This window comes from Rhizobium sp. NLR10b, assembly GCF_019685435.1.
Lineage (GTDB): Bacteria > Pseudomonadota > Alphaproteobacteria > Rhizobiales > Rhizobiaceae > Rhizobium.
Genome location: NZ_JABDWV010000019.1, coordinates 1 through 88,503, shown reverse-complemented (window position 1 = coordinate 88,503; position 88,503 = coordinate 1). Strand labels below are relative to the sequence as shown.

Below are 88,503 nucleotides of genomic sequence, written 5' to 3'. Positions count from 1 at the left end.
GTGAGACGCCGAAAATCTGCGCCACGCCGGGGTATGACTACGATCGGGCTACGCCCTCCCTCCGTCACACCCCGGCGCGAGTCTCATCCTGATTGACGCTGAATCTCATCGAGATTGCCGCTACGCAGCAGTGCGCGTGCCGGCCCGCCTTTGCACGAGCCCGATCGGCCGAAATATCGCGGTTCGCCAAACGGCGCTGAGACGAGCGGAACAGCGACGTCTCTCAATGCGATCCATGGAACCACAGACACACCGAGACCATGAATAACACAAGAGACCACCGACGCGAATCTTCCCCGGCGAGGCTCATACCGAGCCAGGGAGCAGTGAGGTGCATGCCCATTGCGGGAGGTCAAGGCACTGTTAATTTTGGGGGCGTGGCAGCGTACACGAGCGCACAATCAGATCGTTGGCTTTTTACGCCCTTCAGTTACGTGCTTACGTTTACGGAGGAGCCGGTTGGCAGGGTTTCCAATTACGAGCTGATGCAAAATTTCGACAATGTTTCAGCGCCACTCTGAGGCCTCCTGGCCCGCCGCCCCATCGTCGATGGACGTGCTTGGCAATGGGCGAGATACCCCTTTTGGACAGATGTTCGCCGTGCGACAACGCGGGTACTGTCTTCACGCATGGGGAGATAGGCATGCATCCGGGTTATCGCAATCCGCAGAAGAAATCGGTGCTGTTCACGGCGCCGGGTTTGGTCATCGGCACCGTCGCGTTTGGTGCGGCCGGCGGCTGGACCGCGAGCGACATGCTGGCCTCATGGAGCGCTTCTGGCGGCTCCGGACTTTCCTGCAGGATCAAGGGCAACATCTCTATTGACACCGGCGAACGCATCTTCCACGTGCCGGGGCAGAAATACTACGAGCAGACGAAAATCACCGCTAAGTATGGAGAACGTTGGTTCTGCTCCGAATTTGAAGCTTGGGCCGCCGGCTGGCGGAAATCGAAATCGTAAGTCGGAGATGGCCTTACAGCTGCTCGGTAAGTCTAAATGATAAAGTCCTACTTATTGTCCCTAAAGAGAATTTCGAGCAACATTGTTGTGCAGCGCCTAAGTGCGCAATGCCCACAAAATAACCCCATGGTGCTCACCCCGCGAGAATGCGGGGATTTTTTGCCTGGCATCTACTCGAACCGCACTACAAACAATGGCGCCCGACAGCCCCGACTTTAGTCCGTCTTTTTCTCGGCAATATTCAAGCTAGATTTTCTTCATCCTTGTCGAGAGGACGCCAGGGAGGTTTTAGCAATGTTGCTGTGTATCCAGTCAGAACCTCCCTGGCGAAGCAAATAACACCTTCGTTGCCAAGCTGAGGTCAACTATCTCCAACGCCGTAGGGGAGCCTAGCCAGTCCCTCTTCGTTGAAGTAACAGGAAAGCACGGCTGTTCCCCCTGTGCGATGCGTGTTGTCAAGACTTGCCCTGTTTCGGCGGGGCTTTTTTGTGTCCGGCATCGTACCGGAACCACATTGGGACAATGAGGTTGACTCACCGGATCGCGGGAGAAAGCCAGTTAGTTCCAGTTCGCGTAATGCCTTCCTCTTACGGTCCACTGTTGGGTCGTGCGGAGTCAATTTACCGGTCAGCTCCCAAGCGACGCTCCGCACGGCCCGACGCCCCAAGACATCCTGCCAGATTGAACCATCGCGCTCCCGCCCTGCCTTTAGCATAGGAGAGTGAGGCGTTATGATCCTGTCCCAAGTATTCCAAACCCAGAGCGCATTGAATGATGCCGAAGTGGCCCTCTGCCAGCGGGTCTTCGATCACGTCGTATCGGTGAAGAAGATCACCTCGGACCCGCAGCGCCAGGACCTAGCCTCTCAGATCATTCAGTCCTATCAGCACGGCGTGAAGGATGAGGACAGTTTGTTGAGCCTACTTATCGATGTTCGATCGTAGAACCGGACCACCGACCCCACCCACCCTTCAATCTTGCCGGTCTTTGATCGTCTGACGACGGATACCCAAGAAGCCGTTCGTACTCGGCTTCCGGAGCGCCGTAACATCCATCGGCAACATCGAGCAGAATCTGGCGGTCCAAAATCTTGACGTTCCCTCGCGTCGACTTGATGGCGCGCATGCCCTCCAGGATATGCAGATGGTCGGTAACCCCGGATCGCCTCACGCCAAGCATCAACGCCAAAAACTCGTGGGTAACAGGCATATCGTCCACGAGAAGACGGTCATGGCACATAAGCAGCCATCTCGCGAGACGCTGGTGCATGTTGTATCGGCCCGCCGCCAAAGCCGAGTAAGCCAGTTGCAGCTCCCGCGTGTGGACATAGCGGAGAAACATTAGACGAGTTGCTTCGTCGCGCAAGAGCGGCAGGAAGCGGCTGGTGGGCAGTTCTAGCCCGACCCCTGAAATCTGCATGAAAGCGCGGTTCGGCATCCGATCGACGCCGAGCACCACCGGATATCCGCTCATCCCCTCGTATCCAATCTGACCCACCTCGATGCCGATTTCGTTCGAAGCCACGGCCACCATTGAAGCCAGACCGCTCTCGATAAAATAAAGGTGCTCAATTGGTCGATTAGGTTCAACAAGCGAGCGGCGGACTGGAAGATCAACACGCTTCAAGTCCGATGCGATATGATCAAAAGCCTCCTCTGGAAGCCTTCGCAGCAACTTGTTCCGGGTATCTTTTTGCGCAATTTTTGTCACAGCGTCGCCTCCGTGTGACTGCGTTGGCATACGTCATTTGCCGATCCAGACCCATTCGCCCTCTTAAACGCACCAGCGAGGCAATCGATGCCGTCTTAATCCCAATTGCTAATATGCTCCACCCAGCGGAACCTGCATGTGAAAACTTGGTTTGGCGACAAAATGCAGGGAATGCCACCTGTGTAAGCCTGACCTGGAAAATGCCTCGTTCTCAGTCGCCAACGTGCAGGTAATTGCCAGACGTGGGAGCGACTGGAGATGGGGAGTGCAGGCCGTTGCCGACGTACTATTTTTATATCAAACACGCTGATTACGTCGTGCCAGATCCAGAAGGTGAGACATTCCCCGACTTGAACACAGCAAGAGAAGAAGCCGGCGAAGCCCTGAGAGAACTGGTTGGCAGGGCCATCTTAACCGATCAGGCGGAAATCCCGCAGGCAATCGAGCCAGCTGGCGAGCTCCCACAGCAACGACCTCCTCCGGATTAAAGAAGACGACCGGGGCATTGCCCGCGTATTCGAATGACACCTACCTCTCTTCGCCATCATGCAGCGGTCTGCACCCCGAGAGCAGCCCTGGTCGCACGGCGCGTGCGTGCACCATGGGTACGTACACCTGGCAGAGTACGGTAGATATCGAGATAATCGCGCGCCATGCGCTTTGCAGAAAAGCGCTTTTCGAACGTTGCGCGAACTCTGCGGCGGTCCAGGCGCAGCGCGCGGTCGATGTTTTCCACGGCTTCGGTGACTGTATCAACGATTAAACCGGAAATACCGACGTCAATCACTTCCGGGACGGAACCGCAGCCGAAGGCAATGACTGGCGTGCCGCATGCCATTGACTCGATCATCACCACTCCGAAGGGTTCTGGCCAGTCGATCGGGAACAGCAATGCACCGGCATTGCCGAGAAACTCCGCCTTTTGATGTTCGTTGATCTCTCCGACGAACTCCACGTTTTGATGGCTCTTCACCATAGGTTCGATCACGGTTTCCCAGTAATGCTTGTCGACATTGTCGATCTTCGCCGCGATCTTCAGGGGGATCCCTGCTTTAGCAGCGATCTGGATGGCTCGATCGGGTCGCTTCTCCGGCGAGATGCGCCCGAGGAAAGCAAGATAGTTTCCTTTCGGCTTTGCGGTAAAGGGTAGAATCTCGTCCGAGAGTCCATGGTAAACGGTGCCGGCCCAGTTGACCGGCGGCATGGGCTGTCGCTGATTGTTTGAGATCGACACCAGCGGTATGTCCGGGAAGGCTTGGTAGAATGTTCGAAGGTCCGGTAGATCCAACCGTCCGTGCAGCGTCGTCACGGTTCGGTCTGCGAAGTCCATAATCAATGGGAAATGCAGCAGATCAATGTGGAAGTGTAGGACATCGAATTCGTGTGCCCGGCGGCGAACCTCCTCCAGCATGACAATATGGTGCGGCACGTGGTCACTGACTGCAGGATTGAGACGCAGGGCGATGCGCGAGCACGCTACCAGTTTGGCGTCAGTAACAGAGTCGCCGCTGGCGAAAAGCGCGACCTGGTGGCCCTGACGGACCAGCTCGTCTGTCAGATAAGAGACGATGCGCTCCGTTCCGCCGTAAAGCTTCGGTGGGACGCTTTCAGCAAGGGGTGCGATCTGGGCGATCTTCATCGGAAAGCCTCCTCCAATGAGCAAAGATTTGACGTTTAGTACCAGCTCGTATCCTCGGAGGGATGCCGCGCGATCATCAGATGTAGAACTTGAACTGATGCGCCGCGTTCCGTAATCCTTTTCCATTAGCCGAATCGGCCTGAAAGCTTGAATCGGGGCGCCGTGACGGTTCCTTGGCTGATGAGGATTAACGAGATGGGTTTGAAGCATCGAATTTCATGAGGCGGCGGCATTGGCTGCCTCCGGCGGCGGATACGGCCGCCGGTGTAGTATTGAACGCGTGGGGCACAGTCAGATCTAGTGCGCGTCCGAGGTCCATCCATCAGGCGTTCGCCTTGAGTTCCTTTAAGGCGGTGTGTTACACCGGCGCCAATCCTCAAAGTAGTATTGCCGATGTTCACGACACTTGCGACGGCAAAGAAATACATTGGGTGTCATGCTTGACTTCTCGCGACCAGGCAAACCCACCGACAACAGCTACATCGAAAGTTTCAACGGCAAGTTCCGGGCTGAGTGCCTGAACGCTCATTGGTTCATGAGCCTTGACGACGCGCGAGCGAAGATGGAGGATTGGCGCAGCGAAATCGGCAACAAGGTGCCGATTTCGCTCATGAACGGCTCATCGGCACCCCGCTGAGCTGAGCCTTAACTCCGGAAAATTCCAGCTCTCGCTGGCCCAAAATCGGGTAGCACTTCAATAAGTAGAAAATTCCAAGTCTGAATGGCCTAATTTATTGGGGGCACGTCACGCCCCGCGATAGTCTTTGGTCGACGCTTTGGAAAGCTCAGTCGGCAAACACAAATGGCGGTGAGGGATCATTTAATGCATCAAGCGGACCCTCCAGCGCGGTACGCGGAGGAACCAACTCCGGCTCGATCATGATCGTCAGAGGCTTGGGCTCGTCTAGAAGGTCAAAACCCCGCTCCAGCATTTTCGAAATATTCGGCCTGATCATGTAAACAGGAAAGGGCAGGAATGAAGCGAACGGATCGTAGTCGAAGCATCCGACGACGATATCTCCGAACGCTTCTCCGTCGTGGCGGCCCATGAACCGCAATAGCCCCTCGAAGTTGATGGATGAATTGATGAAGAAGCACTTGGGCAGCCTCCCGTGCTTGTCGAAAAAACGGTCGAACGCGAGCGCCGTCGCGCCCGGCGAGTAGCCTGTGATCTCGATGTCTCCTTTCGTGGCCGCTCCAAATACGGATTGCTTAACGGCATGGAAACCGGCGATACGTTCACGGCTAGCGTGGTCGTTGCGGCCGCCGAATAAGTAGACATCGCCGGCATGAAGTGGTCCCAATGTTTCGGCATGACGAATGATGGCGGACGTCAACGCCTCAGCGCCCTGACGGTTATCCGCGATCACGGATGATGCAAACTTGCCTGGCAGATCGATGTTGACGTGAGGCAGGCCCGCCCGCATGCAGATCTCGTGGACTCCATCCGGATCTGTAGCTCCGGCGATGAACAGCGAGTCGATCGCATAGGCGATGAGAGACTCCACTGTGCGGCGCTCTTCCTCTGGGTCGCGGCGGCCTGACACAACCATTGGCACCAGACCCCGCTTTCGCGCTTCGCTCTCGAAGGTCTGCGCCATGGACGAGAAAAACCTGTTGTCGTAGACGGGCAAAAGCAACCCTACCAGGCCCGAACGGGAGCTGCGCAGGGCGCGAGCCTGCAGGTTTGCCTTGTAGTCATGCTCTCTGGCCAGTGACAGTATCTTTGCCGCAGTCTCCTCAGAGATGCGCCGCTTGCGCCATGTGCCGTTTAGCACCGAGGCCACTGTCGACGGGGATGCTCCTGACACGACGGACAAATCATAAATGGTTGCTTTTTTTCGTTCTTTTTCAGACATCCGCAAACCTTCCAGTGGCTCTTTCTCTCTAGATCAGCAGTCCTCTTGACGAAAGTCTTTTCCGTGATAGGGTAATTGCACCATCGATGGTGCATAAATGCAAGACCGATTGTGCATGGAGATGGGGCTTTGAGGAAAGCGACAGGGAGGAGTTCCGCAATGCGGGGCTAACGTTGAGCGCGAGAGCATGGGGCTTTCGCGAACGGTGCTTCCTTGCCGGCTCAGTGGAGGAGGGAATACCCAATGAAAAAGCTATTGGCAGTCACGCTCGGCCTGTCCTTGCTTGCGTCAACCGCATTCGCCGGCCCGAAGATTGGTGTCGTGGTGAAGATCGGCGGCATCCCGTGGTTCAATGCCATGGAGGCGGGAATCAAGGAACAGAGCGCCAAGCTCGGGGTGGAAGGCTTCATGGTCGGTCCGACCAGCGCCGATCCGGCGCTGCAGGTTCGCGCCATCGAAGACCTGATTGCCCAGAAGGTCGACTACATCGGCGTCGTCCCGAATGATGCTAAGGTTCTCGAACCTGTTCTCAAGAAGGCCCAGGAGGCCGGCATCAAGGTCATTACCCATGAATCGCCCAACCAGGTCGGCGCCAATTGGGATTTCGAGCTGGCCTCCGCCAAGGGCTTTGGTGAGGCGCATGGCAAGCTGCTCGCTGAGAAGATGGGCGGCAAGGGGGCATACGCCGTCTTTGTCGGCTCGCTGACCGTTCCCCTGCACAATGCATGGGCCGATGCAGCAATCGCCTATATCAAGGCGAACTACCCGGACATGAAGCTCATCGGTGACCGCTATGGCGTGGCCGAAGACGTGGACAAGAGCCGTTCGACCGCGCTCGACCTGATGGCGGCCAATGCCGACTTGACGGGTTTCCTGGCCTTCGGTTCGCAGGGTCCAATCGGTGCAGGTCGCGCTGTTGAAGAGCGTCGCAAGGACGGCAAGGTGTTCGTGATCGGTCCGTTCTCTCCGGGGCAGGGCGCCAAGCTCATCAAGTCCGGCGCGCTGACCGGTGGCTTCATGTGGAACCCCAAGCAAGCGGGTGAAGTCTTCGTGATGCTTGCCGATCGCATCTCCAAGGGTGAGGTGCCGAAGGCCGGCGACGATATCGAAGGCCTTGGTAAGATCAACCCCGAGGGCAACACCATCATCGTCGACCAGTTGCTGGCGATCAACAAGGACAGCATCGACAAGCTTGTCGGCATGGGTCTCTAATCCTCCCTGGACGCAAGCCGGGGTCGCGGACAATTCCCGCGACCCCCACTTTACGAATATCGGAAAACCTGAACCAGCCGCCATCCAACGGCTGAACAGGAGGATACTCCATGAGCGACGAACCGCTGCTTTCACTCAAGAACATCAAGGTGACCTTCGGCGGCGTGCGCGCGCTGAAGGGCGTGTCGTTTGAAGTCAACCCGGGGGAGGTGCATTGCCTGGCGGGGGAGAACGGCTGCGGCAAGAGCACGCTCATCAAGGTCATTACGGGGGTTTACAAGCCACAGGAAGGCGCCGAGTTCTTCTTCGACGGCAAGGCGATCTCGGCCATGACACCCACTTTGGCGCAATCGCTCGGCATCCAGGTGATCTGGCAGGACCTGGCGCTGTTCGGGGAAATGACCGTCGCCGAGAACATCGGGTTTCAGTATGCCGTCAACGGCAAATATGGTCTCGTCGACAAACGCGCCATCGAGGAAGCAGCCGAGAAGGCACTCAGCCGTCTCGGCGTCAGCATCGATATCCATCTTCCATTGAAGGAACTGCCGATCGCCCAACGCCAGATCGTTGCGATCGCACGCGCTCTTGTCGGCGAGGCGCGTCTTGTCTTCATGGACGAGCCGACCGCTTCGCTGACGCAATCCGAGACCGATTATCTGATCGATGTCGTGCGCAACCTGTCGGCGTCCGGAGTGGCCGTGGTCTTCGTCTCGCACCGTCTCGCGGAGGTGCTCGAAATCTCGGACCGCATGACCGTGCTTCGCGACGGAGCGCTCGTTGGTGTCTTCCCTGTCGAGGGCATGACTCAATCACGGGTGACCGAGCTGATGACCGGCAGAAACTTCGACAGTTCGGTCGTCGCCGCCGATCACGACGACGCGCAGGTCGTGCTTTCCGTCCGCGGGCTGACGCGCGCAACGGAGTTCGAAGATATATCATTCGACCTTCGCCGAGGCGAGACGCTCGGTATTACCGGCCTCCTCGGCGCTGGCCGGACCGAACTGGCGCTTACGCTCTTCGGGATGCACCGTCCGCAGGCAGGGGAAATCGCCATCGAGGGCAAGACCGTCAAGTTCGGCTCCAATCGCGACGCAATTCGCGCCGGCGTCGGCTACCTCTCGGAAGATCGTTTGTCTCTCGGCCTCAACCAGCCGCAGTCGATAGCCGACAACCTGGTCATGGCGTCGCTCGATAAGCTCCTGTCCGGGGGAATGATCTCGCCCGCGAGGAAGGCGAGTGTGGTCAGCCACTGGATTTCGGCGCTCGGTGTCAAGATCGGTACGCCCGAGGACCCCATCCGGACGTTGTCAGGCGGCAACCAGCAACGTGTCGCAATTGCCAAATGGCTCGCGATCGGTCCGAAGATCCTCATTCTCGATGCCCCGACCGTGGGCGTAGACGTCGGTGCGCGCGCAGGCATCTTCGAGATCGTGCGCAAGCTTGCTGCTCAGGGCCTCGCGATCATCCTGATCTCCGACGAGCCACCGGAAGTCTACTTCAATGCGGACCGCATCCTTCACATGATCGAGGGCAGGATCCGCGCAACATACGACCCGCGACATTTATCGCTCACCGAACTGGAGTCTGCCGTCTATGCGTAGGCTGATCCTTGGACACACAACCGAATTCACGCTTCTGGCGGTCATGGTGGTGCTTTGTGTCGGGCTGTCTCTTGCCACCGATCGGTTTTTTACGATCTCGAACGCGTTCGATGTGCTGAACGTCTCGGCCGTCAACATCATCTTTGCCGTTGGCCTTCTCGTCGTCCTGATCTCCGGCGGGATCGATATTTCCTTTGCTGTCGCCGCTTCGGTGGTCCAATACGTCACTGCGCTGGCCCTTGGCGCATTGGGCGGCGGCAACTGGGCGGAGGGCTTCGTTATCGCCGGCGCCATCGGCATTGGCCTTGGTCTGATCAACGCGGCCCTGGTTTACCGGCTGCATATTATCTCGATCGTTGCAACCATCTCGACCTTCAACATCTTCTTCGGGCTGCTGATGTTCTTCACCAAGGGGGTGTCGATCTACGACCTGCCAGAATGGCTGACGACGCGCGTGGTATTTTTCGAACGCGAGATGACTGACGGCTCCTGGATCGAACTTACACTGCCTGTCGTCGTCATGATCTTCTGCTGCCTCGCGACCTGGTTCATGATTTCCCGCACCACCATCGGCCGGCAGCTCTACGCATTCGGCGACAACCCGGATGGTGCACGCCGCTTCGGGATCAACATCGCAGCGATGCACTACATTTCCTTCGGCTGGATGGGGCTGATGGCCGGCATCGCCGGACTGATGCAGGCCCACTATGCCGAGGAAGTCGTGCCGAATGCGCTCTATGGCCGGGAACTGGACGTCCTGGCAGCCACGGTTCTCGGCGGCGCGAGGCTCGGTGGCGGCAAGGGCTCGGTGATAGGCTGCGTCCTCGGTGTCTTGATGGTCTCGATCACCCAAAACGGCCTTAATCTCATGGGTGTGTCGCCCTTTGCATTCAAGATGATCGTCGGCGCAATCATCCTCATCGCCATCACGCTCTCGTCCGCACGGATCGACAAGCTTTTGCCGTTTCTCGCCACGGGCAGCACCAAGAGGAAGGGCACGCACCAATGAAGGCCATGGCTCAAAAGTTCAACGCCACCTTCGGCGCCGATATGACCGGCCCAGCCATCGCATTCGTGGCGGTGATCGTCATCTTCGGTCTGGCCGCAAACAATTTCATATCTGCCGCAACATTCGGTTCGGTTGCCTTCCAGCTTCCCGAACTCGGGCTTCTCACGCTCGCCATGCTGCTTCCGCTCCTGACCGGCGGGATCAACCTCTCCATCACCTTCACGGCAAATCTTTCCGGATTGGCAGCAGCCTCGGTGATGCAAATGTACGGCGGGGCCGATGCGTCTCCAGGCGCGTTCCTGCTCGGTGTCCTTGCTGCACTCGCCACCGGTGGCGCCGCCGGCCTGATGACGGGTGCTGCGATCGCCTACACACGGGCTCATCCAATTCTCGTCACACTATCCATGATGATCTTCCTGCGTGGCCTCGGCGAGTTTCTGACCCGCGGCGGCGATGTGTCCGGATTCCCTTCTTTCATCGCTCCGATCGGGCATGGTTCGATCCTGGGATTGCCGATCCCACTTTTGATCTTCATCGCCTGCGTTGGCTTGTGGCAGCTTCTGCTGACGCGCTTTAAGCTCGGCTACGGACTGCTGATGGTCGGCTCAAATATCGAGGCGGCCCGCTACTCCGGCCTGAACACGCGCCGCATCCTGGTTCTGGTTTACACGCTTTCAGGGCTCATGTGCGCGGTGGCGGGCGTTATCATGCTTGCCCGTTTCAACTCGGTCCGCGTCGGTCACGGTGAGTCCTATCTGCTGATCACGGTGCTTGCCGCGTTTCTCGGCGGCATCGATCCATTCGGCGGCTTCGGCCGCGTGTTGCCGGTGTTCGTCGCCCTCATCGTGCTCCAGCTTCTGTCTTCCGGTCTCAATCTCATGGGCGCAAACCAGCATCTCGCGACAGCGCTGTGGGGCGTGCTGATGATCGTCGTTATGGCGGCAAGAACCATCGTCTCAACTTACATCGCATCGCGCAATAAGAAGGGTTGACCGTGCAAGGTTTCGGTATTCACGCAAGCATGTGGACAATGAACTGGGACCGCGCAGGCGCAGAGCGCGCCATTGCCGGTGCTGCCAGGTACAACATGGAATTCATTGAAATTCCGCTCGCAGACGCCGCCTCGGTAGATGCCGGGCATACGCGTGACCTCCTGGAAAAGCATGGCCTGCGTGCGGCATGCTCGCTCGTATTGCCGGAGGCCGCCTGGGCATCCGTCCGGCCCGAGGCCGCTATCGAGCACCTGAAGGTTGCGATCGACAAAGCGGCCCTGATTGGAGCCGAGGCGCTTACGGGCGTCACCTACGGCGGCACCAACGAACGCACTGGCGTTCCGCCGACCCAGCAAGAATACGACAATGTTGCTCATGCGCTCGGAGCTGCAGCCAAGCAGGCCAAGGCGCAAGGTATCCAGTTCGGTGTGGAAGCGGTGAACCGATACGAGAGCCATCTGATCAACTCGGCCGAACAGGCCGTGGCGCTGGTCGAACGCATTGGCATGGACAACGTCTTTGTCCATCTCGACACCTTCCACATGAACATCGAGGAGAAGGGGGCTGCCAACGGCATTCTCGCCGCGCGTGATCATCTCAGGTACATGCACTTGTCTGAGAGCGACCGGGGAACCCCCGGAGCAGGAAACGTCCCTTGGGATTCGATTTTCGCTGCCCTGTCTGCGATCGGCTTCAAGGGGGCGCTGACATTGGAGAGCTTCGTCAGCATGCCGCCGGAGATGGCCGGCGACATATCGACGTGGCGCCCAGTCGCGCGTGACGAGGACGAAGTCATGGGCAACGGCCTCTCGTTCCTGCGCAACAAAGCCGCACAATATCAACTGGCATGACTTCGAGATGGTGGGCGTTCCCACATGGCGTTAGGCGCCGCACATGCAAAGAGGCAATGGGAGGAACTCGTTGAGCAAAATTGATGAAAACGCACAGAAGATCGCAGAGATCGCGGTTCAACGCTTTGCGGAAAACGGCGGCCGGAGAGTTCTGATTGCAATTGCCGGTGCACCGGGTTCAGGCAAGTCGACGCTGGCAGAGCGCTCCGTCGAAGCAATCAACAGCGACCATCATCTGGAAGCGGCTCTGTTCCCGTTGGACGGATTTCATTACGACGATGCCGTCTTGGAGCAGATGGGACGCCGTCCCTACAAGGGAGCAATCGACACATTCGATGTGCATGGTTTGCGCCACATGCTCAAGCGCCTGAAGGCCAATGAGGACGACGTTGTCGCCGTTCCGGTATTCGACCGCTCGATCGAGATTGCTCGCGCCGGCGGCAATCTCATTCCTCGGTCTACAAAGATCATAGTCTGCGAGGGCAATTACCTGCTTGCGCGACAGGCTCCCTGGGACAAGCTGAAGGAGATTTTCGACTTCACGGCGTTCGTTGACGTGGACGAGGATCACCTGCGGCAGAGACTTCAAAACCGTTGGCGGAGCTACGGCCTGGACCCCGCCGAAATTCGGCGCAAGGTCGAAGAAAACGATCTGCCGAACGGCCTTGCGATCGTGGCCGGAAGCGCCGAGCCCGATCTCCACATCGAGAACAACTGATCCGTCCAGGCCGCCGCGGTGGTCCACCGTCAACCCCGCCAAGGAAGATCAGCGGGACCTATAATTGAAATTTGGAGGCTCCTATGAAACACGGGATTTACTATTCTTACTGGGAACATGAGTGGAGCGCCAAGTTTGGCCCCTATGTCGAAAAGGTCGCGAAACTCGGCTTCGACGTCATCGAGGTCGCTGCGCATCACATCAATGAATATAGCGATACCGAACTCGCGGAAATCAGACGGACTGCCAAGGATAACAACATCATCCTGACGGCCGGAATTGGCCCTTCGAAGACCAAGAACCTGTCGTCACCGGACATCGCGGTGCGCCAGGCGGGAAAGGCATTCTTTGAGCAGACACTCACAAATGTCGCAAAGCTCGATATCAAGACAATTGGCGGTGCGCTCCATTCCTATTGGCCGGTAGACTATTCCAAGCCAGTCGACAAGGAGGGCGATCGGGCGCGCGGTGTCGAAGGCATTCATGACATTGCAGACTTCGCCGGGAACCTCGGTATCAATCTCTGCATCGAAGTGCTCAACCGCTTTGAGAACCACGTTCTCAACACTGCCGCCGAGGGTGTGGCCTTCGTCAAGGATGTCGGGAAGCCGAATGTCAAAGTGATGCTCGATACTTTCCATATGAACATCGAAGAGGACAGCTTCGGAGAAGCGATCCGTACCGCCGGCCCGCTGCTCGGACATTTCCACACGGGCGAAAGCAATCGCCGCGTCCCCGGTAAAGGCAGAATGCCTTGGCACGAGATCGGTCTTGCGCTTCGCGATATTAATTACGCGGGCGTCGTTGTCATGGAGCCGTTCGTAAAGACCGGCGGAACGATCGGGTCAGATATCAGGGTGTGGCGCGATCTGAGTGATGGCGCGGACGAAGCAAAAATGGACGAGGATGCACGGAACGCCCTTGCATTTTCTCGATTTGTGCTCGGCGGTTGACCCTGCCGAAGCTCTCAACCCACGTGCATCACGATCTCTAGACTTCAACGAGATGCAAAGAGCCGGGCCGCGTCGATCTTGTCTTCACAATCCTTTGGCCGCGCTCGGAGGTCCACACGTTTCTGCCGGCGCTGTCGCAACTGTTTCGTCTCGTGCGGGTGCCTCTCTTCCGAGAGGAACTTCGGCTGGCGCGATCCCCCGACGAGGTAATTGCGATCCTGCAGGGCGAGGCGTGGGCAAACAACCAGATACCGCCGACCGCCGCCGCTCCACGGGTCGCGGTAAACTGAATCAGGACAAGCACGATCACGGACAGAAGATCTTTTGCGGCTTGACGGCAAATCAAAGTTACTTAATCTAAGCATCTGCAGGGCCCCGCTGGGAGGAGGGGCCTGCATTCGCGATCCCTATCGCATCATTTCATCTCCCAAAGCCATGATTCCCGATCGCGCGCCGCCGATTTTTCAACAGGATAAGCCATGCCGCTCACCATTGCCCAACGCCTCGACAGTCTGAAGGTCCGTATCGCCGAGCTCGCGCATTGGCGGGACCGATATAGCAGCCCGATCGATGGCTGGACCTTCGAGGGCGAGCCGATCGCCCATCAGCAGGACTGGCCGCATCGTGAGGGCGTGGTGCATTTTGCCGCGAGCGCCGAAGCGCCGGCGAACTGGCCGCTCGAAGATATTCGCCTGCAGCTCGATCTCGGCGGCGAGAGCCTGATCACGCTCAGCTATCCCGATGGCCAGAGCGAAACATTCGGCCTCGATCCCTATCACCAGGAATTCCCGCTGAAGGGCCGCCGCTTCTCGATTGCGACGGAAAGTGTTGCCCGCTTTCCTTTCGGCGAGCCCAACCGCGCGCCGAGGCTCAACAAGGCCCGGCTGATCTGGCTCGACGGTCCCGTTCACAGCCTGCATCTTCTCCTGAAGCAGATCGCCGAGGCGATTGGCGCGCTCGGCGAGCATGAGGTCGTGCCGCATCTGGTCGATGCCGCGGAGCAGGCCTTGCGCAGCCTCGACTGGCCATCGGATACGGCGGCCTACATCTCCCGCACGTCGGGCGCCGTCATGCAGCAGAAGATCTGGGAGCTGCCGGAGCTTGTATCCGATCCGGCAGGTCTCTCCGACGAGCAGAGCGCTTCGGCGGCCTCCGCCTTCGAGGTCCTCACGGCGCGGCTGAAGGAACTGCAGAAGCGCTTTCCCCCAAACGGCGAGCTGGTGCTGACCGGCCATGCTCATATCGATCTCGCCTGGCTCTGGCCCTATCGCGAGACGCGGCGGAAGATGCGGCGCACCTTCAACACGGCGCTGTCGCTGATGGAGCGCTCCGCCGATTTCCGCTTCAACCAGTCGACCGCCCATTATTACGCGCAGATGGAGGAGGAAGATCCGGAGCTTCTCGAACGCATCAAGGAGAAGGTCGCGGAAGGAAAGTGGGAAACCGTCGGCGGCATGTGGGTGGAGCCTGATACCAATATGCCGACCGGCGAAAGCCTCGCCCGCCAGGTGCTCTACGGCCAGCGTTATTTCGAAAAGACCTTTGGCGCGCGCCACACGGTCTGCTGGCTGCCGGATTGCTTCGGCTTTTCCGGCGCGCTGCCGCAGATCCTGAGACAGGGCGGCATCGACAGTTTCTTCACCATCAAGGTCAATTGGAGCGAGACCAACCACATCCCCTCCGATCTCTTCTGGTGGAAGGGCCTCGACGGCAGCCAGGTGCTGACCCACACCTTCGACAATCCGATGCAGGGTTATAACGGCTTCGTGCAGCCCGATTGCTACCTGCCGACCTGGAAGAATTTCCGGGGCAAGACGCAGCATCACGCCTCGCTTCTTGCCGTCGGTTACGGCGACGGCGGCGGCGGCGTGACGCCCGAGATGGTGGAGCGCGAAGTGCAGCTGCGCGATTTTCCCGCCATTCCGCAGGCCCGCTGGGGCACCGTGAAAAGCTTCTACGAGCGGGCGCACAAAACCGCTTCGGAGAAGAAGCTTCCCGTCTGGGACGGCGAAATCTATCTCGAACTGCACCGCGCGACGCTGACGACCCAAAGCGGCGTCAAGCGCAAGCATCGCCAGGCCGAGCGGGCGCTGATCACCGCCGAGACCCTCGCTTCTCTCGCCCATATGCTCGGCGCCGAAAAGCCGAAAAGCCTGGAGGCGGATTGGCGCGTGGTGCTGAAGAACGAGTTCCACGACATCCTGCCGGGTTCGAGCATCCGCGAAGTCTATCAGGATGCGGAGCAGGAGCTCGGCGGCGTCATCGACCATGCCAAGGCCGAGCAGGCCAAGGCCTTGCAGGCGCTGTCAGTCAATCTGCCGAAGGGCGGGGTCACTGACGCGCTCATCGTCGTCAATCCCTCGCTTGCGCCACGACCGGTGAGCGCGACACTTGCCGACGGCACGACGCTTTCGGCCGCTGAGATCGTCGCTCCCTTGTCGGTCGCCGTCTTTGACAGGCAGACGCTGAAGCCGGCGGGCGGGCTGAAGGCCGGCGTCGACCGGCTGGAAAACGATCATCTCTCGATCGTCATCGGCAAGGATGGAGCCGTTACCAGCCTAATCCACAAGGCGAGCGGCCGCGAAGCGGTCGATGGCTCCGCCAACCAGCTCTGGGTCTATCCGGCCGACAAGCCGCGCAACTGGGACGCCTGGGACGTCGATGCCGACTATGCCGATAAATCCGTCCGGCTCGATGCGCCCGAAAGCATCAGCCTCGTCGAAAGCGGTCCGCACCGTGCGGCAATCCGCGTCGTTCACCGCTATCGGCATTCGAGTGTCATGCAGACCTATGTTTTGACGGCCAATTCGAAGCGGCTCGATATCGAAACGACCATCGACTGGCACGACCGCCGCACCCTGCTGCGTACCCTGAACCCGGTCGACGTCAAGGCCCGTAAGGCGACCTTCGAATGCGCCTTCGGCGTGGTTGAGCGGGCGACGCATACGAATACCTCCTGGGAGCAGGCGATGTTCGAGGCCGCCGCCCATCGCTTTGTCGATGTCAGTGAGCCGGGCTTCGGCGTGGCGCTTCTCAATAATGCCAAATACGGCCACAGCGCCCGCGGCAATGTGATCGGCATGAGCCTGGTGCGCGGTCCGATCTATCCGGATCCGCTGGCCGATGAAGGCGAGCAGAGCTTCACCTATGCACTGATGCCGCATGAGGGCGCCTGGCATGAAGGCGGTGTGCTTGACGAAGCACTCGACCTCAACCAGCCGCTGGTGACGGCCGAGGCCAAAGGCCTCTCCGCCGGCCGTTTCGCGCCGATTGATGTCGCGGGCACGCCTGTCGCCTTCTCGGGCCTGAAGCCTGCGGAGGAGGGCGAAGGTCTCATCCTGCGCCTCTACGAACCGGCCGGCCGGCGCGGCCGCCTCTCCCTCGGCCTGCCTTCCGGATGGCGGGCGTCGCAGCCGCTCAACATCCTCGAAGAGCCGATGGAGCGCAAAGGCCCCGCCGAAATCATGCCCTTCGAAATCAGGACCTGGAGGCTGCAGAAGGCCTGACGCCGCCTGCTGCAAATAACGCTCCGCCGCTTCCATTAGGCGGGGCGACCCATCTACTCGCCCGAGGGGCAATACTGGACAATTTGGCCATTGCCATGCAGGTCACAGTCATAAAGGGGAGCGATGTCCAACCGGTGAAGAGAGGCGTCTTGCTTCGAAGCGGGCTATCGGCCCCAAGAGCCAGCTAGCCTGATTGACAAGACGGGGGAGTGCGACCGCCAGACATAGTCGAAATTGCTGGTGATTGCTGATGGGGCCAGCCAGGCTGCTTCGAGGAAGGGGTGGACTCGGCCAAGACCATGGCGACGAAGGCCCAGGAGGAGGCGAATGCTGCCAACTCTCGTTCTCTCCCTCAATCTCGACATCGGCCGGCTGACCATAATCACGCTGATCGGCCGGATCGCTGCAAGCATGAGCGATCTGGCAGAGGGCAATCTCGACGCCGACATTCCCTTCACCGACCGGCCTGACGAGATCGGCCGCGTGGCTTTCACCGGCTTACGGTCGTTGGGCGCCCGTCGCGGCAACGTAGACGGAATAGAGTGAACGTGTTGCGGCGATGAACAGACGGTTGCGTCCGGGGCCGCCGAAGGTGAGGTTGGCGACGGTCTGAGGGACACGGATCTTGCCGATCAGCTTGCCTGTCGGATCGAAGCAGTGCACGCCATCACCGGCACTGGACCAAAGGTTCCCCTTCACGTCAGTGCGGATACCGTCCGGGATGCCGTTGTCGATGAGGCAGAAGACGCGGCCGTTCACAAGCCTGCTGCCGTCGACTACGTCGAAGGCGCGGATCTGACGTGGCAGGCTTTCGTCGTGGCTTGCCGCCGAATCCGCGACGTAGAGGATCGTCTCGTCAGGTGAGAAAGCCAGGCCGTTCGGCTGGATGAAATCCGTGACGACGGCCGCAAGTTTGCCGGTGGCCGGATCAAGCCGGTAGACGTTGCGCGTCGCCTGCTCGGGCTCGGCCTGATAGCCTTCATAATTCGACATGATGCCGTAGGTTGGATCGGTGAACCAGATCGTGCCGTCCGATTTCACCACCACGTCGTTCGGCGAATTGAGCCGCGCGCCTTCGAAATGGTCGGCGAGCACGGTGATCGAACCGTCGATCTCGGTGCGCGTGACGCGGCGCCCGCCATGTTCGCAGGAGATGAGTCGGCCCTGGCGGTCGCGCGTGTTGCCGTTGGTGAAGTTGGATGGTTGCCGGTAGATGGAGACGCCGCCTTCGGGCGCCCATCGCAGCATACGCTGGTTGGGAATGTCGCTCCACAGAAGCTGGTTCGCATCGTTGAACCAGACAGGACCCTCCGCCCAGCGGCAGCCGGAATAGAGTTCGTCGAGGCCGGCGCTGGTGACGATCAACTGCCGGAAGCGCGGGTCGTGGATTTCGTAGATGCTGGCCTCGGCCATGGCAGTTTTCCTGTTTATCGCATGCCGGCCCGGCGGCCGCCGGCGAGCATGATCACGCTGATGATGATGAGGCCGGTCATCATGAGGCGGATGCCCGCGCCGAACCCATAGGTGTTGAGCATGGAAACGACCAGGAACATGAAGAGCGACGCGCCCCAGATGCCCGGTACGTTGGAATCGCCGCCGGCCACCGCCGTGCCGCCGATCACGACGACGGCGATCGAGGTCAGCAGATATTCCGAGCCCATGTTGAGTGCTGCGCCGCCCGAGAAGCAGGCGAGCAGGTAGCCCGCGACGGATGCAAGTACGGCGCAGAAGAGGTAGGTGACGAAGCGCGTGCCGTCGACCGGAATGCCGGCCATGCGTGAGGCGGGCATGCTCTGGCCGATCGCCGAGATCCAGCGCCCGTAGATCGTCTTCTCGAGCAGGAACCAGGCGAGCAGCGAGATGAGGAGCGCGACGATCGCGACGTTCGGTACGCCGAGCGTGTTCGTGGTAGTGAATTCCGCAAGCATGCTCGGAGGTTTGATGCGCAAGCCGCGGTTTGTCCAGATTGCCGCCGATTGCACGATAAAGCTCATGGAAAGCGTGGCGATGATCGGCGGAATGCGGAGCGCCTTGATCAGCGCGTAGTTGCCGAGGCCGACGACGAGGCCAATGAGGAGGGCGACAAGAAAGCCGGGCAGGATCAAGCCGTTTTGCACGTTCATCAGCTTCAGCGCCACCGTGCCGGCTAGTGTCATGGTGGCGGGGACCGACAGATCGATATTGCCGGGACCGAGCGTGATGACGAACATTTGGCCGATGCCGACGATCACCGAGAAGGCGGCGAAAGTGAGGGCTGCCTGCGACAGGCCGAGCGTACTGGCGCCGAGGGTCACCATGATCGTCAGGAACCAGACGATGAAAGCGGCAAACCATGACCAGATCCAGGGTTTGCCGAAAAGGCTGAGGAGGGGAGTCATCGGCGGCGTTTCTCCCGTTTCTCCAGGCGGTTCAGCATCAGGCGAAGCGCGAGCACGATGATCAGGATCGCGCCCTGGGCTCCGATCTGCCAGTCCGGCGAGATGCGCAGGAAGGACAGGAACGAGCCGGCGAGGGTCAGCGTCAGCGCGCCGATGACGGCCCCGACGGGGGAGACACGCCCGCCAATGAACTCGCCGCCGCCGAGGATCACGCCGGCAATCGACAGCAGCGTGTAACGCAGCGCGATATTGGCGTCTGCCGACGTCGTCAGGCCGACGAGAGCGATACCTGCGAGCACCGCGAAGAAGCCCGCCAGGCCATAGGCGGCGGCGCGGGCGGCGACGATCGACCAGCCGGCGCGCTCGACCGAGCGCTGGTTGCCGCCGATGCCGCGGATCAGCACGCCGAGCGATGAGCGCATGACGAGAAGATGAGCGACGGCGGCGATGATGATGCTGGCGACGATCGCCATCGGCGCCAGCGGCGGCTTGACGGTCATCAGAGAGCGCACCCAGTCCGGCGCCTGGCCGCCGGGCGCCGGCAGCAGCAGCACGGCAAGGCCGCCCCAGACGAAGCTCATGCCGAGAGTGACGACAATGGACGGCAGATCGCGCAGGTAGATGATGACACCGAGGCCCGCATAGGCCGCGATCGCTCCCGCAAGGATCAGGACGCCGGTCACCGGGTCATCCCGCAGAAAGGTCGCGGTAACGCAAGCGACGAAGCTGACGAAGGTGCCCATCGACAGATCGAGATCGTTGACCGCCATGACAAGCATCTGAGCGATCGTCGCAAGCGCGATGGGCACCGCCAGGTTGAACAGCAGATTGAGCCCGACATAGCTCATGGCGCGCGGCTGCAGCCAGAAGACGGCGGCAAGCAGCAGCGTCAGCGACAAGGCGGGAATGGCAAGACGCAAGGCGTCGGACGACAGCCGGAACGTCATGCAGCCACCCCTTCGAAGGAGGCAGCGATGATATTCGTCTCGTTGACGGCATCGCCGGCGAGTTCGGCGATGATGCGGCCTTCGCGGAAGACGTAGACGCGGTCGCAGAGCCGCACCTCGTCCATTTCGGTCGAGTACCAGATAAAGGTGCGGCCATGCGCCGCCTCCTCGCGGATAATCGCGTAGACCTCCTGCTTGGTGCCGACGTCGACGCCGCGCATCGGATCGTCCATCAGCACGACAGGCGCGCGTGTTGCAAGGGCGCGGGCGAACAGCACCTTCTGCTGGTTGCCGCCGGAAAGCGACAGGATAGGGTTTTCCATATCGGGCGTGCGGATATCGATCCGCCGCTTCCAGTCCGTGCCTTTGCTCTCCTCTTTGTCAGCCAGAATGAGGCCGCGCCGCGACAGGTCACCGAGCGAGGCGACGGAAAAGTTGTGCAAGATGCTCCAAAGTTCGAAAACGCCGTTGAGGCGGCGGTCGCCGGCGACGAAGGTAACGAGCGGATCGCGCTCGGGCAGCCAATTGCCGGATTGGGCGGCGTGCAGAGCAAGTAGCAGCTCGGTCTGCCCGTGGCCGGCTAACCCTGCCAGTCCGACGATCTCGCCCTTGCGTGCCGCGAAGGGCAGGCCTCTCGCCTGATGCGACAGAATGACGGGCGCGGTGGATTGTTCGCGCGCCGCCCGCTGCCCGCTCTCCTCCTTCGCAACGGTGCCCATCGCTTCGACGAGGCCGTGATGGTCGAAGCCCTGCGCCGGCCGTTCGGCGACGACGCGGCCGTCCTTCATCACGACGATGCGGTCGGAGGTTTCGAGGATCTCGTGCAAGATATGCGAGATGAAGATGACGGCCCCGCCGGTGGCGGTGAAGCGGCGGACATGGTCGAGCATCTGGCGGGCAAGGCTCGCATCGAGCGACGAAGTGGGTTCGTCGAGGATGACCAGCCGCGGCGGCGTGCCGGCATCGGAAAAGGCCATTGAAATCTCGACCATCTGCCGCTCGGCGATCGAGAGATCGCCGACGGCCCGGCCGCTGTCGATGCCATGGCCCGGAAAGACCGTGTCGAGGCTCTTCTCGATGATGTTGGCGGCACGCCTGCGCCAGCCGAAACCGCCGAGATGGCGATGCATGACGCGGGTGTTCTCGACGATGGAGAGATTGGGGCAGAGCGATAGCTCCTGGAAGACGCAGCGAACGCCGCGGGCGCGCGCCGCATTGATGCCGTAACGCTCCAGCCGCTCGCCGTCGCTCGCCACACTTCCTTCATGCGGCGTCAGGCCGCCATTGATGACGCTGACGATGGTGGACTTGCCGGCGCCATTGTGCCCGACGAGCCCGACGCATTCGCCCGGCATGACGCGGAGCGTGACGCCGTCGAGCGCCTTGACCGCGCCGAAACTCACCTTGGCGCCATCGACGGCGATCACCGCCTTCAAAACCTCATCCATGCTGCCCCGCCATGCCTGCTCGCAAAGAATGCCGCGCGGCCATTTACGGCCGCGCGGCAGTCGGGAGAGTTATTTTGCCGACTCGATGACCTTGATTGCATCAGCCTGCGTGTATTCGACGTTGGCGACGCCGCCAGCCTGGGTATTGGCGAGGTTGGCCTCCAGATTGTCCTGGTCGATGCGCAAGAAAGGCACAACGAGATCCTTCTTGACCTGCTTGCCGTCGAGTATCTGCTGGGCGACCCAGAAGGCCAGCGTGGAGACGCCGGGCGCGATGGATACGGACATCGTCTCGTAGCCCTTGGCGTCCTTCTGTTCCTTCCACCACTTCAGCTCGTCTTCGCGGTTGCCCATGATGATGATCGGCATCTTCCGGTCGGTCGCGGCAATCGCCTGCGCGGCGCCATAACCGTCGCCGCCCTGCGTCACCACGCCGACGATATCGGGAAGGCTCGGTAGGATGCCGGCAACGGCCTTCTGCGCCACGTCCTGCGCCCAGTCGCCGTGAACCGAGCCGACGACCTTGAACTGCGGGTACTGCTTGACGCCTTCGTGGATCCCGGCCGAAATCTCGTCGTCAACGAAGACGCCGGCAAGGCCGCGGATCTCGAGCAGATTGCCGCCCTGGGGAAGTTTCTTCGACAGATACTCCACCTCGCTGCGGCCCATTTCCTTGAAGTTGACGGCGATGCGCCAAGCGCAGGGTTCGGTCACGATGCCGTCGAAGGAGACGACGGTAATCCCGGCGTCACAGGCTTCCTTCACTGCGCCGTTCAGCGCTGTCGGCGAGGCGGCGTTCAGCACGATCGCATCATAGCCCTGCAGGATCATGTTCTGGATCTGCGCCGCCTGCTCCGTCGCCTGGTTCTCGGCGGTGGTAAAAGGATCGGCTGCGGCGACCACGCCAGCCTTTACGGCTTCGCCCGTCACCTTGCCCCAGCTCGTCAGCATGGCCTGGCGCCAGGAGTTTCCGGCATAGTTATTAGAAAGGGCGATCTTCTTGGCCGACGTGTCGGCAAAGGCGGAAACGGGCATGGCGGCGCAAGCAATGGCGGCCGATGCCAGAAGCATCTTACGGATTGTCATGTCTTCCTCCCTCATGATCGCGCCGGTCGGCGGGATCGCTTCACTCCTGCCGGCTCAAGCGGGCCCCGAGTGAAAATTGTTCTTGCACTGAGCTTCCTCCTCTCAGTAAGGGCAGGATGCGGGAGATCAGCCGGCCTGTACAGGGGCAAGGCGGCAACTCGTTTGCGGGTTTTGCGCAACAAGCTGCGGGTTTATGCAAGACGGCGGCCCATTTGCGGGCGCTTACTGGGAAATGATTACGGCGGGTTGAGGAGCCTGTCGTGACGGGGAGGAACTGACAATGCTGCATCTCGCACCGGCAGCCCTGTTCGACCACTATCTCGGCATTTCCCGGTTGCTCGCGGGCCAACTCGACTTCCGTTCGGCGATCCGTTCGGTCGCGGCTGAAGTCGCTCACATCATTCCGCACGATCATCTCGACGTCTGCGTGCTGCTCGAGGGCGGCAACTATCACACGGCCTATGAGACGGGCATCGAGACCGCCTGGGGCGAGATCGCCGGCGCGCCAGTGGTCAACAGCCCCATCCGCTCGCTGCTGCGGGGTGAGGTCGATTTTCTGCTTTCGGACGATGCCATGAAAGACCCGCGCTTCCATTTCGAGGGCGCGTTCAAGCGGCCGATCGTCGAGCAATCGCTGAGGAGCCGGCTGCATGTTCCGATGAAGGTGCAAGGTACGATCATCGCAGCACTTTCCTGCTCTTCTCACAGGGCGGGCGTCTATACGATGGAGGACGTCGAGCGCGCCCGCATCATCGCCGACCTTCTGACACCCTATTTCTTCGCGCTGCAGGCAGCCGAGCAGGCGCAACGCTCGGCGATCGTCGAGGCGGAGGCGCGCGCTCGCGAGGAGGGGCTGCGTCAGGGCGCGCTGAAGCTGACCGAAGCGCTGGAGCAGGAACGTCAGCGGATCGGCATGGACCTTCACGACCAGACGCTCGCCGACCTGACGCGACTTGCTCGCCGGATCGATCGGCTGTCGCGCAACGGCGAGGTGACCCCGGAGGCGCTCGAGCCCGTCTCTCGGTCCTTGCAGCATTGCATGCAGGATCTGCGGCAGATCATCGAACAGGCAAAACCTTCCGTGCTCCAGCTGTTTGGCCTCGCCCAGGCGATCGAGCATCATCTCGACCGATCGACCCGCGACACCGGATCGGGCATCGAATGCGGCCTTACCGACGAGACGAACGGGGCGCTGGAAAGGCTGGAACCGACCGTCAGCGTCGCCTTGTTCCGCATAGCGCAGGAGGCGATCAATAATGCGGTGCGCCATGCCGCGCCGCTGGCGATCATGGTGCGGCTCGAAGCAGACGACGAACAGCTTTTGATCGAAATCTCCGACGACGGGACCGGGCTTGCCAAGACGCGGGGACGGATCGGCGGCGGCATCGACAATATGAAGACACGCGCGCGGCTGATCTCGGCGCGCTTCACGATCGGCCCCGGCCATAATCATCGCGGGACCGCGGTGCGCGTCGTGCTGCCGCTGGCGCCGAACGGCCCGGCGGGCGAGCCAGACTGAGGAGAAAGACACGATGAAGGTTCTGATCGTCGAGGACGACCCGCTGCACCGGTCCTACCTGCACGAGGCTGTCAACGCCGCCCTGCCGGAATGCGACACGGTGATCGAGGCGGAGAACGGAACCGTCGGCGAGAAGCTCGCCCGCGACCACAAATCGGCGCATATCGTCATGGATCTGCAGATGGCGAGCCGCAACGGCATCGAGGCGGCGCGGACGATCTGGAAGGAGCGACCGGAGACCCGTATCCTGTTCTGGTCGAATTATTCGGATGAGGCTTATGTGCGCGGCGTCTCGCGCATTGTGCCGGATGGCGCAGCCTATGGTTATGTGCTGAAATCCGCTTCCGACGAGCGGCTGAAGCTTGCGCTCCGGTCGATCTTCATCGAGAGCCAGTGCGTCATCGACCGGGAGGTGCGGGGCCTGCAGCAGAAGAGCCTCGGCCAGACCAACGGCTTCACCGATTCCGAATACGAGATCCTCGTCGACATAGCCCTCGGTCTAACCGACCGGGCCATCGCCAAACGCCGGAGCCTGTCGCTGCGCAGCGTGCAGAACCGCCTGCAGCAGCTCTACGACAAGCTCGACGTCTATCAGACGGCTGGCGACGACCACGAGGACGGCCGCTTCAATCTCCGCGCCCGCGCTGTCACGATTGCTTTATTGCGTAAACTTCTGAACTACAGCGCTCTGGAACGGGCTGAGGCGGAACTGCAGGAATGGCTCGACGGAAAGTAGTCTCCGACGCGGCGTGAATGCGGCAGTAGCGAGGCGTTGCAGTCTCCCTTTCCGGCTCGGCCCGCGCTCGTCTGTCGCCAACTGAAAAAGCCTCGGATCGGTGGTGAGCGCATAGCTAGGGTTCTTGCTTGACGCCTAATATACTCGATATCAGAATCGCGGGGTCGAGGTGAGTCGACGGCGCCCGCTTTGACATCGTTGCTCGCCTTGGAAGGACGTGGCGCAGCGGCTGATTGGCCGTTCGCCGGCCAACGCCGCTGGTCGCAAGTGTGCGAGGTGACGCCGTGGATAAAGTGTTCTCAGCAGTCCATCCTCCTCGTGGCAGCCCACCCCGGCAGTGGAAGTTCCCATTGCGGAGCCGCCGCCGCTGGCTTTTTTGGTCGGCGCTTTCAATATCCATTTTACTTCTTGCAGGCACCGCTGTTCTTTACCGTGAAATCCGCCACTCCGCAGGCCCGGTTCAGCACTTTGAGTATGCAGGCCTCGATAAGGCAGCCCGACCATCACCCGTAGCTGCCGACTCCCATGCGTCGGCTCCTTCTGCTCTTCCGCCGATGCCCATTTCGCGGCATCTGATGGAGCTTCCAAAGCTCGATTTGGCAAGTCAGTTTCTGCGGATGTGGCTGGTCTCAGGCGCGAATATTTGTGGCGCTCTTCGAGAGGCCGGCATCGAGGTGAGCGAATGGAAAGCCGCATCGATGCGCAATCGCGATTATGAATGTTATTTTCAGCGCATCTACGAACGGGACGAGGTGCGGCCGCTCAGCTCTACCTTCCTCAGGGTTCGTGGAGATGAAGCGGGTCATATTGTTGAGATCCGCGCCAAGATCGTCGGGCCGGCGATTGACGCTGGGGGGCGCCTCGCCCCTGATGTGCTGCGCATTTTCGAGATCATTGTGAAGCAGGCGTGCTGGCGCGATTTTGAAGATGCGCTTGCGTCGATCCGAAGCCTTCGCCAGGTAGAGACCGAGCGATTTGGCTCTTATCTCAGCTTCACGCTCGAAGCCGGCAGCAAAAACATCTTTAATTTTGCTCTTGGTCTCAAGGCGACTCCGGGCTCGCAGGCAAGGACCAGGGCGTATTTTTCGGCAGACCGCTGGCTGGCCACGACGGATCCGCGCGTCCCGCAAACGTTATCCGCATCGACCGGATCGGCGCGTTCAGATCGGCCAATGGCACTCACTGACGGAGCAAGTGCCGGTTCCGATCCAAGACCAAGCCGGAACTGCGGCTGAGCACCAAAGCCCCCAGTGCTGTGAATAGGGAAAGTGGACCCGCCTCGGGTATGCGCGGCAACGGATCAGCGCGACAGGCTGCCTGCCGGCCGAAAAGCGCCGGGCCGGGCGGCGCAGGTCTCGACCACGAAGTCCACGAAAGCGCGGACCTTGCGCGATAGCTGGCGGTTCGACGGCCAGACGAGCGAGAGCGAACCGAAGGGCACCATGAAGGAAGTGAGGACGGGGCTCAGGGTTCCCGCCCGCATGGCTGCCTCGGCGACATAGACGGGCAGATGCGCGAGGCCCAAACCATCCTGTGCTGCCCGCAGCCCTGCATCTGTATTGTTGAATGTCAGGCTTTTTGGCAGAAGCAGCCGCTCGTATGGTGCGCTGAACGCCCAGGGTGCCAGGCGGCCACTGGAGGGATATTTGAAGTGAATGCAGGCGTGCTTGAAGAGATCGCCCGGCGTCTCAGGCCGTCCATGGCGCTCCAAATACTCGGAACTGCCGCACACGACGAAGTGCTGCTCGCCGAGATGGCGGGCGATCAGCCGCGCATCGGCAAGTTCGCCGCTGCGCACCACCACATCCAGACCTTCCGTGACCATGTCGATGACCCTGTCTTCGAAATCCACATCCAGTTCGATCTCCGGGAAGCGCTCGGCAAAGGCCGGCAGCATCGGCATCAGCAGATGGTGCCCGACGATATGCGGGACGCTGACGCGCAGGCGCCCCCTTGGGCGTTTTCGGCTTTGCAGGACGGTTGCCTCCGCGTCCTGTATCTCGTCGATGATGCGCTTGTAGCGCTCGTAGAGGACAGCCCCTTCCTCGGTCAGGCTGATGCTGCGCGTCGTGCGGTTGAAGAGCCGCACATGGAGCCGGTTTTCCAGGCGCGCCACGGCCTTGCCGATCGCGGACGGCGAAACGCCGGCAACGCGCGCAGCTCCGACATAACTCTGCTGTTCGGCCGCATGAACGAAGGCGAAGAGGCTCGCGAGACTATCCACGGCAAGATCCGATTGGAGACATTTTGTCCTTTATCTAAGTCCACTTACGGCGATTGATCAACATTGCATAACAAATATCCTTTGTTCGGCAGCCGGAACGGATGGGGCTGCCCAGTCAAGGAGTGGATGGCATGCGGGACTACACGAAAGAATTGCCGGAGCACACTGCGAGATATATCGGAGAGAACGACCTGTTCCTGGAAATCTTTCCTGGGAACAATCGCTCGGATGAGGCCGGTCGACCGCCTCTCCTTTTTGTCCACGGCGCTTACACCGGCAGCTGGATGTGGAGCAAATATATCCCGCACTTCATAGCCGCGGGATGGACCTCCTACTGCATCAATCTGCGAGGCCACTACAAAAGCCGGTCGGTGGATTTGACGAAGGTCGAATTCGAGAACTATCTGGAAGACATTCTTGAGGCAATTTCCGCAATCACTGGGGAATGTGCCGTCGCTCCTGTCGTGATCGGTTTCAGCATGGGAGGGATCCTCAGCCAGAAACTGGCGGAAAGCGTGGAGATCGCCGGGCTGGTGCTGATCGATTCCAGCATCTCCAGGCAGGTGCATGACGAGGTGCCCTACCAGGATCTTGCGCCTGAGATACCTGGCGTCGTTATTCCCGCGCCGGTGCGTGAAGAGCAATCCAGCCCCGACGAAACGCCCGACGATATCGCCTTCCAGCGGAGGTACCTGTCCATGGAATCCGCCAGAGCCTTCGGCGCTTTTTCCTTTCATTGCGGAGCCGAGGGGATTTCCATCGACGGCGGCAAGATCACCTGCCCCAGCCTGGTCATCTCAGCTGTCAACGACGCCGCCGCCGATCGGCGAGGGCAGGCGACGGCCCGGCATATCGGCGGCGAGTATCTCGGTCTCTGGGGCACGACGCATACGGGCTTGTTGGTCGGGCAAAGATATCACGAATCCGTCAATCGCATCATGATCTGGCTCACGCGCTTCGATGAAGAGAGTGTCTAGCCATCGAGGCCGAGGCTCGCCAACAAGCGACCGACATAAGCTTCCAGGCCGCCGACCATATCGAAGCGATCGGGATCACGCAGCCAGAGCATCTGCAGGCCGTCCATCACGGCGATCAGCTCGGCGGCCATCGCTCTGCTGTCGACTCTCTTGTCGATCAAACCATCGGCGATCGCCCGCTGGAAAGTCGCGGCAATATCCTTCTGCATCTCCGTGGCGCGGGCGAGAAACCACGCCTTGGCGGGGTGGTCCTTCATCAAGCTCTCGGCATTCAGGATGGCGAAGGCTCTGATGACCTCGATCATTCCGGCATTGCGGCGGAAGATTTCGACCATGCCTTTCAGCAAGCCGCGGAGATCGGAGCGATAATGTCCGATGAAATCGGCGCTATCGCGATCGCGCTTGGCGAGGATGGCGAGCAGCAGATCGACCTTGGTCGGAAAATGGTGCAAGAGACCGGGCAGCGACAGGCCGACATCCTGGGCGATATCGCCGATCGCGGCATTCTGATAGCCGTCTTCGGCAAAGCGCCGCATCGCCGCCGCCAGGATCTCTGCGCGGCGCTCTTCTCCCTTGCGGGAACGGCGCCGTCGCTTTTCCTCCGGTCCCGCCTTCTGTTCCGCCATCGTTTTCCCCCGTCACACTCTTTTAACGGTGATGCGCCGATCCGCAATCATTCGGCCGATATCTTCTCTGCTCACTCCTTACATCACGCCCGTCGGATTGACATCTTAAAAATACCGAGTAATCGGTAGGTTTAATAGGCGCGATGCTCGCGGTCTTTTGGGGAGGTTTGCATGATCGATTCCATTCTCGACAGGATGACGCTCGAAGAGCAGGTCTCCTTGCTGTCAGGCGCCGATTTCTGGACGACCGTTCCCGTCGAGCGGCTCGGCGTGCCGAAGATCAAGGTGACGGATGGGCCGAACGGCGCCCGCGGCTCGGGTTCGCTGGTCGCCGGTGTCAAGGCGACCTGCTTTCCCGTCGCAATCGCGCTCGGCGCCAGTTGGAATCCCGATCTCGTCAAGCAGATGGGCATTGCCCTTGCGCGCCAGGCCAAGAGCAAGGGAGCAGCCGTGGTGCTCGCGCCGACGGTGAATATCCATCGCTCCGGCCTCAACGGCCGCAATTTCGAATGTTATTCCGAAGATCCGATGCTGACATCGGAACTCGCCGTCGCCTATATCGAGGGCGTGCAGGGCGAGGGGATCGCGGCGACCATAAAACACTTCGCCGGCAACGAATCCGAGATCGAGCGGCAGACTATGTCGTCCGATATCGACGAGCGGACGCTGCGCGAAATCTATCTCCCGCCCTTCGAGCAGGCGGTGCGCCGCGCCGGCGTCATGGCTGTCATGTCCTCCTATAACCGCCTTAACGGCACTTATACGAGTGAGCATCATTGGCTGCTGACCAAGGTGTTGCGCGAGGAATGGGGCTTCGACGGCATCGTCATGTCCGACTGGTTCGGCTCGCATTCGACGGCTGAGACGATCAATGCTGGCCTCGATCTCGAAATGCCGGGTCCGGCGCGCGACCGCGGCGAGAAATTGGTTGCGGCCGTACGTGAGGGCAAGGTGGAAGCGGCGACGGTGCGTGCGGCAGCACGGCGCATGTTGCTGCTGCTCGAGCGGGTCGGCGCATTTAAGAGCAAACCCGATCTTACGGAGCGGGCGATCGACCTGCCCGAGGACCGGGCGCTGATCCGGCGTCTCGGTGCCGAAGGCGCGGTCCTCCTCAAGAATGACGGCATGCTGCCGCTTGCCAAGACCTCGCTCGACCGGATCGCCGTCATTGGGCCGAATGCGGCCACCGCCCGTGTCATGGGCGGCGGCAGCGCGCAGATCGCAGCGCATTATACGGTGAGCCCGCTCGAAGGCATTCGCGCCGCCCTTTCCAACGCCAACAGCATCAGCCATGCGGTCGGCTGCCGCCACAACCGGCTGATCGACGTGTTCAAAGGGAAGATCACCGTCGAATATTTCAAGGGGCGCGGCTGCAAGGGCAATCCCCTTCATGTCGAGACCGTCGACAAGGGCGAGTTCTTCTGGTTCGAGCTGCCGTCGGGCGAACTCGATCCCGCCGATTTCTCGGCCCGGATGGTGATGCAATACGCGCCGGAGGAGAGCGGCGAACATGTCTTCGGCATGACCAATGCCGGGCTGGCGCGGCTCTTCGTCGATGGTGAGCTCACGGTCGATGGCCATGGGGGCTGGACGCGCGGCGAGAATTATTTCGGCACCGCCAATGACGAGCAGCGCGGTGGGATGAGCCTGGAAGCGGGCCGGCTGTACGAAATCACCGTCGAATATGAGCCGTCCACGGCGAGCGAGGAGGGGATCAACCTCATCGCCGTCCGTTTCGGCGTCGAAAAGCCGCTCGGCGAGGCCGATATCGAGGCCGCCGTCGAAACCGCCCGTAATGCCGACGTGGCGCTGCTCTTCGTCGGCCGCGACGGCGAGTGGGACACGGAAGGACTTGATCTGCCCGACATGCGGCTGCCTGGCCGGCAGGAGGAACTGATCGAGAAGGTCGCTGCCGCCAACGCCAATACCGTCGTCGTGCTCCAGACCGGCGGTCCCATCGAGATGCCCTGGCTCGGCAAGGTCCGCGCCGTGCTGCAGATGTGGTATCCCGGCCAGGAACTCGGCAATGCCGTCGCCGACATTCTGTTCGGCGATGCCGAGCCGGGCGGCCGCCTGCCGCAGACCTTCCCCAAGGCGCTGACCGACAATTCCGCCATCACGGGCGATCCTGCCGTCTATCCCGGCAAGGACGGGCATGTGCACTATGCCGAAGGCGTCTTCGTCGGCTACCGCCATCACGATATCAGCGCGGTCGAACCGCTCTTCCCCTTCGGCTTCGGCCTCGGCTATACGAGTTTCCGCTGGGGCGAGCCGCGGCTTTCGGTGCGTGAAATGGGACCGGACGGCATAACCGTCAGCATTGACGTCACCAATACAGGCGACCGGCCAGGTTCGGAACTGGTCCAGCTCTACGTACGCTCACCGTTAGCCAAAGTGGAACGTCCGGACAAGGAACTGCGCGCCTTCGCAAAGCTCTCGCTGCAACCCGGCGAAACAGGCACAGCCGTCATGAAAATCGTGCCACGCGATCTGGCCTATTTCGATATCGAGGCCGGCGCCTTCCGAGCCGAACCGGGTGATTATCAGCTGGTCCTGGCGGCGAATGCCGCGGACGCAAGATCCGTGATCGACCTGCCGTCGCCAGCCGGCTACGTGCTGCCGCCTTCGACCTCATGATTCCGATATCGAACGGCCAGGCGCCTATCGTTGAGTTGAATGAAAACAGTGTCAAGAGGTGCTCCGGATTGCCGGATAAAGCAGACTGAAAATTTTTAGATTCTCCTCTTGAATCGAAAATCGTGCGAAACCAGATCATCGTCGTCGGCAGCGCAAAAGCGGGCCGATGATCAGAGCGGAGACGCAGGTTTCCGACGCGTCTCCAACCCATGTTGCTTTACGGAGGATATGGCTATGAGAAACGAACTTGATTTCGCCCCCCTTTACCGGTCCAGCATCGGCTTCGACCGTGTCTTCAATCTCCTGAACAATGCGCAGCGCCTGCAGGCAATCGAGGCCTGGCCGCCCTATGACATCGTCAAGACGGGCGAAGACGACTATCGCATTCAGATGGCAGTGGCCGGCTTCGCCGAAGGCGACCTCGACATCACCCAGGAGCGGAACGTCCTTCTCGTGAAGGGGCAAAAAGCCGACGGCAAGGACGGCGAATATCTCCATCGCGGCATCGCCGGGCGCGCATTTGAACGCCGCTTCGAGCTCGCCGATCACGTCAGGGTCGAGAATGCCTCGCTGACGAATGGTATTCTCTCGATTGCGCTGAAGCGTGAAGTGCCCGAAGCCATGAAACCGCGCAAGATCGCCATCGGAGACGGCTCCTTTCAGCAGGCGCCTCTTCAGATCGAAGCCGAGCGTCAGGTGGCTTAAGGAGAGCCTCTCCATGAAGTCCCGGATAAAGCCGTTTATCGTGGAGATCAGGAAACGTCGCGGAAGCAGCGCGAAAAATGCGGCTAAGGCTCTGTTTTCGAAGTCGTTAAGCAAGCTCCGCAGCGCGGACGCGGTTTCTGAAGCGCGATCCTGAACAGGGATTCACATCAACTGGGGCCGGCGCCGTGGGGCCGGCCCTTGTGCACGAATGATCCCCTCGAATTCTCTTGCCGCAACCCCTTGCGGACCAAGCCTGCCTTTGTTCGGTCCCTCCTATGGGCGCAATCAGACCGCATCAGGCTGAGTGCGCAGATTGGTGACCACGCGCCGGTTCTGCACCTTGCAGGAGCGCTCTGTGCAGTCGCGGACTTCGCGGTCGTTGCCATAGCCCTTGGCCCACATGCGCTTGGGGTCCACACCCTTCGAGGTCAGATAGGCCATCGCCGCATCGGCACGTTTCTGCGAGAGCGTCTGCATTTTGGAGGCGGAACCGGAATCGTCGGCGAATCCCTGAAGCTTGAGCAGCCAGGTCGGGTTCTTGTTGAGCCAGGCCGCCTGATTATCCAGGGTGGCCATGGCGACGGCATCGAGCGCGGCGGAGTCCTGCTTGAAGTAGATCCGTCGGCCGACACTAAGAATGAAATCCTCCTCGCTGCCCTGCGCGACATTCTCGAAGCCGGGGGCGGGGTCGTTGGTCTGCCCGGTCATCGGCGCCGCCGCCGGTTCTTCCAGGGAGGCGACCTCGGTGGTGGAGCAGGCGGCGAGCGCCAAGAGCATGGCTGCGCCAGCGAGGCGCTTGGTGTATCCGATCATCGCAGACATAGGGGTGATATTCCTCATTCGACCGGAGTTGTTTCGCTAACCTGGGTGGCGCCCTCAGCCTGGTCGGCAATATGCGGCAGAACCTGTACAGCGGTGCCAATGGGGCAGCGCTGATAAAGATCGATGGCGTCTTCGTTGAACATGCGGATACAGCCGCTGGAGGCGTCCTTGCCGATGCTCCATGGCTCCAGCGTGCCGTGGAACCGATAGCCGGTGTCGACGCCGTCGCGATGCAGATACATGGCGCGGGGCCCAAGCGGGTTCTTCGGTGAGCCACCCGAGACGAATTCCGGCAGTTCGGGATGGCGCTTGCGCATCTCCGGCGGCGGCGTCCAGCGCGGCCAGAGCGATTTGGCGTCGATGGTGGCGCGGCCAAACCATTTGAAGCCTTCGCGGCCGACCCCGACGCCATAACGGATGGCGGTCTTGTTCTCCATGATCAGGTAGAGAAAATGGTGCCTTGTATCGACGACAACGGTGCCGATCGGCTCGCTGCTGAAATATTTGACGACCTGGCGATGCCAGCGCTTGTCGATTTTTGCGAAATTGGTGCTGCGAAATGTCACGCCGTTGTCGACGGCTGCGCCGCCGAAATAAGAAGCTGCCGCGGCGGCTGCCGGTTTGCTGGCGGCGCCGGTCCCCAGCAACGCCAATCCACCGAGCATAATACTCCTGCGGGTCCACACCATCGGCTAAACTCCCCCTGAAAGCCAACAAGCGAAGTGCAGTAAACCAGATTTTTTGTTTGCCTCAATAGGAAACTTCTCTTCCGATCAAGAACGGTAGGGAATTGGGGACTTCTGAAGCTGTATTGCTTCGGTCGTTACTCCGGCTGGGATAAGGTTATGCAGTCTGGGTACGGGTTCGGGAACGGACAGGAGGAGCGGCTGGAGCCCGCATCGGAGGTGTGCCCTCCGAGCGGTTCAGACGATCTGCGTGCAACCTGTTCGCGAATGACAGTCACAGACGGACCATCGAATTAAAAGGTGACAACAAAACTCATCTTATGTTGACAAGCTCCACTTCGCTTCATAGGTTCCGCCCGCATCCGTGACGTAGGGACCAGGTAATGGCGCGTGTTTTTTTGAACGTTTCTAATAATGTATCGCGAATTTACAGAGAGAGCCTTTTTGCGACGACTGCGGTCGTCCTGATCGGCATTGCAGCATCGCCGGCTTCCGCTCAGAGCACCTCCGCAGGGGACACCGCGACGACACTGGAGCCCATCGTCATCCAGGGTGCAGCCTCTGATAGCAAGACCGACCGAACATCCGTCACCGCCAAGAACAGCGCGGGTGCGACCAAGATCAGCACGCCGCTCGTCGAGACGCCGCGTTCGATCTCGGTCACCACCGAGAAGGAAATCGAGCAGCGCGGCGCCCAGTCGATCATCGAGGCGGTGCGTTATACGGCCGGTGTGACGACCGGACCGAATGGCTTCGATCCGCGTTTCGACCAGATCTACATTCGCGGCTTCAACGTCACGACGGTCGGAGACTTTCGTGACGGCCTGCGCCAGCCCTACATGAACTACGGGATGTTCCGAACCGATCCCTATCAGTTGCAGCGCGTCGAGGTGATCAAGGGGCCGGTTTCCGTTCTCTATGGTGCTGGATCACCGGGCGGTCTCGTCAACAAGATCTCGAAGCTTCCGACCGAGGAGCCGATCCGCGAAGTCGGTATTACCTACGGCACCAAGGACCGGGTGCAAGGGATGTTCGATTTCGGCGGGCCGATCAGCGAAGGCAACGACGATTTCCTCTATCGCATCGTCGGCCTCGCCCGGCGTGGCGATACCAATTTCGATATTGCCGACGACCGCTATTTCCTGGCGCCGTCCTTTACCTGGAAGCCCGACGAGGGCACGACCTTCACGGTTTACGGCCTTGTGCAATCCGACGAGACCGACTCCAACGTCGGCGCGATCACGACCCTGGACGGTAAGATTCATGAACTCAGGGCGAGCGACCCCGACTACGACTACCAGAAGGTCAAGCAGCAGCAGATCGGCTATCAATTTGAGCATGAATTCGACAATGGCCTGACCTTCCGGCAGAACCTGCGTTATTCGCATCTCGATCTCAGGGCTCGCTACCTCGGTGTTACCGGTTGGACAGGGACCGTTGCACATCGTGGCACGAATGCGATCCGGGACGAGATGAACGTTTTCCAGCTCGACAATCAGCTCGAGGCGAAGTTCGATACCGGCCCGCTTGCTCACACGATGCTGTTCGGGCTGGACTATACCAATCTCAAATCGAGCTTTGGCTATGGCGCTGGAGCAGCCGATCCGGCATTCGACTTCGATATCGCCAACCCGACCTATGGAGTCTCAGGCGATACGCCGGACTATAGTATCTTAGCGTCCAAGGCCGACATGCGGCAGGTCGGCATTTATGCCCTGGACCAGATCGAGGCTGGAAACTGGCGCTTCAATCTCGGCGGCCGGCAAACATGGGTGAACCAGACGCGCGATGCGACCCTGCCTTCGATCAGCTCGGAGGAGGTCGACAAGAGCGCCTTCTCCTGGCAAGCCGGTGCACTCTATCTGTTCGACAACGGCATTGCTCCCTTCGTCTCCTATGCAACCTCATTCGATCCGGTGACCAACCGGTCGACCTCAGGCAAGATACTGGCGCCGACAGAGGGTGAACAGTACGAGCTCGGTGTGAAGTACCAGCCGCCCGGCTCCGATATCCTCTTGTCGGCCGTTGCCTATCATATTGTCGAAAAGAACAAGCCGGTGCTGGTGGATCCGGTGATGTTTGCCTATGGCTCGATCGGTGAAGTAACCGGAAAAGGCATCGAACTCGAAGCCCGCGCGGCGGTAGCCGACGGCTGGGATCTCATTGCGGCCTACACTTACAACCAGTCGGAAGTGACGGGAGGCGGTGAAAACGAGGGCAATACGCCTGCCCTGACGCCCTCGCATGAGGCAAGCCTCTGGGCCAACTATACGTTCCAGGAAACCAATCCATTCCATGGTCTGTCAGTCGGCGCGGGTGTCCGTTACGTCAGCGAAAATTGGACGGATACGGCCAATACGTCGAAGAATCCTGCGAGCTTCTACATCGACGCCTCCGCCGCTTATGATTTCGGCGCGGCCGACAAGAAATACGAAGGCCTGACGGCGGCCTTTGCCATCCGCAACATCGCCGACGAGCGCGACACCGTCTGCAACGAGGGCTTCTGCTACCTCGGCCAGGGTCGCAACATGACCGGCACCCTGAAGTATCGGTGGTAGCACCATGACGTTAGAGACGAACGGGGCGGCCTCGCGCCCTTCGATCGGCGATCGCCCTGTCGGCCGCCAGGCCATCGACCTCGACGGCCTGGTGGGCGATGGCCCGTTCGCCTATTGCCGCGGCAAGCTGCTCGCCTCTCCGCCGCCGGCTGGTTTGGTGGTTTCCTGCAGGGATCTCGGCGACCGCGACGTCTTTGACGGGATCATCGCCCGCTATGGCCAGAAGTTTCCGGGCAGCGACCGCCGCGCGATTGTCTCCATGTGGACGCTCTATTATTTCAGCATGCTGACGATCGCGCCTAGCGTCCATATGTTCGTCAACCGCATCGCGCTGCCGATGGAAATCGACCGGCTCTCTCTCGTCTGCAACGAACAGACAGGCGAGCCGGAAGCGTTCGTGATGTCGGGCCGGCCAGAGCCGACGACCGATCCGGCCGGCGAGCTTCACCGACTGATGCTCGGCCATGCCGAACCGGTCATTGCGGCGATTGCCGCCATTGCCGGCGTGGCGCCGAAGCTTCTCTGGAACAATCTCGCGGCCTATCTTTCCTGGATTCTCAAAGAGATCGCTCACCGCCACGAGCCTGCCCTCGTCGAAGGCGGCCTGGCGCTGCTGAACGATGCCGAGTGGCCGGGCGGCGGTCGCAATCCAATGTTCGGCATGATCCGCATGGCGCGGCAGCAATGCGGTCTGGAATTCGCTCGCCGCAAGGTCTGCTGCCTGCGCTATAACCTGCCTGGCGTCGGCGGCTGCGGCGAGGCCTGCCCGCTGCCGGACGGGCGGCATTGAGGCCGATTAGAATTATGCGGCGGCATTTGACATGGTCTTTGCCTGCTCGGCATATCGTGACGGCGGCAACCCGACAAAGCGCGTGAATGCCGTGCTGAACGCGCTCGCGGAGCCATAGCCGACGCGCTCGGCGATCTCCTGAATTCCGATATCCTCCTGCCTCAGCAGATTTCTGGCGAGCGCCATGCGCCACGATATGAGATATTCCATTGGCGCCATGCCCACAGTGCGACGGAAGCGATTGAAAAACGCCGACCGCGACAGGGCCGCCTCGCCGGCGAGCTGTTCCACCGTCCATTCCCTGGATGGATCTTCATGCAGCCGACGGATAGCCAGGGCGAGGCGTGTATCGCTCAGGCCCCGCAGAATTCCAAGCGGCGCCTTCTCCCCGAAATTCGAACGCAGCGCCTCGACAAGCAAGACTTCCAACAGGCGCGCCAGGATCATGTTCTTTCCCGGCCGCTCGGCGCGGGCTTCGTCGGTGACGAGCTGGACGATCGCCGACAGTCTGCTGTCGCCGCGGATGTGGATGATCCGCGGCAGCAGGGAAACCAGCAACGCTGCATCCGGCGAGCCGAAGGCGAAGTGGCCGACAAGCAAGCGTGCATTCACAGCCCCTTCGGGATCGCCGTGACGGGTTTCTTCAGGAAGCATCGTGACGGTAAAGGGATCAATGCCGGGCGATAATCCGTCGTCCAGGCTCGACATCGTGAAGGCATGGGCGGCCGGGATCAGGATGAAGTCGCCTTCTAGGAGTGTGACTTGCTCGTCCTCCGCGCTCAACCTTGAAGAACCTTCCAGCACGACGCAATAGAAAGGCTGACCCGTCTCCTGGCGCTCGACGCGCCACGTCCCTGCGCCGCTGACGAGCTTTGAATGGCGCGCCGCTGGCTGCAGCAGCGTGACCATATCGGCCAGCGGGTCGCTCATTGATACTCCTGATAATGAAACAAGGACGATGCATGATAGTAAGTGCCGCGTTCGCCGTCTACATCTGTTGCTGGCAGATGGATAGGAGACAAAAATATGAAGACCGTTCTTGTTACCGGATGCTCGTCGGGGTTCGGGCTGGAAATTGCCAGGTTCTTTCTTGCGCAGGGCTGGAAGGTGATCGCCACCATGCGAACGCCTCGCCAAGACCTTCTGCCGCCTTCGGACCAACTCACGATCATTGCGCTCGATGTCACAAGCCCTGAAAGCATCCGTGCTGCGGTTGAGGCCGCCGGGCCTGTGGATGTGCTGGTAAACAATGCCGGCATCGGTTTGCTCAACGCGCTTGAGGGAACGCAGATCGAGATCGCCCGCGAAATTTTCGAGACGAACACCCTTGGAACGATCGCGATGACCCAGGCGATTCTGCCGCAGATGCGGGAGCGCCAGGAAGGCGTTATCGTCAACGTCACGTCAAGCGTGACGCTCAAGCCGCTTCCGCTCCTCTCGGTCTATACGGCGAGCAAAGCCGCAGTGAACGCGTTCACCGAATCTGTCGCGCTCGAGCTTGAGGGTTTCAATGTGCGTGTGAGGATCGTGCTTCCGGGGCGCGCGCCGGAGACTCGGTTCGGCGATACGGCGCGCGCACGGATTCAACAACAGGGCGGCTTCCCGCACGCCTATTCGTCGGTCGTCGCAGAGGTGTTCGCATCATGGGAGCAACACTCGGTGACCGCCCTGACACAGCCCGTCGACGTCGTCGAGGCTGTATGGCGCGCTGCGACCGATCCTTCCTCTCCATTGCGCATCCCTGCAGGGGCCGACGCCGAAGCATTGGCGGGATGAATGCGGCTTCTCAAGGCCGCCGGCGCAGCACGATCAGCAGCATCGGCGCCCCGACCAGGGCCGAGATCAAGCCGGCCGGCACCTGATAGGGGAAGGCGATCATTCGGCCGGCCCAGTCGGCGATGACGAGCAGGGTCGCGCCGATGAGGGCGGAGGCGAGGAGCTGGACGGAGGGGCGGCGAAAGCCGAGGCCGTGGGCGAGGTGCGGCGCCATCAGCCCGACGAAGCTCAAGGGGCCGACGACCAGCGTCGCGGCTGCCGTCATGATCGCAGAGAGCCCGAACAGGGCCGCGCGCGTGGGGACGATCCTGAGGCCGAGTTCGCTCGCCGCTTCCGGCCCGAGTTGCAGCAGCGCAAGCCACCGGCTGGCGAGAAAGGCGGCGACGAGGCAGGCCGGCGCAATCGACAGGGCGCTTGCGGCAGCCGCATTGTCGACGAAATAGGTCGAGCCCGCCATCCAGCGGATGAGCGCGAGGCCGCGGGGATCGCCGCTCGCGGCAAGGACGCCGATCCCGGCATCGAGCATTGCGCCGAAGGCGATGCCGGCGAGCAGAACGCGGTTCGGGCCGAAGCCGGAACCGGCGCTCAGGAGGAAGATCAGCAAAAGCACGGCGAGCGCTCCGCCGCCGGCAAAGGCAAGCTGGACCGTCAGCCCCGGCGCAGAAACGGCGAAGAGGGCGGCGGCGACGCCGAGGGTCGCTCCGGCCGATACGCCGAGCACCTCGGGACTTGCCATTTCGTTTCCGGTCAGCCGCTGCAGAATGAGGCCGGTCACGCCGAGCACCGTTCCGGCGCCGAATGCCGCGGCGACGCGCGGCAGGCGAAGGGGAAGGATGTCGTCCCATGAGGCGGCCGGCAGCCAGGCCCAGTCTCCGTCGGGTGCCCGGCCGAAGAAGATCGCGGCGATCGCCAATGCGACGATCGAGGCCAACAGCAGGACAAGGGGAGCCCCTTTGCTGCCGACCGCGAGCCGTGGCGAGGCGATGCCGGGCAGTGCGCGCGAGGCGGTGGCGAGGCGTGGGAGCAGAGCGATCAGGATCGGCCCGCCGAGCAGTGCCGTCACCGCGCCCGTCGGCACGAAATCACCGGGAGCCAGAAGCTTGATGGTCTCGTCCGTCATGAGGAGAAGGCCGGCGCCTGCGACCGGCGACCAGATCAATTGGCTGAGGATGCGCCTTGCACCGGCCATCCGGACGATCTGCGGGGCGGCCAACCCGACGAAGCCGATGACGCCGACGGCGCTGGTGACGAGGGCGCTCAGCGCAATCGCGATCGCCAGGACGAAGCCCCGCGCCCATTTGATCCGCAGGCCGAGGCTGGTCGCGCCGGCATCGCCGAGCTGGCTCAGCGCCAGCGGCCGGGTAGCGAGAAGGGCAAGGGCGGCGAGCAGCGCCACTTTCGGCAGCAGCGATAGCGGGATCGCCCAGCTTTGCTGCGAGAGCGAGCCGGCGCCCCAGATGAAGATCCCCGAGAGATATTGATCGTTCATCAGAATGAGGATGGCCGCCGCCGCTCCGCACCAGAGGCCGATGATCATGCCCGACAGGATGAGGGAAAAGGGCGAGAAGCCGTGCCGGGCGCTGATCGAAAAGATCGCGAGGGCAGCAGCCGCACTTCCGCCGAGCGCGACCGCGTCGCGGCCCCATCCCGCCAGTGAGGGAAAGGCGAGCATGACGGATACCAGCGCCAGATTGGCGCCGGCCGAGACGCCGAGTGTCGTCGGCGAGGCCAGCGGATTGCGCAGCACCTGCTGCAGAATCGTTCCCGAAAGTGCAAGGGCGGCTCCCGTGATCAGTGCCGTCGCCATGCGAGGCAGCGTGGAATAGAGAAGCAACAGGTGCTGGGCGTCGTAACCGCCTGTCGTCTCGAGATGCGGCAGCGCCGGCAGGAGATCGAGGGCGGCGAGGCTGAGGCCTGAAAACAGCAATAGCGTCGCAAGTGCCGGCGCGCCGAAGCGGGAATATTGAGGCTTCATCAGGCGGCAGTCTCCAGAACATCGACCATCAGGGTCGAAAAGCGCAGCGCCTCCTGGACCATTCCAAACATCAGGACGCCTGGAACGACCGAGATTCGCTGGCGCTGGACGAAGGGAAGGCCTGTCCAGAGCGGGCTTTCGGAAAGCCGGGTCAGGACATCGGGTGGAAACAGCGGCGACACGACGACGAGGTGCACGTCGTCACCGAGTTCGGCGAGCTGCTCCAGGCCGATCGTCTGAAATCCCCAGTAGCTGGCCTCTCCCTTCCAGGCGTTCTCAACGCCGATGCGTCTCATGGCGCCGCCATAGAGCCCGGGGCCGCCATAGATGCGCGCATGCCTCTGGTCGATAAAGTTGATGACCGCCACAGGAGGCGCGGACAGGCTCTTCGCCGTCTCGCGCAACCGCTCGAATGTAGCATCGGCGCGGGCGAGAAACGCCTCCGCCTGCCTCTTTCGCCCGATCATGGCGCCGAGACGTCGCGTCTCGGCGTAGGAACGGTCGAGCGCATCGCCGTTCGCGGCATAGACGGTGAAGGTCGCGACCGGTGCGATGCGGGAGAGTTTTTCATCCAGCGCTGCCAGGAAGGGCGTGCTGAGGATGAGCGATGGCCGGAGGCTGGTAAGGACTTCGAGATTGATCTCGGACGTTGTGCCGATATCGACGACGCCTTGCGGCATGGCCGGCTCGACGACCCATTCCGACCAGTTCCTGAGCGAGGCGATCGCACGCGGCACGCTGCCGAGCGCCAGCATCGTCGATGCCAGTCCGTAATCGAGCGACACGACGCCGCCGTCGCCGGCGCGCGCCGTGTGGGGCGCGCTCGTCATTGCCAGCGCGCCCAGAAGAAAGTCCCGTCGTTTCAAAGCGCGGTCTCGCTCGGCTGATTTCCGACGAGCGGCTTGACCATGAAGAGGCACGGATGGTCCTCGTGCCAGAGCTTGTCAAACACCTCCGCCCTGACGAAGCCGTTCCGGTCATAGAAGCGGCGCGTTGCCTCGAATTGCGGCTCGTTGCGGCCGCGCGGCGCGAGCGTCTTGACGGTCAGCAGCCGGGCGCCCGATTGATGGGCGAAGCGTTCGGCCGCATCGACAAGATGTCGTCCGCCGCCGCGGCCGCGATATTCCGGCCGCGTCGCGATCAGCGCGATCTCGACTGCGCCTGGCAGGTGCGGCTTCAGCGCGATCATGGCGGTGACGACATCCGCTTCGATATAGGCGAACACCGGCAACTCCTCGATCGCCCGGGCGCTCGCTTCGATGACCTCGGGCTCCGAAAACCAGTCGGGCAAGGCACTCATGATCGATCGGCAGAGCTCCGCCTTGCCCGTCAGGATCTCAACTGTTCGTCCCATTCTTTCTCGCCTTCAGCCCGTCGATTTAAACTTGACTCCTGTTATCACCTTAAAATAGACACTGCAATCAAATCGTGCACATTCGCTTTGAAAAAGGAGCGCCGCGGCCGAACCGACCAGCAAGACAGAGCCTGATTTTCCATTCGTAAAAGGGTACAGGACAATGCGAGCATCGCATCGTGATGTGAACGGGAATGCGGTTGTCAACGCAATGATCGAAAATAAGGAAAAGCTCCTAAGAACGATCGAAAGCGTTATCAAATCAAGGTCATACTCCGAGGATATATTCCAAGACGGAGTCATCAAAGCTTATGGGGTCAATGTCGACGGTATTCGTTGCCCCATCGGCTATGCCTTCCGGATGGTCTATAATCTCGCACTGGATGAGGGCCGCCGCCGGCGCCATCAAACGAACAACCACAGGTCGATAGATCAAATCCAGGAGATCACCGCTCCCGTCCCAACGGTGCTCGACCAACTCGTTGCCGCAGAGACCCTGCGTGACGTGCTTGCTTCGCTCGAGGCGCTGCCGAAGCGCACCAACGACGCCTTCATCCGCCACCGCCTGAACGGCGTGCCGCAGAAGGATATCGCGGCCGAACTCGGCGTCTCGAGGACGCTTGTCAATTTCATGATCAAGGCGGCGGAGCGGCATTGCCATTCGGCGATCACTGAACCCGCCCGCCCCGATCATGAACCTCGCCGGGATACTACCGCCGTGCGGCGTGCAGCGCCTGCTGCAAATCGCTCCACAGCAGTTCCGGTTCTTCCAGTCCAACGGCGAAGCGAACCGTCTGCTCGCTCACGCCGAACCGGATGAATGTGGTCATCCGGTCGGGGATTTGCAGCGCGACCTTGGCGGGGACCACGAGCGTTTCCGGTCCTCCCCAGCTGACGCCGAGACGGATCTCGCGAAGCGCGTTGACGAAGCGCCCGACATCGATGTCGGGCGTGAGGTCGAAGGCGAAGAGCCCGGCATAACCCGACAGCGTCGCCCGGCCGGGATGGTCCTGAAAGGCCGGGTGGCGAACGTCGGCGATGTCGGGATGCTGTTTCAGCCGGTCGGCGAGCAGAAGCCCGCTGCGCTCATGCTCCTTGAGACGGACGCGCAGCGTGCGCATGCCGCGCAGCAGGAGCCATGCCTCGAAGGGCGAGAGTTTTGCGCCGACATAGGGATAGGAGGCCGAGTTGATCCTGGCGATCGCCTCCTTCGTGCCGACGACGACGCCGGCAACCGTATCGCTGTGGCCGCCGAGATATTTCGAGGCGGCGTGAATGACGATATCGACGCCGTGCTGGATCGGCTTCTGGAAGAGCGGCGTTGCCCAGGAGTTGTCGATGATCGTGGTGACTCCAGCCTCCTTCGCCATGGCAGACAGCGCCACGATGTCCTGAAGCTCGAAGACGAAGGAGGAGGGGTTTTCGAGATAGAGCAGCTTGGCGCCCGGCAGCGCCTTGCGCACCTCGTCATGGTCGGAAGGATCGACGAAATCCACTGTGACGCCGAGCCTTCCGAGCAGCTTCACGAGAAGGCGATAGACGTCATTATAGAGGTGGCGGACGGCAACGACCCGGTCGCCCGCTTCCACGAGGCTCAGAATAGTCGCGGTGATGGCGGCCGTTCCGCTGGAAAAGGCGCGCCCATCCTCCGCGCCTTCGAGGCGGGCGACCAAGAGCTCGAATTCGCGGACGGTAGGATTGTCGCCGCGCGAATAGATGAAGTTGCGCGCCCGGCCGGCGAAGACATCCTCCATCGCCTCGTAGCTGTCATAGGTGAAGAGCGAGGTCTGGAAGATTGGCGGCGATACGGCGTTGAAGGCGGCCGGATCGACGGGGGTGAAGAGATCGTCGGCGGCCGCATGGGCGCCAAGGTCGCGCGGGCTGAAGGACTGGTTCATGATGATCCTTTCATGGACAAAAGCTGGGAGGGGGACGGATAGCGCTCAGAGGTTCGGCCGAGCGCTGCCGGAGTGCGCCGATCGACCTTGCCAGGCAGAAGCATGACAGCAGGCCCGTGAGCGCCGAGGCCAGAAACATGGCTGCGAGCAGACCCGAAAAACCGAAGAAGGGCGGCAGGAGAGCAAGCAGCGGAAAGAGAAGATATCCGTTCTGCGCCAGGCCGAGGGCAAGGGCGGCTTTCGGCCTGCCCTGCGCCTGGAAGAGGATCAGCACGGTCTGCCGGATGCCAAACAGCAGGAAGGGCAGGTGGGCCGCGACGATCGCCTGGCCTGCGATCGACACCACGGATGCATTGTCGGTGAAGAACGAGGCAAGGTGCCCGGAGAAGATGATCGCCGTCAACCCGTAGGCGCCGCCGACCGCGCTCGTGAGGGCGGTTAGCATGCGGGTTGCCGAGAGCACCCGTGACATATCCCCGCGGCCCCAGGCGAAGCTCAGGATGGACTGCGCGCCCAGCGAAATGCCGATGACGGGAAGTGCGCCGACCGCAAGCAACCGCAGGGCGATGCCAACGCCGGCAATGCCGTCCTCGCCACGATAGGTGCCGGCCACCGACAGCATCGCGGCGATTGCGCCGGCCGTCGCAAGGCTCGTCAGCGTCGTCGGCGCGCCCACGGCAAGCACCGGCCTGAGATGCCTGAGATCGCCGAACCGCCTACCGAATGTCAGTCGGATCGTGCCGAGCCGTCTCGCGTGATAGGCGCCGTAGATGGAGAGCGCCACGAGTTGGGAGAGGATGGTTGCCATTGCCACCCCCTGCAGGCCGAGGCCGAAGCCGAAGATCATGATCGGGTCGAGGATGATGTTCAGCGCGAAGCAGGCAACCAGCGTCCACATGCTGAAGCGGGCATTGCCCTCGGCGATCGCCAGGAAGTCGAGAATGATCTGCCCCATCGTCAGCGGGATCGAGACTGCGATGATGAGGAGATAATGCTGCGCAAGCGGCTCGATGGCGGGTGTGGCGCCGAACAGCAGGAAAGATGGGAATGCGACGATGGCGACCGCGCTTGCCACGCCGAAGGCGATGCCGGCGGCAAGGCTGATCGAGGCAAGCGTGCTCGCCCGCGACCGGTTTCCGGCGCCGAGCGCCCGGCCGACCTCGGTTGCCACACCGACGCCGATGCCTTCGCCGAAGGCGGCGACAAGCATCAGGATCGGCAGCACGATCATGATCGCGGCGATCTGGTCTTCGCCGATCATGCCGACGAACACCATGTTGATGGTGTGATGCGCGGCATTGATCGACAGGCCGAACATGGCTGGCAGGCCGAGGCGCAGCAGCAGCCGGAAAAGCTGCGGGCTGGCAAGATCTTCCGGGGCAAGCCGGCGTTTGCGCAGGCTGCCGCTCATCTCGCTCATGTCGTTCATGATGCAGGCACCCAGAGATGATCACCGAAGAAGCGCTCGCGGGTCAGCATGACGAGAAGCGCCCGCTTGTGCGGAAAATCGAAATGCTTGACCTTGGCAAAGCCTGAGCGGTCGAGATTGCGGATTTGCTGCTCGTGGCTGGCGCGCGGCTCGCCGACGATGCATTTCGTGCGGGGATCGTCGAGGAAGATGAAATGCATCAGCGAGGGAAGCCAGGCGCTGATCCATTTCTTGCCGCGATAATCGGGCTCGCCGATCGCCACATGCCATCCGCGATCGTAATCGTCGGCATCGTAATAGGGGCCGAGTCTGTTTTCCTTGGCCCAGTAGACCTCGAAATAGCCGAAGGGAATATCGGCGAAACTGCCGATCAGCGGCAGGATATGCGGATCGGCGATCCTCTCCTCCAGGATCTTCCGGTGCTTGTCGATCGAGCCCGCATCCTCCCAGATTGTGTTAACCTGCTCGTCGTTCATCCAGCGATGGAAGACCGCAAGATCGGTTTCGGGATCGGCCACCCTGAAGCTGATATCCCGCTCCAGCCAGGGGATGAAGCGCTGGTAGACCGTGTCCTTCGGCTTTGCCGGCCGGCGCGGATGATAGCGACCTGCCGTCATCTCCTGCACGGGCGGCAGCGGATAGGACATCTGCGGCAGCCACGGGGAGGGCCATTGCCAGAGGATCGCGGAATCGAGCCGTCCGTCAATGCCTGCGATGTGCCGGGGAAGGCTCGCCTGATGGCCTTCGAAAGCGACCGATTTGATCGAGCGGTCTTGCGCCGTCACCGCCTCGGCGGCCGCCATGAGAAGCTCCGCCGATTGCACGGGATTTCCCTCGTAGAAGGTCAGCAAGGCGATGCCGGCTTCGGCTTCGACTGTGAGTTCGTGATTGCCGTGTGCGGTGTGGAGATGGACGATATTGGGGGCAAGCCTCACATAGCTGCGCGCCTGCAGAACCCGCCTTTGCTTGGCGGCGTCGAAATCCATGATGTTCTCCTTGATCGGCAGGGCTTTTGATGCGGCGAGCATGAAGCCCGCTCCTGCGCTGATTTGATAGAATGACGATCCATCCCTGGGTGGATTTAGGGGAAAACGAAGAAAAAAATTCTCAGCAATTTTCTAAACTCCAGCAGGCGGGATCCGTCATTTGCGCATGACGTCAATCTCTGCAGGAGTTCCCAATGGACAATTTTGAGCCCCGCGACGATCTCTGGATCGTCGTCCACGACACCGAGCATCACTACTCGGTCTGGCCGCAGGACAAGCGGATTCCAGTGACCTGGCAGCCTGCGGGTTTTGCCGGTTCGCGCCAGGGGTGCCTCGCCCATATCCGTGAAATCTGGACCGACCCTCGCCCGCTCTCCCTGCGCTCGGCCATGGCAGCCGATGCGCGTCTCTGAAAACGTCTGGATGGCAAGATGAACAAGCAGATTACCAATTTCGCCGATGCCCGCCCGACCGACGCTGTGGATGCCGTCTTCGAGAGTTTTCCGCTGACGATCGCGCAGAAGCGCATCTGGTCGCTGGAGCAGATCGGCAATTACACGGTCTTTCCCGATCAGGTCATCGGGCTGCGCTTGGGCGCCACGACCGGCGTCGAGACGATCGCCGGCGCCTGCCGCGCGCTCCTGGCTGAGAACCCCTCGCTTTCCACTCGTTTCCGCCGGCTGGCGGGCGGGCGCATCGAGCAATATCGCGGCGCATCGAACGCCGTACCGATCGAAATCCTCGGCAAGGAAGGTGCTGCTCTTTCCGAGGCTGAGGCCTTGGCCGCGCGGAAAGCCTTTCGCGACAGACGCTTCGATCTGCTGTGCGGACCGGGCGCGCGCATCCAGATCATCCTGCTGGCCGACGGGCAGTCGCTGCTGACGATCGTGCTGCATCCGATCATCTCAGACGACCGCGAAAAATCCCTTCTTGCCGCTTCGCTGGCGCGCATTCTCGATGGTGAACCCGCCGGCGACGTGCAGCCGGCGGAAATATCGGCGGGAATGCGGGAGGAAGAATGGCTGGAGACGGATGAAGCGCGCGAAGCGCTTGCCTATTGGCGCGACACGATCGGTCTCGACTACGCGGCCTCGACCTTTCCCACCCGCTTCAACAGCGGCGGGCTTGCCGGCGTGGCGCGTGCTGAGTATCGGTTTGCGATCGAGCCCAACCTCTGGGCCAAGCTCGAACGGCATGCGGAGAGCAAGAGATACCAGATCGAGCGCGTGCTTCACGCCGCCTTCTGCGCGCTGCTGGCGCGCTACAGCGGCAACTATGCTTTGCTGACCGGGCTGCTGATCGCCCGCCCCCGCACCGAGCATTTCGCCAGCCGCGGCCGCGCCGAACAGGTGCTTCCTCTCGTCCTGCCGCTCGCCTCCCGGCGTTCCCTCGACGATGTCGTTGCGGCGATCTCCTCAGTGACGGAGGAGGGGCTTCGCCGGCTGTTGCCGCTGGAGCGCATCACGCAGGAATTGGTGGTCGACGAATCGGCCGCACAGGAAGCCGTGGTCAAGGCGCTGTTCGAATTCCGCGAGCCCTATCCGGTTCCGAGGCAGGCGACGAACCTGGAACCGCTGGGCGCCCGCGCCGATAGCGAGCTTTCCCTCGTGATCGAGGCTCGCGCAGACGGCGCCGCCTACGGGCTGATCGATTACGCCCAGGATCTCTATGATGGCGCCCTGATCGCCCGTGTCGCCAGGCATTTCTGCCTGGTGCTGGAGCAGATCGTCGCGAAGCCCGATCTCAGGATCAAGGATATCGAGCTCGTGGGCAGCGACGAGCTCGACTGGCTGTCGGCCCCCTACGAGGATGATGTCGTCAACGACGACCGGCCGGTGCACGAACTGATTTCGGCCCATTCGCGCCGCACGCCGGAGAAGACCGCGATCGTTTATGGCGACGAGGAGTGGAGCCATGGCTGGTTGGAGGCGAGCACGAACCGCCTCGGCCATCGGCTGCGGCAGCTCGGCGTCCGCGCCGAGGTGACGGTCGCGATCTTCATCAAGCGTTCGCCGGAGGCGATCGTTGGCATTCTCGCCACGCTGAAGGCGGGCGGTGCTTACATCCCGGTCGAGCCCGATCATCCGCCGGCGCGCAACCATCACATCCTGCGCGATGGCGGCGTTAAGATCGTTCTCACCCACAGCTGGCTGCGCCATCGCCTGCCGGAAGAGCTCGACGCCATCGTCCTCGAACTCGACAAGCTCGATCTCGACGGCGAGCCGGACACGCCGCTCTATATTCCCACGCACAAGGACCAGCTCGCTTATGTCATGTATACCTCGGGATCCACGGGATTGCCGAAGGGTGTGGCCGTCGAGCACGGCCCGCTGACGCACCATCTGCAGAATACCTCGCGCGTCTATGGCATGAGCTCGGAGTCCCGCGAGCTGCCGTTCCTGCCCTTCAGTTCGGACGGCGGCCATGAGCGCTGGATGAACCCGCTGATGGAAGGCGGCAGCATCATTCTTCCCGACCAGCCGCTCTGGACACCGGAAGAGACGCTGACGGCGATGCGCAAGCATGGCGCCAACAATGCGAGCATCCCCACGACCTACCTGCAGCAGCTGGCGGAATGGGCCGCCATTTCCGAGGGCGCCCCGCCGATGCGGCTCTATTCCTTCGGCGGCGAGGGGCTCGCGCAATCGACCTTCGATCTTCTGTCGCGGGCGCTGAAATCGGAATGGCTGATCAACGGCTACGGTCCCACGGAAACCATCATGACTCCGATGGTCTGGAAGGTGAGGGCCGGGACCAAGTTCCAGGGCGTCTATGCGCCGCTCGGCCGCGCTGTAGGTCTGAGGCGCGTCTATGTGCTCGATCCCGACCTCAACCTGTGCCCGATCGGCGTGACCGGCGAGCTCTATATCGGCGGCGAGGGCATCGCCCGCGGTTATCTCGGCAAGCCGGATACGACGGCCGACAGCTTCATTCCCGACCCCTTCTCCAAGGAAGGCGGCCGGCTCTATCGCTCCGGCGACCTGACGCGCTGGCGCGAAGACGGAACGGTCGAATTCGTCGGCCGCGTCGATCATCAGGTGAAGCTGCGCGGTTATCGCATCGAACTCGGCGAGATCGAAGCGGCACTCCTCCAGCAGCCCGGCGTCGGCGAAGCCTTGGTCGTGCTGCGCGATGACGATGCCGGCGAAAATGCGCTGGTTGCCTATGTCGTGCCGAAGAAGGACGAGAGGCTTGACGTCGGGACGGTCCGCGCCGGCCTCGAACGCAGCCTGCCGTCCTACATGGTGCCGGCGGCCGTGGTTGAACTCGAAAAGATGCCGACCAATCCGAACAGCAAGCTCGACCGCTTCGCGCTGCCCGCGCCCCAGCCCGTCAAGCGCGCCATCGTCGAGCCGGTGACTGCGCTCGAAGAAGAGGTGCTGGATGTCTGGCGCCAGGTTCTCAAACTGGAGACGATCAGTGTCGAGGACAATTTCTTTGCCATCGGCGGCAATTCGCTGGGCGCGATCCGCATCCTCACGCAGCTGCGGCAGCGCCGGCCGAAGGTTCCGCTCACCGTTGCCGATATCTTCAACAACCCGACCATCCGCGCCTTTGCCGGCGTGATGGAACAGGGGGAGGAGCGAGATCTCTCCGAGGTGATCGTGCTGCGCGCTTCAGGGGCCAAGCCGCGGCTCTATTGCTTCCCGGGGCTTCTCGTCAGCACCCGCGAATATGTGAAACTCGTCGATTATCTCGGCGCCGACCAGCCGGCGACTGGCTTCATTTGCCACTCGCTGTCCGAGAAGAAGGAAGTCGGCGCGCCCGTTGAAGAGATCATCGAGAGCTATGTCGATTACATCAGAACGCATAGTAAAGGTGCGCCCTGCTACTTTCTCGGCTGGTCCTGGGGCGGGCTTCTGGCCTATGAGGCTGCCCGCACTCTCGCCAACGAGGTCGACGTCCGGATGATGGCGATGGTCGATGTCTGCGATCTCGGATCGGAATTCGCGATCGGCGCCAAGCCGCGCTTCCGGCCGGACGAGCGCGACGCGCTTCACCGGGACGTGCAGGCATGGCTGCAAAAGACCGCGATGCGCCCGGAATGGGACCGGCTGCTTTCGACGATGGACGCCGACACCTACGAGCAGTTCCTGCGCTTCGTCGGCGACGAGAAGGACCCGCTTCCCACAGACGGGCCCGATATCAGCAGCCGCGAACATACGTTCTGGGTGCTGATCGACAATGCCCTGATCTTCCGCAAGCATCGGCTCGTTCCCCATGACGTGCCGATCTATCCCTGGGCAGCCGACGACAGCCTCAATCGCGGCCTGAACCTGATCGATTGGCGCTGCCTGTCGCCGAGGGCGCACGCGGCCGAAATCATTACCGGCACCAACCACCTGCACATGATCGGGTCTCCGGCCTTCCACTCAAGGCTTGCCCTGCGTCTCAAGGAAACAGAGAAGGACAACGCATGACCGTCGCTTTTACCCGCAGGGATGCCCTGAACGAGTCGCTCGATCTTGCCGGCATCGGCATCGGTCCCTCCAATCTGAGCCTTGCCTGCCTGCTCGAATCCGTGCCCGAGGTCCGCAGCCGCTTCTTCGAGCGGCGCGGCGCCTTCGACTGGCATCCCGGCATGATGATGCCCGGCGTCGAGCTGCAATCGTCCTTCCTTAAGGACCTCGTCACCCCGGTCCTGCCGACCAGCCGCTGGTCCTTCATCTCCTATCTGGTCGCGCATAAGCGGCTCTACGCCTTCCTGAACGCCAATTATGAGGCCGTCCCCCGGCAGGAATTCGCGCGTTATCTCGCCTGGGTCGCCAAGGGCGTGGAAGGTCTGCGGTTCTCCGCCGAGATCCGCGACGTCGAGCACCGCGACGACCGCTTCGTCCTGCGCTTCGATGACGGCCAGGAAGAAGCGCGCAACCTGGTGATCGGCACCGGGTCTTCGCCCTTCGTGCCTGACTGGGCAAAACCCTTCCTGGGTGCGGATTGCTTCCACAATAGCGAGGCCAAATCGCGCCTCATCGATCTCGGCGCTTCCCGCATTGTCGTGGTCGGCGGCGGCCAGAGCGGCGGCGAGGTGGTCGATGCGCTGCTTGGCGATCCCGGTTCGATCATGGAACTGACCTGGATCAGCCGGCGCCATAATTTCGAGCCCATCAACGATACGCCGTTTTCGAACCAGGTCTTCTCGCCGGAATATGTGCAGGCCTATCTGAAGCTCAGCAGCGAGCAGAAGCAGGCGGCCCTGAAGAACTCGATCCTGACGAGTGACGGCCTGTCGATTTCGACGATCCACTCGATCTACCGCCGCCTCTATGCGCTGCGTTACCTTGAGCAGAGCACGCTGAATGCATCTTTGTCGCCGAACCGCGACGTGATCCAGATGGAGCGGAACGGCAATGCCTATCGGCTCATCGTCCGCAACCATTTCGATGGCGGGATCGAGGTGCTGCATGCCGATGCGGTGGTGCTGGCAACCGGCTACAGGTTCCGTTTGCCGGATGCGCTCGGATCGCTAAGCGAAAGGATCAGCTTCGACAGAAACGGCTATCCCACCCTGAACGACGACTACACGATGCAGTGGACAGGCCCGAGGACCAACCGCCTGTTTGCGCAGAACGCCGGCCGATACTCGCACGGCATAGCCGACTCGCAGCTCAGCCTCATGGCGTGGCGTAGCGCCAAGATCGTCAACACCCTTCTCGGCCGGCAGCATTTCGATGCCGAGCCTGACAATGCCCAACTGGTCTGGGCGACGGAGGCAGCTTCTGCCATGTCGCATCAGCTCCGGGCCGGCCATTCGGACGGCATGCTGTCATCCTGAAACGTCAGGACATGAATGCTGGGGGCGCGAAATTGTGAGTGGACGGCCAGCGCGGCGACGTGCTGGCTGCCGCTCTCGATCAGGCGGTGATGCCATTGCCGGTCCGGTGCGCCGCTCTGAACCAGGTCGGGGATGCCGTCCTGCCAGGAAAAGGCGACGCTGCGGGGATCTTCACGCAAGCCTACCCCGAGTGCCTTGAGATGGCTCTCCTTGAGCGCCCAAAGGGCAACGGCTGCACGCGATCGTTCGCCCGGAGGCAGTTGATCGAGCCACTGCCGTTCGTCCAGGCTGCAATAGCTCGCCAACGCCGCCGCTTCGATTTCGGCGTCGGCGCGTTCGCAGTCGATCCCGACGCGCTCGCATTCTGAAGTGACGGCGACGGCCACCAGCCCGTCGGCATTGGAAAGGCTGAACTGCAGCCCGTCGCGACCCTCGGCCCTCAGCCTGCCGTACGCATCCGCCTGCAACAGCAGCTTGTCAGGCTGCGTCTCGGTATGCGCGCTCAGCACTTGCCGCAGCAGACAGCGGCCGGCGATGAACGAGGTCCGGTCGCGCTCGAAGCGATAGGTCGCGGCGCGCTCCCGCTCATTCGGTGAAAGCCACTGCATCCAGCGCTTCTCGCCGCTGTCGTTCTTCGGATATTTCCAGAGCACGACATCGATGGCGGCCGGTTGATTTTCTGATTGCTGCATCAGGCCAGTATGCGTAACGCGGCCCGATTGGCAATCTCCGCGGGATTTACTCCGCGGCTTCGATGAAGCGGTGGCGTTCGTAAAGGAATTTGAGCACGGCCTCGCGGCATTTGAGATATGTCCGGTCGGAGGCGAGCTCGATGCGGTTGCGGGGGCGTGGCATGGTGACGTCGAGCACTTCGCCGATGCGAGCCGCCGGGCCGTTGGTCATCATCACGATGCGGTCGGAGAGCAGCACCGCTTCATCGACATCATGGGTGATCATCACCATCGTGTTGCCGAGCCGGCTATGGATCTCCATCACCGCATCCTGAAGATGGGCGCGGGTCAATGCGTCGAGTGCCCCGAACGGCTCGTCGAGCAGCAGGATCTTCGGCTCCATTGAAAGCGCGCGGGCAATGCCGACGCGCTGCTTCATGCCGCCGGATATCTCCGCGGGCCGCTTGTCCCTGGCATGGGCCATCTGCACGAGGTCGAGATTGGCCATCACCCAGTCATGTCGCTCGGCCTTGGTCTTCGTTCGGCTGAAGACCTTGGAGACGGCGAGATTCACGTTCTCATAGACCGTCAGCCAGGGCAGGAGCGAATGGTTCTGAAAAACGACGGCGCGTTCCGGGCCCGGCTCGTTGACCTCTTGATTTTCCAGAAGCACGGCGCCTGCCGAAACCGGAGTCAAGCCGGCAATGAGATTGAGCAGGGTGGACTTGCCGCAACCGGAATGGCCGATGATCGAGACGAATTCGCCCTGAGAAATCGTCAGGTTGATGTCCTTCAGGACTTCGGCGCGCACGCCGCCGCGATCGAAATGCTTGTCGATATGATCGAGCTTGAGATAGGCGTTCATCGGTATGGTCCTCAGTTGGCCATGGCGCCGCGGGTGACGAGTTTGCCGAGCGCGGCCACCAGCTTGTCGAGAGCAAAACCGACGATGCCGATATAGGCGAGCGCGACGATGATGTCGGGAAGGCGCGAGGAGTTCCACGCATCCCAGATAAAGAAGCCGATGCCGACGCCGCCGGTCAGCATTTCGGCCGCGACGATGGCGAGCCAGGAAAGGCCGACGCCGATCCTGAGGCCGGTGAAGATGTAAGGGGCCGCCGACGGCAGCATGATCTTCCAGAAGAATTCGAGCTGGTTGAGCCGCAGCACCTTGGCGACGTTGCGATAATCCTGCGGAATATTGCGGACGCCGACGGCGGTGTTGATGATGACAGGCCAGATCGAGGTGATGAAGATGACGAAGATCGCCGAAGGGCTGGAATCCTGAAATGCGGCGAGCGACAGCGGCAGCCAAGCGAGCGGCGGCACCGTGCGCAGCACCTGGAAGATCGGATCGAGGCCGCGCATGGCCCAGACCGATTGACCGATGATCGCCCCGATGATGACGCCGGTGACTGCGGCAAGGCCGAAGCCATAAGCCACGCGCTGCAGCGAGACCAGCACCCGCCAGCCGAGCCCGATATCCTGGGAGCCGTAGTTGAAGAACGGATAGGCGATGAGGTCGTAGCTATCCTGCCAGACCTGGTGCGGCGAAGGCAGAGAGGCGTCCGCCGATGAACAGAGCGCCTGCCAGAGGAGGAGGACGAGAGCCAGCACGACGGCCGGCGGAACGACATTGTGAAGTGCGGTCAGCGCCGCGCGGCGAAAATCGATCCGCGATGCTTGCTTGCCGGAGAATGACAGAACCTTCGCCGCCGGCTTTGCAGAGGCGACGATCGAGGGATTTTCTTTATTTGCCAGGGCGGACATCAGCGCGCTCCTCACGGGAATGGAAGGCCGGCGCGCCGTTCGCGCGCCGGAGGCGGGATCAGGAGACGGCCTTGATCGAAAGGCTCTCCAGGTAGGCGGAGGGATTTTCAGGATCGAAGACCTTGCCGTCGAAGAAGGTTTCCTTGCCGCGGGACGACGATGCGGGAATGTCGGCAGCAGCGATGCCGAGATCCTTGGCAGCCTCGCGCCAGATATCCTCGCGGTTCACCTGGTTGACCAGCGCCTTCACATCGGTCGTCGCCGGCAGGTTCCCCCAACGGATGTTTTCCGTCATGAACCAGGCATCGTGGCTCTTGAACGGGTAGGAGGCGCCGTCCTTCCAAAACTTCATGTAGAGATCGGTCGCCTTGACCTCGCGGCCATTGCCATAATTGATATCGCCCTTCAGGCGGCCGAGCACATCCTTGGTCGGAACGTTGAACCATTGACGCTTGCCGAGAATCTCCGCCATCTCCGCCTTGTTGTCCATGCTGTCGCACCATTGCTGCGCTTCCATGACGGCCATCAGCAGGGCCTTGGCGGCATTCGGGTTCTTTTCGATCCATTCGGCGCGGAGCCCCAGCGCCTTTTCGGGATGGCCCTTCCAGAGCTCGCCGGTGGTGGCTGCCGTGAAGCCGATGCCCTGGTTGACGAGTTGCTCGTTCCAAGGCTCGCCCACACAGAAAACGTCCATGTTGCCGACCTTCATGTTGGCCACCATCTGCGGCGGCGGCACGACGATGGTCGAAACGTCCTTGTTCGGGTCGATGCCGCCGGCGGCAAGCCAGTAGCGGATCCAGAGGTCGTGGGTGCCGCCCGGGAAGGTCATGGCGGCCTTGATCTCCTTGCCTTCGGTCTTCTTCTTTTCGAAGGCTGCCTTCAGCTTCGAGGCATCGAGCTGGACGCCGGTTTCGGCATATTCCTTGGCGACGGAGATGCCCTGGCTGTCGAGATTGAGCCGGGCAAGGACTGCCATCGGCACCGGCTTGTTGTTCTGCGTCACCTTGCCGGTGTGCATGAGATAGGGGAGCGGCGAGAGGATGTGAGCGCCGTCGATACCGTTGGCTGCGCCGCCCAGCACCAGATTGTCTCTCGTCGCACCCCAGGACGCCTGTTTGGCGACATCCGTTTCCGGAAGTCCATATTTTTCGAACAGGCCTTTTTCCTTGGCGATAATCAGCGGCGCGGAATCCGTGAGCGCGATGAAGCCGAGCTTGATGCCGTTCACTTCAGGGCCTGCCCCGGCCGCAAAGGCGCCGGAGGGAAAGGCGGTCTTGACGGCGCCGATGAGGGCGGCCGCTGCAGTCGTCTTGAGCATGCTCCGGCGGGTGATGCCGGTTGCCGATATCGCAGTCGTCGAAATCTTCTTCATCTGCAGGTTCCCCTCTGCTTGGTGAATTCGGACGCAAAAAAACGCCGCCGGAATGCGTCCACGGGATGAGTGCATCCCGGATGGCAATCCTTGCGACGTCGATGTCTAACGTAAGCGCTTATGTCGCGCCCATCTGCAGCGGTCGCCGTTGACCGATGCACATTGAAGGCCTGCAATCGGTGTGCCAAGTCCAAAGCGACGGCAGTAACTTCATGAGCTGAAAGGCAAAAATAGGTCAGTTCGAGCTTGCTTATTTCCTGGGCAGTCTGAATATGTGATTAGTATTTGTGCTGTTACCAGGGCGGTGGCATTCGCAAGAGCGTTATATTTGTGCATCGCACTGGCCGTTTATCGGCTGACTGATTGGCCAACAGGGTCTTTGGCCTTCGCTCGATTAGCACTCTTTAAGATATTCAATGCGACACTCGGGCGAACGTAACAGCGAGATTGCCTTGAGCAGCAAACGATCCAGAACGAATGTCGAACTTGAAAATCTGCTTCGCCAGCTTGGCTTGGCTCTTGAGGCATCCAGGATTGGCATCTGGCAACACAATATCGCAAAAAATCAGACGCGCTGGGACGAGCAGCTCAAGCTGATCTATGGCGTTCCGAAAGCGCCGCTTGATGTTATCTGGCTGGACAGCGTCCACCCCGATGATCTGGCGGCGACCAATGAAATATTTCTGCGGGCGATCGAAACCAGATCGGATTACGCATCGGAATTTCGCATTGTTCGACCAGACGGAGCGATCCGCTATCTGCGTTCGCGCGCTCGCTATTTCGTCGATGTGGCCGGCGACCCCTGCTTTGTCGGCGCCGAATGGGATGTGACCGACGACGTCCTGCTCAACAAGGAACTGGAGAGGAGCCGCGCGGAAGCTCGGTTCGCGGCCGATCACGATCACCTCACCGGTCTCTTGAACCGGCGTAGTTTCGATTTCGCCCTGTCCGAGCTTGCCAGGCAGGAGGGCGTCAAGGTTGCGCTTCTCCATATAGACGTGGACCATTTCAAGGAGATCAATGATCGCTTCGGGCATGCGGTCGGCGACCTCGTTCTGTGTCATGTCAGCGAGATTCTTCTGGAGGCCATTTCCGCAGATGACGTCGCAGCGCGCCTCGGCGGCGATGAGTTCGCAGTCATCGTCACTGAAGACGAGCCCGACAGGACGAGGGCGGTGCTCGATCATATTCAGCGACGCCTGGAAAGCCCGCTTCCTGGTGTCGACCAGGCACTCAGCGTGCAGTGTTCCATTGGCGTTGCCAGCGCCATGAGCGGAGACTTTGCCAAGCTGCTCTCCCAGTCGGACCTGGCTTTGTACCACGCCAAGCGGAATGGCCGGAATCGCGCCGAGATTTTTACCGACGAGATGGCTTCGAGGCTGGCGAACGAAAGGCAGCTCGTCCAGGATCTGCGATCCGGATTGGCGCTCGGCCAGATCCGTCCTTTTTACCAGGTGCAGGTCGACGCCAGGTCTTTCCGGGTAAACGGCGTCGAAGCTCTGGCGAGATGGCACCATCCGACGAGAGGAATTCTCGCTCCGGCGCATTTCCTGCCTCTCGCCTCGTCGAACGGATTGGTCGCAGAGCTTGACGATGTCATCCTGAGAGCCGTCCTATTGGATATGAGATCCTCGGCCTCGCTGCTCGAGCGCGTTCGGCTGTCGATCAACCTCTCCGCCGAGCGTCTCGATGATCCCGAATTGACAACGAAACTCGGCGGCTATGACATCCCGCCCGGCCGATTGAGCTTCGAGCTGATAGAGACGATATTCCTGGACAGCCTGAGCGATCGGGTGCGCCAGAACATCCAGGCCATCAAGTCCTTCGGTATCGACATTGAGATCGACGATCTCGGATCGGGGCATGCCTCCTTGCTGGGCCTGCTCGAGCTCAGACCGGACCGCGTCAAGATCGATCGCCAGCTTGTGATGCCGATCCTGCAATCCGTTCCCAGCCGCCGGCTTGTCAGTTCGCTGGTCGACATAGCGCGCGCGCTTGACATGGAGGTGATTGCGGAAGGCGTGGAAACCTTCGAGCATGCCAAAGTGCTCGCCGATCTTGGCGTCCACACTCTCCAGGGTTATGCTTTTGGACGGCCGCAGTCGTTTGCCGAACTGGCAGGGCGATTGGCGCAGGAAGCATTGGAGTTCGGGCAAGCCAACTCTATCCGGTTAGCCTGACAGAGCCTCGAAGTGATCAGTGACTCCGTTGGAGTGATCGGCCCGACACCGCAACTGCTTCAGGGAAGCAATTCGAGGATCAGTGTCGTCTACGCGTCTGGAGACGCGGGCTGCAAGACTGGAGAGCGATTCAGGCCGACGCCTGCTCATCGCTTATTTTTGGTGCGCGTCGCCAGGACATTGCGGATCGAGAAGCTGGAGTGAATCCTGAGGACGCCTGGCAAGGCCGACAATATTTCCTTGTGGATCCGTTCGAACTCGCCGGCATTGGCGACTTCCACGCGCAGCAGATAGTCGGATCCACCCGTCATCAGGAAACATTCGCGGATTTCCGGATGGCGGCGGACGGCCGCCTCAAAACGGTCGAGATAGTCCTCCGTCTGCCGTTCGAGAGTGATGTTGATGATGACGGCAATCATCGCATCCGCATTGCTCGTATCGAGAAGCGCCGTATAGCCGCGGATCACGCCCGTCTTTTCCATGATCTTGATGCGTCTGAGGCAAGCAGACGGCGACAGGCCGACCTCGACGGCAAGCTTGGCATTGCTCATCCGGGCGTCGAGGCGCAGGAGCCTGAGGATGTTGCGATCTGTGGTGTCAAGGGCGGGCATGATCGATTATTCCAAATTTTCACCGATCATGCGCATAAGATGCAATCGATGCAATAATCAATGACAAATTGACCTGCAATATCGTTTATTCTTTCATACACTGCAGGGAAACAAGAGGGTGAACATGGACAGCGATATTTTGGTTTCGCATGCACATACTGCCGCGACCATGCAGGGGGCTACAGGCTACCTGACGGTCGATCTTGCTGCGCTCGGCCGCAATTATCGCAAGCTGGTGTCGATGCTGGCGCCGGTTCGTGCGGGCGCCGTCGTCAAGGCCGATGCCTATGGACTCGGCGCGGAACGGGTGGCGAAAACGCTCTACGGCAAAGATTGCCGGCATTTCTTCGTTGCTCAATTCGTCGAGGCGGCGAGGCTCCGGCCGGTGCTTGCGCAGGACGCCCAGATTTTCGTGCTGAACGGCCTGCAGCCGGGTAATGAAATTGCCTGCGCCGAAATGAATATTGTCCCTGTTCTGAATTCGCTTGCCCAGTGGCAGCAATGGTCGGCGGCGGCGCGCGCGCTGAAGCGCTGCCTGCCGGCCGTCCTGCAATTCGACACCGGCATGTCGCGGCTGGGCTTTCCCCCGGAGGAAAGGGCGGATCTGGCGACAGCCCTTCGCAATGGCACCAATATCGAAGTCCTGTTCATCATGAGCCATCTGGCTTCGGCCGATGAGACCGATGGCGAGCAGAATGGCGACCAGCTGGCAGAAATGTCCTGCATCGCCGACGAATTTCCAGGCTTCGACATCTCCTTCGCCAATTCCGGCGGCGTCTTCCTCGGCGAAGCCTATCATGGCGTGCTCGCCCGGCCGGGCATCGCGCTTTATGGCGGCGCTGCGAGCGCCGGCGCGCCGAACCTGATGGAGCCGGTCGTCAGCCTCGATGTCGCCGTCGTGCAGACGCGGACCGTATCACCGGGCACGAAGGTTGGTTACGGCGGCGCGCATGTCGCGCAACGGGAAATGTGTCTTGCCACCATTGCCGCCGGCTATGCCGACGGCCTGCCGCGCTGCCTCAGCGACCGCGGCGCCGTCTATTACAAGGGCACGCGCCTGCCGATCGTCGGCCGCGTTTCGATGGACAGCATCACGGTGGATATATCGGCGCTGCCCGAAGGCGCGCTGACGCTCGGCAGTCTTGTCGAGGTGCTCGGGCAGCATCAGACGCTTGAGGATATTGCGCGCGATGCCGACACCATATCTTATGAAATCCTGACCGGTCTCGGCGATCGGTATCACAGGCAATATCGCTGAGAGCCGGCTGGCTTCATTCTTGGGGACATCATGAAAGTCATCGTTCTGGGTGCCGGCATCGTCGGCGTCACATCCGCCTATCAGCTGGCCAAGGCAGGCCATGAGGTTACCGTCGTCGACCGGCAATCGGGGCCGGCGCTGGAGACGAGCTTTGCCAATGCCGGCGAAGTCTCCTTCGGCTATTGCTCGCCATGGGCGGCACCCGGCATTCCGATGAAGGCAATGAAATGGCTGTTCATGAAACATGCGCCGCTCATCCTGCGCCCGAAATTGGACATGGCCATGCTCTCATGGATGGCGAGGATGCTGTCGAACTGCAGCTCCGAGCGCTACGCGATCAACAAAAGCCGCATGCTGCGCCTTGCCGATTACAGCCGCATTGCGCTCGCCGAGCTTCGCGCAGAAACCGGCATCACCTATGACGAACGCATGCAGGGAACCCTGCAGCTGTTCCGCACGCAGCAGCAGCTCGATGCTTCGGCCAAGGACGTCAAGGCGCTGGCCGCCGACGGCATTCCCTATGAACTGCTGGACCGCGACGGCTGCATTCGCGTCGAACCGGCGCTCAGGCACGTACGCGACAAGATCGTCGGCGGGTTGCTGACGCCCAAGGACGAAACCGGCGACTGCTTCAAGTTCACCAATGCGCTCGCCGCCAAAGCCGAGGCGCTCGGTGTGCGTTTCGCCTATGGGACGACGATCAAGGCGCTGGATGTCGAGGGAGGCCGCGTGCGCGGGATTGTCACCGCTCCTGATCCCGTTCGGGACCGCGAGCGGATCAGTGCCGAGGCTGTGGTGGTCGCGCTGGGCAGTTACTCGCCGCTGCTGCTGAAGCCCTTTGGTATCCGCCTGCCGGTCTATCCGGTCAAAGGCTACTCGCTCACCATCCCGATTAACGATGCGTCACGCGCGCCGGAATCGACCGTGATGGACGAAACCTACAAGATCGCGATCACTCGGCTCGGCGACCGCATCCGCGTCGGCGGCATGGCCGAAATATCAGGCTATACCAATGATCTCGGTCTCGCTCGCCGCAGCACGCTCGAACATTCCGTCACCGACCTCTTCCCCGGCGGTGATGTTTCCAGGGCTTCCTTCTGGTCCGGCCTCCGCCCGATGACGCCGGACGGCACGCCGGTCATCGGCCCGACCAAGGTCGCCGGCCTGTTCCTCAATACCGGTCACGGCACGCTCGGCTGGACCATGAGCACCGGTTCGGCCCGGCTGATCGGCGATCTCGTCAGCAACCGTTCGCCCGAAATCGACGCCAAGGACCTGGCAATCAGCCGATACGGCTGACGCGAAATGGACGACAGGAGGAATGAACGATATGGTACAAATTGCCTGTCACTCGCGGGCATCACCGTAGGAGGTCACGAATGTCCGTTAGCCCCGATCGGCATGCACCAGGCAGCGTGGTCCAATCGTCGGCCGTATCGAATGTGTCGTTTCGGGCAACGGTGCAGAACGGAACCGACGCGGATGAGCTCGCGGAAGCACTGTCGACGCCGACATCCACAATAAGGGTCTCGACCGAAGGCACGATGCCCATCGCGTATCGCTGCAATTTCATCTCGATGGAAGATGTAAGCGTGGCCGATTGCTCTTATGAAGGCTCGATTTCCAGCAGGCGAGACGGGGTCGCTGATAGATTGGCTGTGTTCCTGCCGACGCAGGGGATGATGTTGTTCGGCGGCAAGCGGGAGCCGATATATTCGCTACCCGGTCGCGGGGTGATCCTGGAACAGGGCGCCGTCAAGGGAACAAGGATCATCGGCCCCCGCCGTCATTTCTGCCTTTTCATCGATCGCGCCAAGATCGCCGCGCAGCTCACCCATATGTGCGAGCGGACGATCAGCGGCGATATCGGCTTCCATACCGACATCGATCTGACGGCCGGTCCGGGATTCCTCCTGCAGCAACTCGTCTCGAACCTCCACAGCGGTCTCACTGGCAACGGCTTGCTGCAGCGCTCACCACTGGCCGTAAAATCGCTCTGCGATGCGGCGGTTTACCTGCTTCTGGAGACATGTCCCCATCACTATTCGGAGGAGTTGGCGCGTGCCGCTCCGCTCCCGGCCCCGCGCCATGTGAAATGGGCCATGGATTTCATGCAGGAACACATCGCCGCACCGATCTCCCTCAGCGAAATCGCCGTGGCGGCCAAGGTAAGCGTTCGGACTTTGCAGCAGGGCTTCCGTCAGTTCAGGAACACCACTCCAATCGCCTATCTGCATGAAATCAGAATGATTGCCGCCCATCGCGAGCTGCTGGAATCAGACGGAACCCAGGCCATCGCCGAAATCGCGCTGAGATGGGGGTTCACCCATCTCGGGCGATTTGCAGCCGACTACAGGAAGCGCTTCGGCCAGTTGCCGTCGCAGACCGCAAAGCGCTAGGGCGCCGACGCGCTAACCACGGCCGGGATTCATCCCGCGCGACGGCAAGCGCTTCCTCGGTCAAGCCAGGGTCGTTCGTCAGAGGGACGAATTCCCTGGTGTAGAGGACCTCTGTGCCCTCGGCGATTATCCGCATCTGCCTTTCGATCGTCTCGCTGATCTCGGAGCAGAAGCTGCGGGCATCGCCGAGAATGCGGGCGACGCCGGGAAGCGCATTGCGCGTGCCGTCGGTGATCAGTTCGGTAACCGAGACGACGCCGATATCGGCCGGGTCGAGTCGCCTGGAGACGATGGTCTGCAGGTTGGTCACCACCAGCCGGCCATTTGAACAAGCGCGTTCAGCCATCGCCTCTCGATGCCTTCGATCGCAAGATTCTCGCCGTTCTCCAGCGGGACAATATGACCCCGCAGCGCACGACCGGCGATGCGGTGAACCTGTCCGCGCCCGCCGTTCAGCGCCGGATCAAGCGGATGCGGGAGGAAGGGGTGATCCGGGCGGACGTCTCGGTCGTCGCGCCGGAGGCAGTCGGGCAGTCCATCACGATCTTCGTCGAGGTGGAGGTGATCAGGGAAACCGCGATCAGATCGAGCGGGCGAAGACGGAGTTCGCAGCCGCGCCGGAAATCCAGCAATGCTATTACGTCACCGGCGAAGCCGATTTCATTCTTGTCATCGTCGTGCTGTCGATGGCCGATTACGAGGCGCTCACCCGGCGGCTCTTCTTCGGCAACAACAACGTCAAGCGCTTCCGCACCTTTGTTGCGATGGACCGGGTCAAAGTCGGGCTTGGCGTGCCCCTGGAGTAAGCCGATGCGGTGGCCGGTTCGCCACCGCATCGGCAGGAAGCGGTGGGATTATGCCGCGCGCTTCAGTGCATCGCCGATCGTCGAGACGATCGTGTCGATCTGGTCTTTCTCGACGATCAGCGGTGGAGAAAGCGCGATGATATCGCCGGTCACACGGATCAGCAGGCCCTTCTTGAAGCAATCGACGAAGACGTCGTAGGCGCGGGTTCCCGGTGCCCCGTCACGCGGAGCGAGTTCCACTGCGCCGACCAGTCCGAGATTGCGGATGTCGACGACACTGGGCAGGCCCTTCAGCGAATGGAGAGCGTCCTGCCAATATTCGGCCAAGTCGGATGCACGCGTCAGCAGCCCTTCTTCCTCGTAGATTTCGAGGGTTGCGAGTCCCGCGGCGCAAGCGACCGGATGGCCGGAATAGGTATAGCCGTGGAAGAGTTCGATCGCATTGTCAGGTCCGATCATCAGCCCGTCATGGACTTTACGGCTGGCAAAGACCGCGCCCATCGGGATCGCGCCGTTGGTCAGGCCCTTTGCCGTGGTGACCAGGTCAGGCACGACGCCGAAGTAATCCACCGCGAAAGGCGTGCCGAGACGGCCGAAGCCGGTGATGACCTCGTCGAAGATCAGCAGGATGCCGTGCTTGTCGGCGGTCGCGCGCAGCTTCTCCAGATAACCCTTCGGCGGCAGGATAACGCCTGCCGATCCCGCCATCGGCTCGACGATGACAGCGGCGATGGTTTCGGCACCGTGCAACTGCACCAGGCGTTCGAGATCGTCGGCCAGTTCCACGCCATGGGCGGGAAGCCCCTTCGAAAACGCGTTGCGCTCGACGTCGAGCGTGTGGCGCATGTGGTCGGCCGGTATCTGCGGGAAGACCCGCCGATTATTGACGAGACCGCCAACGGAAATGCCGCCGAAGCCGACGCCGTGATAGCCCTTCTCGCGACCGATGATGCGCGTGCGTGTGCCCTGGCCGATCGCGCGCTGATAGGCGATGGCGATCTTCAGAGCCGTATCGACCGATTCCGAGCCCGAGCCGGTGAAAAAGACCCGGTCGAGATTGGCGTCAGCCCCGCCCGGCGCGGTTGCCGCGAGCTTCGCGGCGAAATCGAAGGCGATCGGATGCCCCATCTGGAAGGTCGGGGCATAGTCGAGGGTGGCAAGCTGCCGCTCGACCGCCTGGGCGATCTTCTTGCGGCCGTGGCCGGCGTTGCAGCACCAGAGCCCGGCCGTGCCGTCCAGCACCCGGTTTCCATCGACGTCGGTGTAATAAATTCCTTCCGCAGTGGCCAAAAGCCGTGGCGTGGCCTTGAACTGCCGGTTCGCCGTGAATGGCATCCAGAAATTTTCGAGTACGGGCGCGTTCGTCTTGTTCAGCTGATCCATTCTGGCCTCCTTGGGATGGACCGAGAATGATGATTTCTCCTTTACGAACAAGTCCTTTTCTGTGTCCGCGCAAGCTGTTGAAATATATTGGTTCATCTGGCATATTTTAGCTATTCTGGACAACGCAAACGGACCGCATCATGTCAGTCGACATCGGCAGCCGCCTTCGCCATCTCCGCATCGCCCACAAGCTTTCCCAGCGTGAGCTCGCCAAACGCACCGGTGTGCCGAACTCGACGATCTCGCTGATCGAATCGAACGCCTCCAATCCCTCGGTTGGAGCCCTGAAGCGAATTCTCGACGGCATCCCGATCGGGCTGGCGGAATTCTTCGCCTTCGAACCCGAACGTCCAAAAAAGGCTTTCTACGCGGCCGAGGAACTGGTGGAGATCGGCAAGGGTGCCATTTCCTACAAGCAGGTTGGCGAAACCTTGTTCGGGCGCAGCCTGCAGATGCTCAAGGAGTGCTACCAGCCGGGCGCCGACACCGGAAAAATTCCTCTTGTCCACGAGGGAGAGGAGGGCGGGATCGTGCTCTCGGGAAGGCTCGAGGTCACGGTCGACGACGAACGGCGCGTGCTGGGGCCTGGTGACGCCTACTATTTCGAAAGCCGGCGCCCACACCGGTTCCGCTGCGTCGGGCCGGTGGCCTGCGAAGTCATCAGCGCCTGCACGCCGCCTACTTTTTAGTTTCTGCCCTCGATGCGAGCGAGCACGCCGTCGAGCGCTTCGGTCAGCGCCGCGATGCCGCCCTTTTTCTCGAAGTCGGACAGAACCTGCTCGTTCAGCCCGCCCCTGGTTGCGAATTCGCGGCTCAGTGTGCTGAAGGGCTCAGCGCCCGGGCCGCTCGCCTTTTGCGCCAGGCTTGCGAAGAGCGGGGCAATGTAGGCGTGGCCTTTCGCCCTTTCGAGGCCGCTCCTTTCCAGCCAGCCGGCAACCGTTTCCATGATCCCAAAATAGGTCGACATCATCGAACTTGCGGCTGCGAGTAGATCGTATTGCTTCCTCGACTGGCATTGGACGGCGGCACCGAGCGTGTCGAACAGCGCTGCGACCGTATTATCAGGCGGGTAGATGGCGGTCACGCCTTGGCGAGCTGCGACGAAGGGCAGGGGGATCGCCTGCACGAGATGCACGTCGGCGCCGATCCAGTCGATGAGAGCCTGGCGCTCCGTCGCCGCGACGACGCTGACGACTGTCTGCCCGGCCCTGAACGACAGTTCCCGCACGACCTCCTCGGCGATCTGCGGTCGTATCGCCAGGAACACCGTGTCGCTGCGATCGACGACGTCCTGGTTGTCCTTGGCGATCCTCACGGCGGCGAATTCGCCTGCCAGCGTTTCCGCAATGTGGGCGCTTCGCGGAGAGACGTGAATCTGCGAGGCATAGGCCGGCTCAGCGAGGAGCCCGCGAACCATCGCCTCGGTGATGACGCCGGTTCCGACGAATCCGATGCTGTTGACCTGGTAATGTCCTTCGAGCCCGTTCCGCGAATTCGCTTCATTTTCGGTTCTTTGAGACACTTAAGTCCCTTTCTCTCGACCTGGTATCCATTGCGCCAGAAAAACAGCTTGCAGGCAAATTTAATTTTTTCACGTGATCTTGTCGACGCTGCCCCCGACCGGCGGATGGAACCAGCGCATCGCCCAAGAAAGGACGGCCCGATTAAAGGTGGCAGACGATGACGATCCCTACCCTGAAGGCTCTGCTCAAGAGGATATCTGGGATTGAATAGCACGACGTATAGTCGCGAGATCCGCTTTCGTTTCGGGTGTCATTTGTTTACAAGCGGAAGCTGTAAAGATTCGGCCGAACGGAGGCATCGCTCTTGCATATCCTGCGTCGCGCGCTGTTGGGGTCCCTATGGGCCATGGTTGGCTGGAAACCTTCTTTCGCTATCGACACCAGTCCGGAGACAATCGCCCAGGAGGAGGCGTCGTCGGTGACACCCCGGCATGTCCTCTGTTTTCTCGGGAGAGATCGCGACCTCAGCCGCTTGTCCGAAGCGGCGGCCAACGCGATCCGTGATTTCGCCACCGGCTTCAGCGTCGATGAGGATTATTCGCAGGCGGAGCCGGATGACCGAATGAGCCGGTCATTCGATGTCTGCTGGGATCGGGTCGAACCCGATGCCTGGAACGAGACGGACGAGAAAGCCGTCGCCGATCATCAATCCGTCCTCTATGTCCTCGGGCCGAGCATGACGCAGGCAGACACCATCAAGGTGTCGATGACGGCTCTGCGTCTCGTCGAGCAGCTGATTGACGCGGGAGCGGTTGCCGTCAAGGGCGAAAGCGCCGGTATCGCACATGGGCTCGATCGATGGAGAGTACTGATCGGCCAAGGCGCCGAAGCGCAGAAAGCCGGCGATCCGCTCGCCCAGCAGCGCGTCGGCCGCCTGGCCTTTGCCAAGAGGCCGCTCTCGGCGCGCGGTTATCTGGAAAGCGTCGGCTTCCATCTCGTGGGGCTGCCGGAGGTCTATGTGCCGGAGACGGCCGGTAGCGAAAGGCAGGTCGTTGCCATCATGGATGCAGTTGCCGGGGAGATCGGCAAGCAGGGTCTCGATGCGACGCTCAAGGCACGGGGCGCAAGCCTCTCCTTCGATTCCACCTATGACGTGGATGAGTTCAAGTTCAATCCCTACGGCATCGTCAAGCTCGCCGGGTGAGCCGGCTCGATCTCGCGGTTATCGGCCTGCGACAGGGCGAAGCGCTGGATCGCCGTTGCAGTGACGCGCTCATATGAAAGTCATTCAATCGTTCTGCTGTTCCAATGTCTTGACAAGCTCTCCATAATGGCGCGCTGATCCCGCATTCTTCTCGGCCCCAAATTTGGCGCTGACCAGCCGCGCCGCCTCGGTCGCGATACGAAAGGCGTCTATCCTATCCTGCGGATCGGGATCGGCTTGCCCGCCGATGTCGCCATGAAAACGGCCGGCCCTGTATCCATTCCCGAGATGGATGCCCCCGACCTCGGGAATCCCGTCCTTCATCTTGCCTAAGAAGGCAGGTCAAGCCGGCGAGCAATGCATCATTGTCGACGTGACGGCAAGCGACCGGGAATCTCATAATCCACCGATCACGAACATACAGTCTAGTTGTAACTGATCGTGTCGCTGACTCTCGGGCGATTGAAGAAATGGTGGTCGAAGCTGTAGCCGTTCTGCCCGGTGAAGTTCGAGAAAAATGCCGATACCGGTGTCGTCAAGGTGTATTGCACCCGCGTCAGCACCACCTGGACGCCTGTCTCCTGGATCTTCGCCGGTATGTCGATCGCGCTTGCCGTCCCGGAAGCAAGCGACGCGGTGTTGAACGCGGCGGACCAGTTGACCGTCGCTTTGCCGCCGTTGTCGACGTCATTGACCGTGACCGTGATTGTCAGCCCGGTGGTCTCATAGGGCTGCAGGATGAAGCTCGCGCCGGAAAGAAGCTTGGTGACGTCGGTCTTCGTCCAGGTGCTCTGCTGCGCGATCATGTCGCCTGTGCTGGAGGCGATCTCGTCTATTTTGCGGCTGACGGTGAGGGCATGGCCGAGATCGACGGTGCCGAACAGCAGCACGATCAGGATCGGCAGCACCAATGCGAATTCCACGCCCGAAGCGGCCGTGCGGTCGCATGCGAGGCGGCCGGTGCAGGATCGGGCGAGACCGAGAAGGATGAGGTTCCGTTTCGTGATCATGTCAGAAAGGTTCATTGCGAAACAGAGCGGAGGATCCGAGGAGATAGCGGCCGTCCGAAAGCTTGGCGCTCGACAGGCTGAAGAAGTTGACGGTGGCCTCCCAGGGCAGGAATGCCTGCACGAGGATGTAGTCGCTGCCCTTGCCGATATCATAGGTCTGGGTGACGGCGAGATTTCCGCTGTCGTCGATCGGATCGGCGCGGGTGGCGGAGGACAGGTCGGAAAGCACGCTGACCTTGACGACGAGGCCGCTCGAGCAACTGAAGGACAGAAGCATGTCGTCGCAAATCTTGCTCTTGAAAGTGGCCAGTGTGATCTTCGATGACGCCACCTCGCCGGTGCGGATCATCCGGGAGATTTTATGAACGGAAGCGTCCAGCGAGGAGTTGACGAAGAACATCAGCGACACTTCGATAATGCCGAAGATCATGATGAAGAGCGGCAGGGCCAGGATCGCAAATTCGATCGCAGCCACCCCCTTGCGATCGCCGAGCAGGCGGCGAAGCAATGCAAAGCGGTTTCTTGCGGTCATTGGGTCAGCCGGACGGAAGAGAGATATTGAGTGAAGAGCGTCGACAGGCCCGCCGTGATTTCCGTCGACGATGATGCCGATATGAACAGGCTCTTCGACGATGCGCAGTCGGCAAGCGCGTAGGGAATATAATCGCGTCTCGTAATGCTGGTCGACACGCCGCTGTCCATGGTGCCGCCCCAGGTGTTCTTCCAGTTGGCGCTCGCCATGGTCGAGCCGACGGTTGCGTTATAGCCCCAGTCCGAAGTGAGCGGCAGGTATTCGGTATAGAGCACGGCCATCGTATTGGATTGGTTCTTCAGATAGCCGCACCAGTCGGGATTAAGAGGCGCCACCTTGTTCCAGTAGGATCCGGAGATCGCCTTCCCGCTCTTCCAGACCACTCCGTTGGTCACCCATTCGCGTTTGGACTGGACACCGTCCGTCAGCAGCAGAACCAGTTTGAGCGGAGAGCTCGAGGAGGTTCCGTCCCCTCCGGCGCCGACTTTCTGTTTGAGCGTCGATAGCGAAACGTCGAAATAAGTGGCGGCCTTCGAGGTCGCGCTGGTGAGGCCGTAGCTGGCGTCCGCGAGGCGGGTCCGCGCCGTATCCGTGCTCAGCGTCGGTGCCAGAACCTCTGAAAGCGTATCCCCGAGGCTGTAAAGCCCGACCTTGATACGTTCATGATTCTCGTCGGATTCGTCGATCATGTCGAGCACTTCGCGTACGGCGTCGCCGGCGACATCGGCGCGCAGCTTTATTCCCTTTTCCTTGCTGTAGTCATAGTTGGTGGCGTATGTCTTTTTGCCGATAGTGTGCGCATCACCCGTGTGGCAGGCAAACTGGCATCCGATACCGGAATACATGGTCGACTGGCCGGACGTCGTCGCCGCCAGCAGCATCGACGGCGATGTGTCGATGACGATATAGACATTGAGATAGGACGTGGCGGGGCCCTTGACGGCGCTTGCCACGCTGACGGGAACGGTCTCGATGTTGGCGATCTTCATGAATGTCGTCGGAACGGTGCCGCTCGCCGTCGCCGTGATGTTGTGGTTCACGGTATCGATGTCGATATCAGCAAGCGTGTAGCTGTTGTCCACCTGCGCATGGAACCAGTCGGCAACCTTCTCCTTGAGAGCGTCGGTATCCTCGGTGTTGTTGATCTGCTTGACCGCGGCGATCAGGGCCGCGTCGAGATCGCTCTGCATCCTCTGCCGGACATTGTAGCTGCGAATATAGTCGAAGCTCGCGCCGACGGCGATGAGCATCGGCACGAGGCTGAGCGCGACGACGATGGCGACGTTACCGCCTCTGTCCCTTTCGAGACTGCGGAGGGCGCTCGTAATTCGAGCAAGCGCATATGAAAGAGCCGACTTCAAAACACACCGTGACGCAAGACAAAAAATAGCAAAAGCAAGATGTATCTGGAAAACTTGAGCGTTTGTTAATTTCTCCGTTCGCGATAGAAGATGCGTTGCCGGCTCGCTGTTTGCTGCGCTTATCGGATATGTTTGCGAATTGTGGATATCGCCGCGCTGTCGGCGCGCGGGGTGAGCCTTCTCGGCGCCGCTTCAGCAGGTCGCAGGCGTCTTTTGAGCTTCTGCGATGACATATTCCTGTTACAGCAGAGCCGTGCCCAAGGCGGAAATCATCGTGCTTCGGCGGCACCCTTCAGTTGGCGACTCCAGCCCCAACGAGAGGTGGCGTCGCGGGTAATCGCGCCCGTCACCTGCTGCGTCGAAGCAAACGCGTGCTGTTGTCGGAACTCACGATGTCTGACGAAGAACTGCGATGACGCGGTCGCCCATTGAGGCGCAACGGGCGCCGTCGAAGGGGAACAGGGCCGCAAATGCGCCCGAGAGCTGTTTCTCGATCGACTGGCGCATCGCCTTCCGCGCCCGATGCAGCCTGGTCTTGGCGGTTTCGGGTTTGATGCCAAGATAGGATGCGGCCTCCTCCGTGCTCATGCCCTCGACATCCCGCAGCACGAAGATGGCGCGAAATTCGTCGGGAAGGTCGTCGACGGCCTGTTCGAGAAGATGCCGCGCCTGGCTTCGCGAAAGCTCGCTTTCCGGGTCGGTCGCGGAGAGCGAGGAGGGGAACTGGAGGACTTCGCCGCCCCCCGATGTCGTCTGCATGTCGATTTCCTCAAGCCCGGCGGTGTTCTTTCGGCTGCGCACGCGGCCCAGCGCCTCGTTGAGCGCAATCCGCGTCAGCCATGTCGAAAGCTCGGACTCGCCGCGGAATGTCGCGAGATTGGTGAAGGCCTTGACATAGGCGGCCTGCACGACCTCTTCGGCTTCCCAATCGCTGCGGATAATGGCGCGCGCCGTGCGGAACAGGCGCTGATTGTACCGCTGGACGATGACGCGGATGGCGGGTTCGTCGCCCTGCCTCGCAAGGGGCACGAGTTCGACATCGGGGAGCGCTGATATATTCTGCCGGCGTCGCGCGACCGGAACCGCAATGGCTGTCATGCAAATCTCCGCATTGCTTTGGATCGGAGCCCGGCCTTACGGCCGGACGTCCAGTTCGCCCGTCATGGCGGGATGAAAGCGGCAATAGAAATCGACCGCTCCCGCCCGGTTGACCGTCATCCGCGCCTCCGATTTCGGCGGCAGGTCGACATCGAAGCTCTTGTCGCGAGCCGTCGCTGTATGCCGGAATATATCATCGTTTCGCCAGACGATCACATCGCCGACATGCAGCTCGTTAGGCGGCACCCCGAATTTCATGCCCGCGATCGTGACCTGATATTCCGCCGCTGAGGCGACCCCGCTGCTTGCCCAGAGCTGCGCCAACAACAGCGGCAGCAGTTTCATCAGCGATCCCATCGCGACCCTACTTGATCATCGAAGCGAGATGCTCGGCATGCGTCTGGTGTTGCTTGAACAGGGTCAGGCCCGTTTCCAGCAGCGATTTCAGCTCCTTGTTCTGAGCTGAGGGGATCAGCACCTTGGCAAGGGCATCGTTGACTGACTTGTGATAAGCGACTTCGTTTTCGACATAGGCCTTGTCGAAGGCTGCACCGTCGAGGGCGTCAAGCGTCTTCAGTTCCTTGCTCGCCTGGGTCGAGAGCGATTGGCTGATCTTGTTGTCCTCAGGCGTCACCTTCAGCTTTTTGACGAGGGCGAGCGCCTGGTCGTTGACGGCCTTGTGGTCCCGCTCCATGGTTTTGGCGAATTCGATAACCTCGGCATTCTTGCTCTTCTTCAACGCCTGCGCGGCGGCGGTGACATCGATCTGCCCCGCCGTATAGGCGATGTGGGCGATCTGAGGATCGGTCGGCTTGGCGTCGGCGGCGATCGAGGCGGTGCCGAGCGATGCCGCGATGAAGGTTGCGCCGAGAATTCGTTTGAACATGATCTGTCTCCTTTGTCGGATGGAAGCGAGCATTGGATGCAGATCGGTCGAAAAGGTTCCCGGAAATTTTCGAAGCGCTTCAGGCTTCGCCGATAAAACTTTGAAGCACGATCGCATGATTGTGAGCCTGGTCTTTCGCCGAATAGAGAAGCGTGGCGTCCGACCGCCCGATCAGGCGTTCGAGCTCCTCGACGGCTGATGAGTTCTTTTTGAGCTCGTCGCGGTAACGACGCTGAAATTCGCTCCATTTGGCCGGATCATGGCCGAACCATCGGCGCAGCCCCGGACTCGGCGCTATGTCCTTCAGCCAGACATCGACCGCCGCCACCTGCTTCTTCAAGCCGCGCGGCCACAGCCTGTCGACCAGAATACGCGTGCCATCCCTGTCTTCTTTCGGCTCGTAGATTCGTTTGATGTGCAGGGCCAATTTTTCATCCGCAATGAAGTAGGTAAGTCAGCGCGAGAGGGGCGCATCACCGCGCATCAAGCCCAGCGATTTCAGGTCCTCCCACAGTTCGCGAGGGATATGTCTGTTCCGCGCCCGGTCGTTGGACGCCACCTGATCGATCGACTGGCCGCCTGGGATGACGGAAACGACAGCCGGATGGAAGAGCGGAAAGTTGAGAGCCGCGTCCGAGAGAGCGACGTTGTATTTCAGGCAGACTTGTTCGATGCGCCGGACTTTATCGAGGATGTGTGACGGGGCGTCAGAGTAATTGTATTGCGCGCCGGCAATCGGGCCTGTCACCAGTATGCCGGAGTTATAGGGACCGCCGAGCACGATGCCGATATTGCGGGCGACGCACAGGGGAAGAAAGGATTCCAACGCCTCCTGCTCGAGCAGAGTATAGCGTCCGGCAAGCAGAAACAGGTCGAAGTCGCCACGCTCGGCAAGCGTCTGGCACATCTCCCACTCGTTTATTCCGCCACCGATGGCTTTCACCACTCCCTGATCGCGCAGCGAGGTCATGGCCTGATACCCACCGTTCATGAATTGCTCGAGATAATGGTCGCAGGCGGCCTGGTTGCCGTGATTGAAGACATCCAGATCGTGCACGAAGAGAATATCGAAGCAGTCGAGCCCGGTGCGCTCGAAAGAGGCTTCGAACGATCGCATGATGCCATCGTAGCTGTAGTCAAAAACCTCTCGGCGATTGGGCGTGTCGAAGAATTTACCGATGCCGGTCCGCTGTTCGGGTCGACAGACCTTGAGGAGCCTGCCGACTTTTGTCGAGACGACGAAGTCTTTACGCTGTTTCGTAGCGAGAAAGCGGCCAAGCCGCCTCTCGGCGAGGCCAAGCCCGTAGAGCGGCGCAGTGTCGAAGTAACGGATGCCGTGTTGCCAGGCCGCATCCAAGACTGCTGCCGCCTCTTCATCGGTTATCGCCCGATAAAGATTGCCGAGAGGCGCGGTGCCGAACCCGAGTTCGGTAAAGGTCAGCCCGCCGTCGCCCCTGCGGTCCCAATGTCGCGTCCTCATGTCAAGGCTCCGCATTCCATATTCGTTTGCTGCTCGTGGTCGACACTGCATTCTAACCAATAACGCTTCTGCGTGGAATCGAGACTGAAGTGAGAAACCTCGGTCTGCGGTGGTTCGGGCAATGGCGTCCCATCCGGCCGGATCCCGCAGAAGAGCGCGATATCCGGTGCATTAGCCGGTGAATGGCGCAACCGGCTGTCCGACTTAACGAAGCCCAAACCAGTGTTGTCGTATGACATGTTTATTACATGGTTTGGAAGGTGGACCCAACGCGGTGAATGGCATCTGGACGCAATTTGGTGGCAACCTTTCCTTCGTGTCTCTGGCGATGTCGCTGTGGGCGCTCTTTTCTATCCAGTTTCAGCGCCGTTCCTTCGCGCAAGAGAAGATCGCCTTCGGGATAATAGCGGGCGGCGCCTCCATCGGGTCCATACTGCTCGCGATCGAGTTTCATCCCGGCATCTATATCGACCTGCGTTTTTCGCCGCTGGCATTGGCCGGCATGTTCGGGGGGCCGATGGCGGCGGCTTTTGCCGCGTCGCTGGCGATCGCCTTCCGCTTTGCCGTCGGCGGCACGGCGATGGTCGATGGCATTATCACCATTGCATGCGCAGCCGGCATCGGCGTCGCCGGCCATGTCTGGACCAGCAAGAGATCTCCCGGTTTCACCGACGTCGTTCTGCTCGGCCTTGCCCTTGGCGGCACACTGGTTGCAGCGATGGCCTTGCTTCCCACTCTCGTGGCTGCCCATGTGCTGGCCGGCGTGGGTTTCCCCGTGACGGCCTCGAATTGTCTGGCGACTTTGCTCGGTGGCTTTGTTCTCCTGAAGACGCAACGATGGGAACTCGAACGCAGCATTCTGGTGACGGCATTTTCGCAATCGCCGGATTACCTTTATGTGAAGGACCGAAACAGCCGCTTCATCACCGTCAATGAAAACATGACGCGCCTCTTCCGTTTCAGGACGACGGCGGAGATGACCGGATTGTCGGATTTCAATCTGATGTCGCAGCCGCTCGCAGAAGAATTGTATCATCTCGAGCAGCAGGTGATGGAGACAGGGACGCCGCTGATCGACTCCACCGAGCGGATCGAAGGCCGTTTCCTGCTCGCTTCCAAAGTGCCGCTCAGGGACAAGCAGGGACGGATCATCGGCCTTGCAGGCGTGACCCGTGATGTGACCGAGCGTACAGCGCTGGAGCGGGAGCTTCGCGACAGCAAGAACCTGCTGTCACATGCGATGGCGAACATGTCCGACGGCATCGCCATGTACGACAGCAAAGGGTTTCTTCTCTTCTGCAACGATCAATACCGCAACGCCTTTCCGCTCTCCGGGGCTGCCCGCGTGGTCGGCGCGCATATCAGCGACATCCTGCGCCGCGTCGTCGAAACCGGCGAGCGGCCCGCTATCGCAGAGGGTAATGCGGAAGAGTGGATCAAGACCGCCACCGCGACACTGCACAGCAACAAGGACGAGGAGGTTCAGCTTCACAACGGTGATTGGCGCAGCATCCGCACAAGGATTTCCGGGGACGGCACGGCAATGGCCGTCGTCTCCGACATCACGGCGACGAAACAGGCGGAAATCGCGCTCAGGCTGTCGGCGGAGCAATTGAAGAATCTTGCCGAGACCGACGGGCTTACCGGCATCGTCAATCGCCGCGCTTTCGACGAGGCCTTCGCGCGTGAGACGGCGGGCAGCGCCAGGAAAAACACGCCTTTCAGCCTGTTGATGGTCGATATCGACCGCTTCAAAGCCTATAACGATACCTATGGTCATCCCGCCGGCGACCAATGCCTGCGCGTCGTCAGCAAGTGTCTGCGCCAGGCCGTCAGTCGGCCCGCGGACATCGTCGCGCGCTACGGCGGAGAGGAATTCGCCGTGTTCCTCCCCGATACCAGCGCCAAGGGGGCGATGATCGTCGCCGAGCAATTCGCGCGTCGCCTGGCCCAGGAGAATATCATTCATTCCGGCAGCGAATTCGGGCGGGTCACCGCCAGCATCGGCCTATCCTGCGCTACAGGCGCGACCCTGCGGACCAGCCCGAACCGGCTTTTGGCAGAGGCCGACGCCGCGCTCTATGAGGCCAAGACGCAAGGCCGCAACCGCATCCTGGCGCATTCCCGCGAGAACGGGCATGCCCTGAAGGAAACCGGTTAAACTCCGCGCTTCAGAATCTCTCGATAGGTTTCTTCTATCGAGTCATCGCTCGTACGCCCTTGATGTTTAGCGCCCTTCAGCAATACAGGGCGCGCATGGACACAAAATTCATCGGGAAGAAATCGGCGGCGGCTGGCGGCTGGGGCGCTCTGAAAAGCTGCGGCAAACAATTGCTGCAAAGCGGCACGCCGGTCTCGGGTGCGCGGACGATGCTGAAGGCGAACCAGCCGGACGGCTTCGATTGCCCGGGCTGCGCCTGGGGCGATCCGGAACACGGATCGTCGTTCGAATTTTGTGAGAACGGCGTGAAGGCCGTCGCATGGGAGGCCACGGAAAAGCGGGCGACCCCCGCTTTCTTTGCGGCGAATGCGGTCGCTGAGCTTCGCCGGTTGTCGGATTACGAACTGGAACTCAGTGGCCGCCTCACCCATCCGATGCGTTACGATGCTGCGAGCGACCGTTACCTGCCGGTGGCGTGGGAGGATGCTTTTGCCGAGATCGGCAGCATTCTGAAGGGCCTCGATAATCCCAATCGGGCGGAGTTCTATACGTCCGGCCGCGCCAGCAACGAGGCTGCCTTCCTCTATCAGCTGTTCGTGCGCATCTACGGCACCAACAATTTTCCCGATTGTTCCAACATGTGCCACGAGGCAAGTGGAATCGCCCTGAATCAGGCGATCGGCGTCGGCAAGGGCACCGTGCTTCTGGAGGACTTCGAGGAGGCCGATGCGATTTTCGTGATCGGCCAGAACCCCGGCACCAATCATCCCCGAATGCTCGGCGATCTGCGCCGGGCGGCGATGCGCGGCGGGCAGGTCGTCGTCTTCAATCCGATCCGCGAGCGCGGGCTGGAGCGTTTCTCCGATCCGCAGGACAAGATCGAGATGCTGCGCGGCGGCTCGACCGACATTGCCAGCCTTTATCTGCAACCGCAGCTCGGTGGCGACATGGCCGCTGTGCGTGGAATGGCAAAGGCGGTGCTGGCTGCCGAAGACGCTGCGGTTGCCGCCGGTCTGCCACCGGTCCTCGATCATGCGTTCCTGGCCGACCATTGCGTCGGATTTGCGCAATACCTGCAAGCGGTCGAGGCGACGGCCTGGGCTGATATCGAAGAGCAATCGGGACTGAGCCGACAGGACATCGAACAGGCGGCCGACGTCTATATCAAGGCCGACCGGGTCATCTGCACCTGGGCGATGGGCGTGACCCAGCACCTGCATTCGGTGGCGACGATCCGCGAGATCGCCAGTTTCATGTTCTTGCGCGGCAATATTGGCAAGCCCGGCGCTGGTCTTTGCCCGGTGCGTGGTCATTCCAACGTGCAAGGCGATCGCACCGTCGGCATCAATGAAAAACCGTCGGATGATTTCCTCGATGCGCTGGAGAAACATTTCCGCTTCACCGTCCCGCGCGAGCATGGTCACAATGTCCTTGCCGCGATCGGAGCGATGCTCGACGGTTCGGCCAAGGCTTTCATCGGGCTTGGCGGCAATTTTGCCCGTGCGACGCCCGACAGCGCACTGGTCGAAAAAGCGCTTCGGCGGCTGAAGCTGACGGTGCACATCGCCACCAAACCCAATCATTCGCATCTGCTGCCCGGTGAGGCGTCCTTCATTCTGCCCTGCCTCGGGCGTACCGAGATGGATCTGAACGCTGCCGGCAATTCCCAACTCGTCAGTGTCGAAGATTCGATGAGCATGGTGCATGGTTCCGCCGGCATCAATCGCCCGGCCTCGCCGCATCTCCGCTCGGAAGTCGCCATCATTGCCGGCATTGCGCAGGCGACGGTCGGCTCCTCCGTGGTCGACTGGGCGGAGCTTGCCCACGACTACGACCGCATCCGTGATCATATCGAGGCAACCATTCCCGGCTTCGAGAATTACAATATGCGCCTGCGCAAGCCGCGCGGTTTCCATCTGCGCAACGCGGCGGCCCACCGGGAATGGCAGACGCCGGCAGGCAGAGCATCATTTTCTTGCCAGCCGCTTCCTGAGGAGACGGTGCACCAGCGTGCGCGAAGAGGAGAGGGGCGGTTCGCTCTACAGACGTTCCGATCGCACGACCAATACAATACGACGGTCTATGGTCTCGATGACCGATATCGCGGCGTCTACGGAGAGCGGCAGGTCATCTTCATTCATCCGGCGGATCTGAAGGCGATGAATGCCGAGGCCGGTGACCGTGCTGACGTGATCGGCGAGCACGATGACGGTGTCGAGCGTATCGCGCCGGATTTCCGCTTCGTGCCCTATGATATTCCGCGGGGCAGCATTGCCGGTTATTACCCGGAATTGAACGTGCTCGTGCCGCTTGGCAGCGCCGGCGAGGAAAGCGATACGCCGACCTCGAAGTCGATCATGGTTTCCTTGCGCAAGCGATACGCCGCGTGAGCGAAGCGGTCGATAGGTTTCTTGCCCTTGTCGCTGCGACCCAAGACGGGGACGCCGCACTGACCTCCCTACAGGCCGGTCTGCTCGTTGCTGCCGAGCTCGGGATCGCATCCGACAGCCGCTCCTTTGCGCGTATGCTCGGGATCGCACATGCCCTTGTGTTGCGGGACCTCAGCGCCCTGACGGAGCGTGATGATAAGCTTCGGATCGTCAAGCGGGATCCGAGGACGATGCGAGTGCACTACAGCTTGGCCGCGCTCTAAACATAGCGCAAAGATCGAACTTGAAAGGTCGCGGTGCGCGTCAGATGCAAGTTACCGGCGGCCCACGCGCTTCCTCGTATCGGAAGGGTATTCGCCATATGTTGCCTTGTAGACCGCGGAAAAGCGGCCGAAATGAAAGAAGCCCCATTTCAGGCAGATGGCCTTCATCGTCTCCTTGCACTCGGGATCGATCAGATCCTGCCGCGCCGCGCGCAGGCGAAGCGTCAGCAGATAAGCGGCGGGGGACGTTCCCTTGAATGCGCGGAAGCCGGTTTCGAGCGCTCTGCTGGAGACGCCGGCCGCTTGCGCCACCTTTGGCATGGTGATCGGCTGATCGATATTGGCCTGCATGAACTCGATCGCCCTGCGCACATGCCTCGGAGCAATAAGGGCGGGTGCCTTTTCAAGGAAATGCGACAGCCGATGCGGCACGATGCGCACGACGAGATCGGCGAGCGCCTGCGTCATGTGCGCCATGGCGATCGGCGACTGCAGCAGGGGACCGTCGTCGCGCATTCCTGATATGATCGTCTCCGTGAGGTTGCCGATCGTCCGACCGGCCGGCGTTGACAGATCCAGTTCCGGCAGCAAGTCGAGCGAGCCGCTGAACGGCATTTCGAATGTCTGGCCAATCGCCTGGAGGATGACGGGCCAGTTGATCAGCAACTCGTCGATGACGTTGCCTTGCCCATGCATGAGAACGCTGTCGGGCTCGAAATTGTTGTAGAGAAGCAGTTTGCCTTGCCCGGCCTCGGCCTTGCGCGACCCATAGGTAACTCCCATGCCGCCGCGGCGCGGCACGACGAGCGACAGGTACTCTGCCGTGGTGACGGTCGGCTCGATGTTGAATTGGAACTCCGCCTCATGATAGCCCGTCAGCAGGACGGCTCTCTCGGCCACCGAAAAATCCAATCCCCAATGAAAGTCCTTGGCGCGGCCGACAGGCTCGGCATCAAACGCGCCGAAAGCGCCGCCAAGGGTTTCCACCATATTGTCGAAAGACGAACCGTGGAATCGGAAGGAGAATGGCTGGGCGCTGTTTTCCGTCATGCTGTCCCCGTTATTTCATCTGGCGTCGCACGGCGTGACGCCCCGGCCGCATCGCCATAGATGAAGTACGTCCCTCATTCTGGTTGCACGTCACCGAGCTCATCTTTCTTCTCGCGCCTGTCAGGACCTTGTGGAGGGCATGATGAACGAAGCTTCGCCGTATAATAGCCAATAACAGGCCAGAGCGCAGTAAGCGGCAGCCAGGCGGGCAAGTTTCAGCGTGATCCGGGTGTCGGTTTTGCTGGCCTGGGCAAGGCGGTCCAGCCCGAGCCCGAGCGTGGCGGGCGCCGGAAAACGCGAAGCTTTTAGATACTTTACCGATAATTCCATCCGTCGAATTTTCCCGGCCAGTCGGCAGGAACTGACAGAACCGGTTGCACTTGGCAAGCCTTGGAACTGCTGCTTTGATGGTGGTCCGGTGATGAAACGATTAGCCAACGTGCCCATGAAGCACATTCAAGGCGCCATCCAAGAGTCGCCTGCCGAAGGTTCTGAAGTGGACCGCTCGAGATCGCCTTCGGCAGGCTGACAGGCAGTTGGCATACGCACGGGATGGAGTGCGTATGGACGTAAACCCTTCCATCGTTTGGGGTCATCGATGGAGGGGGGCTTGCAAACCGTAGACCATCATGGCCCCGGTCGGACTGAGATTAGTGTTCTACGGCAATGGAGCAATTGGCGCGTTCCGATATTGTCGGTCAATCGGCTTTTCGCGACGCAGTATGGACCGGTCCTGCGCAAAATGTATAGGCTAGCCCTCCCTCCCCACTCTTTGGTTGCCCCTGAATTAAAGATCCAGTCCGACTCACCTCCTGTCGGAGAAGGCATAGAGATCTGGTATAAAGACAATTCATTTGTCGATGCCTGGACCTCGACAGGTGGCATCAGCCCTCTGAAAGCAGGTTTCGGAGAATCAAACCCGTTGGCAGGGCGACAGCATCGGTACCGATCGCCTCGACATCCGACGCGTCGATATAAGAGTCAAGTCTAACGACTGCCCGCGAGCTTTGTCAGGCGCCGCTCGCGCCGGCCGAGGATCTCCCCGAGCCCGCATTCGTGATCCCTCAGCAGCCGGCTTGCCGATTGCGGTGCGTGGTGACGCGCCGAACGTCGGTGCCGCCGGCCAGACCGGGAGAGCCCGCGCCCGTAGGTTCAGAGCGCGATCGAAAGGGCGCTTTCGCGTGGGGGAGCCACCTCCTGCGAGTTCACCATTGCACCGGCGAGCTGGCGGAAGGTGACAAGGCCCAAGGTTTCTCCCGACGGCGAAACCACCCTGGCATCGTCGTTCGGTGTCGAAGCCAGTATTCGGACGGCTTCTTCCACGGTCGTACCCGATGCGATCGTCAAGCCGCCAGGCGCTGCGGCGGAGTGCAAAGGTGTCATGACGGCTTCGACATGGACGACCCGGCCTCGGTTCACTTCCTTGACGAAGTTGGCGATGTAATCGTCGGCCGGGCGCAGCACGATGTCCTGGCTGGTGCCCTGCTGAATCACTTCGCCGTCGCGCAGGATGGCGATCTGGTCGCCCAGGCGCAAAGCCTCGTCGAGATCGTGGGTGATGAAGACGATGGTCTTCTTGATCTCTTTCTGAATGTCGAGAAGGACAGTCTGCATATCCGTGCGGATCAAGGGATCGAGCGCCGAATAGGCTTCGTCCATCAGAAGCACAGGCGCATCGTTGGAAAGGGCCCGCGCCAGGCCGACGCGCTGCTGCATGCCGCCGGAAAGCTGGTTCGGGTATTTTTGCTCGAAGCCTTTCAGCCCGACGCGCTCGATCCAGCGCATGGCGATTTCAACGGCTTTCGCACGCTCCATCCCCTGCACTTCGAGACCGAAGATGGTGTTGTCGAGGACATTGCGGTGCGGCAGAAGTGCGAATTTCTGAAACACCATCGCCGTCTGTTGCCGCCGAAACGTCCGCAATTCGGCTTCGTTCATCTTCACAACATCGACGCCGTCGACCAGCACTTCGCCGGATGTCGGATCGATCAGGCGATTGATGTGGCGAATGAGCGTCGATTTGCCCGAACCGGAAAGGCCCATGATGACCTGAATGCAGCCGGAGGGGATCTCGACATTGATATCCCTGAGGCCCAGGACGTGACCGTGCTTTTCGTTGAGTTCGGTCTTCGTCAGCCCCTTCTGCACCGCTTCGACATAAGAGGCGGGATTGGGGCCGAAGATCTTGTAGAGGTGGCGGATCTTGATGCCGCCGAAACGATGCTCAGCCATGGACGGTCTCCTGATGCTTCTGGAGCCTTTTGCCATATGCCTGGCTGACCCGGTCGAAGATGATGGCGATGCCGACGATGGCAAGGCCGTTGAAAATGCCCAGCGTGAAGTACTGGTTGGCGATCGCCTTGAGCACCGGCTGGCCGAGACCCTGGACGCCGATCATGGAAGCGATGACCACCATGGCGAGCGCCATCATGATCGTCTGGTTGATGCCGGCCATGATGGTAGGAAGCGCCAGCGGCAGCTGCACCTTGAAAAGCTTCTGAGACCGCGACGTCCCGAAGGCGTCGGCCGCTTCCAGCACGTCCTTGTCCACCAGGCGGATGCCGAGATCGGTCAAGCGGATCATCGGCGGGATCGCGTAGATGACGACGGCGATCAGACCAGGCACCTTGCCGATGCCGAGCAGCATGACGACGGGGATGAGATAGACGAAGCTCGGCATCGTCTGCATAACGTCGAGGATCGGATTGACGACGCGCTGCAGCCGGTCGGAGCGAGCCATCAGGATCCCGATCGGGATGCCGATGGCGATGGAGAGCACGGTACAGACGAAGATCATCGAGACCGTCCGCATCGTGTCGTCCCACATGTCGAAGTAGCCGATCAGCATCAGCGTCACCAGGCAGCCGACGACGATCTTCAAGCTGCGGCTCGCAAACCATGCAATGACGAGGACGATCAAGGTGATGATCGGCCATGGCGTCTGCGTCATGAAGCGTTCGGCGGCGATGAGGAAGTGCTGCAGCGGAACGAAGAGGCTTTCGATGCCGTCGCCATAGCTGCGGGTAAAGCCGCGAAAGCCGTCATCGATCGCCTTCTTCAGATTCCGAAGCGCGTCATCGTTCATGTGCGGGAATTTGTAAAACCATTCCATCTCGGTTCCCCTTTTGTCAAAGAGCCGTAGCAGTCTTTTTGATTTTGTCGGCGCGTGAGGGCGGTGCGCTTTTCGCGCACCGCAATTTTGGCCTAGAGAGCAGCTTCGATCTTCTTGGCTGCTTCAGGCGAGACCCACTTGGTCCAAATGTCCTTGTTTTCTTCCAGGAAGTGCTTGGCGCCGTCTTCGCCGGTCGCCTGATTATCCGTCATCCAGGCCATCAGCTTGTTGACGGTGTCGTTGCTCCAGGAGCGCTTCTTCAGGTAGTCCATGACCTCAGGCCCGACCTTTTCGGAGAAAGGCTTGGCAACCAGGGTGACGACGTGATCGACCGGCCATGCCGCCGGCTTCGGATCGGGGCAGTCGGCAACGGTGATGCAGCGTTTCCACTCGGCGGCATCCTCCGGCACGCCGGCTTCCAGCTTGACCATCTGATACTTGCCGAGCAGAGCGGTCGGCGCCCAGTAATAGCCGACCCAGCCTTCCTTGCGCTCGTAAGCCTTGGCGATCGAACCGTCGAGACCGGCGGCAGAGCCGGTGTCGACGAGGGTGAAGCCCGCCTTTTCGGCATCAAACGCCTTGTAGAGCTGCGAGGTGACGACCGTGCCGCCCCAGCCCTGCGGGCCATTGACGACGGCGCCCTTCTTCGGATCTTCAGAATCGGGGAAGAGTTCCGGATGCTTCAGCGCATCGCCGATCGTTTTGATATCGGGATGGGCGTCGGCGAGATATTTCGGAATCCACCAGCCCTGTACGCCGCCATCCGGCAGTGGCGAGCCGACCTGAACGATGCGGCCTTCTTCGGTGCCCTTCTTGACGACGTCAGGCAGGAGGTCGATCCAGGCTTCGGGCGCGATATCTGGCTGGCCCTTTTCGGCCATGGAGGTGATCGTCGGGACAGTGTCGCCAACGGTGATGTCGGCGCTGCAGCCGTAACCTTCGTTCAGGATGAACTTGTCCAGATTGGAGAGAACTTCGGCGCTTTGCCAGTTCATGCTGGCGATGGTGACGCTGCCGCATTCGGCGGCGCCGGCGAAGGACGCGCCGCCGATCAGGCCGAACGTCAAGCATGTCGATGCAAGTAGTTTCTTCATTCTCGTTCCCTCTATTTAGCGGCTGATCTGGCCAGGCGGGGTGCCGCAGTACCCACCCTCAACGGTCGTCAGGAAACAGCTCCCATACTCACCGATTTCTTGAATGCTGCCGATAGTCCTTCCCCCACCGCAGCGTCGAACCCGGCGGCGCGCATGCCTTCGATGGCTGCCGCGGTGATGCCGCGATAGTCGAGAAAGGTTTGAACGACGTTGTCGGGACATTCGTTGCGGCGCTCCAGCAGCCGGCCGGCGCCTGATATCACCATATTGACGGCGCGGCGCGCAACCTCGGCGGGCAGGCCGCGGGCGACGGCGTCGCGCATCATGGCGGCGGCGAGCAGCGCCGGGAATGCCGGCCCTGAGCCGGCAAGGCCTGTGAGGTAATCGATGTCGCTTTCCCTTGCGACTTCGTCCTCAGATCCGCAGGTCTCGAAGATCGCGCGGACCATGGCCCGGTCATCTCCAGTGATGCCGCTCGCCCCGATCCATGGCGTATAGGATTTTGCCACTTCGGCAGCGGCATTTGGCAGGGCGCGAACGACGCGGCCGGTCTTGTGGCGCTCCGAAAGGGCGCTCAGGCGAATGCCGGCCATGACTGAGATGACGAGCTTGCCGGAGGCGTCGACGGCGAGCGGATGCCAGTCATCGGGGCGGACGGAGAGAAGGACCACATCAGAGCGGTCGATAAGCTCCTGATTGTCCCTGGTCCAGAAGGAATCCGGGAAACAGTCGGGCTGTCGGCTGCGATAGGAGAGGCAGAGATTTCGAGCATCAACCAGGCCGGAATCGAGGATCGAGCCCGCGATGGCTCCACCAAGCCAGCCGCCACCGCCAATAATACCAATCCTCAAGGAAACGCTCATCTCGGTTTCCTCAGCCGGACCTATAGCCGTGCCGCGCGAAGAAGCGGTCGAGCTCCCTCTGCTGCGGCACTTCGCCCGTGTAGATCGCGATATATTCCGGAATCCGTTTCATGCGGACGGCGAGTTCCTCCTTCGACTGCATGGAAATGTACCCGATCTGAACGAGATAAGTTGTCCGCGCTCTGACATCCGATGTCGTTTCTGGTACCGCGAACCGCATAAACATGCGTTTGAGTGCCTCCAGCCGGATCTGATCGGCCTTGTGGACCTCGGCCAGAAGCTCGTCCGACTGCAGCGCCCAGCTGCGCACGGCAAACTCGAACTTGGCGTCGAAGAGATCGGTGTTCAGCCAGCAATCGAAGACATTGAGCATCGCTTCGGCCAGTGACTCTGCATAGGCTTCGGACTGTTTGACGATATTGCCGGTGTTTTTCTCGCGCCATCGCGCCACCAGCGCGCTCAAGAGTTCCTCCCGATCCTTGAAGAACCAGTAGAAGCTCGTCCGCGAGAGATTAAGCTTTTTTGCGAGCGGCAGAATCTTCACCGAATCCACGCCAGATTCCAGCAGCGCCTGGTAGGCTGCTTCCAGCCATCCCTCGTGCGATCCGCGCCAACCGGTGTCGTTCAAAGCCTGGTCCATGCATTCTCTCCTAGCAAATTCCGCGGCCTCGCACAAGAAAAATGTACATAAGTGTCGAATATGGTGACTGTATTGGTTTCAAGATTGACACTTGTGTACATTGCACTTAGCGTCTGCTTCGATGTTTTTAATCCGGAACCACGGCCCATGTCGAACGATCCTCTTCTTCAGCCCTACCAACTCAAGCATCTGACGTTGCGTAACCGCATCATCGTAACCGCGCATGAGCCGGCCTATCCCGAGGACGGCATGCCGAAGGAGACGTATCGGGCCTATACCGTGGAGCGGGCAAAGGGCGGGGTGGCCTTGACGATGACGGCAGGCTCCGCCGCGGTTTCCCGGGACAGTCCGCCCGTCTTCAACAACTTGCTCGCCTATAAGGACGAGATCGTCCCCTGGATCAGGGAAATGACCGACGCCGTGCATGAAGAGGGTGCGGCGATCATGATCCAGCTTACCCATCTCGGCCGGCGCACGCGCTGGGACAAGGGTGACTGGCTGCCGGTCGTCGCCCCGTCGCATCTTCGCGAGGCTTCGCATCGCGCCTTCCCGAAGAAGGTGGAAGATTGGGACATCGAGCGCATCATCAAGGATTTTGCCGACGCGGCCGAACGGATGAAGGCGGGCGGTATGGATGGAATCGAGCTGGAGGCCTACGGCCACCTGATCGACCAGTTCGCGTCTCCGCTCACCAACGAACTCGACGGCCCCTATGGGGGTGCGCTCGAGAACCGCATGCGCTTCTGTTTCGACGTGTTCAGGGCGATCCGCGAGAGAGTGGGGGACGAATTCATCCTCGGCGTACGCTATACGGCGGACGAGTGTCTGCCCGGCGGAAACGGGCAAGCTGAAGGCATAGAGATTTCGAAGCGGCTGCGCGACAGCGGGCTTATCGACTATCTGAACGTCATTCGCGGCCATATCGACACCGACGCCGGTCTGACCGACGTCATCCCGATCCAGGGCATGGCGAACTCACCGCACCTGGATTTTGCCGGTGAAATCCGCGCCGCGACCAACTTCCCGACCTTTCATGCGGCGAAGATTGCCGACGTCGCCACGGCGCGACATGCGATTGCAGCAGGAAAAGTCGACATGGTCGGCATGACCCGCGCCCACATGACCGACCCGCACATCGTCCGCAAGATCATCGAGAAGCGGGAAGAGGATATCCGCCCCTGTGTCGGCGCCAACTACTGTCTCGACCGCATCTATCAAGGTGGGGCCGCCTACTGCATCCACAATGCCGCCACCGGCCGCGAATTGACGATGCCGCATATCCTGGCAAAGGCCGACGTCAGAAAGAAGGTCGTCATTGTCGGCGCCGGCCCGGCCGGGCTGGAGGCTGCGCGCGTCGCTGGCGAGCGCGGCCACCAGGTGGTGGTTTTCGAAGCGGCGAACAATCCAGGCGGTCAGATCCGCCTCACCGCCCAAAGCGAACGCCGCAGGGAAATGATCAGCATCATCGACTGGCGCATGACCCAGTGTGAGAAATACGATGTCACCTTCCACTTCAACACCTGGGCGGAACCCGACACGATCGAGGCGGAGAACCCCGATGTCGTCATCATCGCCACTGGCGGCCTGCCGCATACCGAGGTGCTCACCAGCGGCAACGAGCTGGTGGTCTCCTCTTGGGACATCATCTCCGGCGATGTGAAACCCGGAACCAACGTGCTTGTTTTCGACGACGCCGGCGATCATGCAGCGCTTCAGGCGGCGGAGTTCATTGCCAAGGCGGGCTCCAAAGTCGAGATCATGACGCCGGACCGGTCCTTCGCGCCGGAGGTCATGGCGATGAACCTGGTTCCCTATATGCGCTCGCTCCAAAAGTACGACGTGACCTTCACCGTTACCTATCGGCTGGAGGCCGTCGAGAAGAGAGGTAACCAGCTCGTCGCCCTCATCGGCAGCGATTACGGCGGAATTGCCCGTCAGCACAGCTACGACCAGATCGTCGTCAATCACGGGACCATCCCGCTCGACGAACTCTATTTCGAGCTGAAGCCCAAGTCGAATAATCTCGGCGAGGTCTCGCACGACCAGCTTCTCCAGGGGCAACCGCAATCCGTCATCCGCAATCCAGAGGGCAAGTTCCAATTGTTCCGGATCGGCGACGCCGTCGCTGCCCGCAATACGCATGCCGCTGTCTATGACGGTCTGCGCATCGCAAAGGATATATGATTGTCAGAGCGGCCGCCTGTCGGCCGATCGGGAGGGGATGATATGAGTCTGCGCAACGAAAGCCTCCAGCATTTCCTGGAAGCCGCTTCGGTCGCTTTCGGCCAGTTCGCCAGGGCTCCGGAAGCCCGCCGCTCGATCGGGCAGTTCTTCGCGGCGCTGGAGCGTCAGGGGACTGCGCGCGCCGGAGAGGGAAGCCGGTTACCGGTCTGCGCTCACCTCGATATGGCGCTCGCCGTCGATACGTCCTATGCTTCGCTGGCGCGATTGATCGAGGGGTTCAAAGGCATCGAGCCAATGCTTGAATGGCGTCGCCGCACAAAGTATGACCACACCACGGCCAGCGACAATTTCGTTGATGGGCATGCCAATGCCATGATCGTCGGGCCGGGTGGATTGGAGGAGCGAAGTGACCTGTGGTTCGGCGTGACATTGATGGCGCCTCACGTGCGCTATCCCGATCATGACCATGCGCCGGAGGAAGTCTATCTCATGCTGTCCAAGGGAGAGTTCCAGCAGGGGGAGGGGAACTGGTTCTCGCCTGGTATCGGCGGGTCGTTCTATAATATTCCCAGGATCAAACATGCCATGCGGTCGGCGGAGACGCCGCTCTTCGCCTTCTGGGCGTTGCTTGCCGAGCGGTCGCATTGGCGGCCGGCTGTCTAAAGCATGTCGCGCAAAGCTGTGCGGCGGTTGCGGCAACGGCTTACGTAAAAACGAGTTAAAGCGCAGAGCAAGCGAATCTGAAAGATCGCGGCGCGCTTTGGATAAAGGGGCTTGCCATGAAGATTCTCGTGCCCGTCAAACGGGTTGTCGACTACAACGTGAAGATCCGGGTGAAGCCGGATGGCACGGGTGTCGAGCTTGCCAATGTGAAGATGTCGATGAACCCGTTCGACGAGATCTCGGTGGAAGAGGCGC

Annotated in this window: 77 protein-coding genes and 5 pseudogenes; 39 read left to right on the top strand and 43 right to left on the bottom strand. The window is 61.1% G+C overall.

The genetic code is table 11. The features are described from left to right. The first annotated feature begins 643 nt into the window (after positions 1-643). Positions 644-961 carry a succinoglycan biosynthesis protein exoi gene (locus HJB91_RS26825; RefSeq protein WP_221156370.1) on the top strand — a complete coding sequence of 106 codons (318 nt, stop codon included), beginning with the start codon at positions 644-646 and terminating at the stop codon, positions 959-961. Between the two features lie 731 nt (positions 962-1,692). Beyond that, positions 1,693-1,905, top strand: coding sequence for a hypothetical protein (locus HJB91_RS26820; protein ID WP_221156368.1), 213 nt, complete (start codon positions 1,693-1,695; stop codon positions 1,903-1,905). Here the strand turns inward: HJB91_RS26820 and HJB91_RS26815 are convergent. Next, positions 1,886-2,671: a Crp/Fnr family transcriptional regulator gene (locus HJB91_RS26815; protein ID WP_311044447.1), complete on the bottom strand. Its 786-nt coding sequence runs from the start codon at positions 2,669-2,671 to the stop codon at positions 1,886-1,888. The genes HJB91_RS26820 and HJB91_RS26815 overlap by 20 nt on opposite strands. Before the next feature lie 242 nt (positions 2,672-2,913). Between HJB91_RS26815 and HJB91_RS31300 the strand changes: the two genes are divergently transcribed. After that, positions 2,914-3,159 (top strand): DUF6894 family protein, encoded by a 246-nt coding sequence (locus HJB91_RS31300; protein WP_409079595.1) that lies wholly within the window; start codon positions 2,914-2,916, stop codon positions 3,157-3,159. A 56-nt stretch (positions 3,160-3,215) separates the two neighbouring features. Here the strand turns inward: HJB91_RS31300 and HJB91_RS26810 are convergent, their stop codons facing one another. Beyond that, positions 3,216-4,310, bottom strand: a complete 1,095-nt coding sequence (locus HJB91_RS26810; RefSeq protein WP_221156365.1) for a glycosyltransferase family 4 protein — start codon at positions 4,308-4,310, stop codon at positions 3,216-3,218. A 430-nt stretch (positions 4,311-4,740) separates the two neighbouring features. Between HJB91_RS26810 and HJB91_RS26805 the strand changes: the two are divergent. Further along, positions 4,741-4,947, top strand: a pseudogene (locus tag HJB91_RS26805) (transposase); the annotation flags it as partial. Between the two features lie 148 nt (positions 4,948-5,095). Here the strand turns inward: HJB91_RS26805 and HJB91_RS26800 are convergent. Continuing rightward, entirely contained in the window at positions 5,096-6,169 is a 1,074-nt protein-coding gene (locus HJB91_RS26800) for a LacI family DNA-binding transcriptional regulator (protein WP_221156363.1), read from the bottom strand. Positions 6,170-6,412: 243 nt separating this feature from the next. On the opposite strand from HJB91_RS26800, the gene HJB91_RS26795 reads away from it, so the two are divergent. The 9 genes from HJB91_RS26795 to HJB91_RS26750 all read left to right on the top strand — a co-directional run bounded on the left by HJB91_RS26795 (position 6,413) and on the right by HJB91_RS26750 (position 17,557). After that, a complete protein-coding gene (locus HJB91_RS26795; RefSeq protein WP_221156361.1) occupies positions 6,413-7,381 on the top strand; it encodes a substrate-binding domain-containing protein in 969 nt (322 codons plus the stop codon). Positions 7,382-7,491: 110 nt separating this feature from the next. Continuing rightward, positions 7,492-8,982 carry a sugar ABC transporter ATP-binding protein gene (locus HJB91_RS26790; protein WP_221156359.1) on the top strand — a complete coding sequence of 497 codons (1,491 nt, stop codon included), beginning with the start codon at positions 7,492-7,494 and terminating at the stop codon, positions 8,980-8,982. Continuing rightward, positions 8,975-9,991 carry an ABC transporter permease gene (locus HJB91_RS26785; RefSeq protein ID WP_221114809.1) on the top strand — a complete coding sequence of 339 codons (1,017 nt, stop codon included), beginning with the start codon at positions 8,975-8,977 and terminating at the stop codon, positions 9,989-9,991. The genes HJB91_RS26790 and HJB91_RS26785 overlap by 8 nt, the downstream gene beginning before the upstream one ends. Next, positions 9,988-10,983 (top strand): ABC transporter permease, encoded by a 996-nt coding sequence (locus tag HJB91_RS26780; RefSeq protein ID WP_221156357.1) that lies wholly within the window; start codon positions 9,988-9,990, stop codon positions 10,981-10,983. The genes HJB91_RS26785 and HJB91_RS26780 overlap by 4 nt, the downstream gene beginning before the upstream one ends. Before the next feature lie 2 nt (positions 10,984-10,985). Beyond that, positions 10,986-11,834, top strand: a complete 849-nt coding sequence (locus tag HJB91_RS26775; protein WP_221156355.1) for a sugar phosphate isomerase/epimerase — start codon at positions 10,986-10,988, stop codon at positions 11,832-11,834. A gap of 70 nt (positions 11,835-11,904) precedes the next feature. Further along, entirely contained in the window at positions 11,905-12,552 is a 648-nt protein-coding gene (locus HJB91_RS26770; protein ID WP_221114806.1) for a nucleoside triphosphate hydrolase, read from the top strand. 83 nt (positions 12,553-12,635) lie between these two features. Then, the gene (locus HJB91_RS26765) at positions 12,636-13,505 is read left to right on the top strand and encodes a sugar phosphate isomerase/epimerase family protein (RefSeq protein WP_221128093.1); all 870 of its coding nucleotides are present in this window, start codon (positions 12,636-12,638) and stop codon (positions 13,503-13,505) included. A 479-nt stretch (positions 13,506-13,984) separates the two neighbouring features. Next, positions 13,985-17,011, top strand: a complete 3,027-nt coding sequence (locus tag HJB91_RS26755; protein ID WP_221156353.1) for a glycoside hydrolase family 38 C-terminal domain-containing protein — start codon at positions 13,985-13,987, stop codon at positions 17,009-17,011. Between the two features lie 327 nt (positions 17,012-17,338). Next, complete coding sequence (locus HJB91_RS26750) at positions 17,339-17,557, top strand: HAMP domain-containing protein (RefSeq protein ID WP_210632108.1); 219 nt, start codon at positions 17,339-17,341, stop codon at positions 17,555-17,557. Here the strand turns inward: HJB91_RS26750 and HJB91_RS26745 are convergent. The 5 genes from HJB91_RS26745 to HJB91_RS26725 all read right to left on the bottom strand — a co-directional run bounded on the left by HJB91_RS26745 (position 17,510) and on the right by HJB91_RS26725 (position 22,870). After that, entirely contained in the window at positions 17,510-18,424 is a 915-nt protein-coding gene (locus HJB91_RS26745; RefSeq protein ID WP_210632109.1) for an SMP-30/gluconolactonase/LRE family protein, read from the bottom strand. The two genes, HJB91_RS26750 and HJB91_RS26745, sit on opposite strands and share 48 nt — an antisense overlap. A gap of 14 nt (positions 18,425-18,438) precedes the next feature. After that, complete coding sequence (locus HJB91_RS26740; protein WP_210632110.1) at positions 18,439-19,389, bottom strand: ABC transporter permease; 951 nt, start codon at positions 19,387-19,389, stop codon at positions 18,439-18,441. Beyond that, positions 19,386-20,336, bottom strand: coding sequence for an ABC transporter permease (locus tag HJB91_RS26735; protein WP_210632111.1), 951 nt, complete (start codon positions 20,334-20,336; stop codon positions 19,386-19,388). The genes HJB91_RS26740 and HJB91_RS26735 overlap by 4 nt, the downstream gene beginning before the upstream one ends. Next, positions 20,333-21,784, bottom strand: coding sequence for a sugar ABC transporter ATP-binding protein (locus tag HJB91_RS26730; protein WP_210632112.1), 1,452 nt, complete (start codon positions 21,782-21,784; stop codon positions 20,333-20,335). The genes HJB91_RS26735 and HJB91_RS26730 overlap by 4 nt, the downstream gene beginning before the upstream one ends. A gap of 69 nt (positions 21,785-21,853) precedes the next feature. Continuing rightward, positions 21,854-22,870 (bottom strand): ABC transporter substrate-binding protein, encoded by a 1,017-nt coding sequence (locus HJB91_RS26725; RefSeq protein ID WP_210632113.1) that lies wholly within the window; start codon positions 22,868-22,870, stop codon positions 21,854-21,856. Between the two features lie 280 nt (positions 22,871-23,150). On the opposite strand from HJB91_RS26725, the gene HJB91_RS26720 reads away from it, so the two are divergent. The 3 genes from HJB91_RS26720 to HJB91_RS26710 all read left to right on the top strand — a co-directional run bounded on the left by HJB91_RS26720 (position 23,151) and on the right by HJB91_RS26710 (position 26,360). Next, positions 23,151-24,389 (top strand): sensor histidine kinase, encoded by a 1,239-nt coding sequence (locus HJB91_RS26720; RefSeq protein ID WP_221147107.1) that lies wholly within the window; start codon positions 23,151-23,153, stop codon positions 24,387-24,389. A gap of 13 nt (positions 24,390-24,402) precedes the next feature. Further along, positions 24,403-25,125, top strand: coding sequence for a response regulator transcription factor (locus HJB91_RS26715; protein ID WP_210632115.1), 723 nt, complete (start codon positions 24,403-24,405; stop codon positions 25,123-25,125). 350 nt (positions 25,126-25,475) lie between these two features. Continuing rightward, positions 25,476-26,360 (top strand): DUF6030 family protein, encoded by an 885-nt coding sequence (locus tag HJB91_RS26710; protein ID WP_221156374.1) that lies wholly within the window; start codon positions 25,476-25,478, stop codon positions 26,358-26,360. 65 nt (positions 26,361-26,425) lie between these two features. On the opposite strand, the gene HJB91_RS26705 is transcribed toward HJB91_RS26710, so the two are convergent. Beyond that, positions 26,426-27,349, bottom strand: coding sequence for a LysR family transcriptional regulator (locus tag HJB91_RS26705; protein WP_221156351.1), 924 nt, complete (start codon positions 27,347-27,349; stop codon positions 26,426-26,428). Between the two features lie 131 nt (positions 27,350-27,480). Here HJB91_RS26705 and HJB91_RS26700 point away from each other — a divergent pair, with 131 nt between their 5' ends. Continuing rightward, positions 27,481-28,326 (top strand): carboxylesterase, encoded by an 846-nt coding sequence (locus HJB91_RS26700; protein ID WP_221156349.1) that lies wholly within the window; start codon positions 27,481-27,483, stop codon positions 28,324-28,326. Here the strand turns inward: HJB91_RS26700 and HJB91_RS26695 are convergent. Continuing rightward, positions 28,323-28,952, bottom strand: coding sequence for a TetR/AcrR family transcriptional regulator (locus tag HJB91_RS26695; RefSeq protein ID WP_221156339.1), 630 nt, complete (start codon positions 28,950-28,952; stop codon positions 28,323-28,325). The two genes, HJB91_RS26700 and HJB91_RS26695, sit on opposite strands and share 4 nt — an antisense overlap. 171 nt (positions 28,953-29,123) lie before the next feature. On the opposite strand from HJB91_RS26695, the gene HJB91_RS26690 reads away from it, so the two are divergent. Both HJB91_RS26690 and HJB91_RS26685 read left to right on the top strand, forming a co-directional pair. Next, positions 29,124-31,589: a beta-glucosidase gene (locus tag HJB91_RS26690; protein WP_221156329.1), complete on the top strand. Its 2,466-nt coding sequence runs from the start codon at positions 29,124-29,126 to the stop codon at positions 31,587-31,589. 234 nt (positions 31,590-31,823) lie between these two features. Further along, positions 31,824-32,294 carry an Hsp20 family protein gene (locus HJB91_RS26685; protein ID WP_210632121.1) on the top strand — a complete coding sequence of 157 codons (471 nt, stop codon included), beginning with the start codon at positions 31,824-31,826 and terminating at the stop codon, positions 32,292-32,294. Between the two features lie 285 nt (positions 32,295-32,579). Here HJB91_RS26685 and HJB91_RS26680 read toward each other — a convergent pair whose 3' ends face one another. Together HJB91_RS26680 and HJB91_RS26675 are read right to left on the bottom strand one after the other, a co-directional pair. After that, positions 32,580-33,116 carry an OmpA family protein gene (locus HJB91_RS26680; RefSeq protein WP_210632122.1) on the bottom strand — a complete coding sequence of 179 codons (537 nt, stop codon included), beginning with the start codon at positions 33,114-33,116 and terminating at the stop codon, positions 32,580-32,582. Between the two features lie 14 nt (positions 33,117-33,130). Continuing rightward, positions 33,131-33,805 (bottom strand): L,D-transpeptidase, encoded by a 675-nt coding sequence (locus tag HJB91_RS26675; protein ID WP_210632123.1) that lies wholly within the window; start codon positions 33,803-33,805, stop codon positions 33,131-33,133. A 380-nt stretch (positions 33,806-34,185) separates the two neighbouring features. On the opposite strand from HJB91_RS26675, the gene HJB91_RS26670 reads away from it, so the two are divergent. Both HJB91_RS26670 and fhuF read left to right on the top strand, forming a co-directional pair. After that, a complete protein-coding gene (locus HJB91_RS26670; protein WP_221156317.1) occupies positions 34,186-36,360 on the top strand; it encodes a TonB-dependent siderophore receptor in 2,175 nt (724 codons plus the stop codon). Between the two features lie 4 nt (positions 36,361-36,364). Further along, positions 36,365-37,150, top strand: a complete 786-nt coding sequence (gene fhuF / locus HJB91_RS26665; RefSeq protein ID WP_210632125.1) for a siderophore-iron reductase FhuF — start codon at positions 36,365-36,367, stop codon at positions 37,148-37,150. Positions 37,151-37,162: 12 nt separating this feature from the next. On the opposite strand, the gene HJB91_RS26660 is transcribed toward fhuF, so the two are convergent. Beyond that, on the bottom strand, positions 37,163-38,080 hold the full coding sequence (locus tag HJB91_RS26660; RefSeq protein WP_210632126.1) for an AraC family transcriptional regulator: 918 nt from the start codon (positions 38,078-38,080) through the stop codon (positions 37,163-37,165). 96 nt (positions 38,081-38,176) lie between these two features. Between HJB91_RS26660 and HJB91_RS26655 the strand changes: the two genes are divergently transcribed. After that, positions 38,177-38,926, top strand: coding sequence for an SDR family oxidoreductase (locus HJB91_RS26655; protein ID WP_221156315.1), 750 nt, complete (start codon positions 38,177-38,179; stop codon positions 38,924-38,926). Between the two features lie 10 nt (positions 38,927-38,936). Here the strand turns inward: HJB91_RS26655 and fhuB are convergent, their stop codons facing one another. The 3 genes from fhuB to HJB91_RS26640 are packed head-to-tail and all read right to left on the bottom strand — an operon-like array spanning position 38,937 to position 42,255. After that, complete coding sequence (gene fhuB, locus HJB91_RS26650; RefSeq protein WP_221147115.1) at positions 38,937-40,901, bottom strand: Fe(3+)-hydroxamate ABC transporter permease FhuB; 1,965 nt, start codon at positions 40,899-40,901, stop codon at positions 38,937-38,939. Beyond that, a complete protein-coding gene (locus HJB91_RS26645) occupies positions 40,901-41,731 on the bottom strand; it encodes an iron-siderophore ABC transporter substrate-binding protein (protein ID WP_210632128.1) in 831 nt (276 codons plus the stop codon). The genes fhuB and HJB91_RS26645 overlap by 1 nt, the downstream gene beginning before the upstream one ends. A 32-nt stretch (positions 41,732-41,763) precedes the next feature. After that, positions 41,764-42,255: a GNAT family N-acetyltransferase gene (locus tag HJB91_RS26640; protein ID WP_221156313.1), complete on the bottom strand. Its 492-nt coding sequence runs from the start codon at positions 42,253-42,255 to the stop codon at positions 41,764-41,766. Positions 42,256-42,418: 163 nt separating this feature from the next. Between HJB91_RS26640 and HJB91_RS26635 the strand changes: the two genes are divergently transcribed. Next, a complete protein-coding gene (locus HJB91_RS26635) occupies positions 42,419-43,075 on the top strand; it encodes a sigma-70 family RNA polymerase sigma factor (protein WP_221156311.1) in 657 nt (218 codons plus the stop codon). Here the strand turns inward: HJB91_RS26635 and HJB91_RS26630 are convergent. From HJB91_RS26630 to HJB91_RS26620, 3 genes are read right to left on the bottom strand one after another with little or no spacing between them, the layout of a single operon-like run. Beyond that, positions 42,966-44,153 carry a PLP-dependent transferase gene (locus HJB91_RS26630; RefSeq protein ID WP_210632131.1) on the bottom strand — a complete coding sequence of 396 codons (1,188 nt, stop codon included), beginning with the start codon at positions 44,151-44,153 and terminating at the stop codon, positions 42,966-42,968. The genes HJB91_RS26635 and HJB91_RS26630 overlap by 110 nt on opposite strands. Positions 44,154-44,163: 10 nt before the next feature. Further along, positions 44,164-45,582, bottom strand: coding sequence for an MATE family efflux transporter (locus HJB91_RS26625; protein ID WP_221156300.1), 1,419 nt, complete (start codon positions 45,580-45,582; stop codon positions 44,164-44,166). Then, a complete protein-coding gene (locus HJB91_RS26620; RefSeq protein ID WP_221156372.1) occupies positions 45,579-46,568 on the bottom strand; it encodes a GNAT family N-acetyltransferase in 990 nt (329 codons plus the stop codon). The genes HJB91_RS26625 and HJB91_RS26620 overlap by 4 nt, the downstream gene beginning before the upstream one ends. A 194-nt stretch (positions 46,569-46,762) precedes the next feature. On the opposite strand from HJB91_RS26620, the gene HJB91_RS26615 reads away from it, so the two are divergent. From HJB91_RS26615 to HJB91_RS26605, 3 genes are read left to right on the top strand one after another with little or no spacing between them, the layout of a single operon-like run. Beyond that, the gene (locus HJB91_RS26615; protein ID WP_221156290.1) at positions 46,763-46,981 is read left to right on the top strand and encodes an MbtH family NRPS accessory protein; all 219 of its coding nucleotides are present in this window, start codon (positions 46,763-46,765) and stop codon (positions 46,979-46,981) included. 18 nt (positions 46,982-46,999) lie between these two features. Beyond that, entirely contained in the window at positions 47,000-50,989 is a 3,990-nt protein-coding gene (locus HJB91_RS26610) for a non-ribosomal peptide synthetase (RefSeq protein ID WP_221156270.1), read from the top strand. Then, positions 50,986-52,344, top strand: coding sequence for a lysine N(6)-hydroxylase/L-ornithine N(5)-oxygenase family protein (locus HJB91_RS26605; protein ID WP_221156258.1), 1,359 nt, complete (start codon positions 50,986-50,988; stop codon positions 52,342-52,344). Before HJB91_RS26610 ends, HJB91_RS26605 begins: the two co-directional genes overlap by 4 nt. Here the strand turns inward: HJB91_RS26605 and HJB91_RS26600 are convergent. The 4 genes from HJB91_RS26600 to HJB91_RS26585 are packed head-to-tail and all read right to left on the bottom strand — an operon-like array spanning position 52,302 to position 56,157. Next, positions 52,302-53,036 carry a 4'-phosphopantetheinyl transferase superfamily protein gene (locus HJB91_RS26600; protein ID WP_221156256.1) on the bottom strand — a complete coding sequence of 245 codons (735 nt, stop codon included), beginning with the start codon at positions 53,034-53,036 and terminating at the stop codon, positions 52,302-52,304. The genes HJB91_RS26605 and HJB91_RS26600 overlap by 43 nt on opposite strands. Positions 53,037-53,082: 46 nt before the next feature. Further along, a complete protein-coding gene (locus HJB91_RS26595) occupies positions 53,083-53,880 on the bottom strand; it encodes an ABC transporter ATP-binding protein (RefSeq protein ID WP_085781813.1) in 798 nt (265 codons plus the stop codon). 11 nt (positions 53,881-53,891) lie between these two features. Then, the gene (gene ntrB, locus HJB91_RS26590) at positions 53,892-54,785 is read right to left on the bottom strand and encodes a nitrate ABC transporter permease (RefSeq protein ID WP_221156245.1); all 894 of its coding nucleotides are present in this window, start codon (positions 54,783-54,785) and stop codon (positions 53,892-53,894) included. 58 nt (positions 54,786-54,843) lie between these two features. Next, positions 54,844-56,157 carry a CmpA/NrtA family ABC transporter substrate-binding protein gene (locus HJB91_RS26585; RefSeq protein ID WP_097601190.1) on the bottom strand — a complete coding sequence of 438 codons (1,314 nt, stop codon included), beginning with the start codon at positions 56,155-56,157 and terminating at the stop codon, positions 54,844-54,846. Between the two features lie 416 nt (positions 56,158-56,573). Between HJB91_RS26585 and HJB91_RS26580 the strand changes: the two genes are divergently transcribed. Next, a complete protein-coding gene (locus tag HJB91_RS26580; RefSeq protein ID WP_221156243.1) occupies positions 56,574-58,337 on the top strand; it encodes a bifunctional diguanylate cyclase/phosphodiesterase in 1,764 nt (587 codons plus the stop codon). 146 nt (positions 58,338-58,483) lie between these two features. Here the strand turns inward: HJB91_RS26580 and HJB91_RS26575 are convergent, their stop codons facing one another. Continuing rightward, entirely contained in the window at positions 58,484-58,948 is a 465-nt protein-coding gene (locus HJB91_RS26575) for an Lrp/AsnC family transcriptional regulator (protein ID WP_221156241.1), read from the bottom strand. A gap of 124 nt (positions 58,949-59,072) precedes the next feature. Here HJB91_RS26575 and alr point away from each other — a divergent pair, with 124 nt between their 5' ends. The 3 genes from alr to HJB91_RS26560 all read left to right on the top strand — a co-directional run bounded on the left by alr (position 59,073) and on the right by HJB91_RS26560 (position 62,605). Further along, positions 59,073-60,206: an alanine racemase gene (gene alr, locus HJB91_RS26570; RefSeq protein ID WP_221156239.1), complete on the top strand. Its 1,134-nt coding sequence runs from the start codon at positions 59,073-59,075 to the stop codon at positions 60,204-60,206. A gap of 30 nt (positions 60,207-60,236) precedes the next feature. Further along, complete coding sequence (locus HJB91_RS26565) at positions 60,237-61,505, top strand: D-amino acid dehydrogenase (protein ID WP_210632153.1); 1,269 nt, start codon at positions 60,237-60,239, stop codon at positions 61,503-61,505. A gap of 80 nt (positions 61,506-61,585) precedes the next feature. After that, entirely contained in the window at positions 61,586-62,605 is a 1,020-nt protein-coding gene (locus HJB91_RS26560) for an AraC family transcriptional regulator (RefSeq protein WP_221156238.1), read from the top strand. A gap of 31 nt (positions 62,606-62,636) precedes the next feature. Here the strand turns inward: HJB91_RS26560 and HJB91_RS26555 are convergent. Beyond that, positions 62,637-62,918, bottom strand: a pseudogene (locus HJB91_RS26555) (amidohydrolase); the annotation flags it as partial. Between the two features lie 86 nt (positions 62,919-63,004). Here HJB91_RS26555 and HJB91_RS26550 point away from each other — a divergent pair. Further along, positions 63,005-63,411, top strand: a pseudogene (locus HJB91_RS26550) (Lrp/AsnC family transcriptional regulator). A gap of 48 nt (positions 63,412-63,459) precedes the next feature. Here the strand turns inward: HJB91_RS26550 and HJB91_RS26545 are convergent. After that, on the bottom strand, positions 63,460-64,794 hold the full coding sequence (locus HJB91_RS26545; protein ID WP_221156236.1) for an aspartate aminotransferase family protein: 1,335 nt from the start codon (positions 64,792-64,794) through the stop codon (positions 63,460-63,462). A gap of 140 nt (positions 64,795-64,934) precedes the next feature. Between HJB91_RS26545 and HJB91_RS26540 the strand changes: the two genes are divergently transcribed. Then, positions 64,935-65,483: a cupin domain-containing protein gene (locus tag HJB91_RS26540; protein WP_210632156.1), complete on the top strand. Its 549-nt coding sequence runs from the start codon at positions 64,935-64,937 to the stop codon at positions 65,481-65,483. Here the strand turns inward: HJB91_RS26540 and HJB91_RS26535 are convergent. Continuing rightward, a complete protein-coding gene (locus HJB91_RS26535; protein WP_311044174.1) occupies positions 65,480-66,316 on the bottom strand; it encodes a pyrroline-5-carboxylate reductase in 837 nt (278 codons plus the stop codon). The two genes, HJB91_RS26540 and HJB91_RS26535, sit on opposite strands and share 4 nt — an antisense overlap. 305 nt (positions 66,317-66,621) lie before the next feature. On the opposite strand from HJB91_RS26535, the gene HJB91_RS26530 reads away from it, so the two are divergent. Then, entirely contained in the window at positions 66,622-67,461 is an 840-nt protein-coding gene (locus tag HJB91_RS26530) for a hypothetical protein (RefSeq protein WP_221156233.1), read from the top strand. A gap of 84 nt (positions 67,462-67,545) precedes the next feature. Here HJB91_RS26530 and HJB91_RS26525 read toward each other — a convergent pair. The 9 genes and pseudogenes from HJB91_RS26525 to HJB91_RS26485 all read right to left on the bottom strand — a co-directional run. After that, positions 67,546-67,803 (bottom strand): annotated as a pseudogene (locus HJB91_RS26525) (hypothetical protein); the annotation flags it as partial. An 83-nt stretch (positions 67,804-67,886) separates the two neighbouring features. Next, on the bottom strand, positions 67,887-68,471 hold the full coding sequence (locus tag HJB91_RS26520; RefSeq protein ID WP_221156231.1) for a TadE/TadG family type IV pilus assembly protein: 585 nt from the start codon (positions 68,469-68,471) through the stop codon (positions 67,887-67,889). Position 68,472: 1 nt separating this feature from the next. Next, entirely contained in the window at positions 68,473-69,003 is a 531-nt protein-coding gene (locus HJB91_RS26515; RefSeq protein ID WP_210632159.1) for a TadE/TadG family type IV pilus assembly protein, read from the bottom strand. Next, on the bottom strand, positions 69,000-70,364 hold the full coding sequence (locus tag HJB91_RS26510; RefSeq protein WP_210632160.1) for a TadE/TadG family type IV pilus assembly protein: 1,365 nt from the start codon (positions 70,362-70,364) through the stop codon (positions 69,000-69,002). The genes HJB91_RS26515 and HJB91_RS26510 overlap by 4 nt, the downstream gene beginning before the upstream one ends. 387 nt (positions 70,365-70,751) lie before the next feature. Next, complete coding sequence (locus HJB91_RS26505; RefSeq protein ID WP_210632161.1) at positions 70,752-71,462, bottom strand: RNA polymerase sigma factor; 711 nt, start codon at positions 71,460-71,462, stop codon at positions 70,752-70,754. Positions 71,463-71,498: 36 nt separating this feature from the next. Continuing rightward, the gene (locus tag HJB91_RS26500) at positions 71,499-71,819 is read right to left on the bottom strand and encodes a cupredoxin family copper-binding protein (RefSeq protein WP_210632162.1); all 321 of its coding nucleotides are present in this window, start codon (positions 71,817-71,819) and stop codon (positions 71,499-71,501) included. 7 nt (positions 71,820-71,826) lie between these two features. Next, on the bottom strand, positions 71,827-72,348 hold the full coding sequence (locus tag HJB91_RS26495) for a DUF4142 domain-containing protein (RefSeq protein ID WP_221147149.1): 522 nt from the start codon (positions 72,346-72,348) through the stop codon (positions 71,827-71,829). A 79-nt stretch (positions 72,349-72,427) separates the two neighbouring features. Continuing rightward, positions 72,428-72,775, bottom strand: coding sequence for a DUF488 domain-containing protein (locus tag HJB91_RS26490; protein ID WP_221147150.1), 348 nt, complete (start codon positions 72,773-72,775; stop codon positions 72,428-72,430). 27 nt (positions 72,776-72,802) lie between these two features. Continuing rightward, positions 72,803-73,828 (bottom strand): aldo/keto reductase, encoded by a 1,026-nt coding sequence (locus HJB91_RS26485; RefSeq protein ID WP_210632165.1) that lies wholly within the window; start codon positions 73,826-73,828, stop codon positions 72,803-72,805. 232 nt (positions 73,829-74,060) lie between these two features. On the opposite strand from HJB91_RS26485, the gene HJB91_RS26480 reads away from it, so the two are divergent. The 3 genes from HJB91_RS26480 (at position 74,061) to HJB91_RS30940 (ending at position 78,642) form a co-directional block, all read left to right on the top strand. Further along, a complete protein-coding gene (locus HJB91_RS26480) occupies positions 74,061-75,989 on the top strand; it encodes a diguanylate cyclase (protein ID WP_221156228.1) in 1,929 nt (642 codons plus the stop codon). A gap of 95 nt (positions 75,990-76,084) precedes the next feature. Further along, the gene (locus tag HJB91_RS26475; protein WP_221156218.1) at positions 76,085-78,379 is read left to right on the top strand and encodes an FdhF/YdeP family oxidoreductase; all 2,295 of its coding nucleotides are present in this window, start codon (positions 76,085-76,087) and stop codon (positions 78,377-78,379) included. Next, positions 78,367-78,642 (top strand): hypothetical protein, encoded by a 276-nt coding sequence (locus HJB91_RS30940; RefSeq protein ID WP_405048786.1) that lies wholly within the window; start codon positions 78,367-78,369, stop codon positions 78,640-78,642. The genes HJB91_RS26475 and HJB91_RS30940 overlap by 13 nt, the downstream gene beginning before the upstream one ends. Before the next feature lie 51 nt (positions 78,643-78,693). Here HJB91_RS30940 and HJB91_RS26470 read toward each other — a convergent pair whose 3' ends face one another. The 7 genes from HJB91_RS26470 to HJB91_RS26440 all read right to left on the bottom strand — a co-directional run bounded on the left by HJB91_RS26470 (position 78,694) and on the right by HJB91_RS26440 (position 85,401). After that, positions 78,694-79,692, bottom strand: a complete 999-nt coding sequence (locus HJB91_RS26470; RefSeq protein ID WP_221123557.1) for an AraC family transcriptional regulator — start codon at positions 79,690-79,692, stop codon at positions 78,694-78,696. 120 nt (positions 79,693-79,812) lie between these two features. Then, positions 79,813-80,139 (bottom strand): hypothetical protein, encoded by a 327-nt coding sequence (locus HJB91_RS26465; protein ID WP_221156207.1) that lies wholly within the window; start codon positions 80,137-80,139, stop codon positions 79,813-79,815. A 705-nt stretch (positions 80,140-80,844) separates the two neighbouring features. Then, complete coding sequence (locus HJB91_RS26460; RefSeq protein WP_221123559.1) at positions 80,845-81,924, bottom strand: glycine betaine/L-proline ABC transporter ATP-binding protein; 1,080 nt, start codon at positions 81,922-81,924, stop codon at positions 80,845-80,847. Then, positions 81,917-82,804, bottom strand: a complete 888-nt coding sequence (locus tag HJB91_RS26455) for a proline/glycine betaine ABC transporter permease (protein WP_210632172.1) — start codon at positions 82,802-82,804, stop codon at positions 81,917-81,919. The genes HJB91_RS26460 and HJB91_RS26455 overlap by 8 nt, the downstream gene beginning before the upstream one ends. A gap of 92 nt (positions 82,805-82,896) precedes the next feature. Beyond that, positions 82,897-83,898: an ABC transporter substrate-binding protein gene (locus HJB91_RS26450; protein WP_210631724.1), complete on the bottom strand. Its 1,002-nt coding sequence runs from the start codon at positions 83,896-83,898 to the stop codon at positions 82,897-82,899. A gap of 68 nt (positions 83,899-83,966) precedes the next feature. Continuing rightward, on the bottom strand, positions 83,967-84,761 hold the full coding sequence (locus HJB91_RS26445; protein WP_221156205.1) for a pyrroline-5-carboxylate reductase: 795 nt from the start codon (positions 84,759-84,761) through the stop codon (positions 83,967-83,969). Between the two features lie 10 nt (positions 84,762-84,771). Continuing rightward, entirely contained in the window at positions 84,772-85,401 is a 630-nt protein-coding gene (locus tag HJB91_RS26440; protein WP_221123561.1) for a TetR/AcrR family transcriptional regulator, read from the bottom strand. Positions 85,402-85,548: 147 nt separating this feature from the next. On the opposite strand from HJB91_RS26440, the gene HJB91_RS26435 reads away from it, so the two are divergent. The 3 genes and pseudogenes from HJB91_RS26435 to HJB91_RS26425 form a co-directional block, all read left to right on the top strand. Then, a complete protein-coding gene (locus HJB91_RS26435) occupies positions 85,549-87,585 on the top strand; it encodes an NADH:flavin oxidoreductase (RefSeq protein WP_221156204.1) in 2,037 nt (678 codons plus the stop codon). Between the two features lie 42 nt (positions 87,586-87,627). Next, positions 87,628-88,248, top strand: a complete 621-nt coding sequence (locus tag HJB91_RS26430) for a dimethylsulfoniopropionate lyase (protein ID WP_221147159.1) — start codon at positions 87,628-87,630, stop codon at positions 88,246-88,248. A 116-nt stretch (positions 88,249-88,364) separates the two neighbouring features. Further along, positions 88,365-88,503, top strand: a pseudogene (locus tag HJB91_RS26425) (electron transfer flavoprotein subunit beta/FixA family protein); the annotation flags it as partial.

Coding starts and splice junctions, on each gene's coding strand:
- HJB91_RS26825 (WP_221156370.1), top strand. CDS start 644: ATGCATCCGGGTTATCGCAATCCGCAGAAGAAATCGGTGCTGTTCACG.
- HJB91_RS26820 (WP_221156368.1), top strand. CDS start 1,693: ATGATCCTGTCCCAAGTATTCCAAACCCAGAGCGCATTGAATGATGCC.
- HJB91_RS26810 (WP_221156365.1), bottom strand. CDS start 4,310: ATGAAGATCGCCCAGATCGCACCCCTTGCTGAAAGCGTCCCACCGAAG.
- HJB91_RS26800 (WP_221156363.1), bottom strand. CDS start 6,169: ATGTCTGAAAAAGAACGAAAAAAAGCAACCATTTATGATTTGTCCGTC.
- HJB91_RS26795 (WP_221156361.1), top strand. CDS start 6,413: ATGAAAAAGCTATTGGCAGTCACGCTCGGCCTGTCCTTGCTTGCGTCA.
- HJB91_RS26790 (WP_221156359.1), top strand. CDS start 7,492: ATGAGCGACGAACCGCTGCTTTCACTCAAGAACATCAAGGTGACCTTC.
- HJB91_RS26785 (WP_221114809.1), top strand. CDS start 8,975: ATGCGTAGGCTGATCCTTGGACACACAACCGAATTCACGCTTCTGGCG.
- HJB91_RS26780 (WP_221156357.1), top strand. CDS start 9,988: ATGAAGGCCATGGCTCAAAAGTTCAACGCCACCTTCGGCGCCGATATG.
- HJB91_RS26765 (WP_221128093.1), top strand. CDS start 12,636: ATGAAACACGGGATTTACTATTCTTACTGGGAACATGAGTGGAGCGCC.
- HJB91_RS26755 (WP_221156353.1), top strand. CDS start 13,985: ATGCCGCTCACCATTGCCCAACGCCTCGACAGTCTGAAGGTCCGTATC.
- HJB91_RS26750 (WP_210632108.1), top strand. CDS start 17,339: ATGCTGCCAACTCTCGTTCTCTCCCTCAATCTCGACATCGGCCGGCTG.
- HJB91_RS26745 (WP_210632109.1), bottom strand. CDS start 18,424: ATGGCCGAGGCCAGCATCTACGAAATCCACGACCCGCGCTTCCGGCAG.
- HJB91_RS26740 (WP_210632110.1), bottom strand. CDS start 19,389: ATGACTCCCCTCCTCAGCCTTTTCGGCAAACCCTGGATCTGGTCATGG.
- HJB91_RS26735 (WP_210632111.1), bottom strand. CDS start 20,336: ATGACGTTCCGGCTGTCGTCCGACGCCTTGCGTCTTGCCATTCCCGCC.
- HJB91_RS26730 (WP_210632112.1), bottom strand. CDS start 21,784: ATGGATGAGGTTTTGAAGGCGGTGATCGCCGTCGATGGCGCCAAGGTG.
- HJB91_RS26725 (WP_210632113.1), bottom strand. CDS start 22,870: ATGACAATCCGTAAGATGCTTCTGGCATCGGCCGCCATTGCTTGCGCC.
- HJB91_RS26720 (WP_221147107.1), top strand. CDS start 23,151: ATGCTGCATCTCGCACCGGCAGCCCTGTTCGACCACTATCTCGGCATT.
- HJB91_RS26715 (WP_210632115.1), top strand. CDS start 24,403: ATGAAGGTTCTGATCGTCGAGGACGACCCGCTGCACCGGTCCTACCTG.
- HJB91_RS26700 (WP_221156349.1), top strand. CDS start 27,481: ATGCGGGACTACACGAAAGAATTGCCGGAGCACACTGCGAGATATATC.
- HJB91_RS26695 (WP_221156339.1), bottom strand. CDS start 28,952: ATGGCGGAACAGAAGGCGGGACCGGAGGAAAAGCGACGGCGCCGTTCC.
- HJB91_RS26690 (WP_221156329.1), top strand. CDS start 29,124: ATGATCGATTCCATTCTCGACAGGATGACGCTCGAAGAGCAGGTCTCC.
- HJB91_RS26685 (WP_210632121.1), top strand. CDS start 31,824: ATGAGAAACGAACTTGATTTCGCCCCCCTTTACCGGTCCAGCATCGGC.
- HJB91_RS26680 (WP_210632122.1), bottom strand. CDS start 33,116: ATGTCTGCGATGATCGGATACACCAAGCGCCTCGCTGGCGCAGCCATG.
- HJB91_RS26675 (WP_210632123.1), bottom strand. CDS start 33,805: ATGGTGTGGACCCGCAGGAGTATTATGCTCGGTGGATTGGCGTTGCTG.
- HJB91_RS26670 (WP_221156317.1), top strand. CDS start 34,186: ATGGCGCGTGTTTTTTTGAACGTTTCTAATAATGTATCGCGAATTTAC.
- fhuF (WP_210632125.1), top strand. CDS start 36,365: ATGACGTTAGAGACGAACGGGGCGGCCTCGCGCCCTTCGATCGGCGAT.
- HJB91_RS26660 (WP_210632126.1), bottom strand. CDS start 38,080: ATGAGCGACCCGCTGGCCGATATGGTCACGCTGCTGCAGCCAGCGGCG.
- HJB91_RS26655 (WP_221156315.1), top strand. CDS start 38,177: ATGAAGACCGTTCTTGTTACCGGATGCTCGTCGGGGTTCGGGCTGGAA.
- fhuB (WP_221147115.1), bottom strand. CDS start 40,901: ATGAAGCCTCAATATTCCCGCTTCGGCGCGCCGGCACTTGCGACGCTA.
- HJB91_RS26645 (WP_210632128.1), bottom strand. CDS start 41,731: ATGACGAGCGCGCCCCACACGGCGCGCGCCGGCGACGGCGGCGTCGTG.
- HJB91_RS26640 (WP_221156313.1), bottom strand. CDS start 42,255: ATGGGACGAACAGTTGAGATCCTGACGGGCAAGGCGGAGCTCTGCCGA.
- HJB91_RS26635 (WP_221156311.1), top strand. CDS start 42,419: ATGCGAGCATCGCATCGTGATGTGAACGGGAATGCGGTTGTCAACGCA.
- HJB91_RS26630 (WP_210632131.1), bottom strand. CDS start 44,153: ATGAACCAGTCCTTCAGCCCGCGCGACCTTGGCGCCCATGCGGCCGCC.
- HJB91_RS26625 (WP_221156300.1), bottom strand. CDS start 45,582: ATGAACGACATGAGCGAGATGAGCGGCAGCCTGCGCAAACGCCGGCTT.
- HJB91_RS26620 (WP_221156372.1), bottom strand. CDS start 46,568: ATGGATTTCGACGCCGCCAAGCAAAGGCGGGTTCTGCAGGCGCGCAGC.
- HJB91_RS26615 (WP_221156290.1), top strand. CDS start 46,763: ATGGACAATTTTGAGCCCCGCGACGATCTCTGGATCGTCGTCCACGAC.
- HJB91_RS26610 (WP_221156270.1), top strand. CDS start 47,000: ATGAACAAGCAGATTACCAATTTCGCCGATGCCCGCCCGACCGACGCT.
- HJB91_RS26605 (WP_221156258.1), top strand. CDS start 50,986: ATGACCGTCGCTTTTACCCGCAGGGATGCCCTGAACGAGTCGCTCGAT.
- HJB91_RS26600 (WP_221156256.1), bottom strand. CDS start 53,036: ATGCAGCAATCAGAAAATCAACCGGCCGCCATCGATGTCGTGCTCTGG.
- HJB91_RS26595 (WP_085781813.1), bottom strand. CDS start 53,880: ATGAACGCCTATCTCAAGCTCGATCATATCGACAAGCATTTCGATCGC.
- ntrB (WP_221156245.1), bottom strand. CDS start 54,785: ATGTCCGCCCTGGCAAATAAAGAAAATCCCTCGATCGTCGCCTCTGCA.
- HJB91_RS26585 (WP_097601190.1), bottom strand. CDS start 56,157: ATGAAGAAGATTTCGACGACTGCGATATCGGCAACCGGCATCACCCGC.
- HJB91_RS26580 (WP_221156243.1), top strand. CDS start 56,574: ATGCGACACTCGGGCGAACGTAACAGCGAGATTGCCTTGAGCAGCAAA.
- HJB91_RS26575 (WP_221156241.1), bottom strand. CDS start 58,948: ATGCCCGCCCTTGACACCACAGATCGCAACATCCTCAGGCTCCTGCGC.
- alr (WP_221156239.1), top strand. CDS start 59,073: ATGGACAGCGATATTTTGGTTTCGCATGCACATACTGCCGCGACCATG.
- HJB91_RS26565 (WP_210632153.1), top strand. CDS start 60,237: ATGAAAGTCATCGTTCTGGGTGCCGGCATCGTCGGCGTCACATCCGCC.
- HJB91_RS26560 (WP_221156238.1), top strand. CDS start 61,586: ATGTCCGTTAGCCCCGATCGGCATGCACCAGGCAGCGTGGTCCAATCG.
- HJB91_RS26545 (WP_221156236.1), bottom strand. CDS start 64,794: ATGGATCAGCTGAACAAGACGAACGCGCCCGTACTCGAAAATTTCTGG.
- HJB91_RS26540 (WP_210632156.1), top strand. CDS start 64,935: ATGTCAGTCGACATCGGCAGCCGCCTTCGCCATCTCCGCATCGCCCAC.
- HJB91_RS26520 (WP_221156231.1), bottom strand. CDS start 68,471: ATGATCACGAAACGGAACCTCATCCTTCTCGGTCTCGCCCGATCCTGC.
- HJB91_RS26515 (WP_210632159.1), bottom strand. CDS start 69,003: ATGACCGCAAGAAACCGCTTTGCATTGCTTCGCCGCCTGCTCGGCGAT.
- HJB91_RS26505 (WP_210632161.1), bottom strand. CDS start 71,462: ATGACAGCCATTGCGGTTCCGGTCGCGCGACGCCGGCAGAATATATCA.
- HJB91_RS26500 (WP_210632162.1), bottom strand. CDS start 71,819: ATGGGATCGCTGATGAAACTGCTGCCGCTGTTGTTGGCGCAGCTCTGG.
- HJB91_RS26495 (WP_221147149.1), bottom strand. CDS start 72,348: ATGTTCAAACGAATTCTCGGCGCAACCTTCATCGCGGCATCGCTCGGC.
- HJB91_RS26485 (WP_210632165.1), bottom strand. CDS start 73,828: ATGAGGACGCGACATTGGGACCGCAGGGGCGACGGCGGGCTGACCTTT.
- HJB91_RS26480 (WP_221156228.1), top strand. CDS start 74,061: ATGACATGTTTATTACATGGTTTGGAAGGTGGACCCAACGCGGTGAAT.
- HJB91_RS26475 (WP_221156218.1), top strand. CDS start 76,085: ATGGACACAAAATTCATCGGGAAGAAATCGGCGGCGGCTGGCGGCTGG.
- HJB91_RS26470 (WP_221123557.1), bottom strand. CDS start 79,692: ATGACGGAAAACAGCGCCCAGCCATTCTCCTTCCGATTCCACGGTTCG.
- HJB91_RS26465 (WP_221156207.1), bottom strand. CDS start 80,139: ATGGGCACGTTGGCTAATCGTTTCATCACCGGACCACCATCAAAGCAG.
- HJB91_RS26460 (WP_221123559.1), bottom strand. CDS start 81,924: ATGGCTGAGCATCGTTTCGGCGGCATCAAGATCCGCCACCTCTACAAG.
- HJB91_RS26455 (WP_210632172.1), bottom strand. CDS start 82,804: ATGGAATGGTTTTACAAATTCCCGCACATGAACGATGACGCGCTTCGG.
- HJB91_RS26450 (WP_210631724.1), bottom strand. CDS start 83,898: ATGAAGAAACTACTTGCATCGACATGCTTGACGTTCGGCCTGATCGGC.
- HJB91_RS26445 (WP_221156205.1), bottom strand. CDS start 84,761: ATGAGCGTTTCCTTGAGGATTGGTATTATTGGCGGTGGCGGCTGGCTT.
- HJB91_RS26440 (WP_221123561.1), bottom strand. CDS start 85,401: ATGGACCAGGCTTTGAACGACACCGGTTGGCGCGGATCGCACGAGGGA.
- HJB91_RS26435 (WP_221156204.1), top strand. CDS start 85,549: ATGTCGAACGATCCTCTTCTTCAGCCCTACCAACTCAAGCATCTGACG.
- HJB91_RS26430 (WP_221147159.1), top strand. CDS start 87,628: ATGAGTCTGCGCAACGAAAGCCTCCAGCATTTCCTGGAAGCCGCTTCG.